This is a genomic window from Nocardia sp. NPDC051900, from assembly GCF_044452545.1.
In the GTDB taxonomy this organism is placed as follows: domain Bacteria; phylum Actinomycetota; class Actinomycetes; order Mycobacteriales; family Mycobacteriaceae; genus Nocardia; species Nocardia sichangensis.
This window is the reverse complement of the sequence record NZ_JBITBU010000001.1, coordinates 284,766-373,931: the sequence shown is the minus strand read 5'-3', so window position 1 is coordinate 373,931 and position 89,166 is coordinate 284,766. Positions and strand designations below refer to the sequence as shown.

General features: G+C 67.6%; 86 protein-coding genes, 2 tRNA genes and 1 pseudogene (1 of these 89 cut by a window edge). 56 read left to right on the top strand and 33 right to left on the bottom strand.

Annotated features, from left to right (window positions below):
• Nucleotides 1-171 precede the first annotated feature (171 nt).
• Nucleotides 172-945 (top strand): DNA repair protein RecO, encoded by a 774-nt coding sequence (recO, locus tag ACIA5H_RS01735; RefSeq protein ID WP_379252860.1) that lies wholly within the window; start codon nucleotides 172-174, stop codon nucleotides 943-945.
• 274 nt (nucleotides 946-1,219) lie between these two features.
• On the opposite strand, the gene ACIA5H_RS01730 is transcribed toward recO, so the two are convergent.
• On the bottom strand, nucleotides 1,220-1,600 hold the full coding sequence (locus tag ACIA5H_RS01730) for a DUF1870 family protein (protein WP_355072476.1): 381 nt from the start codon (nucleotides 1,598-1,600) through the stop codon (nucleotides 1,220-1,222).
• A 121-nt stretch (nucleotides 1,601-1,721) separates the two neighbouring features.
• Here ACIA5H_RS01730 and ACIA5H_RS01725 point away from each other — a divergent pair, with 121 nt between their 5' ends.
• From ACIA5H_RS01725 to ACIA5H_RS01700, 6 genes and pseudogenes are all read left to right on the top strand, one after another.
• Nucleotides 1,722-2,540: an isoprenyl transferase gene (locus ACIA5H_RS01725; protein ID WP_397073417.1), complete on the top strand. Its 819-nt coding sequence runs from the start codon at nucleotides 1,722-1,724 to the stop codon at nucleotides 2,538-2,540.
• 14 nt (nucleotides 2,541-2,554) lie between these two features.
• Nucleotides 2,555-2,965 (top strand): YbjN domain-containing protein, encoded by a 411-nt coding sequence (locus tag ACIA5H_RS01720; protein ID WP_355072967.1) that lies wholly within the window; start codon nucleotides 2,555-2,557, stop codon nucleotides 2,963-2,965.
• A gap of 76 nt (nucleotides 2,966-3,041) precedes the next feature.
• Nucleotides 3,042-3,982: pseudogene (locus tag ACIA5H_RS01715) on the top strand (ABC transporter ATP-binding protein).
• Nucleotide 3,983: 1 nt separating this feature from the next.
• Complete coding sequence (locus tag ACIA5H_RS01710) at nucleotides 3,984-4,757, top strand: ABC transporter permease (RefSeq protein WP_379252862.1); 774 nt, start codon at nucleotides 3,984-3,986, stop codon at nucleotides 4,755-4,757.
• A 240-nt stretch (nucleotides 4,758-4,997) separates the two neighbouring features.
• Nucleotides 4,998-6,182 (top strand): sensor histidine kinase, encoded by a 1,185-nt coding sequence (locus ACIA5H_RS01705; protein ID WP_397073163.1) that lies wholly within the window; start codon nucleotides 4,998-5,000, stop codon nucleotides 6,180-6,182.
• A gap of 12 nt (nucleotides 6,183-6,194) precedes the next feature.
• On the top strand, nucleotides 6,195-6,800 hold the full coding sequence (locus ACIA5H_RS01700) for a response regulator (protein WP_379252864.1): 606 nt from the start codon (nucleotides 6,195-6,197) through the stop codon (nucleotides 6,798-6,800).
• Nucleotides 6,801-6,807: 7 nt separating this feature from the next.
• On the opposite strand, the gene ACIA5H_RS01695 is transcribed toward ACIA5H_RS01700, so the two are convergent.
• A complete protein-coding gene (locus tag ACIA5H_RS01695) occupies nucleotides 6,808-7,425 on the bottom strand; it encodes a TetR/AcrR family transcriptional regulator (RefSeq protein ID WP_379252865.1) in 618 nt (205 codons plus the stop codon).
• 103 nt (nucleotides 7,426-7,528) lie between these two features.
• Here ACIA5H_RS01695 and ACIA5H_RS01690 point away from each other — a divergent pair, with 103 nt between their 5' ends.
• Nucleotides 7,529-8,500, top strand: a complete 972-nt coding sequence (locus ACIA5H_RS01690) for a hypothetical protein (protein WP_397073160.1) — start codon at nucleotides 7,529-7,531, stop codon at nucleotides 8,498-8,500.
• 113 nt (nucleotides 8,501-8,613) lie between these two features.
• On the opposite strand, the gene ACIA5H_RS01685 is transcribed toward ACIA5H_RS01690, so the two are convergent.
• From ACIA5H_RS01685 to ACIA5H_RS01675, 3 genes are all read right to left on the bottom strand, one after another.
• Nucleotides 8,614-9,579: a hypothetical protein gene (locus ACIA5H_RS01685; RefSeq protein ID WP_397073158.1), complete on the bottom strand. Its 966-nt coding sequence runs from the start codon at nucleotides 9,577-9,579 to the stop codon at nucleotides 8,614-8,616.
• 127 nt (nucleotides 9,580-9,706) lie between these two features.
• The gene (locus tag ACIA5H_RS01680; protein WP_355072492.1) at nucleotides 9,707-10,141 is read right to left on the bottom strand and encodes a Fur family transcriptional regulator; all 435 of its coding nucleotides are present in this window, start codon (nucleotides 10,139-10,141) and stop codon (nucleotides 9,707-9,709) included.
• Between the two features lie 3 nt (nucleotides 10,142-10,144).
• Complete coding sequence (locus ACIA5H_RS01675; RefSeq protein ID WP_039796803.1) at nucleotides 10,145-10,495, bottom strand: helix-turn-helix transcriptional regulator; 351 nt, start codon at nucleotides 10,493-10,495, stop codon at nucleotides 10,145-10,147.
• Between the two features lie 194 nt (nucleotides 10,496-10,689).
• On the opposite strand from ACIA5H_RS01675, the gene ACIA5H_RS01670 reads away from it, so the two are divergent.
• The gene (locus ACIA5H_RS01670; RefSeq protein ID WP_355072494.1) at nucleotides 10,690-12,081 is read left to right on the top strand and encodes a glycine--tRNA ligase; all 1,392 of its coding nucleotides are present in this window, start codon (nucleotides 10,690-10,692) and stop codon (nucleotides 12,079-12,081) included.
• Between the two features lie 48 nt (nucleotides 12,082-12,129).
• On the opposite strand, the gene ACIA5H_RS01665 is transcribed toward ACIA5H_RS01670, so the two are convergent.
• The 3 genes from ACIA5H_RS01665 to ACIA5H_RS01655 form a co-directional block, all read right to left on the bottom strand.
• Nucleotides 12,130-12,516, bottom strand: coding sequence for a DUF1707 domain-containing protein (locus tag ACIA5H_RS01665; RefSeq protein WP_397073155.1), 387 nt, complete (start codon nucleotides 12,514-12,516; stop codon nucleotides 12,130-12,132).
• Nucleotides 12,517-12,559: 43 nt separating this feature from the next.
• Entirely contained in the window at nucleotides 12,560-13,285 is a 726-nt protein-coding gene (locus ACIA5H_RS01660; RefSeq protein ID WP_397073153.1) for a DUF899 domain-containing protein, read from the bottom strand.
• A 92-nt stretch (nucleotides 13,286-13,377) separates the two neighbouring features.
• Entirely contained in the window at nucleotides 13,378-13,992 is a 615-nt protein-coding gene (locus tag ACIA5H_RS01655) for a TenA family protein (RefSeq protein WP_397073151.1), read from the bottom strand.
• A 66-nt stretch (nucleotides 13,993-14,058) separates the two neighbouring features.
• Between ACIA5H_RS01655 and ACIA5H_RS01650 the strand changes: the two genes are divergently transcribed.
• Complete coding sequence (locus tag ACIA5H_RS01650) at nucleotides 14,059-15,321, top strand: acyltransferase (protein WP_397073149.1); 1,263 nt, start codon at nucleotides 14,059-14,061, stop codon at nucleotides 15,319-15,321.
• Nucleotides 15,322-15,399: 78 nt separating this feature from the next.
• Here the strand turns inward: ACIA5H_RS01650 and ACIA5H_RS01645 are convergent, their stop codons facing one another.
• Nucleotides 15,400-17,373 (bottom strand): TPM domain-containing protein, encoded by a 1,974-nt coding sequence (locus ACIA5H_RS01645; RefSeq protein ID WP_397073147.1) that lies wholly within the window; start codon nucleotides 17,371-17,373, stop codon nucleotides 15,400-15,402.
• A gap of 30 nt (nucleotides 17,374-17,403) precedes the next feature.
• Between ACIA5H_RS01645 and ACIA5H_RS01640 the strand changes: the two genes are divergently transcribed.
• The 3 genes from ACIA5H_RS01640 (at nucleotide 17,404) to ACIA5H_RS01630 (ending at nucleotide 20,098) form a co-directional block, all read left to right on the top strand.
• The gene (locus tag ACIA5H_RS01640) at nucleotides 17,404-18,081 is read left to right on the top strand and encodes an MBL fold metallo-hydrolase (RefSeq protein ID WP_355072505.1); all 678 of its coding nucleotides are present in this window, start codon (nucleotides 17,404-17,406) and stop codon (nucleotides 18,079-18,081) included.
• 70 nt (nucleotides 18,082-18,151) lie between these two features.
• A complete protein-coding gene (locus ACIA5H_RS01635) occupies nucleotides 18,152-18,832 on the top strand; it encodes a YdcF family protein (RefSeq protein ID WP_355072969.1) in 681 nt (226 codons plus the stop codon).
• A gap of 6 nt (nucleotides 18,833-18,838) precedes the next feature.
• Nucleotides 18,839-20,098, top strand: coding sequence for a deoxyguanosinetriphosphate triphosphohydrolase (locus ACIA5H_RS01630; RefSeq protein WP_379252873.1), 1,260 nt, complete (start codon nucleotides 18,839-18,841; stop codon nucleotides 20,096-20,098).
• A 289-nt stretch (nucleotides 20,099-20,387) separates the two neighbouring features.
• On the opposite strand, the gene ACIA5H_RS01625 is transcribed toward ACIA5H_RS01630, so the two are convergent.
• Nucleotides 20,388-20,960 (bottom strand): hypothetical protein, encoded by a 573-nt coding sequence (locus ACIA5H_RS01625; RefSeq protein ID WP_397073144.1) that lies wholly within the window; start codon nucleotides 20,958-20,960, stop codon nucleotides 20,388-20,390.
• Nucleotides 20,961-23,625: 2,665 nt separating this feature from the next.
• Between ACIA5H_RS01625 and ACIA5H_RS01620 the strand changes: the two genes are divergently transcribed.
• From ACIA5H_RS01620 to dnaG, 4 genes are all read left to right on the top strand, one after another.
• The gene (locus ACIA5H_RS01620) at nucleotides 23,626-23,796 is read left to right on the top strand and encodes a hypothetical protein (protein ID WP_397073142.1); all 171 of its coding nucleotides are present in this window, start codon (nucleotides 23,626-23,628) and stop codon (nucleotides 23,794-23,796) included.
• 488 nt (nucleotides 23,797-24,284) lie between these two features.
• Complete coding sequence (locus tag ACIA5H_RS01615) at nucleotides 24,285-25,439, top strand: FIST N-terminal domain-containing protein (protein ID WP_355072512.1); 1,155 nt, start codon at nucleotides 24,285-24,287, stop codon at nucleotides 25,437-25,439.
• Nucleotides 25,436-26,185 (top strand): Mut7-C RNAse domain-containing protein, encoded by a 750-nt coding sequence (locus ACIA5H_RS01610; protein WP_397073139.1) that lies wholly within the window; start codon nucleotides 25,436-25,438, stop codon nucleotides 26,183-26,185. The genes ACIA5H_RS01615 and ACIA5H_RS01610 overlap by 4 nt, the downstream gene beginning before the upstream one ends.
• 87 nt (nucleotides 26,186-26,272) lie before the next feature.
• Nucleotides 26,273-28,192: a DNA primase gene (gene dnaG, locus ACIA5H_RS01605; RefSeq protein WP_397073137.1), complete on the top strand. Its 1,920-nt coding sequence runs from the start codon at nucleotides 26,273-26,275 to the stop codon at nucleotides 28,190-28,192.
• A 70-nt stretch (nucleotides 28,193-28,262) separates the two neighbouring features.
• Here the strand turns inward: dnaG and ACIA5H_RS01600 are convergent, their stop codons facing one another.
• The gene (locus ACIA5H_RS01600; RefSeq protein ID WP_039796811.1) at nucleotides 28,263-28,508 is read right to left on the bottom strand and encodes a hypothetical protein; all 246 of its coding nucleotides are present in this window, start codon (nucleotides 28,506-28,508) and stop codon (nucleotides 28,263-28,265) included.
• Between the two features lie 203 nt (nucleotides 28,509-28,711).
• On the opposite strand from ACIA5H_RS01600, the gene ACIA5H_RS01595 reads away from it, so the two are divergent.
• Both ACIA5H_RS01595 and ACIA5H_RS01590 read left to right on the top strand, forming a co-directional pair.
• Nucleotides 28,712-28,784 (top strand) — tRNA-Asn (locus ACIA5H_RS01595).
• A gap of 413 nt (nucleotides 28,785-29,197) precedes the next feature.
• Nucleotides 29,198-29,515, top strand: a complete 318-nt coding sequence (locus tag ACIA5H_RS01590) for a DUF222 domain-containing protein (RefSeq protein WP_397073135.1) — start codon at nucleotides 29,198-29,200, stop codon at nucleotides 29,513-29,515.
• A 469-nt stretch (nucleotides 29,516-29,984) separates the two neighbouring features.
• Here ACIA5H_RS01590 and ACIA5H_RS01585 read toward each other — a convergent pair whose 3' ends face one another.
• Complete coding sequence (locus ACIA5H_RS01585; RefSeq protein ID WP_379252878.1) at nucleotides 29,985-30,137, bottom strand: hypothetical protein; 153 nt, start codon at nucleotides 30,135-30,137, stop codon at nucleotides 29,985-29,987.
• 13 nt (nucleotides 30,138-30,150) lie between these two features.
• Between ACIA5H_RS01585 and ACIA5H_RS01580 the strand changes: the two genes are divergently transcribed.
• On the top strand, nucleotides 30,151-30,408 hold the full coding sequence (locus ACIA5H_RS01580; protein ID WP_397073132.1) for a hypothetical protein: 258 nt from the start codon (nucleotides 30,151-30,153) through the stop codon (nucleotides 30,406-30,408).
• Between the two features lie 245 nt (nucleotides 30,409-30,653).
• On the opposite strand, the gene sigJ is transcribed toward ACIA5H_RS01580, so the two are convergent.
• Nucleotides 30,654-31,544 carry an RNA polymerase sigma factor SigJ gene (gene sigJ, locus ACIA5H_RS01575; protein WP_397073130.1) on the bottom strand — a complete coding sequence of 297 codons (891 nt, stop codon included), beginning with the start codon at nucleotides 31,542-31,544 and terminating at the stop codon, nucleotides 30,654-30,656.
• A gap of 137 nt (nucleotides 31,545-31,681) precedes the next feature.
• On the opposite strand from sigJ, the gene ACIA5H_RS01570 reads away from it, so the two are divergent.
• The 3 genes from ACIA5H_RS01570 to ACIA5H_RS01560 all read left to right on the top strand — a co-directional run bounded on the left by ACIA5H_RS01570 (nucleotide 31,682) and on the right by ACIA5H_RS01560 (nucleotide 34,662).
• Nucleotides 31,682-32,260 (top strand): NADPH-dependent FMN reductase, encoded by a 579-nt coding sequence (locus ACIA5H_RS01570; protein ID WP_379252882.1) that lies wholly within the window; start codon nucleotides 31,682-31,684, stop codon nucleotides 32,258-32,260.
• A 109-nt stretch (nucleotides 32,261-32,369) separates the two neighbouring features.
• The gene (locus tag ACIA5H_RS01565; RefSeq protein ID WP_397073128.1) at nucleotides 32,370-32,792 is read left to right on the top strand and encodes a YybH family protein; all 423 of its coding nucleotides are present in this window, start codon (nucleotides 32,370-32,372) and stop codon (nucleotides 32,790-32,792) included.
• A 388-nt stretch (nucleotides 32,793-33,180) separates the two neighbouring features.
• Nucleotides 33,181-34,662, top strand: a complete 1,482-nt coding sequence (locus ACIA5H_RS01560) for an MDR family MFS transporter (protein ID WP_397073126.1) — start codon at nucleotides 33,181-33,183, stop codon at nucleotides 34,660-34,662.
• 100 nt (nucleotides 34,663-34,762) lie between these two features.
• Here ACIA5H_RS01560 and ACIA5H_RS01555 read toward each other — a convergent pair whose 3' ends face one another.
• Entirely contained in the window at nucleotides 34,763-35,194 is a 432-nt protein-coding gene (locus ACIA5H_RS01555; protein WP_355072531.1) for a hypothetical protein, read from the bottom strand.
• Between the two features lie 256 nt (nucleotides 35,195-35,450).
• Between ACIA5H_RS01555 and ACIA5H_RS01550 the strand changes: the two genes are divergently transcribed.
• The 8 genes from ACIA5H_RS01550 to ACIA5H_RS01515 all read left to right on the top strand — a co-directional run bounded on the left by ACIA5H_RS01550 (nucleotide 35,451) and on the right by ACIA5H_RS01515 (nucleotide 43,690).
• Nucleotides 35,451-36,698: a helix-turn-helix domain-containing protein gene (locus ACIA5H_RS01550; RefSeq protein ID WP_397073123.1), complete on the top strand. Its 1,248-nt coding sequence runs from the start codon at nucleotides 35,451-35,453 to the stop codon at nucleotides 36,696-36,698.
• Between the two features lie 332 nt (nucleotides 36,699-37,030).
• Nucleotides 37,031-37,864, top strand: a complete 834-nt coding sequence (locus tag ACIA5H_RS01545; protein ID WP_397073121.1) for a toll/interleukin-1 receptor domain-containing protein — start codon at nucleotides 37,031-37,033, stop codon at nucleotides 37,862-37,864.
• Nucleotides 37,865-37,866: 2 nt separating this feature from the next.
• Nucleotides 37,867-38,193 carry a hypothetical protein gene (locus tag ACIA5H_RS01540; RefSeq protein WP_355072537.1) on the top strand — a complete coding sequence of 109 codons (327 nt, stop codon included), beginning with the start codon at nucleotides 37,867-37,869 and terminating at the stop codon, nucleotides 38,191-38,193.
• Nucleotides 38,194-38,228: 35 nt separating this feature from the next.
• Entirely contained in the window at nucleotides 38,229-38,513 is a 285-nt protein-coding gene (locus ACIA5H_RS01535) for a helix-turn-helix transcriptional regulator (protein ID WP_355072539.1), read from the top strand.
• A 209-nt stretch (nucleotides 38,514-38,722) separates the two neighbouring features.
• Nucleotides 38,723-39,394: a VWA domain-containing protein gene (locus tag ACIA5H_RS01530; RefSeq protein WP_379252888.1), complete on the top strand. Its 672-nt coding sequence runs from the start codon at nucleotides 38,723-38,725 to the stop codon at nucleotides 39,392-39,394.
• Entirely contained in the window at nucleotides 39,394-40,392 is a 999-nt protein-coding gene (locus tag ACIA5H_RS01525; protein ID WP_397073413.1) for a protein phosphatase 2C domain-containing protein, read from the top strand. Before ACIA5H_RS01530 ends, ACIA5H_RS01525 begins: the two co-directional genes overlap by 1 nt.
• Before the next feature lie 11 nt (nucleotides 40,393-40,403).
• Nucleotides 40,404-42,449, top strand: coding sequence for a hypothetical protein (locus ACIA5H_RS01520; RefSeq protein WP_397073118.1), 2,046 nt, complete (start codon nucleotides 40,404-40,406; stop codon nucleotides 42,447-42,449).
• A 50-nt stretch (nucleotides 42,450-42,499) separates the two neighbouring features.
• Nucleotides 42,500-43,690, top strand: a complete 1,191-nt coding sequence (locus ACIA5H_RS01515) for a serine hydrolase domain-containing protein (RefSeq protein ID WP_379252890.1) — start codon at nucleotides 42,500-42,502, stop codon at nucleotides 43,688-43,690.
• Here the strand turns inward: ACIA5H_RS01515 and ACIA5H_RS01510 are convergent.
• Both ACIA5H_RS01510 and ACIA5H_RS01505 read right to left on the bottom strand, forming a co-directional pair.
• Nucleotides 43,657-44,910, bottom strand: coding sequence for an acyltransferase family protein (locus ACIA5H_RS01510; protein ID WP_397073115.1), 1,254 nt, complete (start codon nucleotides 44,908-44,910; stop codon nucleotides 43,657-43,659). The genes ACIA5H_RS01515 and ACIA5H_RS01510 overlap by 34 nt on opposite strands.
• A gap of 20 nt (nucleotides 44,911-44,930) precedes the next feature.
• Nucleotides 44,931-45,815 carry an SGNH/GDSL hydrolase family protein gene (locus ACIA5H_RS01505; protein WP_397073113.1) on the bottom strand — a complete coding sequence of 295 codons (885 nt, stop codon included), beginning with the start codon at nucleotides 45,813-45,815 and terminating at the stop codon, nucleotides 44,931-44,933.
• Nucleotides 45,816-45,956: 141 nt separating this feature from the next.
• Here ACIA5H_RS01505 and ACIA5H_RS01500 point away from each other — a divergent pair, with 141 nt between their 5' ends.
• From ACIA5H_RS01500 to ACIA5H_RS01475, 6 genes are all read left to right on the top strand, one after another.
• Nucleotides 45,957-46,343, top strand: coding sequence for a hypothetical protein (locus ACIA5H_RS01500; protein WP_397073111.1), 387 nt, complete (start codon nucleotides 45,957-45,959; stop codon nucleotides 46,341-46,343).
• Between the two features lie 169 nt (nucleotides 46,344-46,512).
• Nucleotides 46,513-48,318 carry a hypothetical protein gene (locus tag ACIA5H_RS01495; protein WP_397073109.1) on the top strand — a complete coding sequence of 602 codons (1,806 nt, stop codon included), beginning with the start codon at nucleotides 46,513-46,515 and terminating at the stop codon, nucleotides 48,316-48,318.
• Complete coding sequence (locus ACIA5H_RS01490) at nucleotides 48,315-49,568, top strand: KH domain-containing protein (RefSeq protein WP_379252895.1); 1,254 nt, start codon at nucleotides 48,315-48,317, stop codon at nucleotides 49,566-49,568. Before ACIA5H_RS01495 ends, ACIA5H_RS01490 begins: the two co-directional genes overlap by 4 nt.
• Nucleotides 49,565-51,514, top strand: coding sequence for a vWA domain-containing protein (locus ACIA5H_RS01485; protein ID WP_379252896.1), 1,950 nt, complete (start codon nucleotides 49,565-49,567; stop codon nucleotides 51,512-51,514). The genes ACIA5H_RS01490 and ACIA5H_RS01485 overlap by 4 nt, the downstream gene beginning before the upstream one ends.
• Before the next feature lie 29 nt (nucleotides 51,515-51,543).
• Nucleotides 51,544-52,845: a hypothetical protein gene (locus tag ACIA5H_RS01480; protein ID WP_397073105.1), complete on the top strand. Its 1,302-nt coding sequence runs from the start codon at nucleotides 51,544-51,546 to the stop codon at nucleotides 52,843-52,845.
• 181 nt (nucleotides 52,846-53,026) lie between these two features.
• Nucleotides 53,027-53,278, top strand: a complete 252-nt coding sequence (locus ACIA5H_RS01475; protein WP_039804891.1) for a CsbD family protein — start codon at nucleotides 53,027-53,029, stop codon at nucleotides 53,276-53,278.
• Nucleotides 53,279-53,355: 77 nt separating this feature from the next.
• On the opposite strand, the gene ACIA5H_RS01470 is transcribed toward ACIA5H_RS01475, so the two are convergent.
• Nucleotides 53,356-54,546 (bottom strand): lipase family protein, encoded by a 1,191-nt coding sequence (locus tag ACIA5H_RS01470; RefSeq protein WP_397073102.1) that lies wholly within the window; start codon nucleotides 54,544-54,546, stop codon nucleotides 53,356-53,358.
• Between the two features lie 199 nt (nucleotides 54,547-54,745).
• On the opposite strand from ACIA5H_RS01470, the gene ACIA5H_RS01465 reads away from it, so the two are divergent.
• Nucleotides 54,746-55,747, top strand: coding sequence for a YdcF family protein (locus ACIA5H_RS01465; protein ID WP_379252899.1), 1,002 nt, complete (start codon nucleotides 54,746-54,748; stop codon nucleotides 55,745-55,747).
• Nucleotide 55,748: 1 nt separating this feature from the next.
• Here ACIA5H_RS01465 and ACIA5H_RS01460 read toward each other — a convergent pair whose 3' ends face one another.
• Nucleotides 55,749-56,489, bottom strand: a complete 741-nt coding sequence (locus ACIA5H_RS01460; RefSeq protein WP_379252900.1) for a glucose 1-dehydrogenase — start codon at nucleotides 56,487-56,489, stop codon at nucleotides 55,749-55,751.
• Nucleotides 56,490-56,702: 213 nt separating this feature from the next.
• On the opposite strand from ACIA5H_RS01460, the gene ACIA5H_RS01455 reads away from it, so the two are divergent.
• Complete coding sequence (locus ACIA5H_RS01455; protein WP_397073098.1) at nucleotides 56,703-57,599, top strand: alpha/beta fold hydrolase; 897 nt, start codon at nucleotides 56,703-56,705, stop codon at nucleotides 57,597-57,599.
• Nucleotides 57,600-57,645: 46 nt separating this feature from the next.
• Here ACIA5H_RS01455 and ACIA5H_RS01450 read toward each other — a convergent pair whose 3' ends face one another.
• Nucleotides 57,646-59,037: a wax ester/triacylglycerol synthase family O-acyltransferase gene (locus ACIA5H_RS01450; RefSeq protein ID WP_379252902.1), complete on the bottom strand. Its 1,392-nt coding sequence runs from the start codon at nucleotides 59,035-59,037 to the stop codon at nucleotides 57,646-57,648.
• Between the two features lie 196 nt (nucleotides 59,038-59,233).
• Here ACIA5H_RS01450 and ACIA5H_RS01445 point away from each other — a divergent pair, with 196 nt between their 5' ends.
• The 3 genes from ACIA5H_RS01445 to ACIA5H_RS01435 are packed head-to-tail and all read left to right on the top strand — an operon-like array spanning nucleotide 59,234 to nucleotide 63,047.
• On the top strand, nucleotides 59,234-60,136 hold the full coding sequence (locus ACIA5H_RS01445) for a metal-dependent hydrolase (protein WP_397073094.1): 903 nt from the start codon (nucleotides 59,234-59,236) through the stop codon (nucleotides 60,134-60,136).
• A complete protein-coding gene (locus ACIA5H_RS01440) occupies nucleotides 60,133-61,236 on the top strand; it encodes a PDR/VanB family oxidoreductase (RefSeq protein ID WP_397073092.1) in 1,104 nt (367 codons plus the stop codon). The genes ACIA5H_RS01445 and ACIA5H_RS01440 overlap by 4 nt, the downstream gene beginning before the upstream one ends.
• Before the next feature lie 32 nt (nucleotides 61,237-61,268).
• Nucleotides 61,269-63,047 carry an SDR family oxidoreductase gene (locus ACIA5H_RS01435; RefSeq protein ID WP_397073090.1) on the top strand — a complete coding sequence of 593 codons (1,779 nt, stop codon included), beginning with the start codon at nucleotides 61,269-61,271 and terminating at the stop codon, nucleotides 63,045-63,047.
• 2 nt (nucleotides 63,048-63,049) lie between these two features.
• On the opposite strand, the gene ACIA5H_RS01430 is transcribed toward ACIA5H_RS01435, so the two are convergent.
• Together ACIA5H_RS01430 and ACIA5H_RS01425 are read right to left on the bottom strand one after the other, a co-directional pair.
• Entirely contained in the window at nucleotides 63,050-63,562 is a 513-nt protein-coding gene (locus ACIA5H_RS01430) for a hypothetical protein (protein ID WP_379252906.1), read from the bottom strand.
• A gap of 315 nt (nucleotides 63,563-63,877) precedes the next feature.
• A complete protein-coding gene (locus ACIA5H_RS01425) occupies nucleotides 63,878-64,033 on the bottom strand; it encodes a hypothetical protein (protein WP_397073087.1) in 156 nt (51 codons plus the stop codon).
• A gap of 75 nt (nucleotides 64,034-64,108) precedes the next feature.
• On the opposite strand from ACIA5H_RS01425, the gene ACIA5H_RS01420 reads away from it, so the two are divergent.
• Both ACIA5H_RS01420 and ACIA5H_RS01415 read left to right on the top strand, forming a co-directional pair.
• Nucleotides 64,109-65,104: a zinc-binding dehydrogenase gene (locus ACIA5H_RS01420; RefSeq protein ID WP_397073084.1), complete on the top strand. Its 996-nt coding sequence runs from the start codon at nucleotides 64,109-64,111 to the stop codon at nucleotides 65,102-65,104.
• A 64-nt stretch (nucleotides 65,105-65,168) separates the two neighbouring features.
• Nucleotides 65,169-65,333, top strand: a complete 165-nt coding sequence (locus tag ACIA5H_RS01415; protein WP_355072572.1) for a hypothetical protein — start codon at nucleotides 65,169-65,171, stop codon at nucleotides 65,331-65,333.
• A gap of 5 nt (nucleotides 65,334-65,338) precedes the next feature.
• Here ACIA5H_RS01415 and ACIA5H_RS01410 read toward each other — a convergent pair whose 3' ends face one another.
• Nucleotides 65,339-65,767, bottom strand: a complete 429-nt coding sequence (locus tag ACIA5H_RS01410) for a nitroreductase/quinone reductase family protein (protein WP_397073082.1) — start codon at nucleotides 65,765-65,767, stop codon at nucleotides 65,339-65,341.
• Nucleotides 65,768-65,878: 111 nt separating this feature from the next.
• Here ACIA5H_RS01410 and ACIA5H_RS01405 point away from each other — a divergent pair.
• Nucleotides 65,879-65,952: transfer RNA gene (locus ACIA5H_RS01405), tRNA-Ile, on the top strand.
• 1,543 nt (nucleotides 65,953-67,495) lie between these two features.
• Here ACIA5H_RS01405 and ACIA5H_RS01400 read toward each other — a convergent pair.
• The 3 genes from ACIA5H_RS01400 to ACIA5H_RS01390 all read right to left on the bottom strand — a co-directional run bounded on the left by ACIA5H_RS01400 (nucleotide 67,496) and on the right by ACIA5H_RS01390 (nucleotide 70,437).
• A complete protein-coding gene (locus ACIA5H_RS01400; protein WP_379252911.1) occupies nucleotides 67,496-67,810 on the bottom strand; it encodes a hypothetical protein in 315 nt (104 codons plus the stop codon).
• A 139-nt stretch (nucleotides 67,811-67,949) separates the two neighbouring features.
• Nucleotides 67,950-69,332, bottom strand: a complete 1,383-nt coding sequence (locus tag ACIA5H_RS01395; RefSeq protein ID WP_397073079.1) for a TIR domain-containing protein — start codon at nucleotides 69,330-69,332, stop codon at nucleotides 67,950-67,952.
• A complete protein-coding gene (locus ACIA5H_RS01390; RefSeq protein ID WP_397073077.1) occupies nucleotides 69,322-70,437 on the bottom strand; it encodes a hypothetical protein in 1,116 nt (371 codons plus the stop codon). The genes ACIA5H_RS01395 and ACIA5H_RS01390 overlap by 11 nt, the downstream gene beginning before the upstream one ends.
• 497 nt (nucleotides 70,438-70,934) lie before the next feature.
• Here ACIA5H_RS01390 and ACIA5H_RS01385 point away from each other — a divergent pair, with 497 nt between their 5' ends.
• Nucleotides 70,935-71,180 (top strand): hypothetical protein, encoded by a 246-nt coding sequence (locus tag ACIA5H_RS01385; RefSeq protein ID WP_379252914.1) that lies wholly within the window; start codon nucleotides 70,935-70,937, stop codon nucleotides 71,178-71,180.
• 233 nt (nucleotides 71,181-71,413) lie between these two features.
• Nucleotides 71,414-72,073: a serine protease gene (locus tag ACIA5H_RS01380; protein WP_379252915.1), complete on the top strand. Its 660-nt coding sequence runs from the start codon at nucleotides 71,414-71,416 to the stop codon at nucleotides 72,071-72,073.
• Here the strand turns inward: ACIA5H_RS01380 and ACIA5H_RS01375 are convergent.
• The 5 genes from ACIA5H_RS01375 to ACIA5H_RS01355 all read right to left on the bottom strand — a co-directional run bounded on the left by ACIA5H_RS01375 (nucleotide 72,070) and on the right by ACIA5H_RS01355 (nucleotide 75,659).
• Nucleotides 72,070-72,240 (bottom strand): hypothetical protein, encoded by a 171-nt coding sequence (locus tag ACIA5H_RS01375; RefSeq protein ID WP_397073074.1) that lies wholly within the window; start codon nucleotides 72,238-72,240, stop codon nucleotides 72,070-72,072. The two genes, ACIA5H_RS01380 and ACIA5H_RS01375, sit on opposite strands and share 4 nt — an antisense overlap.
• A gap of 306 nt (nucleotides 72,241-72,546) precedes the next feature.
• Nucleotides 72,547-72,789 carry a site-specific integrase gene (locus ACIA5H_RS01370; protein ID WP_397073072.1) on the bottom strand — a complete coding sequence of 81 codons (243 nt, stop codon included), beginning with the start codon at nucleotides 72,787-72,789 and terminating at the stop codon, nucleotides 72,547-72,549.
• Nucleotides 72,790-73,070: 281 nt separating this feature from the next.
• The gene (locus tag ACIA5H_RS01365) at nucleotides 73,071-73,859 is read right to left on the bottom strand and encodes a hypothetical protein (RefSeq protein WP_397073070.1); all 789 of its coding nucleotides are present in this window, start codon (nucleotides 73,857-73,859) and stop codon (nucleotides 73,071-73,073) included.
• Between the two features lie 360 nt (nucleotides 73,860-74,219).
• Nucleotides 74,220-75,023, bottom strand: coding sequence for an LLM class flavin-dependent oxidoreductase (locus ACIA5H_RS01360; RefSeq protein ID WP_397073068.1), 804 nt, complete (start codon nucleotides 75,021-75,023; stop codon nucleotides 74,220-74,222).
• Nucleotides 75,024-75,077: 54 nt separating this feature from the next.
• Nucleotides 75,078-75,659 (bottom strand): TetR/AcrR family transcriptional regulator, encoded by a 582-nt coding sequence (locus ACIA5H_RS01355; protein WP_397073066.1) that lies wholly within the window; start codon nucleotides 75,657-75,659, stop codon nucleotides 75,078-75,080.
• Between the two features lie 72 nt (nucleotides 75,660-75,731).
• Between ACIA5H_RS01355 and ACIA5H_RS01350 the strand changes: the two genes are divergently transcribed.
• The 6 genes from ACIA5H_RS01350 (at nucleotide 75,732) to ACIA5H_RS01325 (ending at nucleotide 80,718) form a co-directional block, all read left to right on the top strand.
• On the top strand, nucleotides 75,732-76,307 hold the full coding sequence (locus ACIA5H_RS01350) for a dihydrofolate reductase family protein (protein ID WP_397073064.1): 576 nt from the start codon (nucleotides 75,732-75,734) through the stop codon (nucleotides 76,305-76,307).
• Nucleotides 76,308-76,378: 71 nt separating this feature from the next.
• Complete coding sequence (locus tag ACIA5H_RS01345) at nucleotides 76,379-76,510, top strand: hypothetical protein (protein ID WP_364427535.1); 132 nt, start codon at nucleotides 76,379-76,381, stop codon at nucleotides 76,508-76,510.
• Between the two features lie 70 nt (nucleotides 76,511-76,580).
• Entirely contained in the window at nucleotides 76,581-78,134 is a 1,554-nt protein-coding gene (locus ACIA5H_RS01340; RefSeq protein ID WP_397073061.1) for an FAD-dependent monooxygenase, read from the top strand.
• Nucleotides 78,135-78,316: 182 nt separating this feature from the next.
• Entirely contained in the window at nucleotides 78,317-79,261 is a 945-nt protein-coding gene (locus ACIA5H_RS01335) for an ATP-binding cassette domain-containing protein (protein ID WP_397073059.1), read from the top strand.
• Complete coding sequence (locus ACIA5H_RS01330) at nucleotides 79,258-80,019, top strand: ABC transporter permease (RefSeq protein ID WP_356964977.1); 762 nt, start codon at nucleotides 79,258-79,260, stop codon at nucleotides 80,017-80,019. The genes ACIA5H_RS01335 and ACIA5H_RS01330 overlap by 4 nt, the downstream gene beginning before the upstream one ends.
• 54 nt (nucleotides 80,020-80,073) lie before the next feature.
• Nucleotides 80,074-80,718, top strand: coding sequence for a DUF4097 family beta strand repeat-containing protein (locus ACIA5H_RS01325; RefSeq protein WP_355072644.1), 645 nt, complete (start codon nucleotides 80,074-80,076; stop codon nucleotides 80,716-80,718).
• A gap of 87 nt (nucleotides 80,719-80,805) precedes the next feature.
• Here ACIA5H_RS01325 and ACIA5H_RS01320 read toward each other — a convergent pair whose 3' ends face one another.
• Nucleotides 80,806-83,955 (bottom strand): BTAD domain-containing putative transcriptional regulator, encoded by a 3,150-nt coding sequence (locus tag ACIA5H_RS01320; protein ID WP_397073056.1) that lies wholly within the window; start codon nucleotides 83,953-83,955, stop codon nucleotides 80,806-80,808.
• A gap of 467 nt (nucleotides 83,956-84,422) precedes the next feature.
• Here ACIA5H_RS01320 and ACIA5H_RS01315 point away from each other — a divergent pair, with 467 nt between their 5' ends.
• The 3 genes from ACIA5H_RS01315 (at nucleotide 84,423) to ACIA5H_RS01305 (ending at nucleotide 86,782) form a co-directional block, all read left to right on the top strand.
• A complete protein-coding gene (locus tag ACIA5H_RS01315) occupies nucleotides 84,423-84,641 on the top strand; it encodes a ferredoxin (RefSeq protein WP_379252923.1) in 219 nt (72 codons plus the stop codon).
• Nucleotides 84,638-85,864 carry a cytochrome P450 gene (locus ACIA5H_RS01310; protein ID WP_364427549.1) on the top strand — a complete coding sequence of 409 codons (1,227 nt, stop codon included), beginning with the start codon at nucleotides 84,638-84,640 and terminating at the stop codon, nucleotides 85,862-85,864. The genes ACIA5H_RS01315 and ACIA5H_RS01310 overlap by 4 nt, the downstream gene beginning before the upstream one ends.
• Nucleotides 85,865-86,323: 459 nt before the next feature.
• Nucleotides 86,324-86,782 (top strand): hypothetical protein, encoded by a 459-nt coding sequence (locus tag ACIA5H_RS01305; RefSeq protein ID WP_379252925.1) that lies wholly within the window; start codon nucleotides 86,324-86,326, stop codon nucleotides 86,780-86,782.
• Nucleotides 86,783-86,793: 11 nt separating this feature from the next.
• Here the strand turns inward: ACIA5H_RS01305 and ACIA5H_RS01300 are convergent, their stop codons facing one another.
• Nucleotides 86,794-88,650: a DNA/RNA non-specific endonuclease gene (locus ACIA5H_RS01300; protein ID WP_397073053.1), complete on the bottom strand. Its 1,857-nt coding sequence runs from the start codon at nucleotides 88,648-88,650 to the stop codon at nucleotides 86,794-86,796.
• A 202-nt stretch (nucleotides 88,651-88,852) separates the two neighbouring features.
• A protein-coding gene (locus ACIA5H_RS01295) for a MarR family winged helix-turn-helix transcriptional regulator (protein WP_397073051.1) crosses the window boundary here: on the bottom strand, nucleotides 88,853-89,166 show its 3' portion. Its footprint extends 109 nt past the window's final position; only the last 314 of its 423 coding nucleotides appear in the window; the start codon falls outside the window, past its right edge; it ends in the stop codon at nucleotides 88,853-88,855.

The window sequence follows — 89,166 nt, the reverse complement described above, 5'->3', positions numbered from 1 at the left end:
TTGGTGCTACGCGAGCCCGCGCGTGCCCGGTGGGGGGCCGGGCTCGTTTTGGGGCGGCCGCCGCGTCCGCGACGAAGGAGCAAGCGGCGGTCGCGCAAACGCGAGCCACAAAGGGGCCGCGAACACGCCGCGCGAAGGCGCGGCCAAACAACACAGCATTAGACTCCACTGGTGCGGCTGTATCGGGACGAGGCGGTAGTGGTTCGCCAGCACAAGCTGGGCGAGGCGGATCGCATCGTCACGCTGCTCACCCGACAGCACGGACTGGTTCGCGCGGTCGCCAAGGGGGTGCGGCGGACCAAGTCGAGGTTCGGGGCCCGGTTGGAGCCGTTCTCCTATATCGACGTGCAGCTGCACCCCGGACGCACGCTGGACACCGTGACCCAGGTGCACACGATGGAGGCGTTCGCCGCCGACATCATCGATGACTACGGGCGCTACACCACCGCGTGCGCCATCTTGGAGACCGCTGAACGCTTGGCGGGCGAGGAGCGTGCGCCCGCGCCCCGGCTGCACGCGCTCACCGCGAGCGCCCTGCGTGCCATCGCGGCCAAACAGCGCCCGCACGAACTGATCCTGGACGCATTCTTGTTGCGCGCCATGGGTTTCGCGGGCTGGGCGCCCGCATTGGACGAATGCGCCAAGTGCGCGACACCGGGCCCGCATCGGGCCTTCCATGTCGCGGCCGGAGGCGCGGTGTGCGTGCATTGCCGTCCACCAGGTGCGGCGACACCCGCCCCCGGGGTGCTCGATCTGCTGGTGGCGTTGCTGCGCGGGGAGTGGGAGCAGGTCGAGGCGACGCCCGAGGCGGTGCGCAGGCAGGCCAGCGGGCTGGTCGCGGCGCACTTGCAGTGGCATCTGGAACGTCAGCTGCGCACCCTGCCGTTGATCGAGCGGTCCCAGGACACAGCCGCGCGAACCCCGCATGTAGCCGCGCGGGGTTGAGTGGAAGCGAGGCAGTCGCAGGGGAGGCGCTGTCGGGCGGGACTCGTCCTCGGGCCGAGCTGAAACGAGGTAGCCGCAGGGGAGGCGCTGCCGGGCCGGACTCGTCCTCGGGCCGAGCTGAAACGAGGTAGCCGCAGGGGAGGCGCTGTCGGGCGGGGCCCGTTCTTCAGCCCGCGCCGGGCCGAGCGAAGGCGAGGCAGCCGCAGGGGAGGGCGCTGTCGGACAAAGTCCGTTCCTCAGCCCGCGCCGGGCCGAGCGAAGGCGAGGTAGCCGCCTACTCCACGAATTGGAGCTCTACCTGCGGCAACTCGTTCATGACGCGGGCGCACACGGCGCGATGCCAGGTGGCCGGGTAGCGGGTGTCCGGCTCGTGCTTGGAGTAGTCGTCGTTGGTCCGGTAGGTGTGCAGGCGGGGAGAGATTTCCCCGGCGTCGATGGCGTCGACCATGGCCTCGACCACCTGTTCGGTCTCGTCCGCGATGGCGGCGAGCTCGCGGGCCACGATGTCGGGGATCTGGAAGGCCCCTTTCTCCCACCGCTCGACGGTGCGTTCCGCGACCGCGAAGAACCGCGCGCACCACGGGACCGGGAGGCCGAGCAACTCACGAGTGGCGCGGAAACCAGCCGCGGTTCCGGTCCCTGGTAAATCGGTCACGTTCGAGAAACCCCTCCCCAGTATCACGATATGGAAAGAATAAGTCACCGGTGCCGGTCGGAACCGTGGAATTCGCGAGGAAGCAACGGGGCAGTGGGGGCGGTGCGGGCGATCAGGCAGGATAGAGACCGTGATCCTCCGCCGAGACTCCGCCACCGCGACCGACCCCGAGCCCGCGGGCGCCGTGCGTCCGCCCGCGCCGCATCCGTCGGGAGCTCGGCCGCCGCAGCTGCCGCCGGAACTGGTACCCAACCATGTCGCGCTCGTCATGGACGGCAACGGGCGCTGGGCTCAGGAGCGCGGATTGCCGCGCACCGCCGGGCACGAGCGCGGCGAGGCGGTGCTGATGGACACCGTGGAGGGCTGCATCGAGATCGGCGTCAAATGGTTGTCGGCGTACGCGTTCTCCACCGAGAACTGGCGGCGTAGCCCCGAGGAGGTGCGCTTCCTCATGGGCTTCAACCGTGACGTGATCCGCAGGCGTCGCGACGAGATGAACGAGATGGGCGTCCGGGTGCGCTGGGCGGGGCGGCGACCGCGCCTGTGGCGCAGCGTGATCAAGGAACTGGAGGTCGCCCAGGAACTCACCAAAAACAACACGGTGATGACGTTGACCATGTGCGTCAACTACGGCGGCCGCGCCGAGATCGCCGACGCGGCAAGGGAGATCGCGCGCCGGGTGGCGGCTGGCGAGATCGACCCGGAGAAGGTCACCGAGGCGACGGTGGCGAAATACCTGGACGAACCCGACATGCCGGACGTGGACCTGTTCTTGCGCCCTTCGGGCGAGTTCCGCAGCTCGAATTTCCTCATCTGGCAGTCCGCCTACGCCGAATTCGTCTACCAGGACACGCTTTTCCCCGATTTCGATCGCCGCAACCTGTGGGAGGCATGCCTCCAGTACGCCGCGCGGGACCGCCGTTTCGGCGGCACGAAGTGAGCGGGGGCGCGGACATGGACGCGGCGGTGACCCCGGACCGGGAACTGCAGGCACGGGCCGGGGCCTGCCTGTCGAGTTACGGCATCGACGTGCGCGTCGATGCCGAAGGGTCGCTCGGCTTCGAGTACGAGGGCGCCTTGTCGTCGCTGCGCGCGGTGAATCTGGCGCCGGGCTTGGACGTGCTGAGCCTCACCTGCGTGCTGGCCTGGGATCGCCAGCTGAAACCGCAGCTGCACAAGCGGGTCGCCGAACGCAACAACGCGCTGCAGTTCGGTTCACTCACCGTGATCGGCCACGGCAAGCTCGCGGACGTCATCTTGCGCTACACCTTCCCCGCCGCGGGGCTGGACGACAAGGCGCTCACCACCATGCTGCTGCTCGTGCTGTCCAACGCGAGCCGGGCCAGGCAGGGTCTGCTGCCCTGAGGGCATGACATCTGTCATGCCGAAGTCGTGACAGCCGTGCGAGGTTCCGGGGCGGGTTTCCCGCGACCGTAGAAGCATGACTTCAGCAACGACCACCGCGGTCCAGAGTCCGAGGCGGCCCGTGCCCGCCGTCGCGCTGCGCGACCTGCGCAAGAGTTTCCGCACCCCGGCCGGCGTGGTGCACGCTGTCGACGGGCTCGACCTGGTGATCGAGCCGGGGGAGATCGTCGCCTTCCTCGGTCCGAACGGCGCGGGCAAATCCACCACCATCGACCTGCTGCTCGGCCTGGCGCGTCCGGATTCGGGCACCGTCGCGGTCTTCGGCACGGCGCCGGAGCGAGCCGTCTCCGCAGGCCGCGTCGCCGCGGTGCTGCAATCCGGTGGCTTGCTGCCTGACCTCACCGTCGCGGAGACGGTGCGGCTGGTGGCCACGCTGCACGCGAGTCCGCGCCCCGTCGAGGAGGTGCTCGCCCGCGCGGGCATCGCGGGGATCGCCGATCGCATGGTGGGCAAGTGCTCCGGCGGTCAGCGCCAGCGCCTCCGGTTCGCGCTGGCGCTGTTGCCGGACCCGGAGCTGATCGTGCTCGACGAACCCACCACCGGTATGGATGTCGAAGGGCGCCGGGAGTTCTGGAACGCGATGCGGGAGGATTCGCGGCGCGGCCGCACCGTCCTGTTCGCCACGCACTATCTGGACGAGGCCGACGCCTACGCCGACCGCATCGTGCTGGTGCGCGCGGGCCGGGTCATCGCCGACGGCAGCGCGGCCGAGATCAAGAACCTGGCCGCGGGCCGTACCGTCGCCGCGACCCTGCCCGGCGCGGACCCCCCCGGCTGCTAGTGATCCCCGGCGTGGATGACGTCGAGTTGCGTGGTGACCGAATCCTGGTGCGTGCCAAGGACTCCGACGCCGTCGCTCGATTTCTGCTGAACCACACCGCCGCGGTCGATCTGGAGATCACCGCGCACAACCTGGAAACCGCCTTCCTCGCGCTGACCACGGCAGGAGATCACTGACATGACCACACTCGTCTCCCGGCCCGTCGCCACCACGCTCGGCGGCTTCAACCTCGGCTTCCTGCGCCTGGAGCTGCGCCGCATGCTGCGCAACCGGCGGACCCTGATCTTCACGCTGGTCATGCCGCCGTTGTTCTTCGTCATCTTCGGACTGCAATCCGATTACCGGACCCAGTCCTACGGCTCGGGCAACGTGACCGGCTACGTCATGGTGTCGATCGCGGTGTACGGCGCGATGCTGGCCACCACCAGCGGCGGCGCGATGGTCGCCGTCGAGCGTGCGCAGGGATGGAGCCGCCAGCTGCGGCTCACACCGTTGCGGCCGGTGGCGTACATCGCGGTCAAGGTCGTGGTCGCGATGGTGCTCGGGCTCGTCTCGGTGGCCGCGGTGTTCGCGGTCGGCGCGGCGCTCGGCGCCCACCTCGCACCCGCGGCGTGGGTGGAGTGCTTTCTGCTCGCCTGGGTCGGCTCGCTCGTGTTCGCGGCATTCGGCCTGTTCGTGGGCTATCTGCTGCCGTCGGAGAACGTGATGCAACTGCTCGGTCCGGTGCTGGCGGCGCTGTCGTTCGCGGGCGGACTGTTCATGCCGCTGCACGGCTGGTTCGCGACCGTGTCGAAGGTGATGCCGACCAACGGCGTAGCCACGCTGGCCCGGCTGCCGTTCGGCGACACCGGCGGTGGGTCGGTCCTCGGGGCGGTGGTCGATGTCGCGGTCTGGTCGGCGGTCTTCGTGTTCGGTGGGGCCGCGTTGTTCCGGCGTGACACCGCGCGCTGAACGCCGGCCGCGCAACCGGTCCGCTATCTGGACGGCCGGTTCCGCCGTGCGCGGCCGGTGCGGTGGGACGGCGTTCCGTGGCGTCGGCGGACAGCGCGTGCGGTCTGGATTTGCTCATAGCCGCGACGTATGCGCGATCCCGGGCGAACCGGTGCCGGTAGCGTCGCCTCCCATGATCGACCACGACCGGCGAGCCGTGCACCGCCGCCTCCGTCCCGCCCGGCCGCAGCGAGGTGGCGCATGGACGTGAAGACGGCGGGCGGCGCGCGGCCGAGAAGGTCCGCCGGTCTGGTGGACGGCATGCTCGACTGGCAGTCGTTCGGTCCCGATGGGCGGCGCAGGGGCTGGTTCGGCGCTGTCATGTCGCTGGTCTGGCTGGCCTATCTGATCGGACCGATCAGGCGGCGCTGGGCCGAGGGCGAGCCCGCGCAGGCGGTGGCCGCCATCGCGTGCGTGCTCGCGTTCGCGGCGCTGATCGTCGTCGCGTTCGTCGCGTTCCGCAGGTACGCCAAGGACGGCGCGCCCGACGACTTACCGGTCGACCGCAGGGCCTGGCTGCTGCTGGCCGCGATGGCGGCATTGTCCGTGACGATGGGGGCGCTGCTCGGCGGGGACGGTCTGCCCACGGCGCTCTATGTCGCGGTGGTCGCCGTGTTCGTGCTTCCGCTGCGCACTTCCGCCGTCGTCGTGGTCGTCATCATGACGATCATGCTGGTGGCCCCGTTCGCGGTGCCGTCGTGGCATCTGGGCGGGACGCCGTTCTACCTCGCGTTCATTCCCGTGGCCGTGTGGGTGGCCAGACAGCTCGGGTTCCGCGGCGACCGGCTCGCCGAGCTGGCTCGCAGGCAGCGCGCGGAACTGGAGATCATCGAGGAACGCAATCGCGTCGCCCGTGACGTGCACGACATCCTCGGCCATTCGCTCACCGTCATCACCGTGAAAACCGAACTCGCCCAACGACTGCTCGACGTCGACGCGAACCGTGCGCGGACCGAACTGGCCGATATCGAACGGCTCGCGCGCGAAGCGCTGGCCGGGGTGCGGGAGACCGTCGGAGGCCTGCGGGAGGTGTCGTTGCGCGGCGAGCTGGCCAACGCGCGGACCGCCCTGGCCGCCGCGAGCATCGACGCGGAACTGCCGGAACCGGCGAGCCTGCCGGACACACCGTCGGGCGAACTGCTGGGTTGGGTGCTGCGCGAAGCGGTCACCAACGTGATCCGGCACAGCGCCGCGCGCCGCTGCGCCGTGACCGTCACCGCGACGTCCATCGAGGTGGTCGACGACGGTCGCGGCCTCCCCGCCGACAGCGCGTCCGGCTCGGGGCTGGCGGGGCTGCGGGAGCGCGTGCGCGCCGCGGGTGGAACACTGACGCTGTCGACGCCGGAGGGCGGGGGCGTGCGCATTCGCGCCACGATCCCGGAATAGGAAGCGAGTGCCATGATCCGGCTGTTGCTGGCGGACGACCAGGCTTTGGTGCGCGGCGCGTTGGCCGCGCTGCTCGGGCTGGAGCACGACCTGGAGGTGGTCGGCGAGGTCGGGCGTGGCGACGAGGTGCTCGACGCGGTCGAGCGGACCGGTCCCGACGTGGTGCTGCTGGACGTCGAGATGCCCGGGATGGACGGCATCACCGTGGCCGGGAAACTGCACGCCGCCCACCCGGACGTGCGGATTCTGATGGTCACCACCTTCGGCAGGCCCGGTTACCTGCGCCGCGCGATCGACGCGGGCGCGAGCGGTTTCGTCGTCAAGGACACTCCGGCCAGGGAATTGGCCGACGCCGTGCGGCGTGTCCAGATGGGGTTGCGGGTGATCGACCCGGGCCTGGCCGCGGAGACGTTGACGGCGGGCACCTCCCCGCTGACCGCGCGAGAACGCGAGGTGCTCGCCGCGGCGGCCGACGGTGCGCCCGCGAGCGCCATCGCGAAGCGGTTGCACCTGTCGGAAGGCACGGTGCGCAACCACCTTTCGTCGGCGATCGGCAAGACCGGCACGAGCACGCGCGCGGAAGCGGTGCGCGCGGCCGAACGTCTCGGCTGGCTGTGACGGCGGGTCAGCCGACTGCCGGACGCGCGGGCTCGCCGTAGGGGAGCAGTATGCGCACGCCGAGCGCCAGCGTTTGCGGGTCGAGATCGCCGAGGATGAGGTGCTGGAGGATGAATCCCGGCAGCAGTCCGATGATCGCCTTGGCCACGGCGTCGACATCGGCGTCTGCGGGTAGCCAGCCTTTGTCGCGCATCCGTTCGGCGTAGGTCACCCACAGCGCGCGCATCGCGAGCATCGTCTCGCGGACCATCACCGCCGCCCCGGGATGCACCAGGGCCAGGGCCCAGGCTTGCGGCGCCAGTCGCACCGGCCCGTCGGGCCCGCTGCGCCGCACCACCTCCTCGGCGATCATGGTGATCAGTTCGGCGGGCGTGGGCAGTGGATCGCGGCGGATCGCCTCGTCCATGGCGATGCGCAAGGCCACCGTCGTCTCCGTGGCGAGCGCGGTGATCAGTTCGTCCTTGCTCTTGAAGTAGCGGTAGACCGCACCGGCCGATAGCCCCGATTCCGTGAACACGTCCTGCATGGAGGTCTCGTAGAACCCCTTGCGGGCGAAGCAGCGCCGCGCGGCATCCATGATCTGCTGCCTGCGGCGCTCCAGGTGTTCTTCGCTGACTCGGGGCATGAGCCCAAAATAAAACGAATATCCGTTCTTGACAACCGGATGACCTCGTGCGACGGTAGGCGCAACTAAAAAGAACGAGCATTCGATTTTTAGGGAGAAGGCCATGAACACCACGCAGCGGGCGTTCGCTCTCGGCCTCGGCGCCACCCTGCTCCAAGCGCTGATGCTGATCGCGTTCGCCTGGCCCGCCGCGCACATCGCGCCCCGTGACCTGCCGCTGGCCGTCACCGGTCCGCAGGCGGCGATGGTCACCGGCAAGCTCGCCGAGCACAGTCCGGGGGCCTTCGAGATCAGCGCGCCCGCGGACGAGGCCGCCGCCCGCGCCGCCATTCGGAACCGGGAGGTCTACGGGGCGATCGTCACCGGCGACGGACCGCCGCGCATGCTGGTCGCCTCCGGCGCGAGTCCCGCTGTCGCACAGCAACTCACCCAGATCGGGCAGCAGCTCTCCGGCGCGCCCGCCGTTGCTGTCGAGGACGTGGTTGCGGCCGACTCCGACGATCCACGGGGCGCGGCGTTCGGCGCGATGGTGTTGCCGCTGGTGATGTCCGGCATCGCGGCGGGTGTGCTGCTGGCACTGCTGGTCCCGTCGATCGGCGGCAAAGTGCTCGGACTGGTCACCTTCGGCGTCGCGGGCGGACTGCTCGGCATGGCGATCATCCAGGGCTGGCTGTCGGTGGTGCCCGGGCCGTATCCGGTGCTCGCGGCGGTCGGCGGGCTGGTGTCGTTCGCGGTCGCGGGCGCGGTGGTCGGGCTCGCCGCCGTGCTCGGGCGAGCAGGCATCGGCATCGCCGCGCTCACGATGCTGCTGGTCGGCAACCCGTTCTCCGCGGCCACGTCGGCGCCGGAGCTGTTGCCGCAGCCGTGGGGCGCCGTCGGCCAGTGGCTGCCGCCCGGCGCCGCCGCGTCGCTGCTGCGCTCGGTCGCGTTCTTCGACGGCACCGGCGCGAGCGGACCGCTACTGGTACTGCTGATCTGGAGCGCGGTCGCGCTCGCGCTGCTCGGTGCGGCCGCGGTGCGCGGTCGTCCGGCCGAGGCGCAGGCCGCGGACCGGGACGCGATCCCGGTCGGCTGAATCCGTCACCGCGGCGGGCCGCCCTCGCGGGAGGGCGGCCCGCCGTCAGCGCTTGGCCCATCGGCCGCAGCCGTTCTCGTCCTCGTGTGGCGCCACGAGTCCGGGCGGTCGGCTCAGCCCACCGTGAACGACAGGGTGGGTGCGGTGGCGGCGCCCTCTTGCTTCTGGGCGTTGTACGTCACCGTGTAAGGGCCGGCGCCAGGGGAGGGCACCACGAAGACCACGTAGTTCTTCGGGTTGTCGATGGTCTCGTTCGCGTTGAGCAACTCGTTGATCGGGCCGCGGATGTCGGCGGCCACGGTCTGGCCGTCGGGGGTCCGGACGGTGAAGTAGTCGTAGAAGATGTTCGTGCCGCCCGCGGCGATGCCGGGGCCGCCGACGAGCTTGATGCGCAGTGCGAGATCGGATTTGCCGTTCTCGTTCTTGGTGTAGCTCGGGCTGATCCGGCCGCCGGTGACCTCAATGGTCGTCTGGTCCTGCACGAGGGTGCCGGTGACGGCCAGCGCCTTCGGTTGGACGCTGTCCACCTTGCCCGCCGCGGCGAGCGGAATCTTGGTCTGGTTGTCGGCGGCCGCCCCGTACACGACGGTCATCGTGTCGATGAGGTGCTCGGCGTCCTTGGCCGACTTGAACGACGTGGTCGCGGTGCCGGTGGCGGAGCCGTTGCCGGGCACCGTCGGGCTGTCGAAGATCGCGCCGCCGTCCACCTCTTTGCCGACCAGCAGCGACGGCGTGATGCTCAGCGTGTGGTTGTCGAGAGTGGTGTTCTTGTAGGTGATGTCGACGCGCACCTTCGCGCCGCCGTATTCGTCCGGCACCACGGTCGCCTTGTCCACAGTGATGTCGAATCCGTCGTACCAGCCGGTCTTGCCGACTGTGCGGACGGTCGACTGCCCGTTCGCCGCGCCAGGCTCCGCGGCCACTCCGGTCGCGGTGGTCGACGGGACCGCCACCGGAGTGCCGTCCTCGTCCTGGCACGCCGAAAGCAATAACGCCGAGGCCACGACGAGCGCGGCCCCGGCGACGGTCACGGCCCGGCGGCGCACCGGGCGTACGGATGAGTCGGTGATCGTTGACACGCTGCCTCCCCAGCAGATGGCGGATCCTTCGTATCGAGCCCGGATCGGCCCAGGTTTCCGAGGATCTCGCCGGTGAATCTCCGCTGGTCGCAGCCGCGTTAACCCGACACGCCGGGAATCGGTGCGATCACCGGTCGCGTCGGCGCGCCGTCCCGCATGCCGTGCAGGTGCCGAACACCTCGAGGGTGTGGCTGATCTCGGTGAAGCCGTGCTCGCCCGCGATCGCCTCGGCCCACGCCTCCACCGTCGGGCCCTCCACCTCCACGGTGCGGCCGCAATGCCTGCAGACCAGGTGGTGATGATGGCCGGTGGAGCACTGGCGATAGACCGACTCGCCGGAGTCGGTGCGCAGCACATCGACCATGCCCGCGTCGGCCAGCGACTGCAGCGTCCGGTAGACCGTGGTCAGCCCGATGCCCTCGCCGCGTCTGCGCAGCTCGTCGTGTAGATCCTGGGCGGAGCGGAACTCATCGATGTCACCGAGCAGCGCGGCGATGGCGCTGCGCTGCCTGGTGCTGCGGATGCCGACCGGTTTCTGCGGAACGGCCGTGTTGTCTGGCACGAATCACCCTTCCTCGGCGTGCGCGACGGCGTCGACGACGATGTGCGCCAGATGGTCGTCGACGAGTTCGTAGAGCACCTCGCGACCCGAACGCTCACCGTGCACGACACCGGCGGCCTTGAGGATACGCAGATGCTGACTGACCAGTGGTTGCGTGACACCGAGCGCGTCGACCAGTTCGTGCACACACCGCGGTGATTCGCGCAACTGCAGCACGATAGCAATCCGAACCGGCGCGGCCAGCGCCCGCAACAGCTCACCCGCGTCCTCCAGCACGGTTCGCGGGGGTACCGGCGCCGGTCCCGGCGACCGATACGGGTTGTGCGGCGGTGCCGCGGCGGTCTCGGCGGTCATGTCACCAACTCCTTAATGGAAAGCATTACCAGTTTGCGTATGCACAGGTGCGCATGTCAAACGGGCGCGCCGAACCGTGCGGTTGAAACCGCCGCGGACGCTGCCGATAGGCTGGGCGCAATCGCGGCTATGACACAAAACTATTGTGTTCATGCAAGGCAAATTCCGACTCGCAGTGGATGGAGAATTCTCGCGTGGCACCCAAGTCGAAGGTGGACACCGTTGCCAACCTCGCCAAGCGCCGGGGTCTGGTGTACCCGTGCGGTGAGATCTACGGAGGCACCAAGTCGGCGTGGGATTACGGGCCGCTGGGCGTCGAGCTCAAGGAGAACATCAAGAAGCAGTGGTGGCGCGCCATGGTCACCGCCCGCGAGGACGTCGTCGGTCTCGACTCCTCGGTGATCCTGCCCCGTCAGGTCTGGGTCGCCTCCGGTCACGTGGGCGTGTTCAACGACCCGCTGGTCGAGTGCCTCAACTGCCACCACCGCTTCCGGCAGGACCACCTGCAAGAGGCGTACGCGCTGAAGAACAAGATCGACGACCCCGACACGGTCTCGATGGAGCTCATCGCCTGCCCGAACTGCGGCACCGTCGGCCGCTGGACCGAGCCGCGCGACTTCAACATGATGCTCAAGACCTACCTCGGCCCGATCGAGTCCGAGGAGGGCCTGCACTACCTGCGCCCGGAGACCGCCCAGGGCATCTTCGTGAACTTCGCCAACGTGATGACGACCGCGCGCAAGAAACCGCCATTCGGCATCGCGCAGATCGGCAAGAGCTTCCGCAACGAGATCACCCCGGGCAACTTCATCTTCCGCACCCGCGAGTTCGAGCAGATGGAGATGGAGTACTTCGTCAAGCCGGGCGAGGACGAGGAGTGGTACAAGTACTGGATCGAGACGCGGTTCTCCTGGTACACCGACCTCGGCATCGACGCGGAGAACCTGCGACTGTTCGTGCACCCGAAGGACAAGCTCTCGCACTACTCGGCGGGCACCACCGACATCGAGTACCGCTTCGGCTTCCAGGGCAACGAGTGGGGTGAGCTGGAGGGCATCGCCAACCGCACCGACTTCGACCTGAAGACGCATTCCGAGCACTCCGGCACCGAGCTGAGCTTCTTCGACCAGACCACCAACGAGCGCTACATCCCGTACGTCATCGAGCCGGCCGCGGGCCTCACCCGCTCGCTGATGGCCTTCCTGGTGGACGCCTACGCCGAGGACGAGGCGCCCAACGCCAAGGGCGGCGTGGACACCCGCACGGTGCTGCGCCTGGACCGCCGCCTCGCGCCGGTGAAGGCGGCGGTGCTGCCGCTGTCGCGCAACGCCGATCTCACGCCGAAGGCGAAAGACCTGGCCGCGCAGCTGCGCAAGCACTGGAACGTCGAGTTCGACGACGCGGGCGCCATCGGCCGCCGCTACCGCCGCCAGGACGAGATCGGCACGCCGTTCTGCATCACGGTCGACTTCGAGACGCTCGACGACCAGGCGGTGACCATCCGCGAACGCGACACGATGACCCAGGAGCGCATCGCGCTGGACAAGGTCGAGGGCTACCTGGCCCAGCACCTGATCGGCGCCTGAGCTACGACGCCGCGCCCCGTGGCCGATGGGCCACGGGGCACTGTCGTTTCAGCTGTTCTTGCGGGTGACGATGCCGATCGTGGTCGGGATGAGCAGCGCGAGACCCCACGGCACCGCGACCCAGAACGGCCAGAAGTAGCCCGCGCCGGTGGCCAGGTAGATCGCCACGCACAGCGCGTTCACGAACACCCACGGCGTCCACATGATCGTGATCCACTGCGGGATGCCTTTGGCGCGCACGGGCTGTGCTTCCCGTTGTGCGGGAAGGTCGGACAGCAGCGGCGTCAGCTCGCCGTAGGTCTTGGCGGCGTATACCTGTTGCAGCCGATCATCGAATTCGGCGAGCGACAGCCTGCCCTCGTTCATAGCGAGGCGCAGCCGGTCGATGATCTTCTCGCGATCGGCGTCGGACGCCCGCATGTGCTCCTGACTCACCGTGTCAGCCTAGGTCCACTCGGCCGGTGGGGCGGAGTGGTCGTCAGTGGCAATGGGATTCCGCCTTGCCGTAACTGTCGTGGTGCAGCGCTTCGCCGACGTGCTTCTGCCTGCCCAACGGCGTGAGATCGAGGTACTGGTGGGTGCCGATGAGGATGTCGCCGCCGCGGCCGTAGGACGAGTAGGTGTGGAACACCGCGCCGTCGTCGTCACGCCAGAACACGCTGGTGCCGGGCTGTTCGCCCGCTCCGTGATAGCTGTGGCCGCGTGCCTCCAACTCCGCCTTCGTACGGTAGTTGTATTCCACCGGCGCGCGGGATTCGTCCTGGGGGACATGGAAGTCGTAGTTGAAGTCGCTGTCGAACGACGAGTACATCGGGAAGGTCCAGCCCATACGCTCGCGGTACCGGTCGAGCGTCTCCCACGGACCGCGTGACACGGCCGCGAACGTGGTGTCCTGCGCGTTCAGGTGGGCCAGGTGGCCGACGTTGTCGAGCAGCATCGCGCAGCTCGGACAGCCCGCGTCCAGATCCCAGCGCCACATCATGTGGTAGACGATGAGCTGGCGGCGCCCGTCGAACAGTTCGGGCAGGGTCGTGCGGCCCGTGGGACCTTCGAAGACGTATTCCTTGTCGATCGCGACCATCGGCAGGGCACGGCGTTTCGCCGCCAGCTCGTCCAAGCGATGGGTGATCGCCTTCTCCTCGGCCAGCAAGCTGATACGCGCGGCCAGCCATTCCTCGCGTGACGCGACGGTGGGGCGGTTCATAAGGGTCTCCTCGATGCCGGGACAGTGCTCTGTACAGGTAGACGGAGCCGCCCGGCAGGAGTCATCGGCGGACCGAGGAATTCGTCCGGGGATCAGGATCGGAGCGGAACGTCCCAGAACGCCAGCTCGTGCCGGAGCCCTTCGCGAAACAGGTCTTCCGCCCGACCCGGATCAACCCCGGACTCGTCGATCATCTGCGCGCAGCGGCGGGTGAGGGCGGCGAATCCGGGATCGGCGTAGGTGTCCACCCAGCGGCGGTAGCGCGGTTCGGCGGGCGGGTGCTGGGCGAGCCGGGCGCCGAGCGTGGAGTATCCCCACATGCACGGGTAGAGCGCGGCGAGACCCTCGCCGTAGGACGCGGCGGAGTCCAGCAGAAACGCCGTGTACGCGGTGCACGGAGCGCCTTTGACCGCGCCGTCGAGGTCCGCGCCGAACTCGGCGGCCAGCGAGCGGTGCAGCGACAGCTCCTCGTGGTAGGTGGCGTGCGCGAGGTCGACCAGGTCACCGAGATGGGCGGCCGGAGCCTGCCACGCGAGGCGGGCGAACACGCGGACGTAGTCGAGCAGGAACAGGTAGTCCTGCTCCAGCCAGGACCGGAAGACCGGTTCGGGCAGAGTGCCCTCGGCGATACCGAGCACGGTGGGATGGGCGAGTTGTTCCTCCACCGCGGGAAGGCCGATTTGCTCCAGATGCGCCGCGAGACTCATACCGGCAGTCTTCCGCATCCGCCCGGTCGGTTTGCGCCCGTGCCGGCTGTGCCGCACCCTTGCCGTGTGTTGTGGGATGAGGAAGCTCCGATTCGCGTGCTGGCGCCGTCGGAGCAGCGGTTCGTTCGGCATGGCACCTACACGGGCCGGTCGGTGTCGGTACGGGGAGCGCTCGATGTGACGGCGCTGCGGGAGGCATTCGCGACCTTGCGGCGCGCGTATCCGGTGATCGGCTGCAGAATCGTGGAAGACGCTGCGGGACTGGGATATCTGTTCGGCGCGGACGAGAGGGCATGGATCCCGGTTTCCGTGCGTGAGGGCGACCTGGCGGCGATCGGCGTTCCCGCGATGGATCCGGCGGTCCAGCTGGCCTATCTGGACGTCGTGGGCTCGGGCGCGAACGAGTGGCGTGTCACGCTGTTCGCTCACCACAGCGTCGCCGACGCGGGCTACTGTGTGGAACTGCTGTCCCGACTATGGGATTTCTATACCGGCGTTTCCGAAGGTCGGCCGATAAACGTTGCGCCACAAGCGCTCCCGCAGTCTTTGGAGTGGTATGCGGCGGAACGGGGCATCACCGCGGCCGCGAAGTCCGGCTTCGAGGAGGTGACCAAGCCGCTTACGCTGGAGGCCAGGAACGTGCCGTCCGATAACGCGAAACCCGCGCCGAGTACGCTCGCCCGTCCTGTACGCGTGCGGCTCAACCGGGCGGCTACAGCGCAGATCGCCGATCTCGCACGCAAGACCGGTGTGACGGTGAACGGTTTGCTCACCGCCGCACTGCTGCGCGCGTACGCTCGTGAGACAGGCGGCGGCACAACAGCTCTGGGCTGCCTGTATCCGGTCGACCTGCGTAACAGGCTGGAGCCGCCGGTCGCCGCCTCGGCGGGTACCAACATGGCCGGACTGGCTTCCTTCGCGGGCGAGGTGGATCCGGCCGCCAGCCCGGTCGAACTGGCACAGCGCATTTCGAGTCGGCTGACGCGCGACCTGTCCGAAGGCATCGTGCAGCAGTCCGTGCTGCACTTCCCGGATTACTACGGTGCCACCAGGATTCATTCGCTGGCCGGACATATCGCGGTGACCAATACCGGCGTCGTCCCGGTGTTCCGCACACCGGCCACGCTCGAGCTCACCGACTACGAGATCGTCTACGTCTCGGCGCATCCCCGCCCGTCCGCGGGCGCGTCGGCCGCGGTCACCTATCTGGTCTACACGTTCGCGCAGGAGCTGATCGTGGGCGTGCTCGGTGGTGGCGCGCATGCCGACGGCCTGCCCGAGGCGGTGCGGGCGGAGTTGACCGCCCTGTCCGCGGCCGGCGCTCGCTGACCGGTGCAGGACCGGTTCCCTGCTGAGCCATCGACCGGTCCCGGTCTACGGCCGCACCCGGTGGCAGGATCGAGCCGTTCAGAATCTGCCGCCACGGCCGATGCGCCGGGAACCGGAGGAACCACCGTACGAGCCGGGGCTCCAGCCGCCCCCGGAGTGCCGAGCGCCGCTCGCCGCCCCGCGCAGCAGTCCTTCGAGCAGGATGCCGCCGAGCACCGCCCCGGTCTGGGCGCTGCCGGAGGGCGCCCGGTCCGCCTCCCATGCCCGCACGCTGGCCTGCGCCGCATGGAGCGCGCGCCCGGCCAGATCCGCCGCCGCCTGCGCGCGCCGCAGTGCGTCGGCGGGATCGTTCGCGCTCGATTGCTGCGCCTCGTCGAGGTTGCGCTGTGCTTCCGACAGGCGGGTGCGCGCTTCGGCGTCGATGCCGCCGCGCCGGGTGCTGATGTAATCGGCGGCCGCACCGATCCGGGCGCGAGCGTCCGTGAGCGCTCGATCGAGCCTGCGCCGCAGGTCTTCGGCGGCGAGTTTGCGGTCGGTGGCCCCCGCGACGGCGCGGTCCAGATCCGCGTCGGCGGTGACCGCGTCGTGGAAGGCGCTCAGCGGATCGATGTCGCCCGTGGCCGTCGCCTGCTCCAGAGCGGACCGCGCCGCGGTGCGGGCGTCGGCCAGTTCCGGCCCGCCGTAGTCGGCGAGCTCGGCGGCGGAGGCGAGGTCGCGGCGCAACTCGTCCAGCACACCCGGCAGGCCGTCGCGGGCCTGCTGGATGGCGCTCGACGCGTTGTCGACCGCGTCGAGCAGGGAACGCGCCTGACCGATCGCTGCCTCGGCGGAACGAATGGCGGCGACCGCGCCGCCTTGCTCGCCGACCGGTTCGGTGAGCGCGCCACGTCCCGCGTCGACGTTCTGCTCCGCGAACGTCAGGCGCTCGCGTGCCATCCGCACGTTGTCCTCGATCGGCGCGAGCACACTGGCCGGATGGGTGGCGGCGAGCCGGCTCAGCTCGGTTTCCGAGCCGGGAATCCGGGCGGTCACGTCGACGACATCTCTGGTGAGGGCGTCCAGCCGTGCCGAGGCGTTGAGCAGCAGATCGCGCATCGCGTCGAATTCCGCGACCTGCGCGTCGAGTTCCCGGTCGGCGCGCCCCACCGTGCCGATCAGCTCGACCAGCAGCGAGCGCTGTTCGTCGGGGGTCTCCGGGATCGCGTCGTCCAGGCGCTGCCGGATCGCGAACGCCGCGGCGGCAGCGGTTTTCGCGTTGTCGAGGGCGGTGCGGAAGGGCGTGGTGGCGGTGGCGCCGAACTCGCCGGTGGCGAGCTCGAGTTCCTCGCCGCTGGTGCGAATCGCGTTGTCGATTTCCACCAGCGTCTCCCGAGAGCGGGTCTGCAGCGCTTCCAACGGCAGTTCGGACAGCGCCGTCGCGTTCTCCGGATCCAATTGCCGTGCCGCCGCCAGTTCGGCCTCGAACCGTTCACGACGCCGTTTGCGCGCGTACCAGACGAGGCCGCCCGCCACCAGAATCACCAGCAGGCCGATGACGAGCAGGGCACCGACGTTCACCCCGCCGCCGCGCATGGCCGCGTCCAGTCCGGCGGCGGTCGCGACCCCCGCGTCGGCCCAGCGCCCGTCGCGCAGGGCCGGCTCGACGTGGCCGATCAGGATGTCGTCGAGTTCGGAATCGCTGATCTCGCCGGGCGCTTCGCCCTCCAGCCAATACGCGCGATCCTCGGTGGCGACCGCGAGCAGCAGGTCCCGTTGGCCGAACCCGGATATCGAGGCGGTGCGCCTGGCCCAGTCCCGCGGCTGCATCCCGTCGAAGCCGCGCACGTACACCACCCACAGCCGCAGCTGCTCGTCGGCGTAGAGCTGGTCCACCGCACCGCGCACCCGATCGCGCTGACCTTGGTCGAGCACACCGGCCGGATCCTCCACATAGGTGTTCATCCGTAGCGGCGGTTCCGCCGCGATCGTCGGAGCGCCCAGCAAGGCGATCGCGGCCAGTAGGACGCTGATCGCGAGCAAGCGGACGAAGCGGATCCGCGACGGCAGTGACATGGCACGAATCTAGCTCGCTAGCATCATTTCGTGATCACCATCGATCGCCCGTACAGCGGCCACGTGTCACCGGATTCGAATCCGCAGCAGCGCGACGTCCCCGGCGCCCGCATCGTCAAGATGTCCGTCGGCGGCATGGACAACAACTGTTACCTGGTGCAGTGCACCGGCACCGGCGCGGCCCTGCTCATCGACGCCGCCAACGAGGCGCCCCGCATCGCGGCCCTCGTCGAGCAGGAGGCGCCCGGGCAGGTCCAGCTGATCGTCACCACCCATCAGCACCGCGACCACTGGCTGGCGCTGCGGGAGACCACCGCGGCCACCGGCGCTCCCACCGCGGCGCACCCGCTCGACGCCGACCCGCTGCCGGTCCGCCCCGATCGGCTGCTCGCCGAGGGCGACACCGTCACCATCGGCGATCTGGTCTTCGAGGTCATCCACCTGCGCGGCCACACACCGGGGTCGATCACCCTCGCACTCACCGACGGGGCGGGACGCACTCACCTGTTCACCGGGGACTCGCTGTTTCCCGGCGGCGTCGGGCGCACCAGCTCCCCGGAGGACTTCGGCTCGCTGTTCACCGACGTCTCGGCCAAGCTCTTCGACCGCTACCCCGACGACACCGTCGTCTACCCCGGCCACGGCGACGACACCACCCTCGGCGCCGAGCGTCCCAGCCTTCCGGCTTGGCGAGACCGCGGCTGGTAACCGCCCCTGACGGTAACCGGTCCGGGGCCTGCACGGCTTTTGGCAGACTTGGGGAGTGGATTTGCCAACGATGCGCACCCGAGCCGTCCCGGCGCCCGAACCTGCCCGCCCACAGGGCTTCGGCGCCGGGTTGCTGCGCTGGACCCGGCGGCTCGTCGTCGGCTCCGTCGTGATGGGCGCGGTGCTGGTCGGCGGGACCGCCTTCCGCGTGTGGCAGGTCGCGCGCATCGACGACTACACGAAGGCCGACGCGATCGTCGTGCTCGGCGCGGCGCAGTACTCCGGAACGCCGTCCTCGGTGTTCGAAGCGCGACTCGATCAGGCGTACAAGCTGTTCCGGGCGGGTGTCGCTCCGCGCGTCATCACCGTGGGCGGCAAGCAGGAGGGCGATCTGTTCACCGAAGCCGCCTCGGGCAAGAACTATTTGCAGGCGCGCGGCGTGCCCGCCGACAAGATCCTCGCCGTGGAAACCGGATCGGACACCCTGCGCAGCATCGAAGCGGTGGTCACGGCGATGCGGGCGCGGGACATGTCGTCGGCGGTGCTGGTCAGCGATCCCTGGCATTCGCTGCGCACCCGCACCATGGCCCGCGACGAGGGGCTGGCGGCGTGGACCGCCCCCACCAGAACCGGTCCCGCCGTCTACACGCGGGAATCCCAGGCGCACGGCATCGCCAGGGAGACCGGCGCCCTGCTGTGGTACCAGCTCACCCACTTCTCGGCGGATTTCACCTACACGGCGGGACAGTGAGGCTCGATGAGCGCCCGGTACACCGATCACGACACCGAACGCCTCGTCGTCGAGGGCGCCAAGACCGCGGGGCTCGGACCGCCGCGCAGTGAGTTCGAGACCGGCCACCGGACCGAATTCGCCCGCGACCGGGCCCGCGTGCTGCACTCCGCGGCGCTGCGCAGACTGGCCGACAAAACGCAGGTCATGGGACCGCGAGAGGCGGACACCCCGCGCACCAGGCTCACCCATTCGCTGGAGGTCGCCCAGATCGGCCGCAGCATCGCCGACGGACTCGGCTGTGATCCGGACCTGGTGGACCTGGCCGGTCTGGCCCATGACATCGGCCATCCGCCCTACGGCCACAACGGCGAGAAAGCCCTCGACACCTTCGCCGACGCCTTCGGCGGGTTTGAAGGCAACGCGCAGAACCTGCGCATCCTCACTCGCCTCGAACCGAAGGTGCTCGAGGCCGACGGCGCCAGCGCAGGCCTCAACCTCACTCGCGCCGCACTCGACGCCGCCCTCAAATACCCTTGGGGGCGAACCGGTCCCGGCACCAAATTCGGCGCCTACGAGGTCGACACCGAGCGCCTGGAGTGGATCCGCAAGGGTGCGCCGGATCGGCGCCGCAGCCTCGAATGCCAGATCATGGACTGGTCCGACGACGTCGCCTACTCGGTGCACGACGTCGAGGACGGTGTCCTCGCGGGCCGGATCGATCTGCGCGCGCTGGCCGACCCCGCCGAACAGGACGCGCTGGCCGCGCTCGGCCAGTTCCAGCACTCGCTGGCCGCCGACGAGCTGATCGCCGCCGCGCAACGGCTCTCGGAACTGCCCGTGGTCGCGGCCGCGTCCGGATACGACGGCACGTTCACCGCTTCGGTCGCGCTGAAGCGCCTCACCAGCGAGCTCGTCGGCCGCTTCGCCACCGCCGCGATCATGGCGACCCAAGAGGTGTCCGGTCCGCAACCGCTGTCCCGGTACAACGCGGATCTGGAAGTGCCGCGCATCGTCGCCGCCGAGGTGGCGCTGCTGAAGACCGTCGCACTGCGCTATGTGATGTCCGACCCGGCACACCGGCTGCGGCAGGCCGCCCAACGCGAACGCATCCTCGCCGTGGCCGAACGCTTGCTGGCCACCGCTCCCGGCAGACTCGATCCGCTGCTACTGCCGTTCTGGAACGCCGCCACCGATGACACCGCCCGCGTGCGCGTCGTGGTGGACCAGATCGCTTCCTACACCGAAAGCCGCCTGGAGCGAGTCGCGGGCGAGTTGAAGATTTAGGCGTACCTCCGCCTTCGCTCCGGCCGTGCGCGGGCTATGGACGGACTAACGTCCGACAGTGCCTTTTCTGCGTACCTCCGCCTTCGCTCCGGCCGTGCGCGGGCTATGGACGGACTAACGTCCGACAGTGCCTTTTCTGCGTACCTCCGCCTTCGCTGCGGCCGTGCGCGGGGCTATGGACGGACTACGTCCGAGAGTGCCTTTTCTGCGTACCTCCGCCTTCGCTCCGGCCGTGCGCGGGGTCAAGGGCGATTGTCCGGCTGCGACTTTTGGACCCGTATCGGTGCTGTCACGCCGACAGATCGTCGGAGGACTCGGCTCGGGCCATTTTCACCAGCGCGCCGTGCAATTCCTTGGCCGAGGCGCTCGCTCGTTCGCCCCGCAGAATCACCTCGGTGAAGCCGTCGATCAAGGCCCGGCCCGGATCCAGCAGGCCGAGACCACCGCCGCCGCCACGCAGCGACTCGTTGATCAAAGTTCGCAAAGCTTCTTGCCGAGCCCGGAACCCACCGGCGACGTCCAGAGCCCCCGCGAATTCGCGCACCACCGCCGTGTACACCGGCCGCTCGGCAGGCCCGCGGCGACGAAAGATCCGGCGTGTTTCCACCGGAGCCGACTGCGGCGGATACAAGGCGGCGCGGTCCAAGAGCATCCAGATCGCGGCATCGGCCGACTGTTCCGCGGTCGGCTCGCGCTCCGGTCTCGGGCGCGATTCCGCGTCGTCGGTGAGCTCGACGCCCCGCAGCGGCATCGGGTATTTCGTGAGCAGCTCATCGATAGTGGACGCGATCTCACGGACCACCTGGACACCGACATTCGCGGTATCGAACCCGACGACTTCCAATCCATGCCGCGCCGACATCTCCCGCGCGATTCGGAGTGCTTCGGCCGGATCGGGGGTATCGGCCTGCTCGGCGACTGCGGGACGGTGCGCGGGGGCGCTGCGTTCGATGGGTGCGCGACCGGATTTCCGGGCGGACGCGGGGTCGGGTACGCCTGCGCCGGCGGTCTGCGGCGATGAGGCCGAATCGCTCCGGCGAACCGAGATGTGGTTCTCCGGGCTGGCGGTGCGGGCGACGGCCTGGCGAGAGCGCGCGACGTCTGATCGTGGCGATCGTGCCGAGTTATGAGCAGTGTCGACAGGATCGGACCCGTCAACGGTGTCCGTCTGCCGAGTATGTCCGGGTCGGTGCGCGGCACCGCTGTCCTCGATCGGCGTGGGCTGGCCAGGTGCGTCGGTCTGCCGGTCGAGCGGGGCAGCCTCGGCACGGTCGGGCGGAGGGTCGAGCGCGGAATCGCCCCGGCTCGTGGGGTCTGCGGTGTGACCGGTGTTGCGACTGGGTTCGAAGTTGTCTGTGCTGCCCGGCTGCTGGGTGGAGCTGCCTGCCTTGTGGGTCCGTGGGTGAGATCCGGTGTGGCGGACCGGGATGGGGTCGGTCGTAGCAGCGCTCGGCGGAGGGGATTGCGGGCCGGGCGAGGCGTCGAGCCAGGAAAAGCGCAGGGCGTCGATCCACGGAAGGCCGGGCGAGCCTGGAGAGTTATCGGTTTGCCGCCGCGTGGGTTCGTCGGTGGCATCCGCCTGCCGGGCGGGCGCGGAGCCTGCCCGCTGCTCGGCCGTGGCGTCGATCGGGGAAAGAGGCTGGGAGCGTAGGGCGGTAGCTGCCGGGGCGGGTGCCGCCTGGTCGGTGGAGTCTGTCGATCGGTGAGGTGCCGAGTCGTCGGCGCTGATCGTGGGTTGGGGGAGGTTCGCGTTGCGGATCAACCGGCCGGGCGTTGAACTTGCCTGCTGCTCGGCTGCAAGGTGGTCCGTAGCGCCGTTCTGCGGATTCGGTTCGGGGTGGAGCGTGGTAGCTGCCTGCGGGGCCGGTGCAACCTGGTCGGCGGTGTCCGTCGGTGGGTGGGGCACCGGGGCGTGGGTGCTGGCTGCCGGTTGTCGGCCGGAAAGGCGTGCGCTGTCGATCGGCTGGTCGGGCGTTGAGGTTGTCTGCCGCTTGGCGGCAAGGTGGTCCGTAGCGCCGTTCTGCGGATTCGGTTCGGGGTGGAGCGTGGTAGCTGCCTGCGGGGCCGGTGCAACCTGGTCGGCGGTGTCCGTCGGTGGGTGGGGCTCCGGGGCGTGGGTGCTGGCTGCCGGTTGTCGGCCGGAAAGGCGTGCGCTGTCGATCGGCTGGTCGGGCGTTGAGGTTGTCTGCCGCTTGGCGGCGGGGTGCTCTGTGGCGTCGATCTGGGGTTTCGGTTCGGGGTGGAGCGTGGTAGCTGCGGGTGCGGGTGCCGTCTCCTCGGCGGTGTCCGTCGGTGGGTGGGGCTCCAGGGCGTGGGTGCTGATCGGCGGTTGTCGGCCGGAGAGGTTCGTGTAGTCGATCGACGGTGTAGGTGCGGCGTCGGGAACCTGGAGGGATGCGGAGTCGGTGGGGCGATCGCTCTGAGGGGAGGACGCGGCGTCGGTCTTCGGAGTGGGCGTGGGTTGGCCGGTTCTTCGGCGACGTGCGAGCTCGCCTGCGCTGCCAAACTGATGGGTGGGCTCGATCCGTGCCGGATGGGGTGGGGTGTCGAACTGGAACGGGAGCGGCGAGTCGTCCGCGATACCGGACGTCGGGGTGGTTGCGGTGCCGAGCGTCGTGTCGTCTTGCGGGGTGACCGCCGGAAGATGCGGGGTGTCGGCTTCTTCGATGGGTGCGACACCGCCGGTGGCGTGGATCGGGGCCAGGTGCCCGGGGTCATCGGTGCGTTCAGGGAGCGCAGGTTCTGTCGTTGGCGGGACGGGCTTTGGACGGGATGCGGGGCCGGTCTCCGGAGCGGACGGGGTGTCGTCAGCCGTACCGATATGTCGCGGTGGTGCGATGGCTTCCGGCGAATCCGTTCGGCGGATCGGTTTCGGATGTTGCGTGCCGTTCGTCGCGCGGACGGGTTCGTGGTTGTCCTCGGGATCGGTCCGGCACGCTGAGGTTCGGTGCTCCTCAGCGGTGGTGCTCGTGGAGTCGGTCGGTGCGGAGGCGCCGGTGGAATCGGTTGGCCGGGCCGGTGCAGACCCGCTCCGGGGGCCCGGTGCGAGGGTCTGTTCGTTCTCCGGTCGCGGTATCGAGTCTTCGGCGATCTCGATGTCCAGACGCGGCGGAAGACCGCCGGCTCTGTCGGCCCGCGGAGCGGCTACCTCGTGGCGCGGGTCCCCGATCTGCGGGATGTCCTCGGTGCGGTGCGCTCTTTCGACCGATGGGCTGGGTGCGGCGACGGTCGGCTGATTCGGTGGGCGGCCGTCAGGGGACCGGCGGCCGGATGCGGTATCGATCCGAGGACGGGGTGTGGCGTGCTCGCCCCGGTCCGTCCGCCGGATCGACGCCGGAGCAACGGTGACTGCGGGTGCAGGGCCCTCGGCGACGACCGAGCGCCGGACGGATGCCGGCTCGTCGAGGGCGTCGGTCCGGTGACTTGCCGGTTCGAATTGCGGGTGATGCCCTGCGGCCGGTCGGCGTACGGGTGCGGACAACTCTGCCGAGACGTCGATCTCGCGGCCCGCGGATACGCGAACCGGTGTGCCCGGCACCGCCGGGTATGGCCGGACCACCCGCTTGGACCAGGGCGTCTCCTGGGTCTTCCGAGACCATGGCGTCGGCATCGCCTTCGGCGCGGGCTCGGCCGATGACTCCGGCGGAAGCACCCGGCTCTCCGGTGCGGGCGCCAGGACAGGCAGTGCTTCGGCATGATCGAGCCGGTCGCCGTCGACGAGCCCTTCCGCGGAGGCGATGGCCGCCTTCAGTTCGCCGACCGTCCGGGAAGCGTCGGCAATGAGCCGCTCCAAGGTGGATACCATCGCGCGCAGCTCGCCCGTGTCGATCCGCGACGGCTGACTCACAATGTCTCCCGCCTGTCCTCATCAGGTCTTGCCGCGGTGCGCCCGGCCCGCGCCGACACTCTGATCCCGGGTGACCGAAAACAGACTGTGGTCGCGGCTATTGTCGCTCAAATGCGCCGGACCTCTCTGGGCTGGGAAGATCGATTGTGCGTCGCCGCCGCCGAACAGCTATCGATTCGCAACCTGTTCGTCGCCCTTGTCGCTCCGCTCGTGGAGCTGAGAAATCTCCGGCCCGCCCCGCGCATCGGGCCACTTGGCGGTACCGGCTCGGCAATGCCGATGAAAAGCACTGTGCGACACGTGAATTCACTGAAGCCACAGGTTGGCTACCATGGAAGGGTGCGGATCGGAGTAGGGCTCTCCACCGCGCCCGAAGCGCGGCGAGCGGGCATGGAGGCCGCAGCGCGCGCCCGCGACCAGATCGCGGGCGAAGCGCCGTCGCTCGCTGTGCTGCTCGCGTCCCGCGTGCACACCGACGACGCCGTCGAGGTGCTCTCCGGCGTCCACCGGACGGTCCGGGTGCCCGCCCTGATCGGATGCGTGGCGCAGGCGGTGGTGGCGGGTCGCCGTGAAATCGAGGACGAACCCGCGGTGGCGGTGTGGCTGGCCTCCGGACTGCCCGCAGCGGAAACCTTCCAATTGGACTTCCTTCGCACGGCCAGCGGCGGGCTCCTCGCCGGCTATCGCTTCGACAAGGCCGCACGCGACTTCCACCTGCTGCTGCCCGACCCTTACTCCTTTCCGGCCGATCTGCTGCTGGAGTACGTGAACACGGATCTGCCCGGCACCGTCGTGATGGGCGGGTTGGTCAGCGGCGGCCACGGCCCGGAAGGCAGCCGCCTGTTCCGCGACCACGCCGTGGTGACCTCGGGCGCGGTCGGCGTGCGTCTTCCCGGCCTGCACAACGTGCCGATCGTGTCCCAGGGCTGCCGTCCGATCGGCAACCCCTACACGGTCACCGGCGCGGACGGCACGGTGATCACCGGACTCGGCGGTCTGTCCCCGATCGAGCGGTTGCGTCAGATCGTCGCCGTGCTGCCACCCGACCAGCAGGAAGAGCTCGCGCGCGGCCTGCAGATCGGGTTCGTCGTCGACGAGCACCTGGCCGAGCCCGGGCAGGGCGACTTCCTGATCCGCGGTCTGCTCGGCGCCGATCCGTCCAGCGGCGCGATCGAGGTGGGTGAGGTCGTGGAAGTCGGCACCACCGTCCAATTCCAGGTCCGCGACGCGATCGGAGCCGACCACGACCTGCGGAACGCGCTGGCGCGTGCGCGCACCGACCTTTCCGTACGTCCGGCCGGTGCGTTGCTGTTCACGTGCAACGGACGCGGCCGCCGGATGTTCGGTGTGGCGGACCACGACGCCACGACCATCGAGGACTTGCTCGACGGCATCCCGCTCGCCGGTTTCTTCGCCGCCGGTGAGATCGGGCCCATCGCGGGCCGCAACGCGCTGCACGGATTCACCGCATCGATGGCGCTGTTCGTCGAATGAGCGTCGATCTCCGGGTCTACGCCGAGCTGAACGATTTCCTGCGGCCCGGCGAGCGATACACCGTGCTGCGTCGGCCGTGCCGCCCGCACCAGACCGTCAAGGACGTCATCGAGGCAGCGGGCATTCCGCACACCGAAGTGGACCTGGTCCTCGTCGACGGAGAACCGGTCGACTTCGACCATCACCCGCGCCTCGGCGGGCGGATCACCGCGTATCCCGTGTTCGAGACACTCGACATCGGCCGGGTGACGCTGGTCCGCCCGCATCCGCTGCGGGAGCCGCGCTTCCTCGCCGACGTGAATCTGGGCGGTCTCGCCAAGCTGATGCGGCTGCTGGGTCTCGACGTGCACTGCCGGTGGGAGGCCGAGGACGCCGAACTCGCCGAGGCGTCCTCGGCCGAGCACCGGATCCTGCTCACTCGCGACCGAGGGCTGTTGAAGCGCCGCAACGTCACACACGGCGTCTACATCTGGTCGGACCAGCCGATCGAGCAGGTCGTGGAGGTGATCCGGCGGCTCGACCTCGTCGCGTGCCTGGATCCGTTCACCCGCTGCCTGCGCTGCGGCGGCGTGGTCGCCGAGGTCGACAAAGCCGAGGTCGAGGACCGCCTCGAACCGCTCACCCGTCGCTACTACGACATTTTCCGGCAGTGCCGTGATTGCGGCCGGATCTACTGGCAGGGTTCCCACCAGTCACGTCTGGTCGAAACGGTCGCGGCGATCCGCGCGGAACTGGATCGCTCGTGATTCCCCGCTCGAGGGCGCCTTCGCCCGGAACTCGCGGTGCCGAGCCGCCCGGGCGCGTCGGCCCCGGCTTCGCCTAGACTCTCTGCCGTGGCCGGACGACTTCCTGATCGCGATATCGCGGCAATACGCGAGCGCGTCCGGATCGAAGACGTGGTGGGCGAGTACGTCGCGCTCAAGCGCGCCGGAGCGGACTCCATGAAGGGCCTGTGCCCGTTCCACGACGAGAAGTCGCCGTCGTTTCACGTGCGACCCAATCACGGCCTGTTCCATTGCTTCGGCTGCGGCGAGGGCGGCGACGTGTTCGCCTTCCTGCAGAAGATCGAGCACGTCGGGTTCGTCGAGTCGGTCGAGCAGTTGGCCGACCGGATCGGCTACCAGATCAACTACGAGGGCGGCGGCACCTCGGTGCAGCGCGATCGCGGCACCCGGTCCCGGCTCGTCGCGGCGAACGCGGCCGCGCACGAGTTCTACGTTGCCAAGCTGCGCGAGCCGGAAGCCGAGACCGCGCGCAAATATCTCACCGATCGCAACTTCGACGCCGCTGCCGCGCACCACTTCGGCTGCGGTTACGCCCCGGCAGGGTGGGACACGCTCACCAAACACCTGCTTCGCAAGGGGTTCGACTTCAAGGAGCTGGAGGCGGCCGGGCTGTCCAAGCAGGGGCAGCGCGGCCCGATCGACCGTTTCCACCGGCGGCTGCTGTGGCCGATCCGCAACCTGTCCGGTGACGTCATCGGTTTCGGCGCCCGCAAGCTCTTCGACGACGACACCATGCCCGGTAAGTACATCAACACCCCGGAAACGTTGCTGTACAAGAAATCCCAGGTGCTCTTCGGCCTGGATCACGCCAAGCGCGAGATCGCCAAGGGGCACCAGGCGGTCGTGGTCGAGGGCTACACCGACGTCATGGCGATGCACCTGGCCGGGATAAAGACCGCCGTGGCCTCGTGCGGCACCGCATTCGGCGACGACCATCTCGCCCTGTTGCGCCGCCTGATGATGGACGACAATTTCTGGCGCGGCGAGATCATCTATACCTTCGACGGCGATGCCGCGGGCCAAGCGGCGGCCCTGAAAGCCTTCTCCGGTGATCAGAAGCTGGCCGGTCAGACCTACATCGCGATCGCGCCGGACGGGCAGGACCCGTGCGAACTGCGGCAGCACTCCGGTGACGCCGCCGTGCGCGATCTGGTCGCCCGCCGAACCCCGCTGTACGAGTTCGTGATTCGCGGTCTGCTGGCCGACCACAACCTGGACACCGCGGAGGGCCAGGTAGAGGCGCTGCGCCGGGCGGTGCCGGTGGTCGCGCAGATCAAGGACAACGCCCTGCGCAAGGCCTACGCCACCAAACTGGCCGGGTGGGTCGGCTGGGACGACATCCAGACCGTGGTGCGCCGCGTCGGCGAGGAAGCCAAGCGGAACCGCAACGGCGGCGGGCAGTCGGGCGCCGGGCGTGCGCCCGCGCCGCGCCAGGTGGTCGCCGAACATCCTGCGGCACGGCCGAATCCGAACGATCCCACCCTGCTGCCGCAACGTCAGGTACTCGCCGCCGCACTCCAGTACCCGGCGATGGCCGGAGCGGGTTTCGACGCGCTCGAGGCCGAAGCCTTCACCCACCCCGCCTACTCGGTCCTTCGCGGCCTGATCGCCGAGGCGGGCGGCACGGCCGCCGGGCTCGGCGGCGCGGAATGGGTCAACGCCGTCGCCGACCGCACCGAGGACCTGACCGTGCGCGCCCTGCTGTCGGAGCTCGCCAACGAGCCGCTGCCGGTGAAATCGGAGTCCGACATTCCGCGCTTCGTCGCCGGTGTCCTGGCGCGCACCCAGGAGGCCTGGGTCGGCAGGCAGATCGCCGAACTCAAGTCCAAGCTCCAGCGGGTCTCCTCGACCGAACAGCCGGAGGCCTACTTCGCCCTCTTCGGCGACCTCGTCGCCCTCGAGCAGTACCGCAAGAGCTTGCTCACCCAGGCGATGGGCAACCACGGGGATTTCGCCACCGGGGCCTAGGGTCGATCAGATCCGTGATTCCTCGCACACAGTCCGACTGGCGCGAGGATCGGTCACAGCATGTGCGGGGTCAGCGACGCAGCTGGTCGTGCGGTACCAGGACGGTGGTCCGCTCATCGATCGGCTCCATCGGTTCGAGGCGGGGGCGGGTGCTGAGCTTGTCCGCCAGTTTCTGCCTGCCGACGAGCACGAGTTTGCGGGTCACCGGGCTTTCGGTCAGCGCGCGGGTAGCGGCGCTGATCTGTTCGTAGCGAGCCCGCCCGGCCTTACTGCCGAGTACGTAGCCGGCCGCCACGCCGATGATCAACCGCAGCATCTCGATGTGCTCCTCCCAGTTGCCAGTTCGCCGCCCCCATCCTGCCCGACACCCCACACGCCTGTCGATCCGGACACCCCGTGGCGACGCACCCGCCCCCGGTGACAACTCAGCAGGTAGCGACGCGATTTGGGCCTCCGCCCAGCGATACGCTAGAGTTTCTCCTCGGCCCGCCCGATACCAACCGGACGAGCCAAGGGCAATCCCCTATAGCTCAATTGGCAGAGCAGCCGACTGTTAATCGGCAGGTTTCTGGTTCGAGTCCAGATGGGGGAGCAAGAATAGGCCTCTGACCAGGAAATATGGTCAGGGGCTTCATTCGTTTGGTCCACTGATCGGACCTCGCCGAGAAAACGCCGAGAATTCGCCACCGAACGTTTCGTCGACCGGTCGTGTCGAAACCTGACCGAGTCGTCCAACGGCGTCACCATGATGATTCCGAACAGTGCGCGTTCGTCCCGGTTTCGTCGGTTGTGCGGTGCTGAGGGCCCGGCAGGCACTGCCTCGAGATCGATGCTGTCTACGCCGAGTGTGATGAGCCGAGGTTCCGGTACGAAAATCAGCGCTCCTGTCGAATGCCGTGCGAATGCGCCGCGCCACCAGGCCGCCAAGAGCGCACCGACAGTGACGCCAGGCTCGGCGTATCGAATTGTCGAACATGTGTTCGACACTGAGGTAAGCTGGCTCGGGTGAACATACATTCGATCGCGACGGCGCCGGATGCTCCAGCACCGGGATGGCCGGAACTGGCCGATGTCGATTTGCTGCGCACCCTCGTCGAAACCGAACGCCGTCGGAGGCGACTGGATGCTGCCATGCGCGCGGCCGTCGCCGAAGCCGAACGTCGTGGTCTCGCCGCAGACATCGGCTATCGGGACACCGTGGAGCTATTGACTGATCTGCTGCGGATCAGCGCCCACGAAGCGCGCCAGCGAATCGAATACGCGGCTCCGCAGGCCCGCTCGCGTTCCAGAAAGGTATGGAGGGTGCTGGCGGCAGCAAGCTGAGGCCGAGCCCGCTGCCTCGACCTCGGTTCGGAAGGCCGCCAGGACCGACTGCCCGTTCACCGTGTAAGCGCCGGCACGGGCCGCGTCCACTGTGGCTCGTTTCGAAACGGCGCAACGTCGGCCAGCAGTTGATCTCGCGAACGCGCGCACATGCCGATGATCGTGTGCGTCGAACTCCGAGGTCCCGATCAGATCACACCATGGGAGGGTTCGGCCATCTCCGCGCGTTGAGCAGGTTTCCCCGTCACGGGTGGGGAAGCGAAACTCCCTGCTGTGTAGCAAATTTGGACATTCGACCGATAGGGGACTCGGGTGCGGCGAGCGCGCTTATGTTGAGTTGGAGGTCAACGATGTCTCATTGGAGGAGAAGTCGGCGCACGGTTCGACAGTCGGTCCTGCTGGCCGCAGTCGCCGGGACGGTGGTGCTTGCTCCGGCCGCGCTGGTCTTACCGGCATTCGCAACCCCTGATCAACCCCCGGCTACTACCGCACCTGTCACCATCGCGCCCGTGACGACGGTGCCGCCGGTCACCACCGTGCCGCCGGTGACGACCGCGCCGCCGGTCACCACCGTGCCGCCGGTGACGACCACGCCGCCGGTCACCAGTGTTCCGCCGGTCACGACCGAACCGCCCGTGACGACTCCGTCATTTACGAAACCTCGTGAGCCGGAAGACCCCTACGGACCCGACGGCTTCGACGTCTGGGGCTACGACCGCTGGGGTTACGACAGGTGGGGTTACGACAGGTGGGGCTACGACCGGCAAGGCTACAACGAACGGGGCTACACCTCGCAGGGCTGCGCCCGTTCCGGCGAGGACCGGCCGGACGCCGACCGGCTGGCCTGCGAACTGCGCAGGGCGCGACCTTCTACCGGCAGCGCGGGCAGCTGAAACCCATACCGCTGCTGTTCAACACCTCGCCCATCGACTCGTAGCGCAGACGACCGCGCCGCGGGTCGACGCTGATTCGAGTCGGCTCTGGGGGGCCGTGCGCGAACCTGCTGGGTACATCGTGATGGACTCGACCGTCGGCAGCACGGCCTTGCTCTGTAAGTAGGGCCGTACCGCGCTCGCGCGCCCCTCCAGCGTCAAGAGGCCTGCGGCGATCCGCCGACTCTCGACCCCGGAGCAGTCGTTCAGCCCGCTGCCCAGAGGCTGAGTTTTTCCGGATTCCGGATCGCCCAGATGCGGGTGATCCGGTTGTCGGCGATGTCGAAGGCGTAGACCGACACGATGGTGTCGGCGAGCTGCGCCACCAGGCCGGGTTGGCCGTTCACCGTGCGCTCGAGCAACGTCACCTCGGGAGATCGGGCGGCGATTTCGATCCAAGCGCGGGCGATCCGCTCGCCGCCGTTGATCGGGTGCAGGAAGGCCGGGGCCAGGCCGCCGCTGTCGGCGGTCGCGGTCGCGTTCGGATCGAGCAGCCCGATCAGAGCTTCGATGTCTTGTGTCTCCCAGGCTCGTTTGAAGTCCCTGATCACCTCGGCGTGCCGGGTTCCCGACGACCCCTGCGCGGTGCTGATGCGGCGGCGGGCGGAAGAGGCGAGTTGGCGGCAAGCCGCAGGGGTGCGTCCGACGATCTCGGCGACCTCGGCGAAGGAGTAGCGGAAGACATCGTGCAGGACGAACGCGACCCGTTCGGCCGGTGTCATGGAATCGAGGACGACGAGGAACGCCATACTGATCGACTCGTCGAGGGTGACCCGGTCGGCGGGATCAGCAGGGGAGGGACCACCGAGCCATTCGGAACGGTCGGGCAACGGCTCGGGAATCCATTCGCCTACATAACGTTCCCGTCTGGCACGCGCCGAGCCGAGGAGGTCGAGGCAGATGCGGCTGGCGACCGTCGTCAACCAGGCGCCGGGCGCCGCCACCTCCTGCCGCTGCCGCTCGGGCAACGCGTACCAGCGCAGGTAGGTCTCCTGCACCACATCCTCGGCTTCGGCCAACGAGCCGAGCAGCCGGTAGGCGAGATTGATCAGTTGACGGCGTTCACTGATCACCGAGCGCAGGTGCGGGTCGGTCATGGGTATCGGCTCCTTCGGTCGACGCGGGCCCTACCGAATCGACGAGACAGCGACCCGATTTGTGAGACAGCCTGACATTCCGGACGGCTGTGTCGTCGGAAGGTCGTGACACTTTCAGCGAAGCAGGAGTTCCGGAAATGACCAGAATCGGCATCATTCTCGGCAGTACCCGACCCAACCGTAACGGCTCGCAGGTCGCCCGGTGGGTCATGGACGTGGCATCGCAGCGCGGCGACGCCGAGTTCGAACTGATCGATCTGCGTGACCACCCGCTGCCGCACCTGGACGAAGCGGTGCCGCCGATGTTCGGCCCGTCCGTCAACACGCATACCCGCGCTTGGGCCGAGCGCATCGCACCGTTCGACGGTTTCGTGGTGGTGACCCCGGAGTACAACGGCGGCGTCCCCGGAGTGTTGAAGAACGCCTTGGACCACCTGTTCGCGGAGTGGGTCGACAAGGCGGTCGGATTCGTCTCCTACGGCGTGAACGGCGGCGCCCGCGCGGTGGTGCAGTTGCGGACGGTCTGCGGCACGCTGGGCATGGCCGACGTGGGCTATCAGGTCGCGATCTCGGTGCTCACCGATTTCGAGAACCACACCACCTTCGTACCGGGCGAGCACCATGCCGCCGCCCTGGGCAAAACGCTGGATCAGGTCGTCGCGTGGAGCGTCGCCCTCGCACCTTTGCGCGCCGCTGCCGCGGTCGCCGTCGGGTGATCCCGCAGAAGAGACCGCTTCGCGGCCGGAAATTCATCGAATGGAGGATGCAATGACTGCCAACGATCACGGAGTTGGTTCGGTGGTATCGGCGCCCGCGCAACGCGCAGTGGACGAAGCCGAGATCAGGCGGCGGATCGACAAGTTGGCCGAAGGAATCGGGGCCAAGGATCTCGAGGGCGTGAAGCAGCTCTACGCAACGGACGTCGTCTCCTTCGACGTCGAGCCTCCGCTGCAGCATGTCGGTATCGACGCGAAAGCGAAGAACTGGGCGAACGCGTTCACGTTCTTCCATGATGTGGCCTATGAGGTTCGCGACCTGGCCCTCACCGTGAGCGACGATGTGGCATTCGGACACGCCTTCGGTCGGCTCAGCGGCACGCTGCAGAACGGGGTGGCGACGAACGGTATGTGGGTCCGGGTCACGCTCTGCTTCCGGAAGATCGACGGCGATTGGCTGATCACGCACGACCAGGCTTCTGTGCCGTTCGATATTTCGACCGGCAGAGGAGTGGCCGACCTCGAGCCCTAGCCGCTGCCTGCCGCGGTAGCCGGGCAATGCCGCCGACACGCCGCGGCCCCGGCGCGAGCGTCGCGTTCGGGGTTGCGGCGGGCAGGTTTTCACTCGGACGTCCGTGTCGGGACAGTCCGCGAGCGCGGATCGCTTAGAGTGACCAGGCTCACGATTGGGATTCGCGTAGGGCTGTAGAGGGTCCTGACCAGCGGTTTCCAGTAGGGGTGCTGGGTGTATCGGCAGGAAAACCGGGTGATTTGTGTCGGTGCCGGGCGGAATACTGACCCGCGCCCGATGAGTTCGAGCAGTCGACACCGTCTCTACAGCTGTGGCGCCGGGACGCGATCCGGTGACTCGGCGAAGGGCCACATGTTCTGTCAACGACCCATGCCTCCGGAGGTATCCGATGTCCGCCGCACCATCCGTTCCAGCCTCGGGAGGGCGGACACCGACCGTCATTCGGGTGCTGGTACTCGCTACCTTCGTGGTGATCCTGAACGAGACCATCATGATCAACGCGATTCCGCGCCTGATGGCGGATCTGGCGATCACCGACCGGGCGGCGCAGTGGGTGTCGACGGCGTTCATGCTGACGATGGCGGCGGTCATCCCGACCACCGGCTGGTTCCTGCAGCGCGTGTCGACCCGGCAGGCGTATGCCGCGGCGATGGGCGTCTTCCTGGCCGGTACCGCGTTGTCGGCGGTCGCGCCGTCGTTCGCGGTGCTGCTACTCGGCCGGATCGTGCAGGCCTTCGGCACCGCTGTGATGATGCCGCTGCTGATGACCACTCTGATGACGGTGGTGGCCGAGCACGACCGCGGCAGGGTGATGGGCAATGTCACCCTGGCGATTTCGGTTGCGCCCGCGATGGGGCCGGTGATCTCCGGCGGTGTTCTGCAAATCGCCTCGTGGCGTTGGCTTTTCGTGCTGGTGCTGCCGATCGCGGGTGTGATCACTTGGCTGGGGCTGCGGCAGCTGGAGAACGTCGGTGAACCGCAAGCCGGGCAGATCGATGTGGCCAGCGTGGCGCTGGCGGCGCTCGGGTTCGGCGGACTGGTGTTCGGGCTCAGCCGGTTCGAAAGCGACGACTTCGCGGGCCCGCTCGGCATCGTCGCCGTGGGCTCGGCGCTGATCGCCCTGTTCGTGTGGCGGCAGTTGCGCTTGCAGCGCACCGGTACCCCACTGCTCGATCTGCGCGTGCTGCTGTCGGCCACCTACACCAAGGCGCTGATCCTGATGTCGGTGGCGTTCATGGCCATGCTCGGGTCGATGATTCTGCTGCCGCTGTACCTGCAGAACCTGCGTGGCCTCAGCCCGTTGGCCACCGGCTTGCTGGTGATGCCGGGCGGATTGGCGATGGGTCTGCTCGGGCCGACCGTCGGTCGCCTGTTCGACCGGTTCGGCGGTCGCTTGCTGGTGATCCCGGGGTCGATCGGAATCGCCGTAGCGCTGGCAGGCTTCACCCAGATCTCGATGACCATGCCGTACTGGCAGTTGCTGGCCCTGCACATCCTGCTGATGGTGTCGCTGGCGGCGGCGTTCACCCCGGTGTTCACCCTGGGTCTCGGTGCGCTGCCGCAGCATCTGTACTCGCACGGCAGCTCCATGCTCGGCACTTTGCAGCAAGTCGCCGCGGCGTTCGGCACCGCTCTCGTGGTGACGGTGATGTCGGCGCGCGCCACGTCGCTCGCCGCCGAGGGAAGCGACCTCGTCGCCGCCCATCTCGACGGCATGCGCCTGGCTTTCCTCGTCTCGGCTGCGTTGGCGCTGATCGTGATCGTCATGGCGGTGCTGCTGCCGAACCGGGCCGCCGCGCACGAAGAAGCAGCCCCGGCGAAGTCCGTCGAGGGATCGGAGACCACGGCTCCCGAACTGACCAAGCGCTGAAGCGCTTCGATACGGAAGCCCCTGGACGCATCCAGCGCCAGGGGCTTCGCCGTACGCTCCTACATCGGCACTGGTGGCGGGAATGTCCGGACGACGCCGCTCAACCGCCGACGACCGCGACTACCCGGTAGCCGATGATCAGCGCGGTCAAGACCACGGGAATCGCGGCCACGCTCGGAGTGACGATCGCGCGCGCGAAATCGCGTGCGGGTCGGTCGGAATCGGGAATCATGTCGAACGGGAGCGGCCCGGATGCCAGCGGCTCACGTAGTTGCCGCGCGGCGGATGCGAACAGTTCCCGGTAACGGCGTTCCAGACTCAGGTAGTAACCGTCGAGACCCCAGAAGATCCAGGCCGGCGCCAGCGCCAGCAATATCAGGCCCGATCCTTGCCGGGCCTGTGTGGTGAGAAGCGCGAATATCACGGAGACGAGGGTCACCGACCATCCGCGCACCGTGAACGACTGCTGGCTCAATCGCGCGATGATCGACTGCAACATCTCGAGGTGCTTGATGCGATGATCCGTATCCATCCTGTCCCCAATTCCCGGCTGGCATAGGCTGATTCGGCGTGACTCGGCGCCGAATCGCCAGAGTACGGCACAGCGATGGCGCAGCCGCCCGCCCAGCGGTTGGATGCGCTGACGGTACGGAGTCGCGGGGGTACACTCGCAGCGACAAGGGGTGTGGTGTTCGGTCGGCCCTGGATCATAGGGGCGGTTGCAGGTTCGCCGAAAATTCGTCGCGCGCGAGAATTTCCGGCTGGCAACGGATTCCGAGGTAATACTTATGGCAAGTGCTGAATTCGGTCGAGAACTGCGCAAGCGTCGACTCGAACAGGGGCTGGCCCTGGGTAAACTCGCCGAACTCGTGCACTACAGCAGGAGTCATCTGAGCAGGGTCGAGAACGGGCAGAAGTCGCCGTCCTCGGCGCTGGCGCGCGCCTGCGACGCGGTCCTGTCCGCGGGAGGCGACCTGCTGGTGCTGGCGCCGTCGGCGGCACAGCCGGACCTGGATCTCGATATCGACGTCGGCGGCTCCTCGGATGCCGAGTGGAACGTTCGATTGCACGCGGACGGGTCCGGTGTGTTCCGGATCGGGGACTTCGGCGTGCCGCCGGTGACCGCGTTCCCCGCGACAGCCACCAGCTCCGCCGCCTCGTTACCCGGCTTGAGCGCGCTGTTCGAGGAGATCAAACGCCTCGGCCGGACCAGCAGTCCCAGCCTCGTTTTCCCCATGGCGGTGATACACGAACATGCCGCGGCCGCGTCCGCTCTGCGCAGTGCCGGTGAGCTACGCAGGCAACTTCTGCTGCACGCCGCCCGTACCGCGGAATTCGCCGGCTGGATGGCCCAGGAATGTGGCGACGAGCGCGGCGCGCTGTGGTGGACGACGCGGGCGGTCGACCACGCTTCCGCTGTCAGCGACGAGCACATGGTCAGCTACGCGCTCGTCCGCAGGGCGGTGCTGAGTCTGTATCGCGGCGATTCCGCCGAGACGACCGATCTCACCGAGCAAGTGCTCGCCGACCACGCCGTCCATCCCCGGATCCGCTGGCTGGCCGCGCTGGGGGCGGCACAGGGCTATGCCATCGGCTTGGACCACTCGAATTCCATGCGAGCGCTGGACGAAGCCGCAAACCTTTACGACGCCGCACATCGCACTGGGGAGAACGAGCTGGGGCCCTCGGCCCTGCACGAGCGCTCTGTCCTCATCGAGGCCTGGTGTCACTACGATCTGGGCAACCTCGAGGACGCCGCCGTACTGTTCGACCGAGCGATGTCGCGGAATCCGCAGCAGTCCGACCGTGACCGGGCGCGGTTCGGCACCCGGCGGGCGTTGGTGTACGCCGCGCTCGGCGACCTGGATCGGGCGTGCGCGTTGATCTCGCCGTTGCTCGACGTCATCAGCGCGGTGGACTCGGTGACGATCCGCGCGGATCTCCTCGATTTCGCCCGTACGGTGGGCCGTTACCGCCGACATGCCGCGCTGCTCGACATCCAACCGGCGCTGATGTCGGTCCTTGCCAAGCGTTGAGTGATCGGTTGTCCGTTGCCGCTGCGAACGGCAACGGACAACCACTGTCGCCGGCCGTCTGCTCGCTGAATGCTGAAGAGCGAGCCGCAGTTCGCGGCCCGGAGGTAGGAAAACGCCGCGGGGGCAAATGATGAGGACGAGAACGCCGCTTCGATGCGTTGCGGCCACGGTGGTAGGACTGTGCCGACCTACGGTGAATCGGCACGGCGCTCGGCTTATGCGAACACCGAGCACATTTGGCGCCGGCCGGGAGGGCGAATCGACCATAATGGGGAAATAAACCAACCAGAACCTTTCGATCCGGCGGTCAGGGGATACACGCGGTCGGATATATGACCGAACGTTTGCTGTTCGAGTCGCTCAGAGTTCGGTCCGGGTGCAGACTGTTCTCTGAAAACCGTGGTGTTTCGCTCGAGGACGAGATTCACGACCGTGAGGCATCCGAAGGATGTTACTCGGGGGTGCAACGAACTGGTCGGTTCATCCAAATCGCTCCGTCATCCGCGGCATCTATTCGCAATCACGCAGCACTGCGCTCGGTAAATCGTCCTCGAGAATTAGGTCAACTGATGGAAATATTCCTGAACTACCGCATCGTTGACAGCGTCTACGCGGTCAACGAGATATCGAAGCAGATGGCACGACACCTCGGCAGGGCGCGTGTCTTCCGGGACGTGGATTCGTTGGCCCTGGGTAGGTTGTACGCGCGCAGGATCCGCCGTGCGCTCGAGGAATGCGACACGATGGTGTCGGTGATCGGCTCGTATTGGCTCGACGCACGTGACGAACGCGGACTCCGTCGCATCGATGACGATCGCGACTGGGTGCGTATGGAACTCGTTACCGCGTTCGCGCGCGGGATACCGGTCGTCCCCGTTCTGCTGGACGACACGTCGTTGCCGAGCCCGGACCAGCTTCCGGCGGATATCCGCGCGCTATCGCAATCGCAATACTGGCATATTCGGTACCGAACGGTCGAGGAAGACGTCCGCGGTCTGCTCCGGCACCTTGCTCCAGGGGCCGACATCCGGCCGGACGGGCCGGACCGCGCGGCGCAGCAGGGCCCGCAGAACAATCAGATCAACGTGGCGAAGGACGGCAGTGTCGTGCACGCCAATCAGAACGGAACCCAGAACATCTGGCTGGGCGGCCATCACAGGAGATGACGATGCACCCGTCGCCGGGACCGAACAACAATCCCAACACGAACAATCAGATCAATCAGGCCAACAACGGCAGCAGCATCTACGCCAACAACGGCGGTCGGCAGAACATCAATATTCACCAAGGCCCCCGCCGACGCGTCTGGACGTGGTACGTGCTCGCGGGATTGCTGTTACTCGACGTGGGCTTCTTCGTCTATGGCCAGTCCGCGTACACGGCCGAATCCGGGAATTCCGGCGATCTCTCGCGTGCGTTGATCTTTTTCGCGCTCTTCGTCGCCACCGTTGCCCTCGTGCGGGTATGTGTGCGTGATCTGTTCGGTCGGCGGTAGGCGCGTGCGATGAATTCTTGTAAAGGAAATGGTTCATGAGTGTCACGTTCGATCACAGAGACGATCCGCGGCCCCCGACATTGGCGTCGCGGGAGCGTCCGGCGCTGAGCAGCAGGGAGATCGAGGTACTACTGGCGTGGATAGCGTCGGACTCGAAGGTGGAAGTCGCTCGGCGGCTGTATATCTCGCTGGGAACTGTGAACACCCACCTGGCCCGGATCAGGGACAAGTACGCCGCGGTCGGCCGGCCCGCGCCGACGAAAGCCGCTCTCGTGGCCCGCGCATTGCAGGACGCGCTGATCGGCATCGACGACCTGTGACCACGGCGTCGGCGGGCAGTCGGGCAAACGGCGGCGTGGTGACGTGGATATCGCGGAGTGGAAATGCGCTGACGCCGGCGATTCGGGTGGCGCGGAGGAAAAACCATTGGGGCGCAGGGATTTGTCGGTCGAACGGTCGACAGTGAATCACCGCCTGCGCCGGTAGCATTGGCACGCCCGGGTGGCAGGGTGAAAGGGAGTGGCACCTGATGAGTGAACCGAAGGCGACAATTCTTCCGGTATATTTCGTCGCGGACGAATCGTATTCGATGGTCGACGATGTGGCGGATCTGAACGCGGGCCTGTCCAGCTTGCTCGACACCTTGCAGGGCGAATCCATGGCCGCGGCGAAGGTGCGTTTCTGTGTGCTCGGGTTCTCCGATACCGCGGTCTGTCATCTGGAACCGACCGATCTGCGGAATCTGGAAGCCATGCCGGAACTGCGGGCGCGTGGTTCGACGTCGTTCGCGGCGGCGTTCGCCGAATTGACCAACCGGATACCGCGCGACATCGCCGCGCTGAAGTCCGCCGGCTACCTGGTCAATCGGCCCGCCGTGTTCTTCCTCACCGACGGTGCGCCGAATCCTGGCGAGGGCTGGGAGGCCGAGCACGCGCGGCTGACGAGTTTCGCGGCCCGGCCGAACATTCTGGCGTTCGGCATCGGCCAGGCCGACGCCGATGTGATCCGGCGGGTGGCGACAAACCCGCAGTACGCGTTCATCACCGCGGCCGGCACCGACACCGGCGTCGCGATCTCGAAATTCATCACTGCGCTGACGCAGTCGGTGATCAATTCGGGCCAGGCGTTGGCGACGGGACAGGCGACGCTGCAAGTAGAGAAACCCGATAATTTCGTCTCGCTCGCCGTGGACACGGTGTGATGGGCTTCCTGAGCAAGCGGGGCAAGCGCTTGCCGGATGATCCGGTGCCCGCGGATCCGGCTGTCATCGTGAACCCGGCACCGGCGGACGAGGCGATCGGACCCACCCTTCCGAGCCGCCCGGCGAGCGAGCCGATCGTAGTCGGCGCCCCCACACCCGCGTTCGAGGCGAAAGCCATCGGCACCGAGTACGGCAGGAATCCGTACCGCGCGGACACCATGATCGACGGATGGTCACGCGGACCGTTCACCATTCGCGCGGCATCGGTGCGTGGTTACCTGCACCGATACAACGGCGCACCGCGTCAGGACGATTTCGCGATCACCGCGGCGCCGGATCGTGATCGACTGATCGTCGCGGTGGCCGACGGAGTGTCCGCGGCGCGGTATTCGCACATCGGCTCGACCACCGCCGTGCGCTACGCCACCCAGTGGCTGGAAGAGCAGCCGGTGGAGGCGCTCGGCGACATCGGATGGCAATCGCTGTTCCAGAACACCGCGTGGATGCTGACCGAGCGCGCCGCCGCTGTGCTTTCGCTGGCGCAAGCCGATGCCGAGCAGGCCGAGCAGGTGCTGGCGACGACGCTGACGTGTGTGGTGTGTGAGAGCGACGCCGACGGCGCGTTGTCCGCGGTGCTGGCCGGTGTCGGCGACTCCGGTGCCTGGTTGCTGTCGGACGAGCGTTTCGTCCCGGTACTCGGCGGCAAGCAGTCGTCGGACTCTGGGTTGACCTCCTCCGCGGTGAGCGGGCTGCCCAGAGTTCCGAACGAAGTCGAGCCCATCTCGGTGACCGTCGAGCCTGGCCAGGTATTGCTGGTCGGCACCGACGGATTCGGCGATCCGCTCGGCGGCGGCGACGGCGAGGTCGGGGCGTTGTTCGCCTCGGTGCTCGCCGGGCGGGTGCCGTCGCACCTGGAATTCGCGCACACCCTGGATTTCTCGCGGGAGACATTCGACGACGACCGGACATTGGTGGCCATCTGGCCGAGGGTGAACTGACGGGATCGGCAGTGACGCAGCAGCGAGTGAAGGTGGGTCAGCTCGGCCCGTTGACCAAGCTGGCGGCCGGTGGTCAAGGGGTGGTCTTCAGCGCGCCGAGCGCGCGCATGCGGTACGCGAAAGCGGTGGTGTACAAGGAATACAAACCCGTCGTGCTGGCGAATGTGGCGGTCGACGTGTTGGAGGAGATGCCCGTTTACCTCGAATCGCTGCCCTTCGCGGAGGGCATGGACCTGCTCTCCCGGGTCGCGTGGCCGTGCAGGCTGGTCGAGGCGGACAACTCCGCCCAGGTGACCGGGTTCGTGATGCCCGCGATTCCGGACGAGTTCTTCATCAAGATGACCATGTCCTCGGCGGTGCAGTCGAAGACCGCGGAGTTCCAGCATCTGCTCAACGGTGACGGTTTCCTGGCGCGGCGCGGCATTCCGCTGACCGACCGGCACCGCTACGAGTTGCTGGCCGAAGCCGCCGAAGCGCTGACGATTCTGCACCGCCACGACATCGCGGTCGGCGACCTGTCACCGAAGAACCTGCTGTTCTCGTTACAGCCGGATCGGAAGGTGTACTTCATCGACTGCGATGCCATGCGGCTGCGGTCCAGGTCGGTCTCGGCGCAAGTCGAGACTCCGGACTGGGAGGTCGAGGTGGTCAATCCCGGAGAGGAACTGGCGACCGCGCGATCGGATGCCTACAAGTTCGGGTTGCTCGCGCTGCGGCTGCTGGCCGGAGACCAGAGCACCCGCGACCCGAACCGGCTGCCCGCCGCCGTGCCCGCTCCGGTGCGGGGACTTGTCGGCGCGGCCCTGTCGCCCGTACCGGCGCAGCGGCCCCGGCCGGGGGACTGGTTGCCCGCGCTGTCCCAGGCCGCGGCGCACGCCGCCACCCGCGCGCCGTCGCCTCCGCCACGGACCACACCGCCGCGCGGAGCGGTGGCGCCCGCCATCGTCACATCGGCACCACCGGTGATCATGCCGCCGCCCGCTGGCCGCGGCCCGTGGGCGCCTCGGATCCCGACTCGGGTAAAGGTGATCTCCGCGCTCGCTCTCCTTGTTGTCGTCGTCGGCTTGCTGGCCGGCAAGATGTCCGGCGACAACGGTCCGAGTGCCGTGGGCAACCGCGCGGCGGCCGTGGCGACCGGACCGCCCTCGGTGACCGCCACGATCGCCGTAGGCGCGCAACCCTGGGGCGTCGCGATCGATCCGACCAGCGCGAACTTGTTCGTTACCAACAGCGCGGGCAATTCGGTCTCGGTGATCGACACGAAGACGAATGTCACCGGGGTGGTTACGGCACCGGGAATGGTGAAGCCGACCGCGGTCGCCATAGATTCGGCGGCGGGGCTCGCCTATGTCACGAATGCCGGAAGCGCCTCCGTGTCACTGATCAACACGCGCAATGGGTCTTTTGCGGGAAGTATCCCCGTGGGCGCGGGGCCGTACGGCATCGCCGTCGACTCCGCCTCTCACACCGCTTTCGTCACGAATTTCGAGGCCGACACGGTGTCGGTGATCGACACCCGATCCAGGGTGGTCACCGCGACGATCCGGGTCGGTAGCCATCCGTACGGCGTGGCCGTCGACCCGAGTTCGCACAGCGTCTTCGTCGCCAACGCCGGTCCGCCCGGCGCCGTCGACCACACGGTGTCGGTGATCGACCCCGCCCTACCGGTCGTAGCGGCCACGATCAATGTCGGGAATCAACCTTGGGGCGTGGCGGTCGACTCCGACACGCGCACCGCGTACGTCACCAATCATGCCGACGGCACCGTATCGGTGATCGACGTTCGAACCCGCGCGGTCACCGCGACGTTGCGCGTCGGGCTCGGACCGGTCGGCGTGGCGGTGGACGGGCCGCGGAAGACGGTGTACGTCACCGACCACGGCCTCGACGATGTGCGTACTGCCAGCGCTGTTTCTCTGATCGACACCCGGACCGGAAAGCCCGACAGCTCGATTCGAGTGGGGAGCCGCCCGCACGGTGTCGTCGTCGATCCGGGCAACCGGACCGTCTACGTCACGAACTTCAGCGACGGCACAGTGTCCGTGATCGGTGACTGATGGCGACGCACAGCTTCCGCCATGGAAAAAGCCGATGGCCGCGGCTCATTGTGGCAGTCGTCGTCGCATACGCCACCGTCGTGGTCGTGGGCGGCGGCTCCGAGCCCGGGGCGCGTGACAACCCGGGGAGCGCCGGGGACTCCACCGCTCTCGGTCGCACGCTGGAGCCCATCGTGCGCGGAGTGCTCGACGCGCACCTCGTTCCGGGCGCGGTGGTCTACGTGCGGACGCGGGACACCGTGTGGCGACAGGCTTTCGGCACGCGAACGGTCGGGCGGAGCGATCCGGTGACCGTCGACGACTTCTTTCGCGTCGGTTCCACCACCAAGACGATGGTCGGCACGGTCGCGCTGCAGCTGGTCGGGGAGGGCAGACTGGCCCTCGATGATCCGGTGTCGAAGTACCGGCGCGGCGTTCCGAACGGCGCCGGCATCACGATAGCCGAGCTGCTGAACATGCGCAGCGGGTTGTTCAGCTATAACGAAGCACCTCAGCTCGCACGAGCGATGGACGACGACCCCGGGCGCACGTGGGAGCCGGAAGAGCTGCTGCGGCTGGGGTTCTCGTCGCCGCCGTATTTCGCCCCCGATGCCGAGTTCCGCTATTCGAATACCAATACGATCCTGTTGGCCTCGGTGCTCGAGCAGATCACCGGTGAGGACATCCGCTCGCTGCTGACGAATCGCGTCTTCGTTCCGCTCGGCCTGACGAACACGTCGTTCCCAGCCCCCGGCGACGCGTCCCTGCCCATGCCGTCCCCACACGGATACCTCTACGGCACCAACGAGTCCGCGCTCACGTCACCGCGGTTGCCCGACGACCAGCTCGCCGCGGCTCGCACGGGATCACTACTGCCGACCGACGTGACGAACCTGGATCCCTCGTGGATCGGAGCCGCGGGCGCGGCGATCTCGACCGCGGGGGATCTGGCTGCCTACGTGCGCGAGCTGGTCGGTGGCGACCGCCTGCTCGGGCCCCCGCTCCAGGCGCAGCGCCTCGACAGCGCGGCTCCGTTGAGCCGGAGCGATCCGGCGGACATCCACTACGGTCTCGGACTCGAGTCGTTCGGGCCGTTGCTCGGCCACGACGGGGCGATCCCCGGGTTCCAGACGTTCATGGGCTATGACCCGGTCACCGATATCACCGTCATCGTGTTGTGCACACTGCGCGACGGGCCCGCGGGCGGGCGGCCCGCGAACGAGATCGCCTACGGTTTCGCGCGCACGCTGATCGGCGGCTGATCCGCAGCGGTGGCCGCACGACGTGGCCGGTCACCAGGTGGGCGTCCGGCGAAGCGTCGCATGATGGGCCGGTCCATACCGTGGTAGATGGCCGCCGCGGCGAGGATCGATACGACCAGTACGACTGTCGCCCACAACGCCCAGCCGCCGATCGAGTACCGGTGCCCGCCGATGAACAGCCGGGTGACGATCACCATGACCGGGAACTGGATCATGTAGAACGCGTAGGAGATGTCACCGAGCCAGACCAGCGGCCGTCTGGCATTGAGGCCGGAGATTCCCGCCAGGTCCCTGGCGGCCAAGGTGGCTATCACCGCCGTCATCGGCGCCACCAGCAGTGCGGACATCTTGTAGTTCACCGGGACGAACCAGGTTGCGCCGTAGACGAGGACCAGCGCTGTCAACGGTGTGGTCAGCCGCGTATTGCGCCAGAGACCTTCGGCGACGAGACGGGCGGCGATGACTCCGAGGTAGAACTCCGGCAGTCGTGATGCCGGGAAAGGGTAACTGAGCCAATATGACGTCGGGATCGGAATATCGGGCTGCGCGAACCATTGTGGTGAGGCGTGAATTTCGAACTCGGGCGAGACATCGCCGCGCAGCAGCCTCGGCGCGAAGGTGTTGGCGATGCCCTTGGGGCCGTCAGCCCACAGGTAGAAACCGGTGTGCAACGCCAGGATCGCGACCAGCAGCGCCGCCACCGCCCACCACAGCCCGCGTCGCGGAATACGCGCGACCATCGGGTAGGCCATGGGAAAGCTGAAGTAGAACAGCAACTCCGCGCACAGCGACCAGGACGGGACGTTGAGTCCGCCCACCGTGGTCCACTTGGGCACCCAGGTGTGCACGAGCAGAACGTTCGGCGCCCACACCACCGCACGGCCGAGCGGGACGCTTGCCGCGACCACGAACACCAGCGCGGCGACCAGATGGGTCGGGTAGATCTTCAGAATTCGGCGGCGATAGAACAACCGCACCGGCATACCTTCGCGAAACGACCAGTAGATGACGAAGCCGGAGAGCACGAAGAAGAAGGTCACCCCCGCAGCGCCCTGCTGCATCGGAGCAAAAGTGTGAATGGTGCGGAACAGCTCCGACTTCTGGAACGGATAGGCCGGGATGAAGACCAACGCGTGCAGGACGAAGACGGCGAAAGCCGCCCACCACCTCGCGCCGGTGAGCGCGGGCAGCTCAACGGCCGGACGATAGTCGGACGGCATGGGCGTGCCGTGCGTCGCGCTCAGAGCCCGAACCGCTGGCGCACCTGCACGGCGACGGCGCCGTTGCCCTGCGCGTTGGGGTGCACCGGGGCGCCGTCGAACGGCGAGTCCGCGCCTGCGAGCCCGCTGATCCACGGCTCCTCCGAGCAACTGGCGTGCCCCGCGGTGATCGCGCGCACGTCGACGAACTCGATGCCGAGCAGCTGCGCGGCGGCACGTTGCGCGTCCTGCAGGCGATCGAGATAAGCGATGTAGCCTTCCGCGCGCGGCTGGACGACCCGTCCGACGACGGCGAGATCCATGCATGCCGCGGGCTGCCCCGGGGGGAAGATCTCCGGGTATCCGACGAGCGCCACCCGCGCGTTCGGGGCGTAGTAACGCACGAACGTGACGACCTCGCGTACGCGGTCCGCGTAGGTCGCGCCGGTCACCGCGTGGTAGTCGGGCAGCCGGTTCTGCTCCGCCGCGTCGAGCCCGCACCCCTCGACGATGTCGAGGAGGCAGTCGGTCGAGGGAAACGCGGTCCCGCTCGACGCGCCCCAGATGTCGTTCAGGCCCGCTTGGATCAGGACGGCACGTGTATCGGAGCCGAACGCGCCCTGCGCGTGGGCCTTTCGCGTCTGATGCACGAGCGTCCAGCCGTTCCCGGTGTCGATCGTGCCGCCGTTGCAGGACACGTCTACGAATCCGGCGGTGCCGGAGAGCCTTGTCGATGTGGCGAGTTTGTTCGGCCAAGAGTTCGGTGACCGAGCGCACCCGTCGTCGGCATGGCCGAGGACGGGTGCGGTGGCGGTGAACGAGTCGCCGAGGACGACCAGCGTCGCGGCGCCGGCCGGATCGGCCGTGGCGGTCGTGCCGGAGGGCAGGGCGAGCAACGAGATCGCAACGAGCGCCGCGGTGGCCATCGACCTACCTCGGACGGATCTCATCGCACACCCAATCTTTCGACAGCACAGGAGGTTCCAGTATCGCGTCGGGCCGCCGCCCGCCGCTGTCGGTCGAACGGCCGACTGCCGTGGGTACCGTGCCGGCACTAGCGTTGCCTCGTGCCTGCTCTCCGATCCGAATCCCGTCGGTTGCCGCTCGCGTTGGGCATCGTCGCGCTCGCGATCGGCGGATGCGCGCAGCCGTCGGAGTCGGCGCCCGCCGCACCGGCAGCGTCGACGTCGGCCACGAGTCCGACTTCCGCCGCGGCGCCCGCGCCGGTGTCGCCGATCGCTCCGGAGCCGATTGCTTCGGCGCCTCCGGAGGCTTCTGTTCCGGAGGCGGCTCTGCCGGAACCCGACGTGCCGGAACCCTTGGCCGAGCCCCCTGTCGGCGTACGCATCCCGCAGCCGCAGCCCGCCGCGCCGCAGCCCAGACCCGCGCCGCAGCAGCCCGCGGAGCCGCCCTCCCTTCCCGACCCTGGTTTCGAGCCGCGTTCCGGGTACTGATCTCCGCGCTGACACATGCCGGAAGAATGGTGGCGAGCGTGCGCGATTCGATTCGGCGGCGCACGCGCGGAGCACGCCATTGCCGGGGAACGCGAAGACTCGGCAAGATATTGCTCGATATCCGTCGAGCTCGGCAAATTTTCACTCTTTCGGGCATGCTTCGCCAAAGTTGCTCAGCGGCAACATGTTCGGAAGTATAATCGGTGGTGCGGGCGTGCATATCCGCACCACCGCCGGGGTGATGAGGTCTATTACTGTGCTCGTGAGCGCCTACAGAAATGCACCGCTGCGGCATCGAATATTGAAGGGCTACGTTATCGTCGCGGACGATATCGATGAAATGCATCGAAAGTTGCGACGATCGTCTCCCGCGTCGTCCGGCGGGGAGTACCCACGAGTGTGTTTCGATGCGAAGCGGCCGGGTTGTCTGTGGATCGACACGGGGCCGGTCTGGGTCAGTGATCCCACGCAGCGCGCCGAGGTCGTCGACGCCCTGGCGGAGGCGGTCTCCGCTGTCGCGGAAGGAGCGCGGAAGGCCGGTGGGTCGCTGTTGCCGTCGGGCATCTCCTGGGGCGTACCGCCGCATCGCCGAGTGTGCGCGGACAGGCATTCCATCGAGATCGCCGACGATCTGCAACGCGAAATTCTCAGCAACCTCATCCGGCGCTACGTTCCCGAACTCATCGCGCTCAGCGGGCGTGCGCTGTTCGTCGGAGGTCGTGTCGCCGGACGTGGCTCGCTTCGCCTGGCGGAATCGAAGGATCAGGTCTCGACGAGATATATCGCATCCGCTTCCGCTCGGCATTTGCGGCGGGTCGAGCAGGCGCTGCGCCGTGATGACCGCGTCTCGGGATTCGCTGTGATGGACGTGAATCCGGTGGGTGACGGTGAGTTGGGAATCCCGAATGTCAGCGTCCGATGCCTCGATGCTCAGGTCTTTCCGAGTTCAGCTGTCGCGCAGGCGGTATTGCTGCAAGCACTCGCGGTACGCGCGCGGATGATGCAGCGGGACGGACGGCGTATGCCCGCCGTCCCGCAGCGCATGCTGGACCGGAACCGATCGAACGCCATCGCGAGGGGGATGAGCGGGGAATTCGAGCACGAGGTGGACGAGCAGCGCAAGTCGCGCGAGCAGGCGACCGTTCGCCGCTCGGCGGCCGTTTCGGTGTCCGATCTGCTGGACGACCTGGACGCCGAACTGCGCGCGATGCAGATCGAGCCGCGCGAGATCCTGCCTTTGCTCTCCGCGCCGGAACTCGCGAAACTGCACCCGGAGTACGCGCAGACCGAGAACGACTTGCTGGCTGTCTGGAGCCGCCGTCGCCGAATCGGAAGCGATGAGATCGCGGCACTGCTGAGAGACCGCGCGGCGTTGGTCGACGACCAGCTGACCAAGCACAACAGGCAGGTTGCTCCGGGCAGCCTGGGCACCTTGGAAGCGGCATGGCGCAGCAGACTTACCGCCCGGCCCCCACGACGCTCGGCGCCGAACGGACGTAAAGGGCCCGCCAGGCCCGTTCGTCCGCGTCGGTCGGACGACGAGATCATCCGCGAGTTGGACGAGTTGACCGAGCAGCGCGACATGGATGAACGGCTGCGGGCTCTGCTGTCCGGTCGCCCGCCGCGAAATCTGGCTCCCGCGCTGTCGCGGCTCGGTCGTGGCAAGGAGGTTCGCCGGGTGCTTCGGCAACCGAACGCCTCCGTGCTCGAACTGGGCGGGCGCGAAGAACTCGGCGACGGCATACCGGACGAGCTGAGCGGTCGGCTGTCGCGGCACGGCCGCGTCTGCGTGCGGCTCGACGTGGCCGAGGCCGAACGGAAAGCCGCCGTGGACGCGATGCTGGGTCTGGCCCGCAGACTGCCGAAGGGAGTGTGCGCCGGATTGATCACCAACCAGGTCTACGTGCGCAAGACCGATCGCCGCGTCAGCATCGAGATGATCGTCTTGAACTCCACCGCAGCGGAGCGGTCGTGAATCGGCCGGTCAACGTCGTGCTGGACATCCGCCAGACCAGCGATCCGCCTACCGACGCGGCCGAATTGCGCGAGTTGTGGACGCGGGTCGAAAAGTATCTGGCCGGCGCCAGTCTGCGCGCCACGGAGAAGGTCGTCGTCCCGCTCCGGGACGACCAGACCTGCGTGCTGTGGATACAGGATCGACTGCGCGCTCCCGACCGGGTCGACGACACCACGGTCTTCTCCATACGAGGTGTCCTGGAGCCCGCGACGGTTCGGCACAGGTGCACGACCTGCTCGGCCGCCGGCGTGGTCACCTACGGACCCTTCCTGTGCAGCGGCTGTGACCAGGGCGATCAGCCGGGCCGGGTGTGCGACGAGCATGCCGTCGTGATCGAAGGTCGCATGACCGCGACCTGCGCGCGCCACCGGCCCGCCTGCTCGTGCGGAGCGGCGGCCACGTTCTGGTGCAACGGGGAACTGTGTCGCGGACGCAACGCGTTCTGTGACCGGCATCGGGTGGGGCACCCCGGCGGCGTGGACATGTCGTATTGCCGGGATTGCTTCCGGCAGAAATTTCCGGATTGTGCGGCGCGGGGATGCAATTCGACCGGAAGCATCGCCTGTGAGTTCGTCGTCGACGGCAGACGCGCGACTTGCGGAAACGCGGCATGCGCCAGGCACGCGTATCGCTGGCAGATATTCGGGCCGCACAAGCGGGGGCTCGGGCTGTGCCCGGAGCACGCGCTGCGGTTGAAGTCGCTGGAAGACCGTCAGATCGTCTTCCAGATCGTGGCGGGAACCGCGAATCGGCGGCGGGGCCCGCGCACCGATAACCGGCGCACATACCTGCGGCTACCGCGGTTGACGATCGTCCGGCATATCTTCATCAATTCTCGTTCCCGCAAACTGGAAATCCATTCCATCGATCGAATGTTCGGCGAACTCCAGCACGACAACCGCACCGACGGCGTCATGCGGCGTCTGTTGCAGGAGCACGAGAAGATACGCAAAGAGGATCTGGCCGCTGCCGAGCGAGATGGGGCACGCGGTCGCGAGCTGTTCGACAAGCTCACCGCATGGTTGCGGGCACGTGGCCGCGCCGAGGTGGCGAACCACATCAGTTTCGCGGACTACCGGCCGCGGTCCAACTTGCTGTTCGTCAATGTCGAGCCGGAATACCTGGGCCGGTTCATCGGTCGCGGCGGCGCGGAGAAGCGAGCGGTGTCGAACGACCTGGGTGTCAGGGTCGAAGTGGAGCGGAAATGACATCGACCGTGTGGGACAGTCGGCGGCACACATTGCAGGTCGCCCGGGGAGACGGCCTCGTCACCGGCAACATCGTCGCCGTCGGCGCCGGGGATCGGGACGACGTGGGCGGCCGGGGAGAAAACGCTCGGGTGGGCGTGCTCGAGGTGGGCGCCGACGCGTCCCGGCAGGCTGCGGTGCGGATCGTCGCCTCGGCTTCCGTCGACGAGGGTTGCGTCGTCGTCAGCACGGAATTGGTCGACGAGCTGCGGCTGGAAGTGCTCGACGAGCACGGATGGCGCCTGAGCGCGACGGCCTGCGAGCCCGCCGCTCGGATCGTCCTCGAACCGCTCACCGAGAACCGTCTCGACGACGTCAGCAGGCAGTTGCGCAATGCGAAGGACATCGTCGGCCAGCAGATCCATCTCGGCAGCGGCGACGCGTGGGTCTTCGCCGACGGCGAGTCGTTCCGGGTGCGGCAGGTCTTCGACCGCTCCGGGCGGGAGCGAACGGACCTCTGCTATATCGACCCCGAGACCGAACTGGACGTATTCCTCGCCGGCAATCGCAACGGGGTCGACATCGTGATCCTCGCCGATTGCAGTGGTTCGATGAGCTGGGACGATATCGAGGACCGCGCCGACGTCGTCCGGCTCGGGCTGCGCAGGAGATCCAACTACATCTCGCGGATGGATGCCCTGAAACGTTCGCTCATGGACATGGTCGAGATCCGTCGGCACGTGACCGGGCGGGTGGCCCGCATCGCCTTGGTGAAATTCACCACTACGTCGATGTGCGTCTTCCCGAGATCGGGCTCCATGGCCGAGATCCAGGGCCCCGACGACGAGCGGACGTTACGAGAATTCCAGGGCGCCATCGGTTTGCTGCGACCGGAGAACGCGGCGACCGACATCGGGCAGGCCTTGCACTTCGCGTCCGATCTGCTGCACCGCCACGGCGTGCCGGGCAACGACCGGTTGATCGTTCTGGTCAGCGACGGAGCCGATTGGAAGCAGCAGGGCGAGGAAACCGCCGGAGAGGCCGTGGTCGCGATCGCCGATCCGGTCTCGTTGATGGAGGAATTGCACGAGTTCCTCAACATCAACCTTCATGCCGTCGGAATCGGCGATCGCGACACGTTCATGCGCTGGTGGCAGACGAACCGGCCGGCCGGACACCAGGATCCGCACATCAGTGTGATTCCGAACCACACGCTGCTGCGGGAACTGGTGCAGGTGGGTGGTGGCGACCCGAGCCGCACCGGCGGGGTGGACGTACTCCACGGCTACTTCGCGGATCTGGGCACCGGTGTCGCGCATCATGTGGGCAAACCGTCCGACCCCGGCGGCGCCAGGCTGCAGTCGACGATCGACACACTCCATCCCGCGGGTCGCCGGATCGACAGCGAAATGAGCGGAAAACTCGCGAGCCTCTCGGAGGAATCGCTGGATCTGCGGACCCAGTTGAACGATCTCTCGCGCCGATGCGGTGAGAGCGATCTCTTCGGGCATGTGCACCACAACAAACTGCTGCACCTCGGGCGTCCGCTGCACGGTGCGCGTGATTTCACGTCCTGGATCATGGATTGCCATCACGCGTTCGGCGAGACGTTGGACCGGCGGCTCAAAGGCGAGCAACCCAAGGAACCGAAGGACCGGTACGGAATCGACGGCGTCTACGACAAGATCCGGGATTGGCGGATGGACGCGGTGCGGCGGTTCAGGAACGCCGACGGGCACGCGTTCGTCGAGGGACGGGACGCCGAATTGCTCGGCGCCGTCTGCCTCAAGTTGACGGGCCGGAAGGTCCTCGCGGACGACGACGCCGAGTCGTGGACGAGGTTGCAGGTCGGCTTGCTGGCAGGCGTCATCGAGGTGCTGCGCAACGTCAAGACCGTGCTGGAGAACGCCCCGCTGTCGGCGAGGGCGGAGCAGTATGCCGAGGTGTTCTCCGTCGAGGGCTATTAGTCCTGTGATCACCGGACGCAGGAGAAGCCGTGGCCGCTGACGTATTCGCGTGCCTGATATTCCGGGCGCGCTGGAAGGCCGAGCGAACGCCGTCGTCTCGTGGCTGGTCGCCGGGTCCCCTCCCGGTGCCGATCCCGGCCGTCGAAGCGGCGGCGGGTCGTGCAGGTGAATCGGTGGTTGCCGACCGCAGCGCTCGGACCGGGTACTTCTCCGCCCGCGTGCACGACGCGCTGTACAGCGCGCAGGACACCGGGGCCACCGGCCGTTGGCACAGACGGTCGAGCGGCGAGCCGCCGGAATGGACAGGTGCGGTAGTCCACGACTGGGAATTGCTGTTGGACGAAGAAGGCGGCTACGCCGTCGCGCACGTGCGGCTGCCTCAGCAGGCTGTCGAGGTGCTGTCCGAACTCACCAAGGTGCGCGGCGAGGGCCGCCGATGGCTGTCCGCGCTCGTCGACGACGTGACTTTCGAGCCGGTGCGACCGCGCGTCGTCACTCACTTCTGCTGGGCGGGTGATCGGATACCGGAGCCGGTTCCCGATCCGGCCGCCCTGGCTTCGTGGTCCCCTATGCGGCGATGGCAGTGGTTTCTGGCCTCCGGCACGTCGGCGGCGGACGGTTTGCCCGACCCCGCCGATCCGCGGATCTTCGCAGGCACCGTTCACCTCTCGAGTGATTGGCGCGCGGCGATTCTGCGGGACGGCGTGACCTACACCGCGCTGACCTCCACCGAGGCCACCGATTTCCACGCCGTCGCGCGCGCCTACGTGCGGTCGATTCATCTGGACGCCGTTCTGCTCGGCTTACTGCAATTGAACGCCTTGCACCGCATCGCGGATCGGATCGCGGGCATCCGGGTCGACCGCACCGGCGCGGGGGCGGTCGAGTCGCTGGAGGCGGAGATCCTCGATATCCGCGCGCGGTTGTGGTGGAACAACGTTTCCGAGCGTGGAGTGCAGGTCGCGGAGGTGCTGCGCGCCTTCCAGAATCAGCACCGGATGGCCGATCTCTACGCCCAGGTCGTCGCCGACCTCGACGATATCTCCCGTTACCTGCAAGCGCGCCGTGCGCGGCTGGAGGACGAGGCGCTCGCCGACGCGCAGGCACGACAGCGCCGCGCCGAGGAGCGCCATCGCGTGTCCGAGGATCGCGATCGCCGCAATCAGACCACCATCGCGGTGATCTCGTTCGTGCTGTTGCCGTTCGCCGTCACCTTCAGCGGCGCTGCTGTGCTCGCCGAGCCGAGTGTGTCCGCCTTCGCGTGGAGTATCGTCGCGGCCCTCGTGTTGTCACTTGCCCTCGCGGTCGCTTCCTTTCTGCGTGATCGCTGACCCGAGCGGCCGGATCCCTACGGGAATTGGCGGGCTCCGGGCAGCGGTTCGTACGGCTGTTCGCGTCGCGGTCGCGCGGGAACGAGTGAAGACGACCCGTGGCAGCGCTCACAAGGTGATTGGCTCTGCCGGACACGGGTATGCGACCCATGTCAGCCGACAAGGAAATGGGAGGTATGTGATGCCCGAGCATCGGAGCGGACCCCTGGAAGCTGTCGAAGGTGTCGTCGAGGACGCCAAGGGGAAGGCGAAGGAAGCCGCTGGCGTCGTCACCGGTGACGAGGACCTGAAGAAAGAGGGTCGCGCACAGCAGGACAAGGCCGAATCGCAGCGCGAGGCGGCGCAGAAGGAAGCCGAGGCCGAAAAGGCCCGTGCGGAAGCGGATCTCGACGAGGCCCGGCAGAGCGCGTACGAGAGCGGCAAGGACGCCTAGCTCCCGCGAGATTCGATGCGGCCGTTTGGCGGAACGGCCCGTCACCGGCCCGGCGGTGAACCACCGCCGGGCCGTTCTCAGCAATTACTCGGCGCGGGAACACCTTTGAAGCGCGCTTCCAGCCAACTGAGCGCGGACGGCACGCCGAGCACCGCGGCGGACAGATGGTCCGGGCTCGGGAATTTCTCGTATTGCACTCGCGCACCCGCGGCGCAATACCGCCGAACCGTAGCGTCGACCGACTCAACCGGGATGAGAGTGTCCTGCTCCGCCCGCCATTGGTAGCTCGGCGTGACCGGGATGTCTTCGTAGAGTTCCAGGCTGTTCTCCTCGAGCACCTCGCGTGCGCGCTTGTCGTCGGCCAGTGAGTTCGAGGCCGCGACGTCCACGATGCCGCGGCCTGCGCCGACCAGCAGGATGTCGTTGGTGCAACTGTTGGCGATCCGATTGCGGACCGACAACCCGAGCGAATTCAGCTGGTCACTCACCGGCAGCCGCGTCGGGTACTCACGCTCCAGCCCGAGGGCGGCGGCGAAAGCGAGACCGAACACCGCGTGCGGCGCGTAGCCGAGGCCCTCGATCATCTTGACCAGATTCATCGGCACCCCGCCCGAGGCGACCCCGACGAGCGACAGTTCCGGCGCGTAGGTCGGCGCCAGCGCGGCCGCCCACGCGCTCGCCATGCCTCCGCCGGAATAGCCGAGCAGGCCGACCGGGCTGTCCGCCAATCCGAGTTCGGCGACCCGCCGTGCGGCGCGGATGCCGTCCAGCGTGATCATGCCGCCGAGTTTGGCGGCGCCGTAGGCACTGGTGGGTCCGAGGTGGTCGGGGAGAGCGACCGACCAGCCGCGCAGCAGGAGGGCATTGAGCGCGGGCGCTTCGCGGATCGACAGGTTGGGGTCGCTGGTGTAGAGCACGCGCGACACCGTGCACTGGGTGCCGAGTGCGTTGATGATGTGCTGATAGGACAGCAGTGGCCTACCGGGAGTGGGATTCTGCGGCGTCAGCACGGTGGTGGTGGCCGCGATCGGCTCGCCCGCGGAGTTGGTGGAGCGGAATTTGATCATCGTGACCGTCGAGCCGGGAAACATCGGTAGCGCGGGCATCGGGCGGACGGCGAGGACGTCGCCCGGCGCGGCGTGGTCCAGTCCCGGCGAAGCGGCGTAGAACGGATCCGGATCCGGTGCGGGGTAGATCGGTTGCGCCGCGGCCTGCGGTGTGATCACACAGAGGGCGGCCGCTGCGGTGGCGATGAATAATCGAAGCATGGTTTTCGTCGACTCCCCTTCATCACAACGTGCTGTTCAGTAACGCTGGTGTGCTGAAGCCGAATGCAGCCGGACACCGGTCGCTCGCGACCGATGCCCGGACCTGCACACTGTAGGGGACGATCGGGAAAAAGCCGAGGTCGCCGCGCCGCTCGTCGACGGAGGGGCGCGCCGCGCGCCCGTCGGCTACCGTGACCCGGTGCTTTTGCTGGTCGTCGGCGTGGTCCTGCTCGGTGTGTTCGCGGTGCGATTCGGCAGGGACCGCAGGCGTCTGGGCCACGGGGTGTTCCTGCTCCTCGGGCTGGGGTTCGTCGGCGCGTGGGTGGTCGGCCGGATCATCGAGGGCGATCGCACGGTGGTGCTCGCGCCGTTGGTGGTGCTGCTGTCACCGCTGCTGGTGCTGGTGCTGGCCGGGTTGTCGATCGCCAACGGCGCGCAGTTGGTGCGCCGTGAGGGTTGGCGTCTTCCGAATCTGTTGCCGCTCGGACTCGGTATCGCCCTGTTGACGCCGTACGTGGTGCTCCTCCTGGCACTGCTGACCGAAAACATCTGGCTGGTAGTGCTTCTGGCGTCGCTCACGATGACGATCAGCTACGTCGGATTTCTGTTCGCGGCGTTCCTGTTGTATTCCCTGTGCTACGGACTGTTGCCCCACCGTCCCGGGATGGACGCGATCGTCGTGCACGGCGCCGGGCTGGTCGACGGTGAGGTGTCGCCGCTGCTGGCCGCGCGCCTGGATCGGGCGATCGAGGTCTACCGTGACGAAGCCGGCGCGGGGCGCGCCCCACTGTTGATCGCCAGTGGCGGTAGGGGAGACGACGAGGAGGTCTCCGAGGCCTCGGCCATGGGTGATTACTTGATCGACCGAGGCGTGCCGGAAGATCGCGTCGTGCTGGAAGACCGGTCGGGAACGACCGAGGAGAATCTGCTCTTCACCAAACGGCTGCTCGGCGAGCGCGGTCCCACTACGCGCATGGTGCTGGTGACGAGCAACTTTCACATGTTGCGCACGGCGATCCTGGCCCGCCGCCTCGACCTCGACGCCGAGGTGACGGGCGCCAAGACCGCCTTCTACTACTTGCCGAGCGCCTTCCTGCGCGAGTTCGCCGCGCTGCTGGTGGCCTACAAGTGGAGCAACGCGATCGTGGCCGTGGCGCTGGTGTCGCTTCCGCCGCTCGCCCTGCTGGCCACCCGCGGGTGACTCAGAAGCTCTTGTGCGGAACGCCCACGGTGAGACCGCCGTCCACCACGAACTCGGCGCCGGTCGAGTACGACGATTCGTCGCTGGCCAGGAACGTCACCAGGGCGGAGACCTCGGACGGGTCGGCGCCGCGGCCGAGCGGGATCTGGAGGAAGTCCTCCGGGATGTTCTCGGTCATCGGTGTACGGATCAAGCCGGGGTGCACGGAATTCACGCGGATCTTGTACTGCGCCAGCTCGAGCGCGGTGGATTTGGTGAGCCCGCGCACGGCGAACTTGGTGGCCGTGTAGCCGTGCAGGCCCGGGCTGCCGCGCATGCCTTCGACGGAGGAGATGTTGATGATCGAGCCGCCGCCTGCATCGATCATCGCGGGCGTAGCGGCCTGCATCCCGAGGAATGTGCCGGTGAGGTTGATGTCGATGATCCGTTGCCATTCGGCCAATTCGAACGCGACGAGCAGGTTGCCGTTCACGATGCCCGCGTTGTTCACCAGGACACTCAGTGACCCGAAGCGCTCCACCGCCGCGCCGACGGCTTTGCGCCAGTCTTCCGGCTCGCGCACGTCGAGGTGGACGTAGGCGGCGTTGTCGCCGAGTTCCGCGGCGACCGCGGCGCCCTCCTCGTCGAGCACGTCGCCCAGCACCACGCGCGCGTCCTCGGCGACCAGAGCCTTGGCGTGCGCCGCGCCCATGCCGCGCGCTCCGCCGCTGATCAACGCCACCTTGCCGGTCAACCGCCCCATCCGGGGTACCTCCGTCTCTCGAATCTGCCTGTAACACGTTACAGAAAATGCGCCTGGTGTCGACGCGTCTCGCGACGGTAGCCCAGGCGGTCGGCGGTTACGGCGTGATCGACCACGCGTCCCGGTGAGCGGGCCGTCGATGCCATTCCTGCGCGCCGCAGATGTGGAACGTGTTCTAGAATTGCGGAGGTGTGACCACTCGGGAGGTGCGCTATGACGAACCCCGGCCGAAGCGTGACGCGGTTCGGCGGACGTTTGCGGGTGCCGGATATCGCCGAGGTGCCCGGTGGCCGCCTGGTCGAGCTGGCGGGTCGAGGCCGGACCTACGTGGTCGACATCCCGGGGCCCGAGCACGCGCCCGCGCTGGTGCTCCTGCACGCCACCGCCTGCACCGCGTACCTCACCTGGTTCCCGTCGCTGGCGGAGCTGGCCCGGCGGTACCGGGTCATCCTGTTCGACCAACGGTGGCACGGGCGCGGCATCCGCTCCGAGCGGTTCACCCTGGAGGACTGCGCCGACGACGTGGCGGCCGTGCTCGACGCATTGGAGATCGACCGAGCCATCTGCGCAGGGTTTTCCCTGGGCGGAATCGTAAGCCTGCTGGCGGGACATCGCCATCCGGACCGAGTGAGCGGGCTTGTGCTGTGCGCGACGCCCTATCGGTTCCGCGAGAAATGGCGTGAGCACGCTTTTCACCGGACGTTCGGCGCTGTCGCCGCCGCTGTGGAGCAATACTCCTACCGTCGCGCCGAGAAGCTCGCGGGCCGTCTGCCCGAGCTTCCCGAGATCACGTGGGCGCCGGGACGGTTGGATCGCTGGGCGCTCGGCGAGTTCCGCAGCACCAGTGGGTGGGCGCTCACCCAGGTGCTCGCCGCGGTGGGGCGCTTCGACGCGACCGCGTGGTTGCCGGAGTTGACGATGCCGACGGCGGTGGTGATCACGACCCGAGATCGCGCGATTCCCGTCTATCGGCAGATGGAGTTGGCGACGATGATTCCGGGGGCGAGCAAGCATCTGGTCGCGGCCGGGCACGCGTCCTGTGTGCTGGAAGCCGATCGTTTCGTACTGGTGCTGCTCGAAGCCTGTGCGGCCGTCGCCGCGAAGATGTGAATCGGCAGGTCCCGTCCGGCGGCGGTGGCGGACCGGGACCCGGCGCTCAGCCCGACGTGCGTGCCGCGGCGAGCAATTCGGCGACCACGCCGGGAACGGCGTCGGCCAGCGCGGCGATGTCGGGCACCAGTTCCTTGCAGGCGATGAAGCCGAAGTTCAGCTTGTCGTTGTTCGACAGCACGGTCACCGTCAGGCCCGCGCCGTGGAACACCGGTCCGAAGGGGTACATCCCATCCACCCGGATGCCGAGGAAGTACAGCGGCATCGGGGGACCGGGCACGTTGGACACCACCAAGTTGTGCACCACCGGGTGCTTCTCCGCCAGCTTGAGCGAGGAGTACATCCGTGCGGCGAGCCGGAAGGTGTTCGGCGGGGCGTATTTGGACCAGTCCTGCAGGAAGTCGGCGCCCATCACCTCGTGCTCTTCCTTGGCTCCCCGGTTGGCCTCGGCCACCTCGCGCAGGCGTTCCACCGGGTCGGCGAGGTCGGTGCCCAGCCGCGCGAATAGCGTGGACACCTTGTTGATCCCGGCCTTGTGCCGGGTCGACTCGTGCACGGACACGGGTACGGACGCGATGAGCGAGCGGTCCGGCAACTCGTCGCGCCCGGCCAGATAGGTGCGCAGCGCACCGGCGACGACGGTCAGCACCACGTCGTTCACCTTGACGCCGAACGCGGAGCGGATCTCCTTGACGGCGTCGAGTTCGGTCTCGGTGAACGCGACGGCGCGGTGCGGGGTGATGGCGAGATTGAACGGCGTGCGTGGAGCGGAGAACGGGATGGCCATGCCCGTCTTGTTCTGGCGACGGCGCTGCGCGAAACCGGCGACTACGCCGACCGTTTTCGGCAGCATCCCGACGATGCCCGCTCGGGTCGGGAACTTCACTACCGCCTCGGCCAGTAATTGCCAGTCATTCGGTTTCGGCTCGGGGCGCCACTCCTTGTCGGGTACCTCCTTGGCGGCACCCGGCTCCGGATCGCACAGGTGCATCATCAGGTCGGCTCCGGTGACGCCGTCCACGGCGGCGTGGTGGTATTTGCAGATCACCGCGACCTTCCCGTCATCGAGACCCTCCACCACGGACATCTCCCACAACGGGCGGTCGCGATCCATGGGGCGGCTGGCGATGTCCCCGACGAGTTCGGCCAGTTCGCGGCGTCCGGCCGGCGCCGCGATCGCGATGCGGCGGAGGTGGTAGTCGAGGTCGAAATTCTCGTCCTCCACCCACACGGGATGGTCGAGGTTCAACGGCACCTCGTACACGCGGCGGCGCATCTGCGGAATCAGGGGAAGTCGCCGAGCCAGTTCGGCTTTGAAGCCGTCGAACGAGTAGCCGCCCGACGACGGGTCGAGGATCAGCAGCGCGCAGACGTGCAGATGCTGGGTCCCGGTTTCCAAGTAGAGAAAGCTGGCATCCAATCCGGTCAATCGTTCCATAGCAAAAGACTACTAGAACACGTTCTAATTTTGGGCCGGAAACGGCAGGTGTGACGACTGTCGCGGGTGGTGCCACCGTACAGCGGTGCGTGACGCTTTTGTGTGTTACCGGAAGTTCCATGTATGTGTATGATCCTTGCTACGGATATGTAGGAATCGCGCGGCGACGCGTGCGCGTGAGGATCGAGGAGTATCGATGAAGCTACTTCGCAGGGCCGGGCGGCGGCCCGACACCGACCCGGGCGCCGTGGCGCTGCACGCCCGCAACGTGCGCTTCGACTGGTCGGACACGCCGCTACGCTGGATGCCCGCCGAACCCATCGCCTCGCATCTGATCAACTCGCTGAATCTCCTGCTGCCCGAAGGGGAGCGCATGTTCTGCGCCGCCTACGCCGAGGCGCTGCCGTACGTGCGGGACGAGCGGCTGCGGGAGGCGATGCTCGGGTTCATCGGTCAGGAATCGATGCACGCCGAGACGCACGACAAGGTGTTGCACGAGGTGCTCGCCGCGCACGGCATCGATCCCGAGCCCTATCTGCGGCACGCCGAGTATCTGTTCCGCCGCACGCTCGGGCCGAGAGATGTCGAAGGCGTCGCCGAACGGCAGGTGATGGTGGAGCGGCTGGCCTTCATCGCGTGCCTGGAGCACTTCTTCGCCTACCTCGGCGACTGGGTGCTCAACGCGGATCTGGAGCGGTTCGGCGCCGACCCGCGCATGGCGGACCTGTTCCGCTGGCACGGGGCGGAGGAGGTCGAGCACCGGCACGTCGCGCACGACGTGGCCGTGTACTTCGGGGCCGGATACGTGCGGCGCGCGGCCCTCATGCTGCTGGTGTTCCCCATCTTCCTGACGTTGGTGGTGCGCGGCACCAAGTTCCTCGTCCACCAGGACCGCGACCTGCCCGATCACGGCTATCCGGGGCTGCTGATGCGGGTCTTCGGTGCGATGTGGCGCGGCGCGTTGCCCGGCGTCCCCTCGCTGCTGTGGAGTGCGTTGAGCACGTTCAGGCCCGGCTACAACCCGGAGACGGTCGGCTCCACCGCTCAGGCGGTGGCCTATCTGGCAAAGTCCCCGGCGGCGCGAGCGATCGCCTCGTGAGATCGCCGGTTCCCGACCAATTGCCCGCAGACCTGTTCGGCAGACGCGAGCGCGACCGCACCGTGCGGGTGCTCGACGCGGTGGCCTCGGCGCGACTGCGCTGGACCGCTCTGATCAATCGGCGCGATCCGCGGCCGAAGACGGACGATCGGCGGCTCGCGCTGGTGGTCACCGAGCGGCGGATCGAGGCGCACGACCAAGACGTGGTGAGCCTGCGGCTGGCCGCCCCCGACGGGCGCGCGTTGCCGCCCTGGCGTCCCGGCGCGCATCTCGACCTCGAGCTGCCTTCCGGCCGTTTGCGGCAGTACTCGCTGTGCGGCGACCCCGCGGACGTCCGCGCCTACCGGGTGGCGGTGCGCCGGATCCCCGAAGGCGGCGGTGGATCTGTCGAGGTGCACGACTGTCTTCCGGTGCGTTCGGCGATCGTGGTGCGCGGTCCGCGCAACGCCTTCCCGTTCGCCGTGCCCGGTCACGGATCGCCCGCCGCGCGTTTGCATTTCGTTGCGGGCGGCATCGGTGTCACGCCGATCCTGCCCATGGTCAGGTTGGCGCACCGGCTGGGTATCGAGTGGTCGATGGTGTACACGGGGCGCAGCCGGGATACCTTGCCCTTCCTCGACGAGTTGTCGGGATTCGGCGACCGGGTCGTGGTCCGCACCGACGACGAACACGGTCTCCCCGATGCGGGCGCCCTGCTGCCCGGCGTCGGACCCGACACCGCCGTCTATTGCTGCGGTCCGGTGCCGATGATCACCGTCGTTGCCGATGCGGTGCGGGAAATCCCCCAGGTGGAACTGCATTTCGAGCGGTTCTCGCCACCACCGATCGTGAACGGTAAGCCGTTCGAGATCGAATTCGCTTCCACGGGGGAGATCGTCGAGGTCGCCGCGGACCGCACCGCGCTCGACGCCATCCTCGCTTCCCGGCCCGACCGCCCGTACTCGTGCAGACAGGGATTCTGCCGCACCTGCAAGGTCCGGGTACTGGCCGGCGAACCCGACCATCGCGACAGCGTGCTCACCGACGCCGAGCACGAGGCGGGCGCGATGCTCGTCTGCGTCTCGCGCGCCGACGGTGGCCGCCTCGTGCTCGATCTGTGATCCGACCCGCCATTCGGCTGAGGAGAAACTCGATGACCACCACCGAAATCGCCGAACTCCCCGCGGTGGGACGCAGCGTGCGCAGCGGCGAATTCGACCTCGCCGTCTACGAATACGGCGACCCGGCCGCGGAAACCATTGTGCTGGTGCATGGTTGGCCGGACACCCATCACCTGTGGGACGCCGTTGTGCCGCGCCTGGCTCGACGGTTCCACGTCGTCGCCTACGACACCCGCGGGCACGGGCGCTCCACCCGCACCCGGCGCACCGCCGACTTCCGGCTCGACCGCCTGGCCGCGGACTTCTACGCGGTCGCCGACGCGGTCAGCCCCGATCGGCCCGTACATGTGCTCGCCCACGACTGGGGTTCGGTGCAGGTATGGGAAGCGGTGTGCGAGCCCGGCGCGGCGGCCCGGATCGCGTCGTTCACCTCCGTCTCGGGACCGAACCTGGACCACGTCGGCAAATGGATCCGCGACCGGCTGACGCGTCCGACACCGCGCAACGTGTGGCAGCCGTTCACCCAACTGCTGTCCTCGGCTTACACCTTCTTCTTCATGACCCCCGGGCTGCCGCGCGCCACCTTCGGACTGGTAGGGACCGAACGCCTCTGGCGGCGGGTCGTCGCGCTGATGAACGAGACCGAGCCGTCGAGCGTGCGTCTCGGCCCCACCTTTCGCGCCGACATCGTCGACGGCCTGCTGATCTACCGTGCGAACATCGTGCAGCGCATGCTCGCCCCGCGCGAGCGGCGCACCGAGGTGCCGGTGCAGCTGATCGTCGCCGGACGCGACGTCGCCGTGCGACCCGCCGGATTCGACGACGAACACAAGTGGACCGAGCGGCTGTGGCGGCGGGACGTCCCCGCCGGGCACTGGATGCCGTTCTCTCATCCGGAGTTGCTGGCCACCGCGACCACCGAACTGATCGACACCCTCGGCGGCTCACCGGCGCCCCGGACCCTGCGTCGCGCCGAGGTGGGGCGGACCGCGCGGCCGTTCGATGATCAACTCGTGGTCATCACCGGCGGTGGCAGCGGCATCGGGCGCGCGACCGCGCTCGCCTTGGCCCGTCGCGGCGCGGAGATCGTCGTCTCCGACATCGATCCGGCGGCGGCGAAGGAGACCGCCGAGCTGATCGCCGCCGAACACGGTGTGGCGCACGCCTATCCGCTCGACGTCGCCGATGAAGGCGCGATGCGCGCGCACGCCGAGGCGGTGCTGGCGACCCACGGCGTCCCGGACATCCTGATCAACAACGCGGGGATCGGTCAGGCCGGTGGATTCTTCGAGACGTCGGCGGAGGAATTCGACCGGGTACTGCGGATCAACCTAGGCGGGGTGGTGAACGGCTGCCGCGCGTTCGGTCCGGCCATGGCCGAGCGCGGTCTCGGTGGACACATCGTGAACCTGTCGAGCATGGCGGCCTACAGTCCGCAGCAGGGGTTCAGCGCCTACGCAACCAGCAAGTCGGCGGTCTTCATGTTCTCCGACTGCCTGCGCGCCGAAGTGGCCGGTCGCGGCATCTCGGTGCACACCATCTGCCCCGGCATCGTGCACACCGACATCGTGCGGCGCACTCGGTTCTCCGGCGTCAGCGCGGAGGAGGAGAAGCGCAAGCAGGAGCGTTACGACAACCTGTACCGGATGCGGCGCTACGGGCCGGAGAAGGTGGCCGAGCGGATCGTGAGCGCGGTGCAGCGGGATCGCGGCATCGTGCCGGTGACGCCGGAAGCCCACTTGCAGTACCACTTCGGCCGGTTCGCGCCCGGCGTCGTCCGATTCCTGGCGGCGCGGGTGAAGCTGACCTGAGATCAGGAGGCGAGAGTGCGGGCCAGCTCCGCCTCGACGGCCACGACCCGATCGGCGTCGATGCCCCACGGGTGCTCGACACCGACTCGCCGGTCCAGATCCCACAGCACGCATTCCTCGCCGGGAGCCGCCACGAACGACCACGCGACCACGGTGCGGCCGAGCTGTTCGTCCATGGTTCCGTGCGCGGGATTCGGCGGCCCGGCGCCTTCCGGGAAGTGGTGCAGGAAGCGGCCGTATGCCCTCGCGCAGAAATCGGCGTAGCGCGTGGTGCACAGGATGAATCCGTGCCATGCCTCGTCGACCGCGTGTGACGGCATGCCGATCACCTGGTTGTCACGCATGGCCGCGCCGCAGCACAGCAGCCACTGGCGCAATCCCTTGTCCACCAATTCCCGTGGCTGCCAAGGGCAGGTCTTGTAGACTGCCTCGGGCAGTTCCAGCGCGTCGACGGCGGCGCGTACGGTCGCCAGGTCGACCTCGCGCACCGGGTTTCGACGGAACCTGAAGTTCACCACAGTTCACTGTACGTGCGCGCCGATGTGCCGCTACCGTTCTGACATGAGCGCACTCATCTTTCTGATCATCCTGTTGATGGTGCTGCTCCTCGTGGCGGCTCCGATCATCGCCGTAGTCGCCATCATCCGTTCGCAGCGCAACCGCTATCAGCCGCCGCCGTACGGTGCGTGGCGCGGTGGGAACCGAAGCGGCGGATATTACGAGGGGGGTTCCACAGATCCGTTCTGGGCGGCCGGCGGAGCCGGTTTGATCGGGGGGTCCGACCAGCCGAGCGGCTGTGGCGGCGGGCATCAGCACCACCACGGCCATCATCACCACGGCAGCAGTTGCGGCGGGGGAAGCGGTTGCGGCGGCGGGAGTAGTTCCAGTTGCGGCGGCGGCAGTAGTTCCAGTTGCGGCGGGGGCAGCAGTTCCAGCTGTGGTGGTGGCAGTAGCTCCAGCTGCGGCGGCGGTTCCTGACGCACCATTTGACCTCAACACGACTTCAGGTTCCATGCTGATCTTCGTCCGAAGACGGCAAGGAACGACGAAGGGTGTGTGACATGCGGGCTGTGCAAGCCGGTGAGTTCGGTGGACCGGAAGTGCTCGTGGTTCGGGAGCTGCCGGATCCGGTGGCGGGACCAGGGGAGGTGGTCGTCGACGTGGCCGCCGCGGATGTGATGTTCCTGGACACCAGGCTGCGGAGCGGTTGGGGAACCGACTTCTTCGCGATCGAGTTGCCCTATGTGCCCGGCGGCGCGGTCGCCGGGGTGGTGGCGTCGGTCGGTTCCGGCGTCGATTCGTCCTGGATCGGCAAGCGGGTGTCGACGCCCACCGCGGCCAGCGGCATCGGCGGCGGCCTGCCGATCGGCGGATATGCCGAGAAAGCACTGGCCAAGGCGGATACGCTGACGGCCTTGCCGGAGGGGCTGACCGCGACGCAGGCCGTCGCGCTGGCCCACGACGGTCGAACCGCGCTCGCGGTGTTCGACCATGCCGCCGTCCAGCCGGGGGAATGGGTCCTGATCACCGCCGCCGCCGGTGGGCTGGGTGTGCTGCTGATCCAGCTCGCCCGCGCGGCGGGCGCGCACGTCGTCGCCGCCGCACGGGGCGCCGCCAAGCTGGAACTCGCCGAGCGGCTCGGCGCGACCGCGGTGGTCGACTACTCCGCGCCCGACTGGGCGGCGAAGGCGCGCGCCGCGACCGAGGGGGCGGGCGCGCACGTAGTGTTCGACGGCGCGGGCGGCGCGCTCGGCGAGGCTGCGCTCACGGTCGCCGCGGATGGCGGGCGTTTTTTCGGATACGGAGCCGCCGCAGGCCAATTCGCCGTACCGAACCAGGAAACCGCCGCGGCGCGCGGCATCAGCGTCTACGGGTTGTTCGACATCACCGGCGCGGACATCGATTGGCAGGCGATCGCCCGGCGCGCTCAGGAGGAGGTCGTCGCGGGCCGCTTGGAGGTCGTCATCGGTCAGACCTTCCCGCTCGATCAGGCCGACCGGGCGCATGCCGCCATCGAGTCGAGGGCGGCGCTGGGGCGCACTTTGTTAACAGTGTGAACAAACCGGCGAACTGGACAATCGACGTAGTGCGCTGCTCCGGCGACGGCGCTAGGGTGCCGGGGTGGAAACTGTGCTCGTCGTCGCAATCGTCATCGTGGTCCTCGGCTTCGTGGTAGCTGTCGTCCAGTTCGCCAGCAGGCCGCCGAAGGAAGCCGAGCCATGGGACGACCATGACGACGCCGAGGACTACGAGGACGACTGGGACGAGGACTACCGCGAGGGCTGACCCCGCTACGCCGGGGTCAGCACCACGACCGCGATAGGCCGCTTCGTCAGCTTCTGATAGGCGCTGTAGCGACCCTTGTTCACCTCGTCGACGAGCGCCCACCGCCGCGCGTACTCGGGATCATCCGGCAGCGTCGCCCGGGCCCGCACCGTCAGTTTCCGCCGACCGACCTGGATTTCGCACTTCGGTCGGGCCTTCACGTTCGCCAGCCATCCCGGCGGCCGCGGCGATCCGCCGTTGGACGCCGTCACCAGATAGTCCGCACCGTCGCGCGCGTACGTCAGCGCCGAGGTCCGTTCCTTGCCGGACTTGCGTCCCACCGTCCGCAGCAGCAGCGTCGGATTCCCCAGCAGCAGCCGATGCCCCACCAGCCCACCGCTGTTCTCGTACACCCACTGATGCGCCTTCAGCACCTTCGTGAACAGACCGGCCATACCTGACCCTCCAGTAAGTTTCCGACCCACCCACCCTAGGTCATCCCCAGCCGACTGGTCCGCACCCCACCGGACCCGGTAGCATCCCCAACGCTCGCGATTTCGCGGCACGGGGCGGTAGCTCAGTCGGTTAGAGCCGTGGACTCATAATCCATTGGTCGCGGGTTCGAGCCCCGCCCGCCCCACAAACACCCTCTGATCTGCGAAAACGTCGAACTCGACAGTAGAGTTGATCCAGAACGGCGCTGCGACAGCAATAGATTTCGTCTCATCGAGCACCCTGCGGCCGAAGGGCTCATGGATGCGAATCCGCTCTGCAGATGGGCGTGTGTTCGCCTCGCGCGCCGCTTCGCAATGGCGTCCGAGCAGTGCAAGAACCCGCCGCGCCGCACGGCGCCGAACCCCGGGAGTCCACCAGTACATCGCCTCGGGTGGTTCGACGCCGTCCGCCGTTTCCGTCGCGGCGTCGGCGTCGGCCATGGCGCGTTGTGTCTCGCGTGTTTCTCCGCGCGGCCAGTAATTCGGCCCGCCGCATCTGTGCGTAGGCGACGAGCACGGGATGCGCACATCGCACGCCGAGTGCGGCGTCGATAGGGCGACGACCTCGCCGTAATCCCCGGTCGCGATCCAGGTGACGTAACCGGAGAATCCCGGGCTGTGCACAAGGCGGTCCGGGTCAAGGGAGTCTGCCGCCAGACCTACCGCCGTGGCCAGGCTGCGCCGGGCGGCGGTGTCGGCTCCGACCGCGTGCTCCAGCCAACCTCGATATTGCGTTACCTCGGACGCGAGCGCAGCCGCATCGGCTCGTGCCGTGCGCGCTTCACGGGCGAAGGTTTCGACCATGGTGGACATGCCGCGCAGCGAGATTCCCGCCGCCTCCCTGGCGGCGCGCAACAGCACCCCAGGTTCCACAACTCCAGCCTAGCCCGGGTGTGGACGCCTGATGACGGCGAAATCGTCGGCCCGAGAACGCAGCTCACTTAACTTCGATTCAGCCCCGCCACTGGGTCGACGGTGTTCCTCGGCGGCGGGAACTCACCAACGCCGAGGGGACGAGGGGCAAAAGGGGAATGGACGCGCTCGGTTGGATCGACCCGTCGTCACCGACGGCGGAAATGGGACTCTGCTCAGGTCCGCCGCTTGGCGCGGCGGCTCGGATACGAGCTGCACTGGGCGAATATGGATACGGTGCTCGGCCTGGTCGAACAGGTCGAGTCATCCGGGGGTAGACGTGGTGTTACTACCATCGTCCGCGCACGTGGACGCGGTGACGATGGATCGGGCAATGGCTATCGTCGACGTCGAATGTGCCTCGCCACGGGCCTCATTCGGCCGCTGGCCCGCTTTCGACGGGGTGCGCCGGTGAGCGCGGCTCGGATCTCGTTCGTGATCGGCCTACCCCTCGCGGTGGTCGTCGCAATGATCGTGTGGCCGTCCGACTACGACGAATGAGAGAAGGACGCGTTATGAGGCTCACGCTGCGCGGGAGAGCCGAATCCGGGAGGGCGTATCCCGTGCGCCGCGAGTTCGGAGGTTGGGCGATCCGCCCCGATCGTGGCTGGCGTCGGCATCGGTGGGTGACTCCGCCGATTCACGTTACGTGGTCCGTCCCGGCTGACGACGGAGAAGCCGCGACGGATTGGGCGCTGGAACGCATGGGCATGTGACCAGGTAGAGACAGCGCAAAACCCCTCAGATTCGACGCTGAGGGGTTCAGGTGGCTTGCGGTCAGGCGGCGCAGACGCGGTTGAGATCGTCGGTGTAGGGGTCGAGGTCGGTGACGTTGGCATCTACCAGTGCGTCGGCGTAGGCGGTGATGACGTCCTTCTCCGCGCCCTGGGCCAGAAGGGCCAGGCCGCCCAGGCGGTCGGACAGCGCTGTCGCCGTCGCCGTGTCCATGGTGCCGCCGCTCGTGTCGATCGCGATGTTGATCAGCTCGATGGCCTTGGCGCAGAAGGGGGACTGGGCTTGCGCGGGTGCGGCGGGCAGGAAGAGTAGAGCGGCGGCGGCCGCAGCGAGCACGGCGGCGAAGGGCTTGGTCATGATTTTCCTCTCAGAACGTTGGGCTGATCGTAACCAGGCGGGAGAGCCCCTATTTCTGGTGGCTCGGTAGGTATCCGGACGCGGGTGGACACGTCGATTCGACGAAGCTGGTGTGTCGCAGCCGGGTGTGGGGCAGATGTTATTGCTCGCCGAGCTTCGCATCACCGAGTAATTCGATCAGTTCCTGCACCGCCGCTTCGACATCGGACTCGGTGTTGCCGGGCAGCCTGCGGTACTGGACCCCTTTGAGGAACTCGGGTAGCTCCACATGCTGAAGTCGGACGGGTAGCAGTGTCGCGCGGCCTTCGATGCTGGCCTGGTACAGGCGTTGGGCCTCGGTTACGCAATACGGGCTGGCGACGTAGCTGGGCGAGAGCAGCAGGACGCCGACCGCTGTCTTCGCCAAGCTGTCCATGAGTTCGTCCAGCCAGTTCTGCCCGGTGCGTATGGATCCGGTCTTCCGATAGTCGAAGACTTCCTGGAACCTGGCGTGCAGCGCCCGGCTGAACAGTTCCGCCGTGTCCCTGTCCTCGTTGGCGTAGCTGAGAAATACGACTTCTTTGCGAAGCGCGGCCGCGGTGAAATATCGGCTGGCCTGATCGACGTCGTGGAAAAGCCGGGGCTGATGTCCGATCACAGTGAGGGTTTCCTCGAAAGAGCTTCCGAGGTCGTCGCGATCCTGCCAGGACAACACCCGCCTACTGTGGCGCGGCTGGACATCCTCGAACAACGCTCCGGAGAGTTGGTCGGGCACTCTATCGGCAGGCGTGTGCGACAGGGGCAGCGTAGGCACGCCGTGGCCTGCGGCAAAGCTCGCCGCGATATATGCCGCCGGGTCGTCGAGTGCGACCACCAGCCAATCCAATTCGCGCAGCCGGCTGACGAACGTCAAATCGAGTCGAGGCGGCCAGGCCAGGTTCACCGGCTGCCACACCGCTTCCTCGAGGCTGCTTTCCAACACATCGCCGATCTCCGCCCTGGTGCTCCGGTTCAGCAGCAGGCCTACTTCTCTTCGGCGGTACGAGCGTGTTCCGGCGCGTGCGGAGATATGCGCCCGCAAACCGTCGGCGAAAGTCTCGAATGCTTTGGTGACGCGCGCGATCAGCGGCGAATAGCGTTCGTCGGTGATCTCCTGGGGGTCGTACTCCACGACTCGTATCTCCGGAGGGCACCGGAACAGGGCGCCGTACCGGTGGTCGCAGAAAACGATGCTGGGATACCGCAGGCGTGCGGCGATGCTCAACTCGAGCAGGAAGTACCGCGCTTCGTGCTGGAGCGTGCGCAGATCCCACGCCGTCTGCGCGTCTCCTGGTAGCGGGTATATGCCCACGAACCCGTCCGCGTCTCGCATCATCCGTTCCAGCCGCGTCGGGCTGGTGAAGGTCAGCCCTTCGTCCACGCGGAAGGCGACCGGTTGCACCTTCCGGATGATTCGCCAGAAGAACAGGTTGACATCGGGTGATCGGTACCGGTGACTGAGAAAGACGTTCGGCCTGCTGGAAGAGTCTGTCTCAGTTGCCATTCTGATCCGCCTGCGGCTCGGGAAGGACCGAACGCAGGCCGGATGTGTCGACGACCTGCTGTTGGCGGATCTTGGCGTACACCGCGTCGAAGGTGTAGCCCGCGATGAAACCGACGGACAGCACGAAGAACAGGAGCCGTCGCGCGCCGGGGCCCGTCAACAGATCGGGCGAGGTCGCCAGTTGTGCCGAGATGAACAAGAGGACCGCGATCGCACCTGCCGACATCCCCAGTACCGAACTTCGCGCCCAGTCCTCCCTGCGGTCGACGGCAGTGCGGATTATCGCCCCTGACGTCGCCGCCAGCAGGGAGCCCGCGATCAGCCCGACCAGGGTGAGCGATGCGTTGCCGTCCACCGCGTAAACCAGCGGGATCATCGCGAACCCGCCGATCAGCAAGAGCGCGCCGAAGAGCAACCCGATTCCGGACTTGTACTCGGCATGCCGCTCGGCGCGCGACCGCATCGTCTCCGCTGATTGTTTGCGTTCCTGCTGAGTGCGCAGGATCTCGACGACATTCTCAGCGGCGCCGGCGTTCCACTCCCCGCCCAGGATCGAAAGCTCCTCCGGCGTGGCGAGATTGCCGGTGCGTCCCATCGATACCCATGCCTTACGCGCGGCACCACCGAAAGCGGCGACGGGCGCGAGGGGAATATCGAACGCCATCGCCACCATCGCGGTGATCAATGTGGTGCGGCCGCCACCGATGAGTACGACACCGTCGGCTTCACGCAGCGAACGGTAATTAGAGACTTCCCAGTCGTCTTCCGCTTCATGACGAATTTCGAAGGCGCCGGACTTATGTGGTGGATGCGGGAAACTGGTTTCGGAAGATCCGTACGGTGGCCGGACATGGATGGAACCGGCTCTGCACGGCTCGACGGAAAGGTATCCGGCTACCACATCGCGTTCGACGAATCGCGGCGCGCTGGAATAGACGAAGAGGTCGTAGCCTGCCCTTGCCAGTTCGGCGCCGACCTCCCGCGCGGCTCGGGCGCCGTCGTCCTCGGTCCACGACGGACGGTCCTCCACCCCGCAAGGGCGTATCCCGCCGACGATCGCGATTGTGCGGCGCTCGCCGATCGAGCCGTTTCTGCCTGACTGCACCGAACATCCCCTCGTTGATCAGGTAACAGTAGGTTGGATAGTAGCGACCGGGCGGCCGTTCCCGCCGAAAATCGTTGTGCCGTAATCCGGTGCAGCGAGATTCCCGCCGCCTCAACAGCATCCGGTTTGCTCGGAATCTGCCCCCTACCGCGGAAGACCGGCTATCACACATGATCTGGCAGGGACAAGAGAAACGCCTCTGTTTCGACGCTGAGTGTTCCCGGTGCGGTCGGCACGGTGCTGCCGACTGGGCAATTCGGGCCCATCTTTCGCAGGCGTCGGGTCGGCGAAGTCGACGTGCGGACGAGATTTCGACCAGTAGTGCACGGGGGTGGTACGCGAACCCCGTACTCACCTCGGGATTCACACCGAGGGGTGAGTGTTTCCGACCCGTGGGACGATGATCTTGCGAGCTTCCTGAGAGAAGAGTTAGAGGGGTCATAAGAGGGAGCCTTCAACGGGCGAAGGCATCCCAACCGTCAGTTGAAGGAAGCACAATGACCAAAAACAAGATTATCGCAGCCGCAGCTGCGGCAGCCTGTGTGCCAATGATCGCTTTCGGTTCGGGTGTTGCTACCGGGTCCCCGGACGTAGCGCCTGTGCCTGCCCCTCCTGCAGCCGTAGATGTCTCCCAGCACGGGCAATTGCAGACCGATGACGCCGTTCTGTTCTGGGCTCCGTTCTTCTGGCCGGTCTGCTTCATCCCGCCGCTGCTCTTCGTCTTCCCGATCTGCATCGCATGATCTGCTGGACGGCATCGCTGAGGAAACGACGAACGCCGCGCGTCACGCACCCTCGCCAGATCGTGGCGTGACCGTCGGCGTTTCGTCACCTAGGAGGCGCACTCGACCAGGCTCGATCCCGCAAGATTGGTGACGACGTCTGGATGCCTGGTCTTCGAGTTCTTCAAGTAAACAGCAGTACTGTTCGCGCGGCATGGGGGGACGATTTTTCCCTTCGACCGATTGGATGCGGCATGTTCGAGAAACTTGCGGGAACAGCTGCTGCGCTCGCGGCATGCGCAACGCTGATCGGGGCGCACGCGGGCATGGTGCGCGCCGCCGCTCCGGTCGTGCTGGGCGGCGGCTCCGGCATCGTCGTCAACGATCAGGGCATCTGTACGCTCACCACGATCGGGCACGATGGCGCAGGCCGGTTGGTCGGATTCACCGCGGCTCATTGTGGTGGTGCGGGTACCACCGTCGCCGCGGCGGCCGATCGCGACGCCGGCGTGGTCGGCACCATCGCCCAGGCCAACAACGACATGGACTACGCCGTCATCGTGTTCGAACCGGACAAAGTCGTACCGGTGAGCCGCGTCGGCAACACGACGATCGCCCAGGTGGGCGGTCCCGCGCAGTTCCCGGATATCGCGTGCAAGGAAGGCTATAGCACCGGCCACACCTGCGGACTGACCTACGGAGACGTGCTGGAGTCCGGGTGGACCTGGACGCAGATATGTGTCGTCCCTGGTGACTCCGGTGGGCCGGTCGTGGTCGGAACGACACTCGTCAGCATGGTGAACGCATACGTGACGGTGCCCTGCCTCGGACCTCAGCTCGGGACGAAGATGACCGCCATCATCGACGACGTCGACGCGCGCGGTGGTCCCGGAGCCGGATTCCGTCCGATCTAGCCGGACGCCGTACCGACCACGACCGGATCGCCGAGGCGGATCTTGACCCGGTCCTCGACCAGGAACCCCTCCACCAACTCCCGCAGCCGCGCTTGCAGAGAACCATTCTGGCTCGAGCCTGGCCTGCCAGCCCTGGTGCGCTCTTCGACTGGTGCCAGCGGGTTCATGTCTGTGCGCGGAAATAGCCACCACGCTGCGGCTGCGCAGACGCTCGACCAGATCGGCGACGTTCCAGTATCGCCAGGCTTGCCCGATCCGGCCGCCCCAGAGATTCACGTCCGGCCAACAGCTCGATCAGAAACCGGTCCCGCAACCGCTCACACGCGGCGACGATCGCGGCAACCTGCTGGGTGGTCAGAGTGTGGGGCAGTCGCCGCTGCGTCTTCGATTTGATCGTGCGTCGCCGCTTGTCGCCGTCCGAACCCAGATGAGCCAGGGACGGACGCCAGAGCCCCGTAACCCGCCCGGCTTGATCAACCCACGAACCGGCCGAAATGCTCCAACCGCACTGCCCGCCAGTCGATCTCGTGTGCAGCCAGAAACGAGAAGAAGTCACGTAGATCGATCGCATACGACCGCCCGGTGCCCGGTGACCGCCCGATCGCGGTCAAATGCGCCAGAAACTCATCAACCGGCTCGATCGCCGCGAACTGTGCATCCAGCACCGTCCAGCACTCCGGACCACCGCCCGGCGCCAACACCTGCTGCACCCGCATACCCGCCTCTTGCCCACTTGAACAGCCGGAAAGTGCGGACGGCGACGATATAACCCCGCACCCGACGACCACAATCACGTCCGGCGCGTCATGGACATGCCCGAGATAACCGTGTCGAGCCCGAAACCCATCCGGGCAAAAGGTCACCTCGGCTGCCCCCTCCGCGACAGCATGGCAGAGCGTCGATGTCGGTGAACTGCGGATTCGCCCTGTCGTTGCGGCCCGGTCCGGACCCCGGTGTCCGGGCCTGATCGGCGAATCCTGTGGTGGCTGGCGCGGCGCTAACTCGGAGGGGACGGCGAGGCGTGCCTCAGCCGGAGTTGGCAGCCGATCACCGAGGTCGGAACCGCGGTGCGGATATCGTGTTCTACCCACTTCAGAGGACCCACGGCGGTGGCGTAGATGCTCGACGCTCGCGCCATTTCCCCGCGTTCGCGATGCGCCTTGATTATTGCCGCGATACTGGTAATCAACGCGCCGACCAAATCCGATTCGGTGGATGGATCGTGCGCCTCCCTGCACAGCTGCGCAAGGACGAACGCTGTCTGTTCCAGATCCGGCGCGGGCCACCGGAAGATGTACGGGCGCGTCCGGCTTCCGGCCGCGAGGGCGGACCTCCCAATTTCGTGCGCGGCGACGGCGAACGGTCCTCGCGCGTCCGGTTCGATCCGCCACGACCACAGCGCCAGCACCCCGGCGACCCGGCTCGCCGCCCACCCCCATGCCTTGCGCTCGCTGCTGGGAACCTCTGTCAGCGTTTCGTTGAAACCCTGGACTTCAGCCAGGGCGTATGCCCACAACTCGGTGTCGCCCCACAGCACCGTTTCCCTGACCGACGGCCCAAGCGAACGCGGAAGTTTCCACTCGGTCTGCGCGTCCGCCGCCGCGTGTGGATCAGATTCCCACCCGTCCCGCAGTTCGGGCAGGCTCAGGCCTGCGCCGACCTCGAGGTCGATGATCGCCGGACCGAGGCGCGCGCTGTGGGAATCACGCCATTGGGCGATGTAGCCGACGACATAACCGTCGACGACGCTGACCCGGGGCTGCAGGACGGTCCCGGCAGACCGCATCCGGCGTATCCATTCGACCTCCGAGAGGCTGACCGCAGCGGTAGCGCGGAGCATGCGCCGCAGCATTCGATGGTCCGAGCCGTCGCAGTCTTCGCGCCGCTGGATTCCCGCCAGCATCTGCTGCTCGAAGCTCACACCAGGTCGAGGCAGCCCCGGCGGCGCCGACCGATACAGGCAAAGGTCGCAACCGGTCAACGCGACATGATCCGATCAGTCGACGAACCAACGATCACCGTCGGCCGATGGGAGTGAATCTTCGCCGAATCGAGCATCCGCTCAGCCTGCCCAGTCACCAACACATCCGATATGGGGGAAACCCCTACGATCGCGACTGCTCCGGCGACTCCCCCTGTCGCTCGGCTACCGTCCGGCGAGCTGGGCGACGACCGGAGCGAACCGGTCGGCGAAGTCGGCGCCGAAGACGAAGTAGGAGAAGCCGATCTCCTCTCGGCGCCGCTGGATTTCCTCGGCGGCGGCCGCCGGATCATCCGGAAGTACGGCCAGTGCGTCCGCCGCGCGAAGCGCGGCAGGGTCGGTGTCGGGTGGCGCCATGTGCGGCGCGACAGTGTCGCCGATGACCGGCACGGCGAGCGCGAGCTCGACGTTCCCGATGGTGCGGAAGTCGCGTGCCAGCCGCTCGACCTCACCCCGAGGCTGAGCCCCCAGCGCGAACGTGACCGTGTCCGCGACCTCCGCCGCCAACGACCGGGCCTTTGGACCCAGTACGGCCATCGCCACGGGCGTGTGCAGGTCGGGGCCGTCGAGTTCGCGCAGCGTTTCGACGGTCTCACGTACCTGCGCCAGCCGCTCGTTCGGTGGCACGACGGGCAGTCCCTTGTCGCGGAGTTCGTCCTCGATTCCCGGTCTGCCGGTGCCGATGCCCATCTCGAAGCGTCCGTCGGTGAGTAGCGACAGCGAGTGCGCTTCCCACGCTGTCAGCCAAGGCGGGCGTAGCGGAGAGGCGTACACCCAGGTGCCCACGCGCAGGTCGGTCAGGGCCGCGGCGGTGGCCAGCATGGGGCCGGGCGCCGGTTGCGTCTGCGGGAAGTCGGGCACCAGCAGCGTCGAGTAGCCGCTGTCGGCGATGCGGCGCACGCGATCTCGCCACGTCGGCAGGTCGGTCCTGAGCGGGGCGACGACCCCGAATCGAAACGGTCTCGTCATGCCTGACTTCCTCTCGGAGAGCGTCGGTTCGAACAATGGATGGATCGTTCCGGTTTACCTGACCTGGGCGGGTATTGCCCGGTCCACGATCGTCCGCACCAGTTCGGCGGCCCGCTGCTCGTCGAAAATGCCGGGCAGGGTGAGTCGTTCGAGGATGAGCCAGTTCAGGGCGAGGTAGAGCAGCACAACAGCGTCCTCGTCGCCGGGCAGCTCCGACTCCCGATAGTTGCTGATATTGAAGTCGAGATCCGCGCGTACCCGCTCGGTGAGCAGCGCCTGCAGTTCGGGCCGCCGGGTGGCCTCCAGTCGCAGTTCGAGGATCGCGAGATAGCCGGTGCGGAAATGGGAGACCCGGTCGACCACCTCGGTCATGAGTTCGGTCATGGATTCGCGGGTCTGCGGTCCGCGGGATTTCGCCATGGCGGCGTCGCTGGGGATCAGCCGCTCGTAATAGCGGTGTCCGACCTGGACGAGCAGTGCGTCCCGGTTGGGGAAGTAATTGGAGGCGGTTCCGGCGGGCACTCCCGCCTCCTGATCGACCGCCCTGAAGGTCAGGCCACGTGCCCCTTCGCGGGCCAGGACCTCGATTGACGCATCCAGCAGAGTCTGCCGGCGTTCCGGATTCGTGCGCACCACTTGACACCACTCCATCTGTAGTACTACGGTTCAAATCACTTCGCACAGAGTACTACAGTTGAGGCGGTTAAGATGCGAAAGCTTGTCTACTACGTGGCGGTCTCCCTCGACGGCTACATCGCGGGGCCGCAGGGGGAATTCGACTTCTATCCGATGTGTGAGGACATGACGGCGTGGATCAACGAGCGCTATCCGGAGACGGTGCCGACGCCTCTGCGCGAGTCCGTCGGCATGCCCCTCGACACGCCGAACAAGACCCTGGACACCCTGGTCATGGGTCGCGGCACCTACGAACCGGGCCTCGCGATCGGCTGCACCAGCCCGTACAACCACTTGAGGCAGTACGTCTTCTCGAGCACCCTCGCGCCGGTGGACAACCCGCAGGTGGAGGTCGTCGACGCCGATCCGGTCGAGCTGGTCCGGCAACTGAAGAAGGAAACGGGCCTGGATATTTGGCTATGCGGCGGCGGCAATCTGGCCGGACAGCTCCTCGGCGAGGTCGACCAGCTGATCATCAAGAGCTACCCCGTGATCGCGGGCGACGGCATCAGGGCATTCACGGGCAATTTCGAGCCGACGCGATTCAAGGTCACCCAGCGCCAAGAGTTCAGCACCGGCGCGCAGGTCACCTGGTTCGACCGCGCCTGATCCGGCGCCAGACCCGCCGGAGTTCCGGCATCCCGTGGCTTCACATGAGCATTCGAAAAGGCGGAACCGATATGCGAAAGCAACGCAGCACCTTCCCGACCAAGACCAACCAGCAGCGCTTCGTGACTCGCCCCGTGCCTCCGCGCACGGTCACCAATTCCAAGGGCGGGTGGCCCCGGCACGGCAGGTACGGGGCGCGGTAGCGCCCGATCGGCGACCTGGGCTGTTCGAAATCGTTTGCCGCGGCCGGAATCGGCTGGGATGGGAGTAACAATGCATACCGACGTGATCATCGTGGGCGCGGGCCCGACCGGCCTGATGCTGGCCGCCGAGCTGCGTTCGGCCGGAGTGCGGCCGCTGGTGCTGGAGCGGCAGTCGCAGCCGCGGGACACCCCGAAGGCCGGTGGTCTCGGCGGGCAGATCCTGGAGTTGTTGCGCTACCGGGGCTTGCTGGATCGGTTCGAAGCGGCCTGCACCGATCCGATTCCGGCTCCCCGGTTCCCGTTCGGCGGTGTGCACGTGGACCTCACCCAGCTGGACGAATCCCCGATGCATGCGCTGCCGCTGCCGCAACAGCAGCTGGAGCGACTACTCGGCGAATACGTCGGCGAACTCGGCGTCGATTTCCGTCGCGGACACCAGGTGCTCGATGTGCGGCAGGACGCCGACGCGGTCACCGCGGAGGTCAACGGGCCGGTCGGGCCGTACCGGGTGACCGCCCGCTACCTGGTGGGCTGCGACGGTGCGCGCAGCCGGGTTCGTGACCTGGCCGGCATTCCGTTCCCCGGCACCGTATATCCGGAGGTGAATCGGCTGGCCCAGATCACCGTGCCCGATTCGGTGACCCGGCTCGACAACGGCGACCTCGAGGTTCCCGGGTTCGACGCCATCCGTGCGGGTTTCACGCGGACGGATCGCGGTCTGTTCGGGATGGGTGTGTCACCCGCCTCGGAGGCGTTGTCCGTCTACACGATCGAGGACGAGACCGTCGAATACGACGATGACGTGCCGATGACCGTGGCAGAGCTGCGCGACAGCATCCGTCGCGTGCTGGGAGTGGATCTGCCTGTGGCGGAGACGTTCCGGCTGTCGCGATTCACCTTCAAGGCCCGCCACGCCGAACGCTATCGCGCGGGCCGGGTCCTGCTCGCCGGTGACGCGGCCCATCTGTTTCCCGCCACGGGCGTGGCGCTCAACGCCGGAATGCTGGATGCGGTCAACCTGGCCTGGAAGCTGGCCGCCGAGGTCAACGGGTGGGCGCCAGCCGGCCTGCTGGACACCTATCACGAGGAACGCCATCTCGCCGGGGAGCGCACCATGCTGCACACCCGGGCACAGGTCGCGCTGCGGCGCGGGCACGACCCGGCCTCCGAAGCGCTGCGGGCGGTCTTCCAGGAACTTCTCACCGACGAACAGCCCCTGCGGCGCATGGCGGCCCTCATCGCCGGCGCCGATATCCGCTATCGACTACCCAATCCCAACGACCACATCTCGACCGGAACCTTCGCGCCCGACCTCACCCTGCACACCGACGACGGGACGACCAGCGTCGCCGAAGTCATGCACGCCGCACGGCCCGTCCTGCTCGACCTCGCCGACCGCGCGGACCTTCGTGATACCGCCCGAGACTGGCGGCACCGCATCGACATCCGCTCCGCCAAAGCCGAGAACCGCGAAGCCGATGCCCTCCTGATCCGCCCGGACGGCCACATCGCCTGGGCCGCGACCATCGACGAACCCGCCGACACCGCCGAGGACGGCCTGCGAGCAGCGCTGTCGTTATGGTTCGGCACACCCGCGGAAACGACGATCCCGACCAGCGATTGACGAGGGCAGGTCGTCACCGCCGATGGAGGGCTGCCGCTTCCGAACCTCCGTCGGCGAAGACGATCTGCACGTGCACGGACATCTGCTCGTCGGATGCGGCGCTGACCAGGCCGAATGCCGTGTCAGCGGACGTGTCAGGCCGGTGTCAGGGCGGTATCAGCGGGGCTCGCGACAGTATCCCTGTGAACAGTTCAGCGATTGCGGCTTCCGGGCTGCGAAAGACATACGGGGACAAGACGATCCTCGATGGTATCGACTTGGATATCGGTGTGGGCACGATCTTCTCTCTGCTCGGCCCGAACGGGGCGGGTAAGACGACGACGGTGAACGTGCTGACCACGCTGTCGAAAGCCGATGGCGGCACGGCGCGGGTCGCCGGGCACGACATCGCGACCGATGCCGAGGCGGTGCGCGCGGCGATCGGCGTCACAGGTCAGTTCGCGGCGGTGGACGATCTGCTGACGGGGGAGGAGAACCTGCGGCTGATGGCGGATCTGCACCATCTGCGGGCACACGAGAGCAAGCGGGTGATCACCGAATTGCTCGAACGGTTCGATTTGGCGGAGTCGGCGCGAAAGCAGGCGTCGACCTATTCCGGGGGTATGCGCCGGAAATTGGATCTGGCGATGACGCTGGTCACCAAGCCGGACATCGTCTTCCTGGACGAGCCGACAACGGGATTGGATCCGCGCAGCAGGCGCACCATGTGGGAGATCGTCCGGGAATTGACGAACGACGGTGTGACGATCTTCCTGACCACTCAGTACCTCGAGGAAGCCGATCAGCTGGCCGACCGGATCGCGGTGCTCGACCAGGGCCGCATAGTCGGCGAAGGCACACCTGACGACCTCAAGCGCCGGGTGCCCGGCAGCCACATCCGGCTCCGATTCACCGACGTCACGCAGCTCGATGCGGCGGCGCGGATCCTGCCGGGGGCCACCCGCGACGACGAGGCCCTGACCCTGCGGGTCCCCGGCGACGGCGGGACGAAAGCACTGCGGGACCTGCTGAATCGGCTCGCCGAACACTCGGTCGACGCCGAGGAGGTCTCCGTCCACACCCCTGACCTCGACGATGTCTTCTTCGCCCTGACCGGTCACGCCACCAAGGAGGCTGTCGCACCATGAGCACCATTTCCGCGCCGCTGGCCGATTCGTCGATCATGTTGCGCCGCAACTTCAAGCACATCGCCCGGACTCCGGTCACGATCTTCAACGCGGCCCTGATGCCGGTCGTGATGATGCTGATCTTCGTGTACGTGTTCGGCAACGCGTTCGATGTCGGCGAACAGTACATCGACTACGCGACACCGGGCATGATCCTGCTGGCGATCAGCTACGGGTTGTCGGGCACCGCGGTATCGGTGAGCTCCGATATGGCGAAAGGCGTCATCAACAGGTTCAAGGTCATGAGCGTCTCTCGTGGCGCCGTACTGACCGGCCACGTCGCGGCCACCGTACTGACCAATGTGGTGGCCATCGCGGCCGTCATAGGTGTGGCCTTCGCGCTGGGGTTCCGGCCGCCCGCGACCGCACTCGACTGGCTGGGCGCGATCGGCATCATGGCGGCGACGTCGTTCGCGGCCGCCTGGCTCACGGTCGCACTGGGGATGGCCGCGAAGACTCCGGAGTCCGCGGGCATGACCGTGGTGCCGCTGATCATGCTGCCGTTCGTGAGCAGCGCGATCGTGCCCGCCGACCAGATGGGGCAAGGTATCCGGCAGTTCGCGCAATACCAACCTTTCACGCCGATCATCGAAGCGTTGCGCGGGTTTCTCGCCGGACACCCTTCGGGTGGCTACACGGCCGCCGCGCTCGCCTGGTGCGCCGGGTTCGCCGTCGTCGGATACCTGTGGTCGCGCGCCACTTTCAACAAGCGCGTGTAGTCGCGACCAGCCGCGCATTTCACACGCCAACCAATTCACACACAGGAGACAGCCATGCCGACGTTCGAGACCCCGGAACCGATCGCCGTCACGATCGACGTGCTCTCCGGTGCGGTCACGGTGATCGCCTCGGACCGTATCGACACCGTCGTGGAGGTCCGTCCGGCCGACGCATCCAAAAAGGGTGACGTGCGCGCCGCCGCGCAAACCCAGATCGAATTCACCGCAGGCACTTTGACCGTGCGAACGCCGAAAGACTGGCGGACCTACACCCCGTTCGGCGGCAACCCGTCGATCGAGCTGACCATCGAGGTACCCACCGGCTCCCAGCTGAAGGGCACCGCCGCGGTGGGCCGATTGCTGGGCGCAGGCGAACTCGGCGAATGCGACCTGGAGATATCCGCGGGCGACATCACCGTCGAGCGCCCGCGTGATTCGGTAACCGCGAAAACCGCCAAAGGCGACATCCGTATCGGTGAGGCGTCGCGCGGCGTGCTCCGGCTGGAAACGTCCATGGGCGAGCTCCAGGTCGGAATCAGCCCGAGTAGCGCGGTGCAGCTGGAAACCAACGCCCAGCACGGGACCGTGCGCAACCGGATGCAACCGGTCGACCGGTCGCAGGGCGAGGAGGACATCGTGCGGGTGTACGCGCGCAACTCCTACGGCAACATTGTCATCCAGCACGCCACGGCCGCCTGATACTGCGCTCCCGCCACCCCGTCCCGCGCACATTGTCCAACAGGTGTGCGACACCAGGTCGGTGTCGCACAACTGTTTTCGCCATGTTCAGCAAGCGAGCGCAGTGGCGACCAGTTCACGCCAGCTCGCCTGCGCACCCTCCTTCGTCGCCTCGGTGAACCGCACTTCGCCGAGGCGACGTCGTGCTGTCTGCTCGATCCGTTCCACATCCGGTTGGGAACGGTCGGACAGGCCGCGCACTGCGGCACTCGCCGCGAGCAGCCGGACGGCCTGCTCATCGTGGTCGGCGCGTTGCGCCAGGTCGGCGATCCCGACGAGCACCTGAGCGGTCAAAGGCGCGTATCCCGCATCGGATGCCGCCTGGAAGGCCGCGTCGTGGTGTTCGCGGGCTTCATCGAGCCCGTCGGCGAGGTAGCCGAGCAGGTTGTGGGTCCGCGCCCTGACGTAGCGCTGCTCGGCATCGCTGCCGAGGAGGGTTGTCGCGAGATCGATCTGCCGGTACGCCTGCTCGGTGTCGTCGCTCCAACGAGCCAGCTCCGCCCTGGTCAGGGCGAGTTCGGCCAGTGCGTTCGGCCAAGCGGAGCGATCCGCGTGCCGCTGCGCCTCGGCCATGGCGGCCGCACTCGCCTCCGCATCGCCCAGCAGCCAGTACAGCTGAGCCTGCCGCGCCCGCATCAAGAAAACGTCCTCGATCGCGCCGACCTCGGTGACCACCGCGATCGCCTGGTCGAGATGCTCGCACGCACCGGCGAACTCACCGCGCATGGCGATTCGATTCGCCAGTTCGGTCAGAGCGAACGAGATCCCCCAGCGCTCGCCGATGGTCCGGAACTCGGCGAGCGCCGTCTCCAGATACTCGTCCGCCTCCCGCCCCTGCTGTCCCAGCGCGATCCGCGCCTTGCCGAGCTGGAGCCGGGCCAGCGCCCGCACCCAAGGCTCGTCATCGGTGAGCAGCGGTTCGAACGCGGGCAGCAACGCGTCCGGCCCCTGCAACATGCGTTCCAGCGCTGCGACGAACGCCAGCAGCGGGTATCGCCCCCGACTGCGCCGGCTGAACAGGTATGCCTTGTGGATCCATTCCTCCACTTGGTGCTCGTCACTCGGCCCGGAGCTCATGAAGTGCACGACCAGCCCGTACACCCTGGCCCTGATCTCGTCGTCCACCTCGCCGGACGTGTCGGCAGCCGCGGTGATCAGCTCCATGCCCTCGGCCTTGTGGCCGCCGAGCCACCAGTACCAGCCCGCGGCCGCCGCGAGCCGCATCGCCCCGGTCGCGTCCGCGGCCGCGAGCGCGCCACGCATCGCGACGGCGATGTTGTCGTGTTCGACCTCGAGCGTGGCGAGCCACTCCAATTGCTCGGCGCGGCGCAGGTGCGGCTCCGCGATGTCGGCGAGTTCGGTGAAGTACGCGAGATGCGCTCGGCGCGCCGAATCCGATTCGCCCGACTCCTCGAGCCGGTCCCGGGCGTACTGCTTGATCGTGTCCAGCATCCGGAAGCGCGGCCCGCTGTCCTCCACGGTACGCAGCAGCGATTTCTCGGTCAGCGCGGTCAGCAGCTCGAGCACCTCCCACCGCTCGACCGCCATGCTCTCCTCGCCCTGGGCTTCGGGCCCCGCGCAGACCTGCTCGGCCGCCTCCAGGCTCGCGCCGCCGGAGAACACCGCGAGCCTGCGCAGAACCATCCGTTCGGAGTCGGTGAGCAGCTCCCAGCTCCAGTCGACCACCGCTCGCAACGTCCGGTGCTGCGGGATCGCGGTACGGCTGCCGCCGGTCAGCAGGCGGAATCGATCATCGAGGCGGTGGGCGAGCTGGTCGAGGGACATGGTGCGCAGTCTGGCCGCGGCCAGTTCGATCGCCAGGGGGATTCCGTCGAGGGCCCGGCAGACGCGCGCCATGGTCGACAAGGTGGGAGCATCGGCCGCGAGATCCTGACGCACCGCACCGGCCCTGTCCCGCAACAGCTGCACCGCCGGGGATGACTCGATCTCGCCGGGATCCGCGTCCTGCGCGGGCAACGCCAACGGCTCGACCTGCCATAACGCCTCGCCCATGATGCCGAGCGGTTCGCGGCTGGTAGCGAGGATCCGCAGCCGCCCGCACTCTCCGAGCAGCCGGTGGGCGAACGCCGCCGCGGACTCGATCACGTGCTCACAGTTGTCCAGGATCAACAGCGTTTCGCGCTCGCGGATCGCCGCGACGAGCCGGTCCATCGGTTCCGCGTTCGGTGCGCCGCCGAGCAGCGCGTCGCGGAGTCCGAGCGCGGCGAGGGCGGATTGCGCCATGTCGCCACTCGCGCCGACGGACGCCAGTTCCACCAGCCAGGCCCCGTCGGGCAGGTCGTCGAGCATGGTTCGCGCGGTTTCGAGGGCCAACCTGGTCTTGCCCGAGCCGCCAGGACCGGTCAACGTGGTGAGCCGATGGTTCGCGATGAGTTCGCGCACGGCGGCGATATCGGCGTATCTGCCGACGAATTCGGTCAACTCGGCCCGCAGGTTCGTGTTGCGGTGGTTCTCCTCCGTTCGCACTTCGCCGCGCAGGAGCGCCACGTGTAATGCGGAGAGTTCCGGCGAAGGATCGACGCCCAGCGTGTCGGCGAGTGCCTCCCGTGCGCGCTGGTACGCGATCAGCGCCTCGGCGCCACGACCCGCGGCGCCGAGCGCGCGCATCAGCGCGGCGACGAGCCGTTCCCGCACGGGGTGCCGGGCCACCAGCTCGGTCAGCTCGGCGATCAGCTCCGTACCCCGGCCGAGGCGGACCTCCGCTTCGTACCGATCCTCCATGGCGGCGAGGCGCAGCCCCTCCAGCCGGGTGACCACCGCGTCGAAAGCCTCGCTGTCCGGTATTCCGACGTCCTGCATCGGCGCACCGCGCCACAGCTCGACGGCCTCGCGCAGGAGCTGGGCCTGTCGCGCGTCGTCACCGCCGCGGGCCTGGTCGAGAAGCCGTTCGAACCGCAGGGCGTCGACGGCGTGGGGTTCCACCGTCAGCCGGTATCCGCCCGGCTGCCCGTCGAGCGCCCCGTCCGGCAGCACCCTGCGCAGCCGGGAGACCAGTGCCTGCAAGGCATTCGCCGCGTCGGCGGGCGGTTGCTCACCCCAAATCCAGTCGACCAGCGTCGCTTTCGGGACTACGCGACCTGGTTCGAGCGCGAGCGCGATCAACAGCGCCCGCAACCGAGCGCCCGGTACCTCTATCAATCCGCCGTCGTCTAGTCGGATCTCGAGCGGTCCAAGCATCCCGATCTGCACCGGCCCATTCTGCCGTGGACTCTCGGCGGTGAACCGGGCCGCCCGTCCCCGGGGTGACAACCGCTCCGATGGCGGCGACCGACACCGGTCGGCCGCAGCGTGCGGAGATGTCGGCCGGCCGGAGAGCAAGCGCATACGCGCTCTGATCGGCTCTGCGCGGAGGCGATGCGCGTCGAGATACCTGCCGGTGCTGTAGGGCCGTTCGCTGTGTGCGCGAACGGCGCGTGCCAGGCAGTGGGTAGTGAAGGCGACCTTTTCGCCCTGACCAGGGCGAACGTCGTATCGGCGGCGTGTCAGGCCGGTATCAGGTCGGTGTCAGCCAGTCGGGCGACAGTTCTCCTGTGAACAGTTCAGCAATGACAGGGCTCAGGAAGGTGTTCCGGACGCCGCTGTGCAGCAGTGCACTTGCCCACGGTGTGCGCGCTCTCCCGGTCACCTCGGAAAAGGGGTAGCCGGTGGAACTCAGAGTGGACCGTGAGCGCTGCGTCAGCGCCGGAATGTGCGCACTGACCGCCCCTGGAGTATTCGACCAGGACCCGGAGGACGGCCGGGTGGCGCCGCTGGACCTCACACCCGCGCCCGAGTGGGAGCAGGCCGTCTGTGAGGCGGCCCAGCTGTGCCCGTCCGGCGCGATCACCATCGTTCGACAATCGCAGCGAGAGGAAACCCGATGAGTCAGACGGCCCCCATCCCGCACGGCCTCCCCCTGGAGCGCGACGCGGGACCCTTCGACCCACCCCGCGAGATCACCCGGCTGCGAGAGCTTCGCCCGGTCAGCCCCCTGATCTTCCCCGACGGTCACGAGGGCTGGCTCGTCACCGGCTACGACGCGGTCCGCCGGCTCATGGCCGACACCCGGTTCAGCTCCCGCCAGGACATCGGCATCGTCCACGTGCCGTACGAGACACCCGGCATGCCCGTCGCCACCGAACCGTCACCGCAGGTGCCGGGCTTGTTCATCGCCATGGACCCGCCGGACCACACCCGGCTGCGGCGCAAGCTGACCGGCGCGTTCACCGTCAAACGGATGAGGCAGCTCGAGGAGCACATCATCGACATCGCCGAGCGGCAATTGGACCAGATGGCGCGGCTGACCCCGCCGGTCGACCTGGTCGAGGAGTTCGCGCTGCCGGTGCCTTCGCTGGTGATCTGCGAGCTGCTCGGTGTGCCGTACGCAGACCGGGAGACCTTCCAGGTCAACTCGGCCAAGTTCTTGGTCAAGGACCAATCGCTCGAGGAGAAGATGGCGGCGTACGGCGCGATGACGACGTACCTGGCCGAACTGGTCACACGCAAGCGCGCCGAACCCGGCGAGGACATACTGTCCGACCTGGCCCGCCACGACGACCTCACCATCGAGGAGCTGACCGGCATCGCCTTCCTGCTGCTGCTCGCGGGCCACGAGACCACCGCGAACATGCTCGCGCTCGGCACCTTCGCGCTGCTGGAGCACCCCGAGCAGCTGGCCGAACTGCGCGCGGACCCGGATCTGCTTCCCGACGCCGTCGAGGAACTCATGCGCTACCTGTCGGTCGCCGACATCTTCTATCGCTACGCCACCGACGACATCGAACTCGGCGGTGAAACGATCGGCAAGGGTTCCACCGTGGTCGTCTCGCTGCTGGCCGCCAACCACGACCCCCAGCGTTTCGACCATCCCGACACCCTGGACCTGCACCGCAAGGCTCGCGGCCACCTGTCCTTCGGCCACGGCGTCCACCAATGCCTCGGCCAGCAACTGGCCCGCATCGAGATGCGCGCCGGTTTCGCCGGACTGCTGCGCCGCTTCCCGACGCTCGAGCTCGCCATCCCCGCCGGTGCGGTGAAACTCCGGACCGACATGAATATCTACGGCGTCCACGAACTGCCGGTCACCTGGACGGAGACGGCACGGTAGAACTGTCGGCCGAGCGCATGGGAACGCGCCTGCACGGCCTGTCCGTCAGCCCTGGCCGTATCGGTTGTCGGCCAGGGCGGGCATGCCCATGACGAGTCGGATCGCTGTGGCCAAGGCGCGCGGCGGGGTGGTTCGAGCCCATGCGAAAGAACCCGAAGTAGGCCGTGTGGGCCGCGACGGACCGGTGGCATGAATACCGCTCACGGACAGAATGAACACCCTCGCCACGGTTGGATCGGCATATCGCACACGAGCACCGCGGCGAAACTCTTGCGATCCCACTTTTATACTCGCCGGTAACAATTGGAATCCAGAATAGCTAACTGGTAGCTGGCGACTTATTTTTGGCTCTGACATCGCTCTTTGCGACGGAATGCTGGTTGCGAGTCGAACGCGTATTGACGGATGGGAAGCGACACGGGCAGAATCGGCCGGGTTGATCCCGGGGGTGGAGGAGTTATGCGCGTAAAAACCGATATCCATTTCACCGTCGGCGTCGATCCCACCCGGGTGTTCGATGCGGTCGCCGCGATCGAAATGCTTCCCGAATGGTCGACGCATTCGGATGCGCGCGTGGCCACCCGCGGTGAATCCGGTCGTCCGCAGCGGGTCTACGTCACCGCGGAGACTCCGCTCGGCAAGTCCGATCTCCAGGTGCTGGAATACGACTGGACCGCGGACCGAGTGTCGTGGCAGGTCGTGGACAGCTGTGTCGGCGTCGGCGGCGGTGGCTGGTTCGAAGTCGCCGAGGATCGCGCGGGCTCGCAGGTCTGGTATCACACCGAGCTGCAATCCTCGCTCTTGCTGCCCGGACTACTCCTCAAGCGCAGTGTTCGGCGGGAGGCCGAGACCGTCGTGCAGAACTTCATCGAATTCGCCGAGGGATATACCGCGCCCCCGAAATCACGCGCCGTATAGGTCGCTCCGCTTCACCATTGGATATCCGCGACCGAGTTCAAGGGGGCGGCCACTTCCTCCGGCGCCAGTTGCAGGTCCGCGTCCCGCAGCGCTTGCGGGAAGTGGAAGCGGGCTCGCTGCTCGATCTCGGTCAGCGGCACCTGGAAGACGCGGAACTCGTCGAGATCGAGCACTTCCAGCTGGTCCAGGTTCTGGCTCAGCAGGAAGCCGCGGGCCTTCAGTTCGCCGTTCTCCCGGAACGCGATGACCTTCCAGAACTCGCGCGGAATCCTGACCTGCCGGAATTCCTGGTCGTCGTCGGTGAAGACCGGGCCGCCGAACGCGCTGACCTTGAGGTCGTCGACGGTGACGTCGGCGAAGACGGCGTCCTCGAGCCGCCCCCAGACCCCATCGCGCATGCTCTGGTTGAAGTCGTCCATCTGCGGGGTGATGTTGGTGTAGAAGAACGAATCCTCGTTGGCCTTCTTGGCTTCGGGCAGGCTGCCCCACAGCAGGTCCGCGCGGCGGGCGAGGTGGCCGCGATCGAGCCGGTTGTCGCGGTACAACTCGTTGCCGACCTGGGCGTCCGCGTCGAGCCGCGCGTCCTTGACGAAGTCGATCTTCTTCCGCGACAGCTTCTTGATCGAGCCGCCGTCGATGTTCCAGGCCACCCAGATGGCGAAGCGGCGCGAGCGGCGCATCGCGAGGGAGAAATGCGTGTAGTGCAGGACATCGGCGCCGTCCAAGGTGGTCGCCACGTCGGGGCGGACCTCGGCGTCCACCTCGGGGGCCGGAATCGGCGACGCGAGGAAATTCGGGTCGTATCCGGCGACGGCCGCGGCTTCCTCCGTGGCCGGCGGGGTCAAGGTGATGCCGAGCTTCTCGAACACCGATTGCGGCAGGCAGGCGAGCGCGTGCTCGTCGGTATCCTCGCCCGTCTCGCCTGCGAAATGCAATCCGGCCAGCACGGTGCTGGTCTTGCCGTCGGGGAGCTCGAAAATCCACGCCGATCCGGAGTCGCCGCCGCTGCTGATCTCGCCGTCGACCGCGGGATGGTCCGGGTCGGGCCCGATCTCGAAGCCGCCGATGCTTCTGGTGCCCACGCCGTGATAGTCGATCTTGGCGACCACGTCGACGCGCCGCACCATGCCGTGGGTGACCTGGGTGGTCCGGCCGCTCTTGATCACCTTGTCGCCCAGCTCGGGTTCGCCGAGGCGGTCCGGGACGACGTCCAGGCCCATGATCGCGGCGCTGAACCGCCGGTTCTCGATGTCGGCGACGGCGCAGTCGCCCGCCGTGCCGAGATGGGATCGGATCAGCTTGCCGAGCCGGTTGCGGTCGACCCGGTTGTCGTCGCGCGGGCCCGGCTGCACGACGTCGTCGCCGAGCTTGCCCGCCGCGGTGTTCAGGACGTGCCAATTGCTCAGCACATACGGTGTTCCGTCGTCCCGGTCGTAGACGACGCAACCGATCGTCCCCGCCGTGGTGCTCGGGTGGGCAACGCTGATTCCCGGCACGATCGGGTCGAGACGCGACTTGCGCTCGGGCGCGGCCGCTTCGGTGACCAGCCGGAAGGCCGGCTCGAACGTGCGCTGTAGCACGTCGGTCGGTACCTCGATCCCGTCGACGGTGACGGTCTCCGGAATCGCCGACGTCCCAAGCGCTTCCAGCGCCTCCGGTTCGGACACCTTCTCGTGCACGGTGAACTGCACCGCGATCTCGCCGGTCGATTTTCCGTCGACTTGCTTGTGGCCGATGCCGATCGAGGAGATATTGGGGTCTTCGAGGAAGTTCTCTCCCTTGCTGCGGATGAATTTGCGCAGGGCGGCGAGAAGGTCATCGTTTCCGGTGTGCGTCCGGCGGGCTGGTGAATTCTTTTTGGCAGGCATGGTGACTCCGTGATCGAGGTGAGCGTGGCGTCGACGGCGTTGTCGCACCAGCTATCGCCATTCTCTGGTCACAGTCGTGCCCGCACACGAGTAGCGAACTACTCGAACGACGGGTGCCGCAATGCTGCGCAAAAGTTAGTTCGCATAACCAAAACAGTAGGTATGGCCTATGCGTGCTGTCGGTTTCAGCGACGTTAGATTTTCACCGATGTTCGGCCAAGGCTGTCGCCGTCGCGGTCACGAGGCCGATCAATCGACTTCGGTCGATGCCGGGAAGCCTGCGGGCCAGTTCGTGCTCCAGCTCCGCGCGGAACTTGTGCCGCACCGCCGAGCCCTGTTCGGTGGGAACGGCGCGAGTCACGCGGCGGTCTCCCGGGTCGGTCTCCCGGACGAGTAGCCCTCGCCGCTCCAGCCGGTCGACCATGCCGGTCACATTGGTCTTGTCACAACCGAGCGTCGCGGCCAGCTCCCCGAACGACGGCGGCCGGTCGGCGCCGAGCAGGCACAGCAATTCGG

What these genes read in the sequence shown, in the direction of transcription:
- ACIA5H_RS01720 (WP_355072967.1), top strand. Translation starts at nt 2,555, where the DNA reads ATGGACGCGGCGGTGACCCCGGACCGGGAACTGCAGGCACGGGCCGGG.
- ACIA5H_RS01710 (WP_379252862.1), top strand. Translation starts at nt 3,984, where the DNA reads ATGACCACACTCGTCTCCCGGCCCGTCGCCACCACGCTCGGCGGCTTC.
- ACIA5H_RS01705 (WP_397073163.1), top strand. Translation starts at nt 4,998, where the DNA reads ATGGACGTGAAGACGGCGGGCGGCGCGCGGCCGAGAAGGTCCGCCGGT.
- ACIA5H_RS01700 (WP_379252864.1), top strand. Translation starts at nt 6,195, where the DNA reads ATGATCCGGCTGTTGCTGGCGGACGACCAGGCTTTGGTGCGCGGCGCG.
- ACIA5H_RS01695 (WP_379252865.1), bottom strand. Translation starts at nt 7,425, where the DNA reads ATGCCCCGAGTCAGCGAAGAACACCTGGAGCGCCGCAGGCAGCAGATC.
- ACIA5H_RS01690 (WP_397073160.1), top strand. Translation starts at nt 7,529, where the DNA reads ATGAACACCACGCAGCGGGCGTTCGCTCTCGGCCTCGGCGCCACCCTG.
- ACIA5H_RS01675 (WP_039796803.1), bottom strand. Translation starts at nt 10,495, where the DNA reads ATGACCGCCGAGACCGCCGCGGCACCGCCGCACAACCCGTATCGGTCG.
- ACIA5H_RS01660 (WP_397073153.1), bottom strand. Translation starts at nt 13,285, where the DNA reads ATGAACCGCCCCACCGTCGCGTCACGCGAGGAATGGCTGGCCGCGCGT.
- ACIA5H_RS01655 (WP_397073151.1), bottom strand. Translation starts at nt 13,992, where the DNA reads ATGAGTCTCGCGGCGCATCTGGAGCAAATCGGCCTTCCCGCGGTGGAG.
- ACIA5H_RS01645 (WP_397073147.1), bottom strand. Translation starts at nt 17,373, where the DNA reads ATGTCACTGCCGTCGCGGATCCGCTTCGTCCGCTTGCTCGCGATCAGC.
- ACIA5H_RS01635 (WP_355072969.1), top strand. Translation starts at nt 18,152, where the DNA reads ATGCGCACCCGAGCCGTCCCGGCGCCCGAACCTGCCCGCCCACAGGGC.
- ACIA5H_RS01630 (WP_379252873.1), top strand. Translation starts at nt 18,839, where the DNA reads ATGAGCGCCCGGTACACCGATCACGACACCGAACGCCTCGTCGTCGAG.
- ACIA5H_RS01625 (WP_397073144.1), bottom strand. Translation starts at nt 20,960, where the DNA reads ATGTCGGCGCGGCATGGATTGGAAGTCGTCGGGTTCGATACCGCGAAT.
- ACIA5H_RS01610 (WP_397073139.1), top strand. Translation starts at nt 25,436, where the DNA reads ATGAGCGTCGATCTCCGGGTCTACGCCGAGCTGAACGATTTCCTGCGG.
- ACIA5H_RS01600 (WP_039796811.1), bottom strand. Translation starts at nt 28,508, where the DNA reads ATGCTGCGGTTGATCATCGGCGTGGCGGCCGGCTACGTACTCGGCAGT.
- sigJ (WP_397073130.1), bottom strand. Translation starts at nt 31,544, where the DNA reads ATGACCGACCCGCACCTGCGCTCGGTGATCAGTGAACGCCGTCAACTG.
- ACIA5H_RS01570 (WP_379252882.1), top strand. Translation starts at nt 31,682, where the DNA reads ATGACCAGAATCGGCATCATTCTCGGCAGTACCCGACCCAACCGTAAC.
- ACIA5H_RS01560 (WP_397073126.1), top strand. Translation starts at nt 33,181, where the DNA reads ATGTCCGCCGCACCATCCGTTCCAGCCTCGGGAGGGCGGACACCGACC.
- ACIA5H_RS01555 (WP_355072531.1), bottom strand. Translation starts at nt 35,194, where the DNA reads ATGGATACGGATCATCGCATCAAGCACCTCGAGATGTTGCAGTCGATC.
- ACIA5H_RS01550 (WP_397073123.1), top strand. Translation starts at nt 35,451, where the DNA reads ATGGCAAGTGCTGAATTCGGTCGAGAACTGCGCAAGCGTCGACTCGAA.
- ACIA5H_RS01545 (WP_397073121.1), top strand. Translation starts at nt 37,031, where the DNA reads ATGACCGAACGTTTGCTGTTCGAGTCGCTCAGAGTTCGGTCCGGGTGC.
- ACIA5H_RS01540 (WP_355072537.1), top strand. Translation starts at nt 37,867, where the DNA reads ATGCACCCGTCGCCGGGACCGAACAACAATCCCAACACGAACAATCAG.
- ACIA5H_RS01535 (WP_355072539.1), top strand. Translation starts at nt 38,229, where the DNA reads ATGAGTGTCACGTTCGATCACAGAGACGATCCGCGGCCCCCGACATTG.
- ACIA5H_RS01530 (WP_379252888.1), top strand. Translation starts at nt 38,723, where the DNA reads ATGAGTGAACCGAAGGCGACAATTCTTCCGGTATATTTCGTCGCGGAC.
- ACIA5H_RS01525 (WP_397073413.1), top strand. Translation starts at nt 39,394, where the DNA reads ATGGGCTTCCTGAGCAAGCGGGGCAAGCGCTTGCCGGATGATCCGGTG.
- ACIA5H_RS01510 (WP_397073115.1), bottom strand. Translation starts at nt 44,910, where the DNA reads ATGCCGTCCGACTATCGTCCGGCCGTTGAGCTGCCCGCGCTCACCGGC.
- ACIA5H_RS01505 (WP_397073113.1), bottom strand. Translation starts at nt 45,815, where the DNA reads ATGGCCACCGCGGCGCTCGTTGCGATCTCGTTGCTCGCCCTGCCCTCC.
- ACIA5H_RS01485 (WP_379252896.1), top strand. Translation starts at nt 49,565, where the DNA reads ATGACATCGACCGTGTGGGACAGTCGGCGGCACACATTGCAGGTCGCC.
- ACIA5H_RS01475 (WP_039804891.1), top strand. Translation starts at nt 53,027, where the DNA reads ATGCCCGAGCATCGGAGCGGACCCCTGGAAGCTGTCGAAGGTGTCGTC.
- ACIA5H_RS01470 (WP_397073102.1), bottom strand. Translation starts at nt 54,546, where the DNA reads ATGCTTCGATTATTCATCGCCACCGCAGCGGCCGCCCTCTGTGTGATC.
- ACIA5H_RS01460 (WP_379252900.1), bottom strand. Translation starts at nt 56,489, where the DNA reads ATGGGGCGGTTGACCGGCAAGGTGGCGTTGATCAGCGGCGGAGCGCGC.
- ACIA5H_RS01455 (WP_397073098.1), top strand. Translation starts at nt 56,703, where the DNA reads ATGACGAACCCCGGCCGAAGCGTGACGCGGTTCGGCGGACGTTTGCGG.
- ACIA5H_RS01450 (WP_379252902.1), bottom strand. Translation starts at nt 59,037, where the DNA reads ATGGAACGATTGACCGGATTGGATGCCAGCTTTCTCTACTTGGAAACC.
- ACIA5H_RS01445 (WP_397073094.1), top strand. Translation starts at nt 59,234, where the DNA reads ATGAAGCTACTTCGCAGGGCCGGGCGGCGGCCCGACACCGACCCGGGC.
- ACIA5H_RS01435 (WP_397073090.1), top strand. Translation starts at nt 61,269, where the DNA reads ATGACCACCACCGAAATCGCCGAACTCCCCGCGGTGGGACGCAGCGTG.
- ACIA5H_RS01425 (WP_397073087.1), bottom strand. Translation starts at nt 64,033, where the DNA reads ATGGTGCGTCAGGAACCGCCGCCGCAGCTGGAGCTACTGCCACCACCA.
- ACIA5H_RS01420 (WP_397073084.1), top strand. Translation starts at nt 64,109, where the DNA reads ATGCGGGCTGTGCAAGCCGGTGAGTTCGGTGGACCGGAAGTGCTCGTG.
- ACIA5H_RS01410 (WP_397073082.1), bottom strand. Translation starts at nt 65,767, where the DNA reads ATGGCCGGTCTGTTCACGAAGGTGCTGAAGGCGCATCAGTGGGTGTAC.
- ACIA5H_RS01400 (WP_379252911.1), bottom strand. Translation starts at nt 67,810, where the DNA reads ATGACCAAGCCCTTCGCCGCCGTGCTCGCTGCGGCCGCCGCCGCTCTA.
- ACIA5H_RS01395 (WP_397073079.1), bottom strand. Translation starts at nt 69,332, where the DNA reads ATGGCAACTGAGACAGACTCTTCCAGCAGGCCGAACGTCTTTCTCAGT.
- ACIA5H_RS01385 (WP_379252914.1), top strand. Translation starts at nt 70,935, where the DNA reads ATGACCAAAAACAAGATTATCGCAGCCGCAGCTGCGGCAGCCTGTGTG.
- ACIA5H_RS01380 (WP_379252915.1), top strand. Translation starts at nt 71,414, where the DNA reads ATGTTCGAGAAACTTGCGGGAACAGCTGCTGCGCTCGCGGCATGCGCA.
- ACIA5H_RS01375 (WP_397073074.1), bottom strand. Translation starts at nt 72,240, where the DNA reads ATGAACCCGCTGGCACCAGTCGAAGAGCGCACCAGGGCTGGCAGGCCA.
- ACIA5H_RS01370 (WP_397073072.1), bottom strand. Translation starts at nt 72,789, where the DNA reads ATGCGGGTGCAGCAGGTGTTGGCGCCGGGCGGTGGTCCGGAGTGCTGG.
- ACIA5H_RS01365 (WP_397073070.1), bottom strand. Translation starts at nt 73,859, where the DNA reads ATGCGGTCTGCCGGGACCGTCCTGCAGCCCCGGGTCAGCGTCGTCGAC.
- ACIA5H_RS01360 (WP_397073068.1), bottom strand. Translation starts at nt 75,023, where the DNA reads ATGACGAGACCGTTTCGATTCGGGGTCGTCGCCCCGCTCAGGACCGAC.
- ACIA5H_RS01350 (WP_397073064.1), top strand. Translation starts at nt 75,732, where the DNA reads ATGCGAAAGCTTGTCTACTACGTGGCGGTCTCCCTCGACGGCTACATC.
- ACIA5H_RS01345 (WP_364427535.1), top strand. Translation starts at nt 76,379, where the DNA reads ATGCGAAAGCAACGCAGCACCTTCCCGACCAAGACCAACCAGCAGCGC.
- ACIA5H_RS01340 (WP_397073061.1), top strand. Translation starts at nt 76,581, where the DNA reads ATGCATACCGACGTGATCATCGTGGGCGCGGGCCCGACCGGCCTGATG.
- ACIA5H_RS01330 (WP_356964977.1), top strand. Translation starts at nt 79,258, where the DNA reads ATGAGCACCATTTCCGCGCCGCTGGCCGATTCGTCGATCATGTTGCGC.
- ACIA5H_RS01325 (WP_355072644.1), top strand. Translation starts at nt 80,074, where the DNA reads ATGCCGACGTTCGAGACCCCGGAACCGATCGCCGTCACGATCGACGTG.
- ACIA5H_RS01320 (WP_397073056.1), bottom strand. Translation starts at nt 83,955, where the DNA reads ATGCTTGGACCGCTCGAGATCCGACTAGACGACGGCGGATTGATAGAG.
- ACIA5H_RS01310 (WP_364427549.1), top strand. Translation starts at nt 84,638, where the DNA reads ATGAGTCAGACGGCCCCCATCCCGCACGGCCTCCCCCTGGAGCGCGAC.
- ACIA5H_RS01305 (WP_379252925.1), top strand. Translation starts at nt 86,324, where the DNA reads ATGCGCGTAAAAACCGATATCCATTTCACCGTCGGCGTCGATCCCACC.
- ACIA5H_RS01300 (WP_397073053.1), bottom strand. Translation starts at nt 88,650, where the DNA reads ATGCCTGCCAAAAAGAATTCACCAGCCCGCCGGACGCACACCGGAAAC.